The sequence below is a fragment of the Stenotrophomonas indicatrix genome (genome assembly GCF_050573115.1).
In the GTDB taxonomy this organism is placed as follows: Bacteria; Pseudomonadota; Gammaproteobacteria; order Xanthomonadales; family Xanthomonadaceae; genus Stenotrophomonas; species Stenotrophomonas lactitubi_A.
Genome location: NZ_JBNYZT010000001.1, coordinates 797,501 through 909,373, shown reverse-complemented (window position 1 = coordinate 909,373; position 111,873 = coordinate 797,501). Strand labels below are relative to the sequence as shown.

The following is a 111,873-nucleotide window of genomic DNA, read 5'->3' as shown; positions in this document are numbered from 1 at the left end:
AAGACCGAACCGAAGCTGGGCATCCGCGCCTCGGCCACCTGCGAAATCGAGTTCAACGACTACGTGGCGCAGCCGGAAGACGTGCTGGGCCAGGACGGCGAGGGCTTCAAGATCGCCATGGGCGTGCTCGATGCCGGTCGCATCGGCATTGCCTCGCAGGCGATCGGTATCGCCCGTGCCGCCTATGAAGCGACTTTGGAGTACGTGAAGGATCGCAAGGCCTTCGGTGCCGCCATCGGAACCTTCCAGATGACCCAGGCGAAGATCGCCGATATGAAGTGCAAGCTGGATGCGGCCCTGCTACTGACGCTGCGCGCGGCATGGGTGAAGGGCGAGGGCAAGCGCTTCAGCAATGAAGCCGCCATCGCCAAGCTGACCGCCTCGGAAGCGGCGATGTGGATCACCCACCAGGCCGTGCAGATACATGGCGGCATGGGCTATTCCAAGGAAATGCCGCTGGAGCGTTACTTCCGTGATGCCAAGATCACCGAGATCTACGAAGGCACCTCGGAGATCCAGCGCCTGGTGATCGCCCGCAACGAGACCGGGCTGCGTTGATCACCAACGGCCGCGCCGCTGCAATGGCGGGGCGGCTGTAGATCCACGCCATGCGTGGATGGTGATGGCAGGTGCTGCGGGGCTGCATTGGCGCGGTCGTGGATCGCGAGCTATGCCGTTCTGGTAGGTGCCAACCTTGGTTGGCACAAATGCGGCAAGCGCCAACCAAGGTTGGCAGCTACCAAGCAACAAAAAAAAGCCCCGGATCGCTCCGGGGCTTTTTCATTTCAGCACCTCACCGCCGGATCAACGATCCGGGCGGTGGGCGGATTCCGCATCACGCTGGCGGCCGAGGAATTCCTTCGACGGTTCATCCAGCTTGTCACCCAGCATGCGGCGCACGACCACGAAGAACACCGGGATCATCAGCAGGCCGAGCAGGGTGGCGAACAGCATGCCGCCGATCACGCCGGTACCGATGGCGTGACGCGAGTTGGCGCCGGCACCGCTGGAGATCGCCATCGGGATGACGCCCATGATGAACGCGAAGGACGTCATCAGGATCGGGCGGAATCGCAGGCGCGCTGCTTCGATGGTGGCATCGCGCAGGGTCTTGCCCGCCGCACGCTGCTCCACCGCGAACTCCACGATCAGGATCGCGTTCTTCGCGGCCAGGCCGATCACCGTGATCAGGCCGATCTTGAAGAACAGATCGTTCGGCAGGCCACGCATCATCGACAGGGCGAGCGCGCCCAGCACGCCGAGCGGTACCACCAGCAGCACCGCCACCGGGATCGACCAGCTTTCATACAGCGCGGCCAGGCACAGGAACACCACCACGATGGACAGCACCAGCAGCAGCGTCGCGGCGTTGCCGGCCAGGATTTCCTGGTAGGACAGGCCGGACCAGTCGTAGCCGAAGCCCGCCGGCAGGTCGTCGTTGACGATGCCTTCCATGGTCTGCATCGCTTCACCCGAGCTGGTGCCCGGTGCCTGCGAACCGACGATGTTGATCGCCGAGTAGCCGTTGTAGCGGCTCAGCGACGGCGGTGCCGAGACCCATTCGGACTTGACCACCGTGCTCAACGGGATCATCGCGTTGGTGCCATCGGTATTGGTGGTCAGGCTGGACGGGCTGTAGAAGCTCTTCAGCGATTCCTGGCCGGTGCGGTACGGACCATCGGCCTGCATGGTCACGCGCTTGATGCGGCCTTCGTAGAAGAAGTCGTTGACGTACACCGGCGCCAGCATCAGCTGGATGGTGCTGTACACGTCCGAAACCGACATGCCCATCGACTGCGCCTGCACGCGGTCCACGTGCAGCTGCAGCTGCGGGGCGTTTTCCAGGCCGTTCGGGCGCACGCCAACCAGGTGGTCCGGTTTCTGCGCGGCCTGGCCAAGCAGGATGTTGCGGGCCTGGGTCAGCTGCTCGTAACCGGCACCACTACGGTCCTGCAGCCACATGTCGAAACCACCGAACTGGCCAAGGCCCTGCACGGTTGGCAGGTTCACCACGAAGATCTGCGCTTCCTTGATGCCGTAGAACGCGCCGTTCATGTTCTGGATGAATTCCGGAGCAGTGAACTTGCGCTCTTCCCACGGCTTCAGGCGGATGAAGCCCATGCCCACGTTCTCACCGGAACCGACGAAGCTGAAGCCGGCCACCTGCAGCATGCCTTCATAGCCATCCTGCTTTTCCAGGATGCCGCGCATCTGTGCGAACGCTTCGTTGGTCTGGCTCTTGGTCGAGCCCGGCGGCAACTGCACGATCGCCAGTGCATAGCCCTGGTCTTCTTCCGGCAGGAAGCTGCCCGGCATGCGGGTGAACAGGAAGCCGCACAGCGCGGTCAGCACCACGAACAGGATCATCCAGCGCGGTGCATGGCGCACCGCGGAGGTGATGTGGCCCACATAGGTGTGGCTGATCTTGTCGTAGTACTTGTTGAAGGTGCGGTAGATGATGTTCGGGTTGTCGTTGTGCGTCGGCTTGAGGAACGTCGCGCACAGCGCCGGGGTGAAGCCCAGTGCCAGGAACGCCGAGAACGCCATCGAGATGGCGATGGTCAGGGCGAACTGCTTGTAGATCTCACCGGCTGCACCGCCCTGCAGGGCCGAGGGGATGAATACCGCCGCCAGCACGACGGTGATGGCCACCACCGCACCGGTGATCTGGGTCATCGCCTTCTGCGTGGCCGGCTTCGGCGCCAGGCCTTCCTCGGTCATGATGCGTTCGACGTTCTCGATCACCACGATCGCGTCATCGACCACGATGCCGATCGCCAGCACCATCGCGAACAGGGTCAGCTGGTTGATCGTGAAGCCGATCATCCACATGCCCAGGAACGTGCCCAGCAGGGCCACCGGGATGACCAGTGTCGGGATCAGGGTGGCGCGGAAGTTCTGCAGGAAGATCAGCATCACCAGGAACACCAGCAACACCGCTTCGAACAGGGTCTTGACCACTTCCTGGATCGAGATCTTGACGAAGGTGGTGCTGTCGTACGGCGAGAACCAGGTGACGCCGGACGGGAAGCTGGGCTGCAGCTCGTCCATCTTGCCGCGCACGGCCTCGGCCACGTTCAGGGCGTTGGCGCCCGGCAGCAGCTGGATCGCGAAGGCGCCGGTGGGCTTGCCGTTGTACTGGGTGTCGAAGCCGTAGTTGTTGGCACCGAAGGCAACGCGGGCGATGTCCTTCAACAGCACGCGCGAGCCATCAGCGTTGGCCCGCAGGATGATGTTCTCGAACTCCTGCGGCGAGCTGAAGCGGCCTTCGGCCGACACCGTGGCAGTGAAGTGCTGGCCTTCCGGCGACGGGTCGGAGCCCAGCGCACCGGCGGCGAACTGCACGTTCTGTGCGCGTACTGCTGCCAGCACCTGGCTGGCCGACAGGCCGTAGCCCTGCATCTTTTCCGGGTTGAGCCAGATGTTCATGGCGTACTCGGAACCGAACTGCTGGGTGCTGCCGACGCCGGGGATGCGCGAGACCTGGTCGAGCACGCGCGAACCGACGATGTCGTTCAGCGCGTCACGGTTGATGGTCGGCGTATCGGACTGCAGGGCCACCACCATCAGGAAGCCGGCGTTGGCCTTGGCCACCACCACGCCCTGCTGGGTGACTTCCGAAGGCAGTCGCGGTGTGGCCAGCGAGACCTTGTTCTGCACCTGCACCTGGGCGATATCAGGATCGGTACCGGTCTCGAAGGTCAGGGTGATCGAGGCGCGGCCGTTGGACGCGGACGAGGAGCTGAAGTACAGCAGGTGATCGATACCGGTCAGCTGCTGCTCGATCACCTGGGTGACCGACTTCTCCGTGGTGTCCGCGCTCGCGCCCGGGTAGGTGGCCGAGACCGTCACCTGCGGCGGGGCGATGTTGGGGTAGGACTCCACGCCGAGGTTGAGGATCGCGATCACGCCGCTGAGCGAGATCAGGATCGCAACCACCCAGGCGAAGACTGGATGTTCGATGAAAAATTTAGGCATGACGGAAGGTCCCGTTACTGCTTGTTCGAATCGGTGGCGGCCGGTTCGGCCTTGTCGGCCTGGTCAGCCTTGGCCGGTGCCTTGGCGTCGGCCGGAGCTGCGGCAGGCGCGCCCGGAGCAGCAGCGCCGGCGGCAGGCTTGCCGTTGGCGTCCTGGCCCGGGGTCCACGGCTTGGCCGTGGCCGGCGTGCCTTCCTTGACCTTCTGTACGCCGGCGACGACCACCTTGTCTCCGGCGGTCAGGCCTTCGCTGACCAGCCAGTTGCCGTTCTGCGCGCCGTCGGTCTTGACGTTCTTGCGGACGACCTTGCCGTCGGCGCCAACCACCATCACATAGCCGCCGGTGGTGTCACGCAGCAGCGCCTGCTGCGGCACCAGGTAAGCGTTGTTGCGCTCGCCCAGGTTGGCCTGGAAGCTGACGAAGGCACCCGGCAGCAGGATCTTCTGCGGGTTCGGCAGCACCGCACGCAGCGACACCGCGCCGGTGGCCGGGTCGACCGTGGTCGAGGAGAAGTCCAGCGTGCCCGGCTCGCTGTAGGTGCTGCCGTCGGCCAGCTTGACGTTGACCGTGGCCTTGCCGTCGCCGGACAGGGCCAGCGTGCCCTTGGCCTGCTGCGCACGCAGCTGGGTCAGTTCATCCACGCTCAGCGAGAAGTTCACGTACAGCGGGTCGAGCTGGTCCACGGTGGTCAGCAGGGTCACATCCCCCTGGCCGACCAGCGCGCCTTCGGTGACCTGCTGCTTGTTGGCCACGCCGCTGATCGGGGCGGTGACGTTGGTGTAGCCCAGGCTGATGCGGCTGCTGGTCACCGAGGCTTCGGCCTGCTTGACCGAGGCCAGCGCGGTGCGCTCGGCCGACTCGGCGTTGTCCAGGTCGGCCTTGGACACGAACTTCTGCGGTGCCAGCGAGCGGGCGCGGTCAGCGGCGACCTTGGCGTTGGCGTAGGTCGCGCGTGCCGAAGCCAGCTGGGCTTCGGAGGCGCTGAGCGAGGCGCGCAGCGGTGCCGGATCGATCAGGAACAGGGTCTGGCCCTGCTTGACCTCGCTGCCTTCCTGATAGACGCGCTTGAGCAGCACGCCGGGTACGCGGGCGCGCACATCGGCGCTGCGGAACGGCGACAGGCGACCGACCAGCTCGCGCTGCAGCGGCAGGGTCTGCGGCTTGGCGTCGATCACGCCCACCTCCGGCGGTGGGGGCGTCGGCTGTTCCGGCTTCTTGCAGGCAGCTACGGCGACAGCAACGGCGCACGTCAAGGCAAGGGTGCGGAGTGGGGCGGTCATCAGGAGGAACTCCGGGGTTGGTTTGAAGACGGGGCCGGCGAGGGCTGCGGCGCGAATGCGCGCAGGAAGCCATCGACGGAGAACTCTGCCCAGCGCCGACGCAACGCTGCGTCATCACGATGGGGGGTATGGAAGCGCTGTTTGTCGAAATCCTGACCGGCGATCATGCTCAGCAGCAGTTCGGCCATGAAGTGCGGGTCGTCATGCCGCAGCAGACCGCGACTGCAAACGGTTTCAATCCATTCAGCAAGATGAAGCGTCAGCGCGCCGGCGCCATGCCGGTACAGCGTACGCGCCTCTTCGGGAAACTGTGCTGCATCGGCGGCGATCAGGCGGCAGGCCTGGCCGACGTGGGGCTGGTTGAAGTGCTCCAGGAAGTCGGTGGCGAACTGCAGCAGGCTGCCACGCAGGTCGTCACTGCGGAGTGCACGCAGCATGGCGCCGGTCGCGTGACCGACGTGGCGCTGCATCACCCGCCGCAGCAGGGCCTGCTTGTTGCCGTAGCGCGAGTACAGGGTCTGCTTCGAGCAGCCAGCATGCTGGGCCACCGCATCCATGCTCATCTGCATGCCCTGTTGGGCAAGCAGTTCGCGCACGGCATCGAACACGCGCTCATCACGCGCGTCGAGGGCGACAGGAAGGTAGGCCGGATTCACGCGGTGGACTATACCGTCCAGTTCAGGATTGTGGAATCGCCGATGTCGCCGCGTGTGTCTTCCGGTAACACGTTTTGCCGATCCTGTCGGCAACGCTGTGCGAACGCGATGCCCATACCGGTGCGAACTGAATAGGGCGTCTAAACCGCAGCAAACCCGAATCTGGTTATTCCGTCCTGCAGCAAGGCCTTTTCGTGCGGTAGGGCTACAATTTCATTTTCCCAACTGAGCAAGCGCGCCGCTCTGCCATGAAACCGCAAAAAACCGCAGCCAAGACCGTGAAAAACAAAAGCAAACCAGTTGAGTCGGAGGTCGCAGTGACCGCTGGTTTCTCCCTGGAGCCGGTGTACACGGCCTTGCGCAAGCGTTACCCCGCGGCCGCTCAGGCCGAGGCAGTGGCATTTGCCTCCAGCTTCTACAAGCGCATGGAGGCCGACGAGTTCCCCCATCACAGCGCTGAGGAATGGGCCGCGCTTGCCGCCGAAACGCTGGAATTCGCCCGCGCCCGCAAGTCCGGCAAGGCCAACGTCCGCGTCTTCAACCCGACGGTGAAGGCCAATGGTTGGGAATCGCCGCACACCGTGCTGCAGATCATCAACGACGACATGCCGTTCCTGGTCGACACCGTGACCATGTCGCTGGCCGAGCATGGCGTTGGCGTGCATGTGCTGGGCCACCCGGTGCTGCATTTCACCCGTGACAAGGCCGGCAAGCTGACCAAGGTCGGCGAGGGCCAGCTGGAATCGGTGATGCTGCTGGAGATCGACCGCCAGCCGGCCGAAGCCATGGCAGACATCGAGCAGGCCATCAACAAGGCGCTTGATGAAGTACGCGCCATCGTGCGCGACTGGCAGCCGATGCAGGACAAGGCGCTGGCACTGGCCGACGACCTCGGCAGCCGCCAGCTGCCGGTCGACGCTGCCTCTCGCAAGGAAGCACAGGAATTCCTGCGCTGGGCCGCCGACAACCACTTCACCTTCTTCGGCTACCGCGAATACCGCGTCGAGAAGCAGGGCAAGGAAGAGGTGCTGGCGCCGCTGAACGACACCGGCCTGGGCCTGATGCGCGGCAAAGACAAGTCGGCCGCGCGTCCGGTCAAGACTCTGGCTGCCCAAGGCCTGAACACCACGTCCGGGCTGAAGGACGCGCTGATCCTGACCAAGACCAATGCCCGTTCGCGCGTGCACCGCGCTGGCTACATGGACTACATCGGCGTGCTGGAATTCGACGCCAAGGGCAAGATCATCGGCGAACAGCGCTTCCTCGGCCTGTTCACCTCCAGCGCGTACAACCGCCGCCCGTGGGAAATCCCGCTGGTGCGTCAGCGCTACGAACACGTGATGAAGCAGTCCGGCCTGGCTGGCTCCAGCCATAGCGGCAAGGCCCTGCGCCACATCTTGGAAACCCTGCCGCGCGAAGAACTGTTCCAGTCCAGCGAGGACGAACTGTTCCGCACCGCGATGGGCGTACTGGGCCTGCAGGAGCGTGTGCGCAGCCGCCTGTTCCTGCGTCGCGACAAGTACAGCCGTTTCATTTCCGCTCTGGTCTACCTGCCGCGCGAGCGTTTCAACACCGACGTGCGCCTGCGCATCGAAGCGATGCTCAAGGAAGCACTGCACGGCGAGTACGTGGACAGCTCGGTGGTGCTGGGTGAATCGCCGTTGGCCCAGGTGCACCTGATCGTGCGTCCGAAGCCGGGCGAAATGCTCGACGTCGATACCGCCGAACTGGAGCAGAAGCTGGCCCAGGTGCTGCGCAACTGGCAGGACGACCTGCGCGAAGCGCTGGTCACCCGCCACGGCGAAGCTGAAGGCCTGCGCATCGCTGCGCGTATCGGCAAGGCGCTGCCGGCTGGTTACATCGAAGACAACAGCACCGCCGTTGCCGCCAACGATGTCAGCCAGCTCGATGCGCTGACCGGCCCGGACGACCTGCGTTTGAGCCTGCAGGCCGTGCCGCGCGAATCCGGCGATGGCCTGCGCCTGAAACTGTATCGCCAGCTGGATGACATCCCGCTGTCGGACGCGCTGCCGATGATGGAAAACATGGGCCTGCGCGTGATCGCCGAGCGTCCGTACCGCCTGTCGGTGGACAACGCACCGGTGTACGTGCAGGACTTCGAAGTCGAGTCGACCGCCGGTGCGATCGACGCGGCCAGCGTCGATGAAGCCTTCGGTGAGACCTTTGCCCGCGTCTGGCACGGCGATGCCGAGAACGATGCCTTCAACCGCCTGGTGCTCGCTGCCGGCCTGCACTGGCGCCAGGTCGCCATGCTGCGTGGCTACTGCAAGTACCTGCTGCAGACCGGCGTGCCGTTCTCGCAGGCCTACGTCGAAGGTACCTTCACCCGCTACCCGCTGCTGGCACGCCTGCTGGTCGAACTGTTCGAAGCCCGCTTCGATCCGGCCACCGGTCATGAAAGCAAGGAAGACATCGCCACTGGCCAGGCGCAGCTGAAGGCCCACCTCGATGTGCTGGCTGCCGGCGACGAGGCCACCCTGAAGGTGCTCAAGACCGTGGTCGACGCCCGCAAGGGTGACCGCGATGCGCAGATGCAGGCCGCGCGCGAAGCGCTGCTGAAGCTGATGGACCGCGTGTCGAGCCTGGACGAGGACCGCATCCTGCGTTCCTTCATGGGCGTGATCGATGCGACCCTGCGCACCAGCTACTACCAGACCGATGCCAACGGCCAGCATGGCCATGTCATCAGCTTCAAGTTCGATTCGGCCCTGGTGCCGGACCTGCCCAAGCCGCGTCCGTACCGCGAAATCTTCGTGTACGGCCCGCGCGTGGAAGGTACCCATCTGCGCTTCGGTGCCGTCGCCCGTGGCGGCCTGCGCTGGTCGGATCGTCGCGAAGACTTCCGTACCGAAGTGCTGGGCCTGGTCAAGGCGCAGATGGTCAAGAACACCGTCATCGTGCCGGTCGGCGCGAAGGGCGGCTTCTTCGCCAAGATGCCGCCGGTGAATGGCGATCGCGATGCGATCTTCGCCAACGGCGTGGCCTGCTACAAGCTGTTCATCCAGGGCCTGCTGGACATCACCGACAACATCGTCAACAACAAGATCGTGCCGCCGGTGGATGTCGTGCGCCATGACATGGACGATCCGTACCTGGTGGTGGCCGCCGACAAGGGCACCGCGACCTTCTCCGACATCGCCAACGGCCTGGCCATCGCGCATGGCTTCTGGATGGGCGATGCGTTCGCCTCCGGCGGTTCGGTCGGTTACGACCACAAGGGCATGGGCATCACCGCGCGCGGCGCATGGGAGTCGGTCAAACGCCACTTCCGTGCACTGGGCCGTGACAGCCAGACCCAGGACTTCACCGCGGTCGGCGTCGGCGACATGTCCGGCGACGTGTTCGGCAACGGCATGCTGCTGTCGCGCCACATCCGCCTGCTGGCGGCGTTCGATCACCGCCACATCTTCCTGGACCCGAACCCGGATGCAGCGACCACGTTCGTCGAACGTGAGCGTCTGTTCACCGTGCCGCGTTCGAGCTGGGCGGACTACGACGCCAAGCTGATCAGCAAGGGCGGCGGCGTGTATCCGCGCAGCCTGAAGTCGATCGAGATCACCCCGCAGGTGCGTGAGGTGCTGGGCCTGGACGAGAGCGTCAAGGCGCTGTCGCCGAATGACCTGATGAGCGCGATCCTGAAGGCACCGGTCGACCTGTTGTGGAACGGCGGCATCGGTACCTACGTCAAGGCCGCCAGCGAGCAGCACAGCGATGTCGGCGACCGCGCCAACAACGCCCTGCGCGTGAACGGTGGCGAGCTGCGCTGCAAGGTGGTGGGCGAAGGCGGCAACCTGGGCATGACCCAGCTGGGCCGCATCGAAGCCGCCCAGGCCGGCGTGCTGCTCAACACCGACTTCATCGACAACTCGGCCGGTGTGGATACCTCCGACCATGAAGTCAACATCAAGATCCTGCTCAACGATGTGGTGCGGGCCAAGAAGCTGACCGTCGAACAGCGCAACAAGCTGCTGGCGTCGATGACCGACGAAGTCGCTGCGCTGGTGCTCAACGACAACTACCGCCAGAACCAGGCCCTGAGCCTGATGGAGCGGATGGCGGTCAAGCGCCTGGGTTCCAAGCAGCACTTCATCCGTACCCTGGAACAGCAGGGCCTGCTGGATCGCCAGATCGAGTTCCTGCCGTCCGATGCGGAGCTGTCCCAGCGTAAGGCGCGTGGCCAGGGTCTGACCCGTCCGGAACTGTCGGTGCTGCTGTCCTATTCCAAGCTGGTGGCGTTTGCCCAGCTGCTGGATTCGGACATCCCGGAAGATCCGTACCTGTCCAAGGAACTGCAGCGCTATTTCCCGACCCCGCTGCAGAAGAAGTATGCCGACGCGATGGAGCGTCACCGCCTGAAGCGCGAAATCATCGCCACGGCCGTGACCAACCAGACCATCAACCGCATGGGCGCCACCTTCCTGATGCGCATGCAGGAAGACACCGGCCGTTCCATTGCCGAGGTCGCCAAGGCCTACACCATCAGCCGCGAAACGCTGGATGCCCGCGCGCTGTGGGCGCAGATCGACGCCCTCGACGGCACTCTGCCGGAGTCGGTGCAGATCGATGCGCTGGAAGTGATCTGGAAGCTGCAGCGTTCGTTCGTGCGCTGGCTGCTGTCGCGCCCGGGCCCGATGCCGGGCATCACCGAGGCGGTCAACCGCTACCAGGGTCCGTTCAACGACATCCGTGTTGCTTCGGGTGTGCTGCCGGATTCGCAGCGTCCGACCTACGAGGCCCTGGTGGCCGAGTGGAAGGAAAAGGGCCTGCCGTCGGCACTGGCACAGCAGCTGGCCGAACTGCACTTCCTGGAGCCGGCGTTCGACATCATCGAACTGGCCCGTACCCGCAAGCTGAAGCCGGTGGATGTCTCCAAGATCCACTTCCGCCTGGGCGACGCCCTGCAGCTGCCGTGGCTGTTCGAGCAGGTCGACGCGCTGGAGGTCAATGGCCGTTGGCACGCGGTGGCACGTGGCGTGCTGCGCGACGAACTGGCCGCACACCACCGCAGCCTGGCTGGCCAGGTGCTGGCCACCAAGGGCAGCACCGCTGAAGCCAAGGTGGCCGCGTGGATCGGCCGTGACGACAGCAGCCTGCGTTTCACTCTGGCGATGCTGGCTGAGCTGGCCGAGCAGAAGACCCTGGACTACCCGACCGTTTCGGTCGCGGTGCAGCGCCTCGGTCAGTTGGCTGCCCACGGCGCGTAAGTGAAGTAGTGCCAGGCCATGCCTGGCATGCGTGAACCGGAACGGCCCCGCGAAAGCGGGGCCGTTCTGCATTGCACGGTAGTGCCGGCCGCTGGCCGGCAACCGCATGAACTGCAACCGGGTGCAGCTGCCGGCCAGCGGCCGGCACGACCGGGTATGCTCTTGCTGGCACACCCACCCGGATCCACCGATGAGCGACACCCTTCGCATCGCTTTCCTGGCCAGTACCACCGAGCCGGCGCAGATGGCCCGCGCAGCGATGGTCTCGCGCTATGGCGACCACGCGCCGGACCAGGCTGACGTGCTGTGTCCGCTCGGCGGCGATGGCTTCATGCTGCAGACCCTGCATCGTCACGGACACCTGGGCAAACCGGTATTCGGGATGAAGCTGGGCACGGTGGGTTTCCTGATGAACCAGTACCGTGGCGACGACGACGTGCATGTGCGCATCGCCCGCGCCGAGCCGGCCCACCTTCGGCCGCTGGAAATGGTGGCGCTGACCGAATCGGGCACCACCACCGGGTCGCTGGCCTACAACGACGTCTCGCTGCTGCGCCAGACCCGGCAGGCGGCGCATATCGGCATCGACCTCAATGGCCAGGAGCGGGTGGGCGAGCTGATCGGCGATGGTGTGCTGGTGGCCACCCCGGCCGGAAGTACCGCGTACAACTACTCCGCGCATGGACCGGTGCTGCCGCTGGGCTCGCACACCATCGCCCTGACGCCGCTGGCCCCGTATCGCCCGCGGCGCTGGCGCGGCGCCATCCTCAAGGCTGACACCGAAGTGCGCTTCCGCGTGCTCGATCCCTACAAGCGTCCGGTCAGCGTCACCGCCGATTCGCACGAGACCCGCGATGTGGTCGAAGTGACGATCCGTGAGTCGCGCGAGCACCGGGTGACCCTGCTGTTCGACCCGGAGCACAACCTGGAAGACCGGATCCTGAGCGAACAGTTCGTTTTTTGACGACAATAGGCGGCCGGCACTGCCGACCGCTTGAAGGACCCCACCGATGGGCGACAACTCCCCCCGTTTGCTGACCGTCGCGGTGACCTCGCGTGCGCTGTTCGACCTGGAAGAAAGCCATGCGCTGTTCGAGAGCGATGGCGTGGCCGCCTATGCCGAGTACCAGCGCCAGCACGAGGACGACATCCTCGGGCCGGGCGTGGCCTTCCCGGTGGTGCGCAAGCTGCTGGCGCTGAACCAGGGCGCCAGCCCCGAGAACCCGCGCGTGGAAGTGATCCTGCTGTCGCGCAACTCGGCCGATACCGGCCTGCGCATCTTCAACTCCATCCAGCACTACGGACTGGGCATCATCCGCGCGACCTTCACCGCCGGTGAGCCGACCTGGCCGTACGTGAAGCCGTTCGGTACCGACCTGTTCCTGTCGGCCAACCCGGAATCGGTGCGCAGCGCGCTGCGCCATGGCATCGCTGCGGCGACCATCCTGCCCAAGCCTCCGGGCGAGACCGCTGCCGCTGCCGCAGACCAGATCGACATCACACGTCCAGCCGGGCAGCTGCGCATTGCCTTCGACGGTGATGCGGTGATCTTCGGCGATGAGAGCGAGCGCATCTCGCGCGAGCAGGGCGTGGAAGCCTTCGGCCGGCACGAGCGCGAGCGGGCCCGCGAGCCGCTCAGCGGCGGGCCGTTCCGCGGTTTCCTCTCTGCGCTGCACACGTTGCAGGAAGTGTTCCCGGCCGGCGACAGCGCGCCCATCCGCACGGCGCTGGTGACCGCGCGTTCGGCACCGGCGCATGAGCGGGTGATCCGAACCCTGCGCGAATGGGGCGTGCGCCTGGACGAGGCCCTGTTCCTCGGTGGGCGACACAAGGGCCCGTTCCTGCAGGCGTTCGGTGCCGATATCTTCTTTGATGATTCGCAGCACAACATCGACAGTGCACGTGAACACGTGGCCGCCGGCCATGTGCCGCATGGGGTCGCCAACGAGGGGTAGGGCTTGCCCTGGTTGCCAACCTTGGTTGGCGCTCCTTCGTATCAACGCCCACCAAGGTGGGCAGCTACCAGAGCGCCATGCTCCGGTAGTTGCCAACCTTGGTTGGCATCGCCGTTGATCACGCCACGGGTCCGGTTACGGCGTGGCTGACATCCCCAGCTGCAGGTCCACCACCTTCCAGCGCAGGCCCTGCGGTTCCAGCACCACCTTCAACGGTGGTTGACCAGGGCCGCGATCGACGTCGACCACGAAACGGTCCAGGGCTTCGAAGTGGTGTTCGGCGTTCTTCAGCGGTCGTGCCGGTTCGGTCGTGCCGAAGGCATCGCCACCCTGCAGTTCATTGCGGCCGCGCTTCCACAGCACGTGGCCCTGCAGCATCGCGCCGATGCCGGTAGGGGTGACCATCGTTTCCACCGCGGCACCGCCCAATTGGTCACTCAACCCGTACAGCAGCGCGCCGAAGGGGCTGGCAGCTACCTCGGGGCCGGCCTGGCGCACCAGGTAATCATTGAGCTGGGCACGCAGACTGGTGCGCACGCGTGGGAAATCCACGTAGCGCTCCAGGCGCGCGGTGTCCCGCTGTTCGATGGCCTTGGACAGGCCATGCACGGTCAGGTACGGGCCGCCGAACCACCAGCCCGCCACCACGACGATCAGCAGAACGAGGATGCCAATGAGCTTCTTCATGGTGCACAGCCTGCCGCAAGTGAGGGTGCCGGTGGTGAACGACGGGTGATGCCGGTGACGGCGCCGGTGCCGGTCAGAACTCCAGATCCAGCGCGGCGCAGAGGTAGTCGACGAACGGGCCCAACCCTGCCAGATCCTTGCCAAGCGTGGACAGCAGGCGCGGGCCCGTCATGGTGTCATCGTCCAGCGAACGCCACATCACCCAGTTGCGATGCTTGAGGTCATCGATGAACTCGAAGTCGGCGGGGAAGCCGCGCGGTGGACGCACCAGCTTCTCGGTTTCCTCGAAGTCGAAACGCTTGCGCAGCGCCGGTGCATGCGCGGCTGCCTTCCAGCTACCGGGGTTGTCGAGGATGAAGTGGCGGACGCGGCGCTGGGTTTCCGGTTCGGGATGCCACAGCCCGGCGCCGACGAAGCTCTCGCCCGGTTGCAGGTGCACGTAGAACGAGGGCGCGGCCACTTCGCGGCGGCGCTCATGGAACAGGCGCGCGCCCTGCCAGATTTTGTACGGCGACTTGTCATGGGAGAAGCGCGCATCGCGGTGGATGCGGAACAACGAGCCGCCCACGCCACGGGTGTCTGCGCGGAAGTGTCCGCTCACCTCTGTCAGCGCCGGCTGCAGGTCGCCCAGCAGGCGCAGGAACGGCTGCCGCACGTGGTCTTCGTACTGCTGGCGATGGTCGTTGAACCAGGCCTTGTCGTTGTGCAGCGCCAGGCTGCGCAGGAACTTGAAACTGGCATCGGAGAAATAGGTGCTCACAGGTCCTCCTGCAGGTGCTGGCCCCAGTCACGCAGCGATTGCAGCAGCGTGGCGCGGCGAACATCGTCGGGTGCTTCGGCCGCCAGCGCATCCAGCTGCTGCTGGTACTGGGCCAGGTTGAGTTCGCCCAGGCCTTCCTCGCCGGACAGGCGCTGGCGGCGATAGGCATTCCAGCGCTCGCGTTCTTCCGGTGCGAGGCTGCCGGGATGATTGCGGGCGCGGTAGCGGAACAACAGCTCGGGCAGCCGCGGGTCGCGGAAGCGGCCTTCCAGTGCAGCCAACTGTTCCGGTGGCGTGGTCCGTGCCAGTGCCAGCAGCGGCTTGTCGCCGGCACCGAGGAAGCCGTCGTACAGCGAAGCGTCCACGTCGGACACGCTCGCCGCGCGCGGCTGGTTGTAGACCTGGCGCGCCTTCTCGGCCAGCTGCGGTGCGAACGCGCGCAGTCGTTCGGCCTTGGCTTCGATCGCTGCCACGTCCAGCCCGAGTCGTGCGTGGTCATCGGCGCGCAGGTGGTTCCAGGCCACCAGCGCTGGCACCTTGTTCAGGTGCACTTCCTTCAACGGCACACGGGCGACGCCTTCGGGCAACTCGCTGGCACGCAGGTACAGGCGCTGGGCGATCACCTCGGCGGGCAGTTCCAGCAGGTCATCGATGTCACCGTCGAGGTCGAACACGATCACCCGGTTGTTGATGGTCGGATGTACCGCCAGCGGCAACACCGGCGCCGCGCACAGGCGGCTGGCCGGGTAACGCATCGAGATATGCAGCACCGGCTTCAATGCGGTGATGTCGAGCAGGTTGCCGACGAAACGCTTGTCGCGCAGCTTCAATGCGTAGTCCCACAGGCGCGGCTGCGACTGCTTGAACAGGCGCGCCATGCCGATCGTCGCGCGCACGTCCGACAGTGCTTCGTGGGCATCGCCCTCGCGCACGCCATTGGCCTCAGCCAGGTGTTCGAGCTTGAACGACGTGGCGCCGTCCTCGCGCTTGGGCCAGTGGATGCCCTCTGGTCGGATGGCATGCATCAGCCGCAGCATGTCCAGCAGGTCCCAACGCGAATTGCCGTTGCGCCACTCGCGCTCGTACGGGTCGTGGAAGTTGCGGAACAGACCGTAGCGGATGAACTCGTCGTCGAAGCGCAGGGTGTTGTAGCCCAGCGCGCAGGTGCCGGGACGCGACAGCTGCTCGTTGATGCGATCGAATGCTTCGGCTTCGCTGATGCCTTCGGCCAGCGCCTGCTGCGGGGTGATACCGGTGACCATCGTTGCCATCGGCGAGGGCAGCAGATCGTCGGCCGGGCGCACGAAGAAGCTGACCGGCATGTCGATTTCATTGAGATCGCTGTCGGTACGGATCGCCGCGTACTGGGCGATGCGGGTACGACGCGGATCCTGGCCGAAGGTTTCCAGGTCATAGAACAGGAAGCTGTCGGCCATCAGTGCGCGCCCTCCAGCACCGGCAGCCGCGCATGGATCTGCGCCTCCAGTGCGTTCCAGTCGATGTTGTCCAGGGAGTCGTGGCCCGCGGTGGCGGCGATCAGCATCTCGCGCTGGATGTCGGTGCGGCGCAGTGCCTCGGCATAGGGCGTGTGCAGGAACGTCACCATCGTGTAGTGCGGGACGAAACGCGTGGGCCAGCGCCGCTGCAGTTCCTGTTCCAGCTCACGCTGCAGCAGGAAGGCCGGATCGGCCACCCGGTCGCGCATTTCCAGATAGTTCTCCAGCGCCATCTGCTGGATCGCACGCGCGTTCGGTTTGCGCTCGGCTTCGAACGCGGCGAAGGCGCTCTGCAGGTCGTCCGCCTCCATCAGATGGCGGGCCAGTGCCACGCAGTCTTCGAACGCACAGTTCATGCCCTGGCCGTGGAACGGCACCATCGCATGCGCGGCATCGCCGATCAGCACGGCGCGGTCCTGTTGATGCCAACGCTCCAGGGTGAGCGTACCGAGCAGGCCCGGCGGATGCTGCTCCCAGTCCGTACGCAGGTTGGGAATCAGCGGCAGGGTATCGGCGAACTCACGCGCGAACAGTGCTTCAGCCTGGATGCCGGTGTTGACAGTAGCGAAGCTCGGATCGCCCTGGTTGGGCAGGAACAGGGTGACGGTGAACGTGCCTTCGTGGTTGGGCAGGGCGATGCACATGTAGTGGCCGCGTGGCCAGATGTGCAGCGCATTGCGCTCGATACGGAAGCCGCCATCGTCGGTCGGCGGGATCTCCAGTTCCTTGTAGGAATGGTCGAGGAAGGCAATGTCCTCGCCCAGCGGTTCGCGCCGGTTCATCGCCGCACGCAGCGCCGAGCCTGCGCCATCGGCACCCACCAGCGTATCGAAGCGGATATCGTGCGGACTGTCGTCACGATCATCGATGAAGCGCGCGTAGCCGGCATCGAAATCGACCGTATGCAGGCGGCGGTGGAAATGCACGGTGGCACCGGCCTGCTCGGCCAGTTCCAGCAATGTGGTATTGAGGTCGCTGCGATGGATCGACCAGATCACTTCGCTGTCGTCGCGACCATAGCGCTGCAGCTGTGGCTCGCCCTCGCGTGGATGCACCATGCGTCCGCGCATCATCACCGCGCGCGCCATCACTTCGTCTTCCACGCCGGCCTGGCGCAACGCGTTGCGTCCGCGCTCGGCCAGGGCCAGGTTGATCGAGCGGCCGCTTTCATAATCGGCGATGCGCGGATCGCCACGGCGTTCGTACAGGGTGATACGCCAGCCCTGCCGTGACAGCAGGATGGCCAGCAGGGATCCGGCCAGGCCGGCGCCGACAATGCTCAGCGAGCGGGATGCATGTGCGATCAACGAACTGTCCAGCAGTAGGGGGAGGGCGGCTTACAGGCCGGCCCAGGCTTCCACTTCTTCGACGAAGTGGTGCACGTCCAGGTAACGGTTGTAGAGCGGGGTGGGCGAGATGCGGATGACGTCCGGTTCGCGCCAGTCACCCAGCACGCCGATGGCGCGTAGATGTTCGAACAGGGCGCGTCCGCGCTCGCGGCCGCCGATCACCCGCAGCGACAGCTGGCAGCCGCGCCGCTCCGGCTCGGCCGGGGTGACGATCTCCAGTACCTGCGGCAGGCGCGCGCGCACCAGTGCGTCGAGCATGCCGGTCAGTGCCAGCGACTTGCTGCGCAGCGATTCCATGCCGGCACGTTCGAACAGGTCCAGCGACGCACGCAGCGGCGCCAGGCCGAGGATCGGCGGATTGCTCAGCTGCCAGCCCTCGGCGCCAACCGCGGGCTGGAACTGCGGGGCCATCTGGAAGCGGGTGGCTTCTTCATGGCCCCACCAGCCGGCAAAGCGCGGCAACGTGGTGTCGCGATGATGGCGTTCGTGCACGAAGGCGCCGGCCACGGCGCCCGGGCCGCTGTTGAGGTATTTGTAGTGGCACCACACGGCGAAGTCCGGGGCGACGTCATGCAGGTGCAGCGGCAGGTTGCCGACCGAGTGCGCCAGGTCGAAGCCGATGCGCGCGCCCTGCAGGCGTGCCGCGCGGGTGATCGCATCCAGGTCGAAGGCCTGGCCGCTGCGGTACTGCACGCCAGGCCACAGCACCAGCGCCAGGCGCGGACCGTGCGCGGCGATCGCGCGTTCGATCGCGGCCATCGAGATCGTGCCGTTGGCTTCATCCGGCTGTACTTCCACCAGGCAGTCGGCCGGGTCGAAGCCATGGAAGCGGATCTGCGCTTCCACCGCATGGCGGTCGGTGGGAAATGCGCCGGCTTCCATCAGGATCACCGGGCGTTCGGCCGTGGGCCGGTAGAAGCTGACCATCATCAGGTGCAGGTTCACGCTCAGCGTGTTCATCGCCACCACTTCGCTGGGCAGTGCGCCGACCACGCGTGCCAGCTGCGCGCTGACCAGACGGTGGTACGACAGCCATTGGGTCGGCCCGGTGAAGTGACCTTCCACCGCCAGCTCGCCCCACTGCTTCATCACTTCCTGCACCGCCGCCTGCGCGCCGCGCGGTTGCAGGCCCAGCGAGTTGCCGACGAAGTAGGTCTGCTCACCACCACCGTGGCGCGGAATCAGGAATTCCTGCCGCAGCGGCCGCAGCGGATCGGCGGCATCAAGGGCAATGGCGTGGGTGCGGCTGAGCAGGTCGGACATGGTCGGGCAACAGGCTGCAACGGGGCTGCCAGTGTAGCGCCTGGGGCATGACCCGGTGCCTGCCAACCCAGCACCAGCGCCGCATGACCTGGTAGTCGCCAACCTTGGTTGGCGCACGCGCGACCAAGCGCCAACCAAGGTGGGTATCTGCCAGCGCGGGAGCGCCCAAGCGCCCACCAAGGTGGGCATCTACCAGCGCGGGAGCGACCGAGTGCCCACCAAGGTGGGCATCTACCAGTGCGGTGGCGCTGTCAGGCCGTCGCCGGTGCCGGCAACGGATCCACGTGGCCACACTCGCTGCAGGTGCGCAGTTCCAGGCTGGCCTGGTAGCGCGCGAACACCTTCGGCAGGTCGGTCTCGATGTTCTGCAGCGTGAAGTACTCTTCGTACAGCTTGTGGTTGCAGCGCTCGCAATGCCAGATCACGCCATCGCGCTCATGCGGCAGGCGCTTGCGTTCCACCACGAGGCCGACGCCGCCGGGTGGGCGCCGCGGTGAGTGCGGCACCTTGCCCGGCAGCAGGAAGATCTCGCCGGCGCGGATCGGGATATCGCGCACCGCGCCATCCTCCTGCACCTTCAGCACCATCTCGCCTTCCAGCTGGTAAAACCACTCCGGGCCTTCGTCGTAGTGGAAATCGGTGCGGCTGTTCGGCCCGCCGACCACCATCACGATGAAATCGCCGTTGTCGATCATCTTGTTGCCGACCGGCGGCTTCAACAGATGCCGGTTTTCCTCGATCCAGCCCAGCAGGTTGATGGGGGAGGCAAGCATGGGAGTGTCCGTGGGAGGGAGGGTCAGTCGCGGCGGCCGCGGCGCGGAACGTAGGACAGGGCCTTCTCATATGCAGGCTGCAGGTCTTCCGGTGCGCCCACGTCGATGCCCATTTCGCGCACGCGGCCATCCTTCAGGCTGTACACCCAGCCGTGCACCATCAGCTTCTGGCCGCGGGCCCAGGCGTCCTGCACGATCGTCGAGCGGCAGGCGTTGACCACCTGCTCGATCACGTTCAGTTCGCACAGGCGTGCATGCTTCAGCTCCGGCTCTTCGATCGCATCCATGATCGCCGAGTGCTTCTGTGCCACGTCACCCACATGGCGCAGCCAGTTGTCGGCCAGGCCCACCCGCGTGTTGTTCAAGCTGGCGTGCACGCCGCCGCAGCCGTAGTGACCGACGATCAGGATGTGCTTCACCTTCAGCTGGTCCACGGCGTACTGGATCACGCTGAGGCAGTTCAGGTCGGTGTGCACCACCACGTTGGCCACGTTGCGATGCACGAACACCTCACCCGGGGCCATGCCGATGATCTGGTTGGCCGGCACGCGCGAGTCGGAGCAGCCAATCCACAGGTATTCCGGGTGCTGCTGCTTGGCCAGCTGATGGAAGAAGTCGGGATCTTCCTTCTCGATCCGGTCTGCCCATTCGCGGTTGTTCTGCAGCAGCTTGTGGATGTCTTTCATGTTCGGGGTCCCTGACGTCGGGTGGGGGCAAGGCGCGGCCGTTCTGGTCGCGTCGTCGCGGGAAACAGGGCGCTCAGCTGCCTGCGGCGGCTTCGTCGCGATACCGGCGCATCCACTGCGCCAGTTCGGTGGAATGAGGGTTGTCCAGGCGTTCCAGTTCGGCCATCACTGCCTGCTGGTTGGCCTCGGGGTGGTTCTGGCTCAGCTTCAACGTCAGCTGCACCTGTTCGACGGTGAAGCGGAAGCCGACGATGCCGCGCAGCTGGCGGCGGTGGTCGTCACGCTCGGGTTCGAACCGCCAGTCCTGGCCGACGCTGGCTTCGAAGCGGTCGCCCGTATCGCTGACCAGCTGTGCCAGGGCATCGGTATCGTCGAACGTCTGCAGCTGGCCGCGCAGCTCGGCAGCGGCGTAGTTCCAGGTAGGCACCCGCGCGGCAGGCTCCTTGTCCGGGTACCAGCTGGCCGATATATAGCCATGCGGCCCGTCCACCAGCACCTTGGCCGCACCGTTGTGGCGTGCCTGCGGGTTGGCACGGGCCCAGTGGCCGCGCAGTTCGATGTGGTCGCCGTCGCGCTGGTACAGCACCGGCAACCGGGTCAGTTCCGGCAAGCCATCGCCACCGGCGGTGAGCACGGTGACGAATGGATCACGCGCCAACAGGCGATCCAGCCACTGCAGGTCGGTCTGTGCGAAAGCGCGTGGGGTGAACATCGACTGGCCTCAGGCGCGACTGCCGAGTGACTGCACCATGCGCCCGCGCAGGCCTTCGTCGCTGCCCGCCTGCGGTGGCTGCACTTCATGCAGCGAGAAGCCGCGCACCAGCGCATCTTCTTCGTCCAGGCCTTCGTACTCGACGAACTCGGCGTCGAACAGCTGCGAGCGGGCGGTGTCCTCGCTGTCGTAGCTCAGCGTATTGCCATCGCTGTCGAGCACTTCGGCGGTGCCGGCCTCGCGGATGCGCAGGCGTGCCCAGATCAGGGTGTTGCCGAGGCTGGCCAGCCACCAGCTGTCGCGGACGTGGGAAAGGTCGTTCATGTGTGTCTTACCAGAGCGAGGCCAGCCAGAGCAGGGCAGCCATGCCCAGTCCAGCCAGCAGGGTCAGCAGCGATACCCAGGCGGGCGTCGCCAGCCCGGACAGCGACCGGTCCGGCTGGGTGCGGTATTCGCGCCGCAACAGCCAGCCCAGCGCATCGGGCTTGAGGAAGGCGCCACTGCCGAAGCGCTGCGCCAGCGCCGGATGGCGATCGCGCACATGCACCAGGGTCAGCGGCCAGAAAATCACGAAGGCACTGAACCCGGCCACTGCAACGCCGACGAAACACAGGGCGAAGAACAGGGTCATGGGGGCAGTACCTCCGTGGTCGTGCGTGTGGGCTTAGAAGTCCGCGCTGCCCGGGGCGCGCGGGTAGGGGATCGCATCGCGGATGTTGGACAGGCCGCAGACGTAGACCACCAGACGCTCGAAGCCCAGGCCGAAGCCGGCATGCGGTACCGAGCCGTAGCGGCGGAAATCGCGGTACCAGCTGTAATGCTCGCGATCCAGGCCGAACTGCGCCATGCGTGCATCCAGCACATCCAGACGCTCTTCGCGCTGGCTGCCGCCGATGATCTCGCCGATGCCGGGGGCCAGCACGTCCATCGCCGCGACGGTCTTGCCGTCATCGTTCAGGCGCATGTAGAAGGCCTTGATGTGCTCGGGGTAGTTGGTCACCACCACCGGGCGCCCGACGTGTTCCTCGGTCAGCCAGCGCTCGTGCTCGGTCTGCAGGTCCAGGCCCCATTCGACCGGGAAGTCGAACTTCTTTCCGGACTTCTGCAGCAGGGCGACCGCATCGGTGTAGTCGATGCGCTCGAACGGTGCGTTGATGAAGTCTTCCAGCTTGGTGATCGCGTTCTTGTCCACGCGCTCGGCGATGAAGGCCAGGTCGTCGCCGCGCTCGTTGAGCACCGCGCGGAACAGGTACTTCAGGAATTCTTCGGCCAGGCGGGCGTCTTCGGCCAGGTCGGCGAAGGCGATTTCCGGCTCGATCATCCAGAACTCCGCCAGGTGGCGGGTGGTGTGGCTGTTCTCGGCGCGGAAGGTCGGGCCGAAGGTGTACACCTTGCTCAGCGCCAGGCAGTAAGCCTCGACGTTCAGCTGGCCGGACACGGTCAGGAAGGTTTCCTTGCCGAAGAAGTCGCGGCTGAAGTCGATCCCGCCCTGGGCGTCACGCGGCAGGTTCACCATGTCCAGGGTGGACACGCGGAACATCTGGCCGGCGCCTTCGGCATCGGAGGTGGTGATGATCGGGGTGCTGATCCAGTTGAAGCCGTTCTCGTGGAAGAAGCGGTGCACGGCCTGGGCCAGGCAGTTGCGGATGCGGGTGACGGCGCCGAACAGGTTCGTGCGCGGGCGCAGGTGCGCCACTTCACGCAGGAACTCCGGCGTCATCGGCTTGGGCTGGATCGGGTAGGTGAGCGGGTCTTCAACCCAGCCGACCACCTCGACCGCGCTGGCCTGGATCTCAAACGACTGGCCCTTGCCCTGCGACTTCACCAGCGTGCCGGTGGCCACCAGCGAGCAGCCGGTGGTCAGGCGCTTGATTTCGTCGAAGTTGGCCAGCGCGTCGCCGGCCACGACCTGGATCGGGGCGAAGCAGGAGCCGTCGGTCACATTCACGAAAGCCAGATTTGCTGAACCGCGCACCGTGCGCACCCAACCGCGTACCGTGACTTCGCCACCTTCCGGGATCTTCCCGGCAAGCGCATGTTCAACGCTGACCACCGTCATGACTTGAATCCTCTGCTGATCGACTCGATCTCTGAACACGGGAGTTTACCGGTTGCAGCGTTCTGCTTGCGAGGCATTTCTGCGGTCATCGGCTCCCTATAATGTCCCGGTACCTCTGGAGTGATCCACCATGGCTGTCAGCCTGACCCCTATTGCCTTCGAGCGCGTGCAGCGCTTCGTCGCCCAGACCCCCGGCGCGCTGGGCCTGCGTTTTGGCGTGACCAAGACCGGCTGTTCGGGCTGGGGCCACATCACCGACCTGGCGCGCAACGAGCGCGCGGACGACACCGTGTTCGACCAGGACGGGGTGAAGATCTATGTCGACGCCAAGAGCCTGGCCCTGGTGGACGGCACCGTGATCGACTTCGGCAAGCACGGCCTGAGCGAGACTTTCACGTTCAGCAACCCGAATGCCACCGCGGAGTGCGGCTGCGGCGAGAGCTTCACCACCGACGCCGACAAGGCCTGAGTGCTGGCGGGGCCAGGCCCCGCTTTGGTAGCTGCCGACCTTGGTCGGCACGGGAGCAGGGTGCCCCCGGTTCAGCTGGCCCGGTTACCCACCGGTTGCCCAGCCCCCCCATCTGCGCCATAATGCGCGGCTTCCTGCCTCCTTGGCAGGATCCCTTGCCCCACCGCGGTATCAACGGCGGGGGGCTGTCCGGCCGCAAGGCCACATCCGAAAGGTAGAAAAACATGAGTCGTCATTACGAAATCGTGTTCATGGTCCACCCGGACCAGAGCGAGCAGGTCCCGGCCATGATCGAGCGCTACAAGTCGCTGGTCGAGAACGGCAACGGCACCATCCACCGTCTGGAAGACTGGGGCCGCCGCCAGCTGGCGTACCCGATCCAGAACCTGGTGAAGGCGCACTACGTGCTGCTGAACATCGAAGTCGACCAGGCTGTTCTGACCGAACTGACCGAGAGCTTCCGCTTCAACGACGCCGTGCTGCGCAACCTGGTCATCAAGCGTGACGAGGCTGACACCGAGCAGTCGCTGATCATGAAGAGCAAGGACGAGAAGGGCGACAAGCCCGAGCGTGGTGAGCGTCGTCGTCGTGATGACGAAGAAGGCGAAACCACCCCCGCCGCTGACAACGATGCCGGCGACGACGCCGCTTCGGCCGCCTAAGGAGCACTGACATGTCCAAGTTCTTCCGTCGCCGCAAGTTCTGCAAGTTCACGGCTGAAGGTGTCAAGGAGATCGATTACAAGGATCTCAACACCCTGCGCCAGTACCTGACCGAGAACGGCAAGATCGTGCCGAGCCGCGTCACCGGTACCAAGTCGAAGTACCAGCGTCAGCTGGCGACCGCCGTCAAGCGCGCTCGCTTCCTGGCTCTGATTCCGTACACCGACAACCACGACGTCTGATGCCGGCGGGGCAGCTTCGCGCTGCCCCCGCTGTGCCAGCTATTCGGACAGCCTTTGTTGCGGGGCCCGCGCCTCGCTAACGAATAACTTATCTGGAGCAATACCATGCAGCTGATCCTCCTGCAGAAAGTCACCAACCTCGGCAACCTCGGCGACCTGGTCGACGTGAAGCCGGGCTACGGCCGTAACTTCCTCGTGCCGCAGGGCAAGGCCGTTCCGGCCACCGAGAGCAACAAGGCCGAGTTTGAAGCCAAGCGCGCTGATTACGAAGCCAAGGCCCAGTCCATCCACGCCGACGCTGAAGCCCGCAAGGCCAAGCTGGAAGGCGCGAGCGTGACCGTCGCCGCCAACGCTTCGACCGAAGGCAAGCTGTATGGCTCGGTCGGCGCGCGCGAAATCGCCGATGCCTTCACCGCTGCCGGCCTGCCGCTGAGCAAGAGCGAAGTCATCCTGGGCGAAGGCGCCTTCCGCAACATTGGCGAGTACGAAGTCCTGGTGCACCTGCACGCGGACGTCGAGACCACCGTCAAGGTCGTGGTTGAAGCCGAAAAGGCCTGATCCCACGCCGCAAGGCCTGGTATCACCAGAACGGGCGCCCGCAAGGGTGCCCGTTTTGTTTTGGGCGAAGGCGACCCGGCCGGGCCAGTGTTTGGCGGGTGACGCATGTGCCGGCGGATTCAGGATGAATCCATGAATATCAACACGTTGCTCTCATTTTCCGGACACGGGTCGGTGTCCCGGGCGGCCAGCGGCGACGCCGGAGAGTAGGGGCGGGCATGAGCGCGGAGCTTCCTCCCCCGGTCATCCCGCCCGTGGAACATTCGCCCCGCTATACTCATTCCATTGCGTCACCCTTGGCCTTGTTGAATTCTTTTGAAATCAAGGGCTTGAGGTGCTGGCTGACCTGACATCCACTATGGTGGTGGCCGTAAGGCCCTTGCCCGGAACCCAATCACGCCATGCGTCTTTCCACGATCAAGCTGTCCGGTTTCAAGTCCTTCGTCGATCCGACCACGCTGCACCTGCCGACCAACATGACCGGCGTGGTGGGCCCCAATGGCTGCGGCAAGTCAAACATCATCGACGCCGTGCGCTGGGTCATGGGCGAGAGCTCGGCCAGCCGCCTGCGTGGTGACTCGCTCACCGACGTGATCTTCTCCGGTTCCAACGCCCGCAAGCCGGTTTCGCAGGCCACCGTCGAGCTGATCTTCGACAACTCGGATCACACGATTTCCGGCGAGTACGCCTCGTTCAACGAGATCTCGGTCAAGCGCACAGTCAGCCGCGACGGCAGCAGCAACTACTATCTCAACGGCACCAAGTGCCGCCGCCGCGACATCACCGACCTGTTCCTCGGCACCGGCTTGGGCCCGCGCAGCTACTCGATCATCGAGCAGGGCATGATCAGCCAGATCATCGAGGCGCGCCCGGAAGACCTGCGCGTGTACCTGGAAGAGGCTGCAGGCATCTCCAAGTACAAGGAGCGCCGCAAGGAAACCGAAACCCGCATCCGCCACACGCGCGAGAATCTGGATCGCCTTGGCGACCTGCGCGATGAAATCACCAAGCAGCTCGAACACCTCAAGCGTCAGGCCAAACAGGCCGAGCAGTACCAGGCGCTGCAGGAAGAGCGCCGGGTCAAGGACGCGGAGTGGAAGGCGTTGGAGTACCGCGGCCTGGATGGTCGCCTGTCCAAGCTGCGCGAAGGCCTGTCTCAGGAAGAAACCAAGCTGCAGCAGCTGATCGCCGACCAGCGTGACGCCGAGGCGCGGATCGAGACCTCGCGCGTGCGCCGCGAGGAGGCCGCCGATTCGCTCAACGCCGCGCAGGCCGAGGTCTACCAGGTGGGCAGCACGCTGGCCCGTCTCGAACAGCAGATCCAGCACCAGCGCGAACTGTCGCAGCGCCTGCACAAGGCGCGCGATGAAACCCGCCAGGCGCTGGCCGAACTGGGCCAGCACATCAGTGGTGACGAAGCCAAGCTGATGGTGCTGCGCGAAGCGGTCGATGCGGCCACCCCGCAGCTGGAAGAGCTGCAGGAAGAGAACGAGATCAAGCAGGAAGGCCTGCGTGAGGCCGAAACGCGGCTGTCCGATTGGCAGCAACGTTGGGAGCAGCACACTTCGCAGAGTTCGGAAGCCTCGCGCGCAGGTGAGGTCGAGCGCACCCGCGTGGACTACCTGGACAAGCAGATCCTTGATGCCGATCGTCGCCGCGAAGCACTGGCGGCCGAGCGCGCAGGCCTGGACGTGGATGCGTTGGATGAAGTCTTCGAACAACTGCACCTGCAGCACGACACGCAGAAGACCGCGCTGGATGAACTGACCGAACAGGTCGAGGAGCGCAAGCACGGTGTCGCCGCCGTGCAGGAGCAGCAGCGCAGCGGCCAGAACGAGCTGGCAGAGCTGCGCAAGCAGGTCAATGGTCTGCGCGGGCGGCTGTCCTCGCTGGAAACTCTGCAGCAGGCCGCACTCGGCCAGGAGCAGGGCGCGGCGGTGGCATGGCTGAAATCGCGTGGCCTGGATTCGGCCGCGCGCGTGGGCGAGCGCCTGGACGTCGATGCCGGCTGGGAAAACGCAGTGGAAAGCGCTCTCGGTCAGTTGATCGAAGGCGTACTGGTCGATGACCCGGCCAGCCTGGTCGATGCATTGGGCGAGCTGGGCGAGGGCCGCATCGCATTGGTCGCCAATGACGGCGCGGACCTGAAGGTTGCACCGACCTCGCTGGCTGCACGCGTGCGCGGCCCGGCGCCGATCCGTCGCCTGCTTGCGCGCCTGCACGGCGCGCGCGACCTGGCCGAAGCCAATGCACTGCAGGCCAGCCTGCCTGAGGGCGATTCCATCATCACCCAGGGCAGCGAACGCCTGGGCGAGGGCTGGGTGCGCGTATCGCGCTCCGGCGCCGCGAAGCAGGGCGCGCTGCTGCGCGAACGCGAAATCAACGAGCTGCGCGAGCAGATCGAGCAGCTGCAATCGCGCGAAGCCGAGCTGGAAGAACAGCTGGCCGGTTTCCGTGAGCATCTGTTGGCGGCCGAACAGCAGCGCGAGGATGCGCAGCGGGCGCTGTACCTGGCGCACCGTGCAGTGTCCGAACTGGCCGGCCAGCTGCAGGGCCAGCAGGGCAAGGTCGAGGCGGCACGCACACGCATCGACCGCATCGAAGGCGAGCTCAGCCAGTTGCTGGAGACCTTGGACATCAATCGCGAGCAGGCGCGGGAAGCGCGTTCGCGGCTGGAGAATGCGGTCAACAGCATGGGCGACCTGGAGTCGAACCGGCAGGGCCTGGAGGGCGAACGCCGTCAGTTGACCGAGGCGCGTGATCTGGCCCGCGACGCCGCCCGCGCGGTACGCGAGCGTTCGCACGCGTTGGCGCTGACCCTGGAATCGCAGCGGGCCCAGGTGGCGTCGTTGAGCCAGGCGCTGGAACGCATGAGCACCCAGCGTGGCCAGCTTGATTCCCGCTTGGGCGAACTGCATTCGCAGCTGGACGAAGGCGATACACCGGTCGAGTCACTGCAGGCCGAGCACCAGAACGCGTTGGAAGAGCGTGTGCGTGCCGATCGCGTGCTGACCGAAGCGCGCACTCTGCTGGATGGCATCGACGCCGAACTGCGCAATTACGAGCAGACCCGCCACCAGCGCGACGAGCAGGCGTTGGCCCAGCGCGAGCGTATTTCGCAGCGCAAGCTGGACCAGCAGGCGCTGGTGCTCAGTGCCGAAACCCTGCAGGGCGCAGTGGAGAAGGCCGGTTTTGTGCTGCAGGATGTGGTCAACGCGCTGCCCGAAGAGGCGCGCCTGGGCGACTGGGAACAAGCCGTGCACCAGATCGATGGCCGCATGCGCCGGCTGGAGCCGGTCAACCTCGCCGCGATCCACGAATATGGCGAAGCATCGCAGCGCTCGGAATATCTGGACGCCCAGCACATGGATCTGACCACGGCGCTGGAGACTCTGGAAGATGCGATCCGCAAGATCGACCGCGAGACCCGTGGCCGTTTCAAGGACACCTTCGATCGGGTAAACGCCGGGGTGCAGGCGCTGTATCCGCGCCTCTTCGGCGGCGGCCACGCCTACCTGGAGCTGACCGGCGAAGACCTGCTCGATACCGGTGTGACCATCATGGCGCGCCCCCCGGGCAAGCGGGTGTCGAGCATCTCGCTGCTGTCCGGTGGTGAAAAGGCGATGACCGCCGTGGCGCTGGTGTTTGCGATCTTCCAGCTCAACCCGGCGCCGTTCTGCCTGCTGGACGAGGTGGACGCGCCGCTGGATGAAGCCAACGTCGGCCGCCTGGCCAACATGGTCAAGGAAATGAGCGAGAAGGTGCAGTTCCTGTTCGTCAGCCACAACAAGGCCACGATGGAAGCGGCGCACCAGTTGTCGGGCGTGACGATGCGCGAACCGGGCGTCAGCCGCCTGGTCAGCGTGGACCTGGAAGAAGCCGCGCGATTGGCGGGCGCGGCCTGACGTGCCATCCTAGTTACCTGAATGAACTAGCCGGAGAACCTAACGAATGTCCGACACGGCACTGTTGCGCATCGGCATCCTGGCCGCCGGCCTGCTGTTGGTCGCTGCGATCTTCCTGTTTGGCCGTCCGAAGAAGAAGCCCCAGGGCCGTCGTCTGGACAGCGCCGAATCGACCAGCGGCGAGCGCCGCGAGCCGGTGCTGGGCGAGGATGGCGTGCCCGTGGCCGACGGTCGCGTCGAGCCTGGCATGGGCGATGCGGTCGAGCAGGCCGAACTGGGACTGTCCGACGTCGATGGCGCGGCCAACGACCTGGGCAAGCGCGCGACCCAGGATTTCGACAAGATCGTTTCGCTGTTCGTGGCCGCCCGCGCCGGCGAACAACTGCGCGGCGAAGACATTGTCGTGGCAGCGGAAAAGACCGGCCTGGTGTTTGGCCACATGAATGTCTTCCACAGGTTGGTCGAGGGTCATCCCGAACGGGGCCCGATCTTCTCGATGGCCAGCATCATGAAGCCGGGCAGCTTCGACATGGGCAACATCCGCGCCATGGAAACCCCGGCCATCGCCTTCTTCCTGACCCTGCCGGCGCCGCTGACTGCGCTGGATGCCTGGGAGAAGATGCTGCCGACCGTGCAGCGCATGGCCGAATTGCTGGATGGTGTGGTATTGGATGATGGCCGCAACGCGCTTGGTCGCCAGCGCATCGCCCATATCCGTGATGAGCTGCGCGCCTATGACCGCCAGCACCAGGCCCCGCCGCTGACCAAGACCCCGCGCTGGTAAGCGCAGCAGGTCCTGGCGTGCCGACCAACGGTCGGCACCCACCAGACCAGTAGATCCACGTCATGCGTGGATGCGATCTACGCCGGTACGCCCGCCACCTTCGCGAACGCGCTGCGGAAGCGCGCCATCTCTTCCTCGGTGCCCACGGTCACGCGCACGCGCTGCGGCCAGATCGGCCAGCTGCGGCCGATCACCACGCCGTTGTCCGCCATGGCCTTGGCGAAGGCAGCGCCGTCGCGCTGTACATCCACCACGAAGCAGTTCGCTTCCGTCGGCAGGCAGTCGAAGCCACGCTTGCCCAGCCAGACGATGGTGGCCTGCCGGGCCTTGGCATTCTGCAGGCGTCGCTGCGGAATCAGCTGCGGGTCACGCAGGCTGGCCAGTGCCGCCGCCAGGGCAGGCACCGGTAGCGGATTCTCGCCCAGGCTGGCCAGCTCGCGCAGGCGCTCGGGATGTGCCACCGCCACGCCAAGGCGCAGGCCGGCCATGCCGTACAGCTTGGAGAAGGTACGCAGCACGATCAGGTCATCGCGTTGGGCCACCTGTGCAATCAGGCTGGGCTGTTCGCTGTACTGCAGATAGGCCTCGTCCAGCAGCACGCGGGTGCCTGCCGGCTTGTTGGCCAGCAGCCAGGCCAGTTCGTCGGCGGGACTGATCGAGCCGGTGGGATTGTTGGGATTGCACACGTACAGCAGGCCGGTCGGTCGCGCGTGTGCGGCGGCCACCATCGCGCGCAGGTCGTGCGCACCATCGCTGCGCAGCGGCACCTTGTGCACATGGGCGCCGCGCGCGGCTGCCATCTCACCCAATGTCTCGAAGGTCGGGTCGGCCACCACCAGGCCCGCCTGCGGGCCGGTCCATAGCGTCGCCGCACGGTTCAGCGGTTCGCTGGAGCCCGGATACAGGCGCACGTGGTTGGCGGGAATTCCGGCTTGGGCGATGAACGCGTCGCGTACCTCACCGGCCAAGGCGAAGCGGTAACGGCCGCAGCTGGCGATGCTGTCGCGTGCCGCCTGTTGGGCAGCGGGCGAGGGGCCATACGGGCATTCGTTGAAGTTCAGCAGCACCGCGCCCACATCGGCGTTTGGCGCGGCAACGGCCGCTGGCTGTGCCTGGGCCGACCGAGGCAGGCCGCTGCTGGCAAGGGCGAGGCCGGCGCCGGCCAGTTGCAGGAAGTGGCGGCGGGAGGCGGGCAAGGTCACAGGGGCGGTTCCGGAAGGGCGACCGACGCACGCTAGCGCTGGCAGTGATTGCCGGCAAGCGGTTGGGTAGAGCCGATGCCACGCTCGACTGCTGTTCGCCGCCCGTTGAGCCTGGCTCGACGCTACAGACAGGGGCTGACGCGCAGGCGCGGTAGAATTCCCGGCCATCCCAGAACCCGCGGATTCCGATGAGCACCAGCCCCGCCGAACGTGCCGAAGACCTGCGCCGGCAGATCGCCCAGGCCAATCGTGCCTATCACGAGCTGGATGCGCCGGAGATCCCTGACGTCGACTACGACCGTCTGGTGCGTGAGCTGGAGGCGCTGGAGCGCGAGCATCCTGATCTTGCCCGTGCCGACAGCCCGACCCAGCAGGTGGGCGCCCGCCCGTCGGGACGCTTCGCCGAAGTCACCCATGCGGTGCCGATGTTGTCGCTGTCCAATGCCTTCAGCGATGAGGAAGTCGCCGACTTCGTGCGCCGCATTGATGAGCGTCTGCGCCGCGGCACCCTGCGTTTTTCCGCCGAACCGAAGATGGATGGCCTGGCGATCAGCCTGCGTTACGAGGATGGCCATTTCGTGCTGGGCGCCACCCGTGGCGATGGCAGCACCGGTGAGGATGTGACCGCCAATCTGCGCGAGATCGGCGACATCCCCAAGCGTCTGAAAGGCAAGGACTGGCCGGATGTGCTGGAAGTGCGCGGCGAGGTCTACATGGCCCGCGCCGACTTCGAGGCCTACAACGAGCGCGCGCGCCTGCACGGCGGCAAGGTGCTGGCCAATCCGCGCAACGCCGCGGCCGGTTCGCTGCGCCAGCTTGACCCGAAGATCAGTGCGCAGCGCAGGCTCAGTTTCTTCACCTACGGCACCGGTGACGTGCAGGGCGGTGAGCTGCCCGACACGCATTCGGGCACGCTGGCACAGCTGCGCGAATGGGGCTTTCCGGTCAGCGACCTGTGCAAGGTGGTGGAGGGCAGCGACGGCCTGCTGGCCTATTACCGGGACATCGGCGAGCGTCGCGACAGCCTGGCATTCGATATCGATGGCGTGGTCTACAAGCTCGATGACCGCGCCGGTCAGCAGACCATGGGCTTCGTTTCGCGCGCACCGCGCTGGGCCATCGCGCACAAGTTCCCGGCGCAGGAACAGAGCACTACCCTGGAGGCCATCGAAATCCAGATCGGCCGCACCGGTGCTGCCACCCCGGTGGCACGTCTTGCGCCGGTAGCGGTGGCTGGGGTGATCGTCTCCAACGCCACCCTGCACAACGCTGACCAGATCGCGCGGCTGGACGTGCGTGTGGGTGACAGCGTGATCGTGCGCCGTGCTGGCGATGTGATCCCGGAAGTGGTCAGCGTCATCCTCGACCGACGCCCTGCGGGCACCACGCCCTGGCAGATGCCGACCAGCTGCCCGGTGTGCGGCTCGGAGATCGTGCGCGAGGAGGGGGCCGCCGCGTGGCGCTGCTCGGGCGAGCTGTCCTGCCCGGCGCAGCGCAAGGAAGCCATCGCCCACTTCGCCTCGCGACGGGCGATGGATATCGACGGCCTTGGCGACAAGTACATCGAAACCCTGGTGGACGCCGGCATCGTCAAGAGCGTGGCCGATCTGTACCGCCTCACCCGTGACCAGCTGCTGCACCTGAAGCTGGTGCTTGATGCTGAAGACCCTTCGGCACTCGCAGCCAGCCTGAAACTGCACCTGCCGGCCGAAGGCAGCGGCGCGGTGCTCAACGCCGTGTTGAAGCTGGATGGCAACGATGCCGGATGGCGTGCGCAGGCATTGGCGCAGCCGGCAGCCTTCGAATGGAATACGAAGAAGATCGCCACCAAGTGGGCGGACAACCTGATTGCTGCGATCGACGCCAGCCGTGATGCGACGCTGGAGCGACTTCTGTTCGCGCTGGGCATCGAGCACGTTGGCGAGAGCACCGCCAAGGCACTGGCACAGTGGTTTGGCGATCTGGCGTTGATCCGTCGTCTGCCGTGGCCGCTGTTCAAGCGCGTGCCGGATATCGGTGGCGAGGTGGCGCGCTCGCTGGGCCACTTCTTCGAACAGGAAGGCAACCAGCAGGCCATCGATGCGCTGCTGCAGGTGGGGCAGGTACGTATCAGCGACGTGCACCCGCCGAGCGCAAAGCTGCGCGAAGGTCTTGACCTGGCCCAGCTGCTGGTTGAAGCGGAGATTCCCGGCATCACCCGCCTGCGTGCCGAGAAGCTGGTCGCCGCACTGCCCAGCGCACAATCGGTGCTGGACGCCGAGCACGGCCAGTTCGTCAACGCCGGCCTGCCCGATGACACCGCGCGCGGCGTCGCCGACTGGCTGGACAGCGAGGGCCATGGCGCGATGCTGCTGGCGGCCGAAGTGGAGATGAAACACATCCTGGCCAGTGCACCGGCCCTGGCCGAAGTGGTGGCAGGCCCGCTGGACGGGCAGACGGTGGTGCTCACCGGCACGCTGGCCCAGCTCAATCGCGATACCGCCAAAGAGCGCCTGGAGGCGCTGGGGGCCAAGGTATCCGGCAGCGTCTCGAAGAAGACCAGTTTCGTGGTGGCCGGCACCGAGGCCGGTTCCAAGCTGGACAAGGCGCAAGCGCTGGGCGTTCCGGTGTGGGATGAAGAGCGCCTGCTGGCCTACCTCGCCGAACACGAATGATGAACCGGCCGGGTGCGCAGGCGCCCGGCACGCAACCGCAGAGGAACACTGATGCAGACCGCTCCGCTGGATTTCCGCCTGGCCACCCGTGCCGACGAGGAACTGCTGATCGCGCTGATGCGCGATTTCTACGCCGAAGACAAGATCGAATTCGACGATGCGCGCGTGCGCCGTGGTGTCGATGCGCTGCTGGCTGATCCGCGCAACGGTGAAGTGCTGCTGTGGCTGGACGAGGCCGCAGCCGTCGTCGGCTATGCGGTGATCGCGATGGGCTTCAGCCTGGAGCAGGGCGGCCATTTCATGCTGCTGGACGAGCTCTATCTCAGCCATCGCGCACGCGGCCGTGGCCGTGGCAAGCGGGCACTGGCCATCTGCGAACAGCGCGCGCGGGGGCGCGGCGTGAGCCGGCTGCGGTTGGAGGTCAATCATCACAACGAACTGGCGCGCCGCCTGTATCTGGCCAGCGGCTACATCGATGACACCCGCGATCTGCTGACCCTGCCGCTGGACCATTCACGCCCGGAGGGCATCCTGTGAGCGAGGCGCTGCTGCGCAGCCTGCAACAGCGCTCTACCCTCAATGCGCTGGTGCGGCGCTTCTTTGCCGAGCGTGGCGTGCTGGAGGTGGAAACGCCGATCCTGTCGGTGGCCGGCAACACCGAGCCGAACATCGACAGCTTCCACACCGATTTCAGCGGTCACGTCGATGCGGGCGGTCGCCGCCGCTGGCTGCGCACCTCGCCGGAGTTTCCGCTCAAGCGACTGCTCGCTGCCGGCGTGGGCGACTGCTATGAGCTGGGCCGGGTGTTCCGCAACGGCGAAGCGGGCGGCCGCCACAATCCCGAGTTCACCATGCTGGAGTGGTATCGGGTTGGCTGGGACCACCATCGGCTGCTGCAGGAAACCGCAGAACTGGTGGGGCAGGCACTGGCGCTGGTGGGACGCAGCGCGACGTTGCGTGTGCTGAGCTATCGCGAACTGTTCCAGCAGCACGCAGGCGTGGACCCGTTCGATGCCGACGAGGCAGCGCTGCGCGCCGCGCTGGGTGAGGTGCACATCGATCCGGTGGGCCTGACCCGCGATGACTGGCTGGATCTGTTGATGACCCACCGTATCCAACCGCATTTCGATGACGGGGTCATGACCGTCGTCCACGACTGGCCCGCCAGCCAGGCGGCACTGGCGCGCATCCGCGCCGGCACACCGCCGTTGGCCGAGCGTTTCGAGCTGTACCTGGGCACGGTGGAACTGGCCAACGGTTATCACGAACTGAACGATGCGGCTGAACAACGCGTGCGTTTCCAGCATGACCTGCAGCGCCGCCACGCGCGCGGACAGGTACAGCCCGCATTGGATGAAGCGTTGCTGCAGGCACTGCCTTTGATGCCCGACTGTGCCGGCGTTGCCGTTGGCATCGATCGCCTGTTGATGGCGATGCACCGTACACCGCGCATTGCAGATGTACTTGCATTCGATTTCGCCAACGCATGACCCGACGATTTCCCATGGACCTGGCAGGCTGAACGAAAACGCGCTTTTCCGCGCTTGATTCAGCAAGCACGATGATGCTCTTATCACAGTCGATACCGCACACTTGCGTCGTGGTTCATCCATTCATGGGGAAGGCTTTGGTCAAGTGGTTTGCGGTCGTAGCGGCACCGATGTACTCCGTGGCGATATGGGGTGGCCTGCTTCCGTCGACCGCATCGGCGCAGTCGCTTGGCTATGACAGCGAAGTGGTGACCTGCGAATCCCGTGACATGGGCTGGGTGCACTGTGATATCGACGTCAGCAACGGCGTCGACCTGATCCGCCAGTTGTCCAGCAACAGCTGCATCCGTGGCAGCGAGTGGGGCACCGACCGCAGTGGCGTGTGGGTGACCCTGGGCTGCCGCGCCGAGTTCCGCGCGCGCCGTGCAGAGAATGGTGCTGTGCCCTCGGCCGAGGGTCGCAAGCGTCTGGTGCGGCGGGTCGTGCGCTGTGAGTCCAACGGTCGCCCGCAGAGTTGCCCGGTACGCCTGGACGGTGCGCCGGTGCGGCTGCTGCGGCAGCTGTCGGTGCTGCCGTGCCGGGAAGGGCAGGGCTGGGGCTACAAGCGCAATGAGGTATGGACCACCCGGGGGTGCCAGGGTGACTTCGAGGTGGCCGACGAGCAGGGCCGTTTCGTCGACATGCCGCGCCGGCTGACCTGCGAATCCAAGTCCAAGAAGCGCCGCTTCTGTGGCGCCAGCATCTCCACCAGCGCCACCATTTCCAACCAGCTTTCCAGTACCCCATGCGAGGAAGGCAGTACCTGGGGCTGGAACCGCAACGGCATCTGGGTTGACGGCGGCTGCCGCGCCGAATTCTCGGTGAACTGAGTTCCGACGGGTCCATCCGCGCGTGGCGTGGCCCTACAATGGGCCCATGAATACCGCCACCGACCTCGACTACGCCCGCTACGACCACATCCGCCCGATCCTGTGGACCGGCGATACCCTGCAACTGCTTGACCAGCGCAAGCTGCCGTTCGTGGTCGAGCATGTGGCCTGCCATGACAGCGATGAGGTGGCTGCCGCCATCCACGCCCTGACCGTGCGCGGTGCGCCGGCCATTGGCATCGCCGCCGCCTGGGGTGTGGTGCTGGCCGCACGTGATGTGCAGGCCGCGGACGGCGCGCATGCCCTGCAGCAGCTGGAGCCAGCGCTGCAGCGACTGAACGCCTCACGCCCGACTGCGGTGAACCTGGCCTGGGCGCTGGCACGCATGCGACGTTGCCTGAGTGCCGCCGGTGCTGACTGGAAGGCGCTGCTGGAGGCTGAAGCACAGGCCATCGCTGAAGAAGACCTGGCCGCCAACCGTCATATGGGCGCCCTCGGTGCCGGCCTGATCGAGGCCGGCAGCGGCGTGTTGACCCATTGCAACACCGGTTCGCTGGCCACCGCCGGCTTCGGTACGGCGCTGGGCGTGATCCGCGCCGGCATGGCCCAGGACCGCATTGCCCGGGTGTTCGCCGGCGAGACCCGGCCGTGGTTGCAGGGTGCGCGCCTGACCGTGTGGGAGCTGCAGCAGGATGGCATCGACGCGACGCTGATCGCCGACTCGGCCGCTTCGCACCTGATGAAGACCGGTGCCGTGCAGTGGGTGATCGTGGGCGCCGACCGGATCTGCGCCAACGGCGATACCGCAAACAAGATCGGCACCTACCAGCTGGCCATCGCGGCCCGCCACCACGGGGTGAAGTTCATGGTCGTGGCACCGTCCTCGACGGTGGACATGGATACCGTGGACGGCAGCCAGATCGAGATCGAGCAGCGCGACCCGGGCGAACTGTACGGCGTGGGCGGCACCCGCACCGTGGCCGAGGGTATCGCTGCCTGGAACCCGGTGTTCGATGTCACCCCGGGCGAGCTGATCGATGCCATCGTGACCGAGCGGGGGGTGATCCTGAACCCGACCGCGGAGAACATGCGCGCCGCCTTCGGCGGCTGATGCGGCACGGGGTCGGAGCCCTTTCCACAGGAAAGGGCTCCGACCCCAGCCCCGGTAGCGCCGGTCGCTGCCCGGCAAACCCCTAAGTTCCTGATTTGTGCCGGTAAAATCACCGTAAAAGCGGGCGGAAAACGGCCCCGTGTGGTAGAATCCAGCGGTTGAATCGAGGTTCCGGCACGACCGCCCCCGGGTGGATGCGCCGGACTGGACCGCTACCAGACAACGGAACCCGAATGGCAGAAACCGCCAAGGAAATCATCCAGGTCAACCTGGAAGACGAGATGCGCAAGAGCTACCTCGATTACGCCATGAGCGTGATCGTGGGGCGCGCGCTGCCAGATGCGCGCGATGGCCTCAAGCCGGTGCATCGTCGTGTGCTGTTTGCGATGAATGAACTCAACGCGCACAGCAACAAGCCCTACTTCAAGTCGGCACGTATCGTCGGTGACGTCATCGGTAAGTACCACCCGCATGGCGACCAGTCGGTGTACGACACGCTGGTGCGGTTGGCACAGCCGTTCTCGCTGCGTTACATGCTGGTCGATGGCCAGGGTAACTTCGGTTCGGTCGACGGCGACTCCGCCGCGGCGATGCGATACACCGAGGCGCGCATGTCGCGGCTCGCGCATGAGCTGATGGCGGACATCGACAAGGAAACCGTCGATTTCCAGCCCAACTACGACGAGAAGGAACTGGAGCCGACGGTCATGCCGACCCGGTTCCCGAACCTGCTGGTCAATGGTTCGGCCGGTATCGCGGTGGGCATGGCGACCAACATTCCGCCGCACAACCTCACCGAATCGATCAATGCCTGCATCGCGCTGATCGACAATCCGGAAATCGATATCGACGGCCTGATGGAGTTCATCCCGGGCCCGGATTTCCCGACCGCAGGCATCATCAACGGCACCGCCGGCATCATCGCCGGCTACCGCACCGGCCGTGGCCGCGTGCGCATCCGTGCCAAGGCGGATGTCGAAGTGGCCGACAACGGCCGCGAATCGATCATCGTCACTGAAATTCCTTACCAGGTGAACAAGGCGCGTCTGATCGAGAAGATCGCCGAGCTGGTCAAGGAAAAGAAGATCGAAGGCATCAGCGAGCTGCGCGATGAGTCCGACAAGGACGGCATGCGCATCTACATCGAAATCAAGCGCGGCGAGTCGGCCGAGGTTGTGCTCAACAACCTCTACCAGCAGACCCAGATGGAGTCGGTGTTCGGCATCAACATGGTGGCGCTGGTCGACGGCCGCCCGCAGTTGATGAACCTCAAGCAGATGCTGGAGGCCTTCGTCCGCCACCGTCGCGAAGTGGTCACCCGCCGCACCGTGTTCGAGCTGCGCAAGGCGCGCGCCCGTGCCCACGTGCTGGAAGGCCTGACGGTTGCGTTGGCCAACATCGACGAGATGATCGAACTGATCAAGACCTCGCCGAACCCGGGTGAAGCACGCGAGCGCATGCTTGCGCGCCTGTGGGAGCCGGGCCTGGTCGGTTCGATGCTCGGCGCCGCCGGTGCCGAAGCCTCGCGTCCCGATGACCTGCCCAAGGGTGTGGGCCTGATCGAAGGCGGCTACCAGCTGACCGAGATCCAGGCGACCCAGATCCTGGAAATGCGCCTGCACCGCCTGACCGGGCTGGAGCAGGACCGCCTGACCGAGGAATACAAGCAGCTGCTGGAAGTGATCGCCGGGCTGATCCATATCCTGGAAGATCCCGACCGCCTGCTGCAGGTAATCCGCGAAGAGCTGATCAACGTGCGTGCCGAGTTCGGTGACGAGCGCCGTACCGAGATCCGCCACAGCGAAGAAGATCTGGACATCCTCGACCTGATCGCCCCGGAAGACGTGGTGGTCACCGTCTCCCACGCCGGCTACGTGAAGCGCCAACCGGTGAGCGTGTACCGCGCGCAGCGCCGTGGCGGACGTGGCCGCAGCGCGGCGTCGACCAAGGAAGAGGATTTCATCGAACAGCTGTGGCTGGTCAACACGCACGACACGCTGTTGACCTTCACCAGTTCGGGCAAGGTGTTCTGGCTGCCGGTGTACCAGCTACCCGAAGCCGGTTCCAACGCCCGCGGTCGTCCGATCATCAACTGGATCCCCCTGGAGCCCGGCGAACGCGTGCAGGCCGTGCTGCCGGTGCGCGAGTACGCCGATGGCCAGTTCGTGTTCTTCGCCACGAAGAACGGTACGGTCAAAAAGACTCCGCTGGGCGAGTTCGCCTTCCGTCTGGCCCGCGGCAAGATCGCGATCAACCTCGACGAGGGCGATGCCCTGGTCGGCGTCGGCCTGACCGATGGCGAGCGCGACATCCTGCTGTTCGCCTCCAACGGCAAGACCGTGCGCTTCGGTGAAGACAAGGTCCGCTCGATGGGCCGTACCGCTACCGGCGTGCGTGGCATCAAGATGCCGGCCGGCGAGGAAGTGGTCAGCCTGATCGTGGCCGAGAGTGCTGGCGGCATCGAGGATGAGAACGAGGACGACAACGGTGTCGAGGAAGCCATCGCCACCGGCGATGCGCTGATCGAAGGTGCCGACGACGCCAACCTGCGTTACATCCTCACTGCCACCGAAAACGGCTACGGCAAGCGCACCCCGCTGCCGGACTACCCGCGCAAGGGTCGTGGCACGCAGGGCGTCATCGGCATCCAGACCACCGAGCGCAATGGCAAGCTGGTCGCCGCGGTGCTGATGGGTACGGACGATGAAGTCCTGCTGATCTCCGACGGCGGCACCCTGGTGCGTACGCGTGGCTCGGAAATCAGCCGCGTCGGCCGCAACACCCAGGGCGTGACCCTGATCCGCCTGTCCAAGGACGAGAAGCTGCAGGCGGTGGAGCGCATGGATGCCTCGATCGACGAGGACGAGGACGAGGTGGCTGCCGCCACCCCGGCCGCGACCGACGGCGCACCGGCTGCTGCCAGCAGCGAGGACGCCGCGCAGGAGTGATCCTGCCGCGACACTGAGGTACCCGACGACGCCGGCCTTGCGCCGGCGTCGTCGTGTCTGCGATCGAAAATACGCACGCACTTCACGGTGACGGTGGCATAAGGGCGCATGCTGCCCCCGGAGATCGTCGATGTCCGCCACGCCGCAGTCCGCGTCCGCCGCAACGCCCACGGCCCGCCACCCGCTCATCACCGTCCTCGCCCTGTTGCTGATCGTGCTCGGCCTGATCATCGGCGGGCTCGGTGGCTGGCTGGCCAGCCTCGGGGGCTCGTGGTCCTACGCCATCGCCGGCCTGGGCCTGCTGGTGTGCGGCATCCTGTTGTGGGGCAATCGCCGTAGCGGTGCGCTGCTGTATGCACTGGTCTTCCTCGGCAGCCTGCTGTGGACCTGGTGGGAATCGGGAAGCGATTACTGGCGCTGGGTGCCACGGCTGGGCCTGGTGACGGCGCTCGGCATCGTCCTGGCGTTGCTGACGCCGACCCTGCAGGCGCCGGTACCCAAGCGTCTTTCACGCAGCGTGGCCGCTGTGCTGATGCTGGTGTTCGTGGCTGCCTTCGGCCTCGCGTTCGCTCCCCATGGCCTGGTCGACGGGCATCAGCCGTTCCCGGAGCCCGCGGTCAGCGCCGGGCTCGATCCGACCCGTGATACCACCGGTCTGCAGCCGGCCGACCAGCCGGCGGAGGGCGACTGGCCAGCGTGGGGGCGCAGCAATGCGGCCACCCGCTATTCGCCGCTGCAGCAGATCACCCCTGAAAACGTGGGAAGCCTGCAACTGGCATGGCAGTTCCGCACCGGCGACCTGCCGAAGAAGCGTTGGGGGGCGGAAACCACGCCACTGAAGATCGGTGATCGGTTGTACCTGTGCACCGCCCGCAATCAGCTGATCGCGCTCGATGCCGGCAACGGCAAGGAACTATGGCGGTTCGATCCAAAGGTGAAGGATGCCTCGATCCCGTACACGGCCGCTTGCCGTGGTGTGTCCTATTACGAACAGCCCAGCGCACCGACCCTCGCCGATGCCGCGCTGGCTGACGTGGCCGCCGATCTCGCGCTGCCTGCACCACCGCCGACCCGTACCAGCCGGAGCGCTGCACCCGGCAGCCGCGCCGCCTGCAGCGCGCGCATCATCGAAGGCACGCTGGACGGCCGCCTGATCGCGGTGGATGCAGACAGCGGTCGCCCCTGCGCCAACTTCGGCAACAACGGCCAGGTCGACATCACCTTGGGCATGGGCGAGGTGCCACCGGGTTACGTATCGATCACCTCGCCGCCGGCGATCGTCCGCGGCGTCATCGTCACCGGCCACCAGGTGCTGGATGGCCAGCGCCGCGACGCGCCCTCCGGCGTCATCCAGGCCTACGAGGCGGTCAGCGGCAAGCTGCGCTGGGCGTGGGACATGGACCAGCCCGAGCGCAGCGGCCTGCCACCGCGCGAGCAGACCTACACGCGTGGCACACCGAACATGTGGACCACCGCGACCGGTGATGAAGCGCTGGGCCTGGTGTACCTGCCGATGGGCAATGCCGCGGGCGACTACTGGAGTGGCTCGCGCACGGAAAACCAGAACAGATACGCGACCTCGCTGGTCGCCATCGATGTAGCCACGGGCAAGCCGGTCTGGCATTTCCAGGCGGTGCGCAAGGATGTCTGGGATTACGACCTGGGTTCGCAGGCCAGCCTGATCGACTACCCGACGGCATCGGGCAAGGTGCCGGCGATCCTGCTACCCACCAAGCAGGGCGATATGTACATCCTCGACCGTCGCAACGGCCAGCTGCTGACCCCGGCCGAAGAGCGCAAGGTGCCGCAGGGCGGTGTAGAGCCTGAGCAGCGCGCCGCGACCCAGCTGTTTTCGCTGTACCACACGCTGCGGCGCGACGATGCGCTGACCGAGCGGGACATGTGGGGCATCACCCCCATCGACCAGCTGGTCTGCCGCATCCAGTTCCGCAAGGCGCATTACGAGGGGTTCTACACGCCGCCCAGCAGCGACCATCATTCCATCGAATACCCCGGCTACAACGGTGGCTCGGACTGGGGCAGTGTGGCCATCGATACGCGACGTGGCGTGATCGTGGCCAACTACAACGACATGCCCAACTACAACCGGCTGGTGCCGCGCGCCGAGGCCGACCGTAAAGGCTGGCTGCCGCGCGAGCAGGTCCGCGCTGATAGGGGTGGTGCCGAAGGGGCAGGGGACCCACAGGTGGGCACGCCCTATGGCATCGACGTCAACGCCGGTTGGCGGCTGCCGTTCACCGGCCTGCTGTGCAAGCAGCCGCCCTATGGCGGCATCCGTGCGATCGACCTGCGCAGCGGCAAACTGCTGTGGGACCGGCCGTTCGGCAGCGCACGCGGCAACGGCCCGTTCGGCATCCGCTCCGGCCTGCCCATTGAGATCGGCACGCCGAACAATGGCGGTTCGGTGGTGACCGCCAGTGGCCTGATCTTCATCGCCGCAGCGACCGACGACCTGCTGCGCGCCATCGACCTGAAGACCGGCAAGGAGCTGTGGCACACCAAGCTGCCGGCGGGCGGCCAGGCCAACCCGATGGTGTACGAGCAGGGCGGGCGACAGTACGTGGTGATCATGGCCGGCGGCCACCATTTCATGGAGACGCCGGCCGGGGATTACGTGATGGCGTATGCGTTGCCGCGGTGAGCCGCAGGGCAGGCAACACCCTCGGTCAGCAGCGGCGCCCCCTGTGGGCACATTCCGAACGCCACAGGGGTATCGCGTAACCGGTTAAACCGTAACCACCACCTTGCCGATCTGCTCGTTCGATTCCAGGTAGCGGTGCGCGTCCTGGATCTGCGCGAACGTAAACACCTTGGCGATCAGCGGCACCAGCACGCCCTTGTCCAGGCCGTCGACGATGAACGCCTTCGCACGCGCCAGCGCCGCGTCATCGGACACGATTTCCGAGTACAGGTAGCCCTTCAGCGTCAGCGACTTGCCCAATACGTTGAACAGCGGGAACGGCGTCGGCTCGCTGCTCAGCGCGCCATACTCCAGCAGGATGCCGCCGCGTGCCATCGCCTCGGTGAGCGGCACGAACTGCGGACCACCGATGGGATCAAACACCACGCGCGCGCCAGCACCTGCGGTGATGCGAGCAACTTCGGCCACCAGGTCCTGCTCCTGGGTGGCGATGACATGAGCGGCGCCGGCATCGAGCAGCGCCTGGCGCTTGCCCGGGCCACGGGTTACCGCGATCGGCGTTGCGCCCACCGCATTGGCGATCTGGATGGCGGCCAGGCCAACGCTGCTTGACGCTGCAGTGATGATGACGAAATCGCCGGCAGCCAGCTTGGCCTGCTCCAGCAGCGCACCCCAGGCGGTGACGTACTGCATCCATACCGCAGCGGCCTGCTCGAAGCCCAACGACGACGGATGCTTCACCACCAGCCGCGCCGGCACGTTGGCCAGCTCGCTGTAGGTGCCCCAGCGGGCGATATCCAGCGGCGGCACGACGCTGACGGCATCGCCTGCAGCGAAGCCGGTCACCGCGCTGCCTACGGCTTCAACCAGGCCCGCCGCTTCATAGCCCAGGCGGCTTGGGAACTCTGCCTGCTGCAGATAGGCGCCGTTGCGGAACATCACCTCGGCGCGGTTCAGGCCGATGGCCTTGACCCGGATCTGGATCTCATCGGCGGCAGGAGCGGGTACGTCGATATCGTCAACGCGCAGCACATCGGCGTCGCCATAGGCGTGGATGCGGACAACCTGGGTCATGGGGGTCTCCAAAGGGAACGCCGGCGGTGGCCGGGCAGGGGGAACAGAGCGCTACTGTGCGCGTGGCCGGCGAACGAAAGAAGGGGTAATCTGGCGTTTCATTGGAAAACAATAGTTTGCAATGGACCTTATCGCACCCCTGCGCAGCTTCGCCAAGGTGGCCGAGGTTGGCTCGTTCTCCGCCGCTGCCGAGGCACTGGACCTGTCGCCGCAACTGGTCGGCAAGCATGTGCAGACGCTGGAACAGCATCTGGGTGTGCGCCTGCTCAACCGCACCACGCGCAAGCAGAGCCTGACCGACTTCGGGCAGGCGTACCTGGCCCGCGCCCGGGTCATCCTGGAGGAAGTGGAGAGTGCCGAGCAGCTGGCCGAGATCGCGCGCGGGCGACCGATGGGCCGGCTGCGGATCAGTGCGCCGGTCACCTTCGGCGTGCACGCGCTGGGACCGGCGGTGGTGGCCTACATGCAGCAGTATCCCGACGTGCAGGTGGATCTGAACCTGTCCAACAGCCTGGTCAACGTGGTTGAAGACGGCTACGACCTGGTGTTCCGCACCGGTGATCTCGCCGACAGTGGCCTGGTCGCGCGGCGGCTGGGACCGTACCCGCTGGCGCTGTGCGCTGCACCCCGCTATCTGGCCGCACGGCCACCGATCGTCCACCCGCAGGACCTGAGCCGGCACGAATGCCTGGGCTTCGCCCACTCGGTCATCCGTACGCGGTGGAGCTTCCATGACCCACAGGGCGGCGTGTTGACCGTGCCGGTCTCCAGTCGCTTCATGGTCAACCAGGCCGAGCCGCTGCTGACCGCCGCGGTCGGTGGGCTGGGACTGATCCTGCAGCCGTTCGAGATGATGGCTGCCGTTCTGGCCAGCGGCGAACTTGTGGAGGTGCTGCCTCGATTCGTGCCCGTATCCACGTCGATCAACCTGCTGTATCCCCACCATCGCCAGGTGACGGCGAAGCTGCGCAGCTTCCTGGATTTCTGCGTGGCGCGCTTCACCGAACAGAGCATGGCGCGTGCGCGCTGATCGAAGCGTGCGCAGCGGGTGGTGGCGTCGCTCGTTTACGATGACGTCCCGCCCCATCTGCAGAGGATCCGCCATCACCGTGTTGCATCTTTCCGCGTCCTGTTCTGTCCGCCTCGGATGCGGCGTTGGGTTGTTGCTGCTGATCGGCAGCATTGTCACTGCCAACGCACAGACGCCCGCCGCTGCGATCGCCGAGTGGGAGGTGCACGGCCGTGCCGAAGGCCTGGCCCGACCCGACACCGTCTGCCAGGATTTCCTGCAGGCGATGGGTCGAAAACCCGCCGAACTGGAATACGTCGGTTGCACGCAGGACGACGCTTCCTACATCCAGCCGATGGAAGCGCGGTATCGCGTCAGCGGTGCGTCGGCGGCGAGGATTGAAGCCTATCTGCAGCAGACCTTCGGCATGCCGCCATTGACGTATGTCTGCTGTGGCTGGAGCAACGGCGCGCCTTATTTCTGGCGCGAGCAGCCCGGCAGCGTGAACTACCAGATCGGCATGGGTGTGGAATCGCTGCACCATTCGCGCGGGCAGTGGAGCGGGATTCCCTACTTCGCGGTGACCGTAGCGGTGAACCGGAAAAGCCCGTGATGGCGTAGGCTTGGGTGCCGACCATAGGCGTACAAGGAATGACAACCATGCCTCCGATGCTGCTCCGCGTTGCTGCGATCGCGCTGACCCTGGCGATGAGTCCGATGGCCATCGCCGCATCTCCCGAGCCGCTGCAGCTGCAGCAGACCGAAGCGCTGACGTACTGGAAGCCGGTGGAGGGCTCGTTCCGCCCACGACTGAACGCCGATCCCGGGCGTGTGCAGTTCGCAGAGGAGGTGACCGTGGCCTATTCGATCAACAAGCGCGGCCGCACCTACGACGTAAAGGTGGTGGATGCCAAGCCGTCAACGGCCTTCAGCGGCTGGGCGTTGAATGCGGTCAAGGCGATGCGCTTCACTGCAACGGACAGCAACACCGAGCGCACGCCGATCCGCAGCGAAATGACCGCACGCTGGGGCGGCGGCAAGTAGGGCACTAGGTCGGCACCCGCACCATCTTCGTCATCAGGTGCTCGACCACGCCCGCCGGGTCCGCCGTGCGACCCACATGCGTGCTGGACATCTGCACCACCGAGCTGCGCTTGGCGGTCAGGAAATGGAAGCGCGCGCGCGCAGGCAGCTGCGCGATCGGGCCGGCGTCGGCATCTCCCCGGCAGATCGCCACGATGGCATCCAGCCACGGCTGCAGCGCTTCAATATCCAGCGCAGGCGCGAAGGCGTGCAGGCGCGCGGCGTCGATCTCGATTGCCGCTTCCAGGTGACGTGCGCCCGGACAGGACACGATCACGCCGACGTTGATGAATTCCTCGCGCTCCACCCGCGGTACCACGCGGATGACGGCATAGTCATACGTGTGCAGCGTGGGCACGGATGGCCTCCTGCACGAATACCGCTCGCACCTTCAGGCGATGCTTCAGGTAGTTGATGTAGCCCTGCCGATAGGCGTCGGGACTATCGAACGCTGGCTCATCAATCAGCCAACTGTCCGGTACCAGGCCGACGATGCGCTCGATTTCCGCATCCGACAGGCGCGCGGCCAGTTCGGCATCGACCTCGGCGATGCGGCTGGCGAACGACAGCAGCACGTGGTCGCGGATCAGCACGAAGGGCTTCTCGCAGGCGTCTCCGGCGTTGGCCCAGTCGTGATGGAAGTACATCGCCGCGCCGTGGTCGATCAGGTACAGCTTGCGATGCCACACCATCAGATTGGGATTGCGCGTTGTGCGGTCGACGTTGCTGGTGAACGCATCGAACCAGACGATGCGCGAGGCCAGGTCAGCGTCCACCGGCATCGCCGCCGGGTCGTAGTTGATCGCACCGGGCAGGTAATCCAGGCCCAGGTTCAGGCCTTCGCTGGCGCGGATCAGGTCCTGGATCTCCGGGTCCGGCTCGGTGCGGGCGAACTCGCTGTCCAGCTCGACGAACAGGATCTCCGGAATCGGCAGGCCCACCGCGCGTGCCATCTCGCCTGCGATCAGCTCGGCGATCAGCGCCTTGGGCCCTTGGCCGGCACCACGAAACTTGAGTACGACCATGCCGTCGTCGTCGGTCTCGACCACGGCAGGCAGTGAGCCACCTTCCCGCAAGGGGGTGATGTAGCGGAGGGCATGGACGGTACGCATGCGCGCATTCTAGCGTGGCCCATGCCTGGGTTGCGCCGAGCAATGCCCGGCGCCGTCCCTGACCTCAGTGCGACAGTGCGCCGCGCTGCTGTTCCTGCACCTGCTGGCGTGTCTGTTCCTGCGAGGCGTGGTCAGCCTGGCGCTGGTTGACGATGGCGAGGCTGTCCAGGCTTTCCTGCACCGGCCGCTGTGCGGCTTCAGCCGTGGCTGCCGATGCGCGCAGCGACGCAGGATCATCCAGTGCGCCCTTCACCACGAACACGTTCTGTGCCGCAGCGACGTCGCCGGCCTGGCGGCTGAGCACCACATGATCCACGCGGTCCAGGCCGTTCTCGCGGGCCAGCACCAGCAGGCTCGCGCTCAGGCGTTCACTGGAGGCGTCAAAGCTGCGGCCGTTGGCGGCATCCAACTCTGCCACCTTGCCGCGGATCTGATCGTGCAGGGCACGGTCGTTGCCGCCCGCCAACGCAACCTGCGCCTCGGCCGAGGGAGTGGCGGTCGCCTGCGCGGTGATGGGTATGTGCGCGTAGGTGCCCTCGGTGTGGTCGAAATAATGCAGCGTGGACGGCGAGGTGCTGGTATCGAAGTAGGGCTGCCGTGGCAGACTGCCCTCACCCAGAGACAGGCCGTTCTGTTCCAGCAGGCTTTCCTGCAGGCCCAGTTGTGCCATGTTCACCGACATCCTGCTGATGCCATCGGGTGCCGGGTTTCTGGCTTCTTCCTCGCAGGCACGGCCGATCGCATAAGCACCGTAGAAATTCTGGTAGTCCGAATTGCCGTTGGGCCCCAGCCCGGACGACACACCTTCGTCGTAGTAGTGCTTGCCCATGCCCTCGATGTTGGCGGCAGTGGCGGTCATGCTCAGGTCTGCATTGAGCGTGAGGTCCGGATGCGCGGCATAGGTCATTGGCGGGCCGGGCTGCACGCGCACGAATTCCTTGGCGCGGGTACTTGCTTCGTAGACATCCTCCAGCGTGGCGTCCGGGTTGGCGGTCTTGACCATGCCTACCAGCGCATTCCAGCCCTCGATGTTCGCCGATGCCTCGTCGCGCCGGTTGGCTGCGAGCATGGAACCGATGGCTTGCGTGTAGTCGTGGGTCGAATCGCGCGCGGCAACGTCCGCAATATCGGATTCAAACTGCTTATAGGCCCGCTCTGTCGCTGCGTCATTGAACCCGTGCTGGATCTCATGGCCCATGATGAAGGTCAGCTCTGCAGCGTTGTGCCTGTCCGGGGCTGCCGGGGTGGACAGACTGGATGCCGGCAGGCGGATGGCCTTTGTGCCGCCGTCGTACTCGCCGCCCACATTGCTGTCGGCAGGCAGCAGCTCAAAGTGCTGCAGGTGGCCGGCGGCGATGGCCGCGTCGACCTGGGTTGCCAGTGCGGGAGAATTGGCGATGGCCTTGCGAAGGTTGTCGACCTGATCGGTCGTTACATCGGGTTCTCCTGCAAATTCGGTCAGCAGGCGTTCCGTATCCGCTGAAAGCGTAGGCATGGTGCGGTGCTCCTTACTGCACGGTCACAAGGCGGACACAGGCATGTGCCGGTTCGCCGGATGGGGTCGGGTTTTCTGGCAGCGTATCGACCGTGATGCTCTGGTCTGGACGATCGAAACGGTCATGGATGACCCGGCCGTGCTCGCCGCGGATGGTTTCACGCTTGAAGCCCGCGGCCTGCAGAGCCGAGGCGAACTGATTGAAGTCGACCTCGCAGATCGCCGTTGCGTTGGCTTTGCGGTCGGCGGTGGTGTCGATGAAATTGAGATCGAGACGCGCATCGGCGGCGCCAGCCTTCTTGACCTCCAGGCCGTAGCTCCACTCTGGAGTGAGCGTGCCACCGTAGCCGAAGTGCCCCGGGCCAAAACGCTGTGCGGGCGCCTGCATGGCCTGCGATACCCGTTCAAGGGTCAGTTCCCGGGTGGAGGTGGTGTCCTTGATCAGATCCAGCAGGCGCAACAGGAGTTGGTCTGCCCTGAGTGCAGACGGCGTTGCGGCGTCGGAGGCAGTCGATGCCATGGTAGCGGGTCCTTGAGAAGTCGACGAACGATCAGTCACGTGTGTGCAGGCGCAGAGCGAGGCCGCACATAGGGCAATTGCCCACGGCCGTGTGAATGCGTACCCAAACATAAGCGTTCCCTGCATGTTGAGCGCTGACCCTAAAGTGGGCCAGGTGAATCACAGGTTAAATGGAATTGACGATTGCTGGAAACGGGGCAGGGCGCGTTCGGCTCTGACATTTGCTGCAAGCGGCGTTGCCCGGCCCGGATGCCGCGGAATTTTCTTCACTTCGCCATTCCGTCAGCGGTGGCAGCATCCAACCGTGTAGACGATCAAGCGCAGGCGTGGCCTTACGTAGCAGGCGTCCCTGCCGCTTTCCCACGACCGGCACTCGCCAGCTCGTTTTCAGCACATTTGCGCAGCGTTGAACGTGGCCCTGCGAGGCCACTCCCCCGGCAAGGAGGCCCGCGATGCACAGTCCTGTTCACGCGTACACCTACCGCATCAGCAACCGGCCTGTTGCCCAGGCAGCATGTGCTGGTGTTGGCGAACATGCTGAAACCGCTGCTGCGGTTCATGCAGCCTCAGACAGAATTCTTCCGTGAGTTGAGCACCGATGGTTGGCTCTGCATCCCGCAGTGCGCAGAGCCACTACATGCATGCGAGTCGCCCCACGATGCTGTTTCCTTTGCAGCACTGGGCGCGCATCTCGTCCACGATGTCCACGCAGGCTTCCGAGGTGCACGATGAGCAACGAATCGAGAGGAGCCCTGCCGCCCCTGGATCTGGATGATGCCAAGGCCGCGCAGATGATTGGCAAGCTGGTACTGGTGGGCGTTACCCGTTTTGGTGGCGATGGCCAGGTACAGGGGCTGGAGCAGTTTGCCGGCACCGTGCTGCGGGTCAGCGCCGAGGAGGGGCTGGTGCTGGCCGATGGGGATGACGGGCATGAGCACTACCTGCCGCCGATGCTGGACCAGTACCTGCCGGCCGCGCCGGGTGAGTACCAGTTGCGGTCCAGTGGTGTGACGGTGATCGATCCCGATTATCTGTCCACCTGGGAGCTGCACGCACGGCAGTAAGTGGGAAGGGCATCCAGGGAGTGGGCCGGGCCAGGCAGGGCCACGCTTTGCAGGATGGGGCGACTAGCCCTTCCGGCCCATTTCCCGCTGGGCCGGGGGTGTTAGATTCGGCCCATGCCCGCAGTGCGGGTACCCAACTCACTCCAGGGGAAAAGGATGCTCATCCGTCGTACCTCTCTGGCGGCGGCCGTTGCCGTTGCCACGCTCGGCCTGCTGGCCGCCGGCCCGGCACTTGCCGACTACGCCAAGCCGCCGGAACACCTGCTCAAGGTACTCAAGGCCCCGCCGCCGCCGGCACCGAACATCGACCCCAGCGGCCAGCGCCTGCTGCTGACCACCGCGCAGACCTATCCGTCCATCACCCGGGTGGCGCAGCCGTACCTGAAGCTGGCCGGCGTACGCCTGGAACCAAAGAACCGCAGCCGCCACGACACCCCCGGCGGCTATGGCATTCCGGCCTGTGTGGCCGACTTCACCCTGGTCGAGATCGTCAGTGGCAAGAGCACCAAGGTCAACCTGCCGCAGGGCTGCGCAGGGGCCGCGCAGTGGTCGGCCGATGGCAGCCGTTTCGCCTTCCAGAATGCGGTCGATACCAGCGTGCAGCTGTGGGTGGGCGACGCGGCCACCGGCCAGGTGAAGCAGGTGCCGAACGTGCAGCTGAACCCCATTTTCGGCAGCACCGTGCAGTGGCTGGGTGGCAGCCAGAGCCTTCTGGTGAAGCTGGTGCCGGCCAACCAGGGGGCGGCGCCGTCCAACGGCGGTACACCCACCGGTCCGGACGCGCAGGAATCGCTGGGCAGCAGTGGCGAGAGCAGCACCTATGAAGCGCGCGACACGCTGACCAGCGTGCACGATGAGAAGCTGTTCGCTTACTACGGTGCTTCGCAGCTGGCGGTGGTCGATGCCGCTGCCGGCAGCGTGCGCCCGGTTGGCCAGCCGGCGCTGTACAACGATGTCAACGCGGCACCCGATGGCGTGCATGTGCTGACCGAAACCCTGAAGGCGCCGTTCTCGCATGCGGTCACCTACCAGCGCTTTGCCAACGATGTGGCGGTGCTGGACCTCGGCAATGGCCGCAACACGGTTCTGGCCAGCCTGCCGCTGGCCGATCGCGTGCCGGTACACGGCGTGCCGGAAGGCCCGCGAGGTTACGACTGGCGCTCCACCGACCCGGCAACCCTGGTCTATGCCGAAGCGCTGGACAAGGGCGACTGGAAGGTGAGCGTGCCGCATCGCGATCGCGTGCTGATGCTGAAGGCGCCGTTCACCGGCAAGCCGGTGGAAGTCGCCCGGACCGCACAGCGTTTCGAGGGCTTTGCATGGTCGGCCGACCCGGCCGTGTCGTTCCAGTTCGAGAACGACGAGAACCGCCACTGGATGCAGGCCCGCATCGTCGATGTGGACCAGCCGAAGAAGGAAGGGCGACTGCTGTGGGACATGTCCAGCGATGAGCTGTACGGCAACCCGGGTAACCTGGTGTTCAAGCGCCTGCCCAGCGGTGCGCCGGTGGTACGCCAGGAAGGCAACACCGTGTTCCTGCGCGGGCAGGGTGCCTCGCCGCAGGGCGACCGTCCGTTCCTGGATGCGCTCAACCTCGGTACGTTGAAGAGCGAACGCCTGTTCCGCAGCGATGCGGATGCGTATGAGCAGGTCATCGGTTTCAGTGCCACGCCGGGCCATCTGGTCACCTGGCACCAGTCGGTGATGGACCCGCCGAACGCGTTCGTGCGTCTGCTCGGCGAGCGCATCGACAATGCCAAGGCCGGCGAAGCGCAGTTCGAGTCCAAGCCCACTGCGTTGACCAAGCTGGTCGACCCGACCCCGGAAGTGCGGCAGATCCAGAAGCGCCTGGTGACCTACAAGCGCGCCGATGGCGTGGACCTGTCGTTCACCCTGTACACGCCGCCGGGCTACAAGGAAGGCCAGCGCGTGCCGGCGATCCTGTACGCGTACCCGGCCGACTTCGCCAATGCCGCACAGGCCGGCCAGGTGTCCGGTTCGCAGCAGACCTTCACCCGTCTGCAGCCGTACCGCCTGATGCTGCTGGCCGGCTACGCGATCATCGACAACGCCTCGTTCCCGATCGTGGGTGACCCGAAAAACGCTTACGACACCTATCTGGAGCAGCTGGAAGCCGATGCCAAGGCAGCGGTGGACAAGGCCGTGGAACTGGGCGTGGTCGACCGCAACCGCATCGGCGTGACCGGCCACAGCCATGGTGGCCTGATGACCGCCAACCTGATCGCCCACACCAACCTGTTCAAGGCCGGCGTGGCAACCAGTGGCTCGTACAACAAGACCTTCACCCCGTTCGGCTTCCAGAACGAGCGCCGCTCGGTGTGGCAGGCGCAGGATGTGTACCTGAAGGCCTCGCCGTTCTTCTACGCCGACAAGATCAAGCTGCCGCTGCTGCTGGTCCATGGTGAGGACGATGCCAACCCGGGCACCGAGCCGTTCCAGTCGCGCAAGCTGTATCAGGCGATCCGTGGCAATGGTGGCACCACCCGCCTGGTGATGCTGCCGAACGAGCCGCACTGGTACACCGCGTTGGAGTCGAACGAGCAGCTGGTGTATGAAATGCTCAACTGGTTCGACACTTACGTGAAGAACGCGAAGTAATCCGGAAAGGCCGCCCTCCGGGGCGGCCTTTCTGTTTCAGGCTTCGTGTAGCGCCGAGCCATGCCCGGTTGCTTCTACAGGATGACCGCATTCTCCACAGAACCTGCTTTCCAAGGAGTCTCATGAAGGCGTGGTTTCTCGTTGTCGCAGCCCTGTGTCCCGCCGCCATGGCTGCTGCAGCCGATGGGCCCATGCACATCGATGTGGCCTACGAATGGTCCGGCTGGGGAGGTGTTTCGGAGCACTGGCGCATCGAGCGCGACGTACGTGGAATCACCACGCGTGTTCGTGTCACAGATTCGGCGGGAAACCAGGAATTGCCCAAGCAGGTATTGCCGGCCGCTGCCGTCGAAGCGTTCGAGGCGGCTATTGGTGCTGCCCCGCTGTCCAAGGAGGCCGCGATCAGTCTGATTGCCGCCCGCCTTGATCGCGCCGCGATGCCGGAGTTGGATCCGAAACTGAGGTCAGTGCCTCCGGCATCGTGCACATTCGCCGATCAGCAGGCGTGGGCCCGTCGGACGTTGACTGTCCAAGGGCTGCACCAGCGGGTGCGGCAGCACTTCAAGGGGGACGGCGTGGCGTGGACTGACGATTATCCGGTGATGTCGGTGACAGTGCGCCGCCAAGGCAAACCTGATGTGGTGTTCCTGTCGAGATCGCAGAAGGCGCTGATGCTGCCATGGAAGCAGGTGTCAACTGGGCAGGAAAATCAGCAGACCCTGGCGCTCGCGCCGGATCAGTGGCGCCCCGCGCTGAGTGACGCGTTGACCCGACTGCTTCCAGAAGGGGAGGCCACGCGTGCCCGCTTCAGAAACGCCTGGCTGCAGCATCGCTTGAAGCAGGAGCTTGCGCTGGAGGCATTGAAGTGCACGACCGGACCATGAACAGGGGACTTGAACTGCGACGGCACAGCCGGCGCCAGTATCCCCCTGTGGGTGTTGCGTAACCATCTGTGATGCAGGCATGGAGCGGCCACAAAGCTGCGGTACGCTGCGCATCTGATGTCTGCTACGGGTTCGCTCCATGAAGGCCTTCATCCTCGCCGTATCGCTGTCGATGTCCGTTGTCCCGTGCGCTGCATTCGCCCAGCCGCTGCCGGCTGAACTGGCAGCGTTGGGCATCACCCCCGGCATGCCCTATACCAAGGCCAAGCGACTGCTTGATGCCGCAGGGTGGCAGGCGAGCCCGCCACGCGATGCGCCCGAAGCACTGGAGGGTTTCCCGGAAGTGGGTTGCCAGAAGGGCGGCAACAACTGCAGCAGCACCTTCGCCAAAGATGGGCAGCAGGTCGCTCTGCAGGTGGGAACCACGCTGGCGGGCCAGCCCTTCGTGCAGGGCGGCCGCTGAGCGCGACCCGCGCTCATGCCAACGGCAGGTTGTCCAATGCACGCGACATCCGATCGTGCAGGTCGCGCACGCGTTCGGCCTTGGCGTCCACACGACGCTCGTTACCGAAGCTGCGCACATAGGCGCATGCAGCGAAGCCGGCGCTTTTCCTTTCGTACTCGGCGATCCACGCCAGACGGTCGGGGTTGCTGGCCTGCTCGGCCGACCAGGCTGCCACCGGCGGACGGATGCGGGCGATGATGCCAAGCCGCCACGGTTTCGGTGTCAGCCGCGCACGGAAGCAATGCTGCAGCGTGCACATGCGCGCATACAACGTGTCGGTGCCTAGAGCCTTGAAGAAGGCATGCACCTGCGCATCCTGTGGTTCGAACGTGGCATGCATCGCCAGCACGCGCAGCCCGGCGGGGGTGCGATAGGCACGCAGGTGCCAGTCGGAATGGTGTTCGACGAACGCCTGCACACGCTGCAGCACGATGCCTTCGGCGCCGCCGGACCGGGCCAGTCGTCGCTTGCGCCGCCCCGACAGGATCTGGTTGACCACCACCATCGCGATGCCGCCGGCCGCCAAGCCGATATTGAAGTTGCCCAGGGCCCCGCCGATCAGCGCACCGGCTGCCAGCAGCCCGAGTGCACCGAGCAGCGGCAAAGCACAGCCCGACGGAGTGGGCACATGGTCGATGTCGGCAAACAGTACGTCGGGGGTGTTCAGGCACAGCGCGCCGTAGCTGTTGCGGGTGACAATGACATCATCCCTGCGCTGCACGATCTGCTCGCGGATCGGAATGCCCTCGACACCGTAGTTGGTCCGTCGCTCGCGACGCGGCACGGCCTGGCCGCTGAGGATGTCATCAAGCGCTTCGCGTGCACGCGCATCGGCGTGGGCCTGTGCGGCATCCTGGTCGTCGTCGGACCAGCCAAACCGGCGAACCACCACTGGCCGGCCCCTGTACCTGTCCTGCAGACGGGCTTCGGCCCAGTACGCTGGAACGATCATCATCCTGTCTTCCCCTTGCTTCCATGGCAGCCGCTCGCCGCGAGTCTGGCACAGCAGGGGAGGGCGTTGCACGATACGGCAGCGCATGCGCTGCCACGGTGATAGATTGCGCGCTTCGCGTGCACTCCACCAAGGACGGAGCCATGTTCGTGTCGTTGCGTTGCCTGCTTGCCCTGGCCCTCGGCGGGGTGGTCGGCACTACTCAAGCGGCTGCGCCGGGACCGGAAATCCTGACCGCCGATGCCACCCGCTTCTACGCGCTGTACGAGGCTGCCCGCGGCAAGCCCAGCGTGGCCCAGCTGGAGCAGTATCTGGCACAGGGCACGCCGAGCCTGGCCCAGTTCGCGAAGCTGCGCCGGGTGACCGCCGAACGCATGGCCGAGGCGATGGCGCGCGAGCCTGCGGTGTATGCCAATGGGCGGGCCTGTCTGGCGGAGTTGCCGGCGGTGCGGCAGCGACTGGTGCAGGTGTTCGCCAATCTGCAGGCGATCTACCCGCAGGCGAAGTTGCCGCCGGTAGCGATCGTGGTGGGGCGCGGCAAGCCGGTGGGCATGACGTACCCGGACGGGGTGGTGATCGGCCTGGAAGCGCTGTGCGCGGCCGACTTCATGAACGCCAATGCGCAGGACCGCTTTGTGCACGTGATCGCGCACGAGTACGTGCATATCCAGCAGACCGGCGTGAGCGAGTACGAAGCGGGCGACCCGCGCGCGACGGTGCTGCGCGAGTCGCTGGGCGAGGGGATCGCCGAATTCATCGCCGAGCTGATTTCCGGCAACGTCGGCAATGGTCGGCATGCCGGGTGGACGCGGGGCAAGGAAGTGCATATCGAAAGCGCGTTCGCGCTGGAGGCGGACAGCACCGATCTGAAGCCCTGGCTGTACAACCACACGCCGGGTTCGCTGGAGCCCTACGACCTCGGTTACTGGGTGGGCTATCGCATCGCCAAGGCGTATTACCTGCAGGCCGACAACAAGCGCGATGCTGTGCGCGCGCTGATCCAGCAGAAAGACGCCAAAGCGATCCTGGAGGTCAGTGGCTGGACGCCGGGCATGTGGATGCCGGCCAAGGTGACGGGAGTGGCGGCAAGGACGGCTGCATCGGCAAGATGACCCTCCGCAGGCCGCGCTAGACTGCCCTGGTCGATAGCGGAGGATGCTCATGCGCAGGATGGTTTCGATGGTCTGGCTGCCGGCCGGTCTGCTCATGGCAGCGTTGGCCACGCCAGTGATGGTGCAGGCGGCCAGCAATCCGCTGCTGACCAAGCCGGTCGAGCAGGTGCAGCCGGACGAAGTGCGTTTCATGCAGCAGCGCCTTTCTGATTGGCCGCAGCTGCAGAAGTATCGCGCGGCCAATGCCGCATTGCCGCCACCGCTGGCCGGCCACCCGCGCGTGGTGTTTTTCGGCGATTCGATCACCGAAGGCTGGGGCGTGGAAGGCAGCAACACCTTCTTCCCCGGCAAGGACTACATCAATCGTGGCATCAGCGGGCAGACCACCGCGCAGATGCTGGTGCGCTTTTCGCAGGATGTGCTGGCGCTGCGCCCGAACGTGGTGGTGATACTGGCCGGTACCAATGACATCGCGGGCAATACCGGTCCGGCCACACAGGCGATGATCGAGGACAACCTGCAGGCCATGCTGGACGTGGCGAAGGCGCATGGCATCGCGGTGGTGATGGCGTCGGTGTTGCCGGTCAGCGAGTACCCGTGGATGCCGGGCATCGCGCCTGCGCCCAAGGTGCGTGCATTGAATGCTGCGCTGAAGCGCCATGCCGACGCACGCGGTCTGGTCTATCTGGACTATTACGCAGCGATGGCCAATCGTGCCGGTGGACTGGATGCGCAGTTGGCAACCGATGGCGTGCACCCGACGGCGAAGGGCTATGCGCTGATGGCACCGCTGGCCGAGGCGGCGATCAAGCGCGCGCAGGCGAACGCGCCCAAGCGCTGAGATGGTAGTGCCGGCCGCTGGCCGGCAACCTCAACCTGCATGCAGAACGGATTGCCGGCCAGCGGCCGGCACTAGCCTATCGGAAGCTCGGCCAGCAGCCACTCACAGAACCGCATCACCAGCGGATCGCGGGCGCTGTCCTCGTGCAGCAACCAGCTCCAGCGCGGTCCGCGCACATAGGCCTCATCCAGCGGCTCCAGCAGGCCCTGCGTGCGCGCCGGTGCGGCCAACAGTTCGCTGACCAGTGCGATGCCCAGGCCCTGGCAGGCGGCATCCAGCAGTTGTCCTGGCTCGGAGAAATTCAGGCCTTCGCGCTGCTGGCCGACGTCGGCACCGCCCTGCACCTGCCACTGGCTCCAGTCCATTTCGCGCTCGCCATGCAGGGTGCTGCGCTCGGTAATGGGTAGCGTCAGCACGCTGGGGTGGCAGGCCGGATACAGCCGGTCCTGCAGCAGCACGCGATGCTCGCAATGCGCCTGTGCCTGCAGATCATCGCGAATGCTGATGTCCAGCGTCTGCGCGGTCATGTCCGGCGCCTCTTCGCTGGTCAGCAGCCACAGATCGGCCTGCGGATGCTGACGGCGGAAGTCGCCCAGCCGCGGTACCAGCCAGTGGCGCGCGAAGGCGGGGCTGGTGTTGACGATCAATTGATTCGGCTTGCGGTACTGATCGAGCCGACGGATGCCACTGGCCAGCTGCCGCAGCAGCGACTGCGTGGTTTCCAGCAGGTCGATGCCGGCATCGGTGAGGGTCACGCTGCGGCCCTGGCGGAAGAACAGCGGTTGTTCCAGGGAGTCCTCCAGCCCGCGGATCTGCTGGCTGATGGCAGACTGGCTAAGGTGCAGCTCTTCGGCGGCACGATGGAAGCTGCCGAGCCGGGCGGCGGCTTCGAAGCCGCGCAGGGCGTTCAATGGGGGCCAATGCTTGAGCATGATTGATAAGCCTGGCTGATCGTATTCCCGCTGAATCTATCGTTTGTTCTCATCCATAAGCAAGGGCAACATGGGTCTGTCGCGCATCAGTCGGTGCGCTTGAACTGATCAGCTGGACTTCACGGTCCGTCTCTGGAGCCTGTCATGTCTACCCGACGCCATTTCATTACCCAACTCGCCGCAACTGCCGGCCTGGGCGGCCTGGCCGCGCTGGGTCTGACCGGACTGCCCGTCCGCTCCCGTGCCGCTGCACCTGCCGGGTGGCAGATGCCCGATGAGCACGGTCCGCAGGAACGCGTTTTCCTGGCCTTCGCTGCACAGCCGCGGGTATGGGGGGCGCAGGCCGATGCAGTGAACAGTGCTGTGGCCCGGCTGGCGCGCACCATCGCCCGCCATCAGCCGGTCAGCGTGCTGTGCCGTCCCGCGCAGCGCCGGCAGGCGCAGGAGCGCTGCGGCAACGACAACATCGAGTTCCTCGACGTGGCGCTGGATGACATCTGGGTGCGCGACTACGGCGGCTGTTTCGTCACCGACGACAGCGGCAGGCTCGGCCTGGTCGACTTCAACTTCAATGGCTGGGGCGGCAAGCAGAGTGCACGCAACGATGGCGCAGTAGCACCGTGGCTGGCGCAGATGACCGGCGCGACGTTGCTGGAAAGCGATCTGGTGGGCGAGGGTGGTGGCATCGAAGTCGATGGCCACGGCACCGCGATCCTGACCGAAAGCTGCTGGGTGAACCGCAACCGCAATCCGGGCTGGTCGCGTGCGGACATCGAGGCAGAGTTGAAGCACCACCTGGGCCTGCGCAAGGTGATCTGGTTGCCCGGCATCGCTGGCGAAGACATCACCGATGCGCATGTGGATTTCTACGCACGCTTCGTGCGCCCCGGCGTGGTGATCGCCAACCTGGACAACGACCCGGAATCGTACGATTACGATCTGACCCGTGAGCATCTGCAGATCCTGCGCGAGGCCACCGATGCCGATGGTCGCAGGCTGCAGGTGCATACGCTGCCGCCGCCGCTGGGTGGGCGTGACAATGTGCATACCCGCGACAATGACGATCTGGCCCGGGGCTACATCAATTACCTGCCGATCAACGGTGCGGTGATTGCACCGCAGTTTGGTGACGCGAAGGCGGATGGTTACTGCCGTGAACTGCTGGAAGACCTGTATCCCGGTCGCACCATCGAGCAGGTGGACATCGATGCGATTGCCGGCGGTGGCGGCGGCATCCACTGCGTGACCAAGAACATGCCGAAGGTCGGGTAAGGTCCTTAGCGGCATTGCCGACGCCATGCCATGATGTGGCAACAGTGGCATGCCTAGTGACGAATGGATCTGGATACTGCGGTCTGGAGTGGCATGGTCGGTGGCAGTATCGCCACGGTCATTGCGCGGCGAGCCGCTGAGCGGCTTCCAAGCCACTACCGCGGCCGCAGCCTGACGTATCTGCGGCGCAGGCATCGTGTTGCGGTATGGAGTGCGAACGCGTTGTTCCTGCTTGGGATCGCTGGCAGCCTGCTGATCTGGCCGTTGGGCCACTACGCCCATACCGATTCGCGTCCGTTGCTGCTGGGTATGGGCATCAGCTGCGGTTCTGCGCTGCTGGCGCTGGTACTGGTTTCCTGGGTGTCACGTCGCCCGATCCGTGAGGCGCTGGTGACCTACGGTTACGCGCAGGGCGGCCCGGTGTGGCTGATCTATTCGATCATGCTGGCAGGTGTGGCTGCTGGCGTGGTCGGATTGGTACAGGTGCTCCGCTGAACGCTTGACGGTGCCGGCGTATGCCACGGGTCGTGTTGCTCATGCATCGTCGCGCTTCAGTGCTGCATCCGCAGCCAGCAGTGCCTCCGCTGCCACGCTCAGGGCCGGCGAGGGCGGAGCAACCACGCCGATCGATTCCATCATCTGCGGCATGCCGACGAACTGACGTGCGCGGCGGTCGTAGATGCCGGTGATCAGCAGTGCACGCGTGGCGGTTTTCTGCTCCGGGCCGATCAGCACGCGCTGCTCCATGATGCCGCGTGTGCCGACCCAGCCGACCAGCCGCGTTTCCAGGGTGAAACGCTGGAACGGCTTCAGCTCGCGGCGGAACTGGATGGTGCCGGCGCCAACGATCGGCGCCCACTTCTCACGCAGCGCCACCTTGCCCAGCCCCATGCGCAGGATCAGGTCCAGCCGGCCCAGATCGAAGATGTTCCAGTAGCGGCCGTTCGTCATGTGCAGGTTGCTGTCCAGGTCGTTGGGCAGCACCCGGAAGGAGAGGCGCGAGACCCCGAATGGCGCGTCCAGCTTCGGTCGGAACAGGCTGCACAGCAGCAGGTGGAGCAGGCGGAACCAGAGATTCATGGTTATTACGACTGTTATAGAACGGTCGATACGCTAGTCTATGACGACTGTCTTAGCAAGGAGCCGCCGTGAGCCCACGATCATCCGATGCCCCTCAGCGTGTGATCGATGCCGCGGCGGAGATGCTCGCGCGGGTGGGCCTCAATGCCACCAGCATCCGCGAAGTGACCAAGCTGGCTGAAGCGCCGTTGGGGTCCACGTATCACCACTTCCCGGGCGGCAAGCAGGAACTGCTGGCACGGGCCACCATCATGGCCGGCGACAAGGTGGAGGCGCTGCTGATCGAGCTGCTGAAGGGCGGTGCGGTGCAGGGATTGCAGCAGTTCCTGGCGCTGTGGCGCGAGCGCCTGCTGCGCACCGGTTTTCGCGCCGGCTGCCCGGTGCTGGCGGCGGCTGTCGAGGAGCCGGTGGATGCCACGCCGAGCCAGCCACGTGCGGCGGCCGCCGAAGTGTTCGCCCGGTGGCAGGGCCATCTGACCGCCGCGTTCGTTGCCGATGGACACGCGCCTGTCCAGGCAGCCGGCCTGGCCAGTCTGGTGATTGCCAGCGTGGAAGGGGCGGTGGCGATGAGCCGCGCACTGCAGGACATTGCCCCGTTCGATCAGGTGGCAGCGCAGCTGCTGCGGGCTGCATCACACCGCTGAGCGTTGCACGGTCTACTTGAAGAACATGTAGGCCCAACCTGCAAACATCGGTAACAGCACGGCGATGATCGATGCACCCAGCCAGCGCGCATAACGGCGGGCTGCGTCGGCGCCTTGCCTTTTCAGTGCCCAGGCGTGCAGGGGCAAGATCAGCAGGGCCTGCAGAACGAAGGCCGCCAGTGCGGCAAGCCACAGCGCAAATACGCCCAGGCAGCCGTCACTGAAGCAATAGGTGCCGAACCACGATCCCCAGCCCGCCAGACCGATCATCGGCAGGAACATCACGCTGGCGACAGGGCGGGTGAACTGGGACGCTTGCATGCTGGGGCCGATCCATTCCGTGGCTGCCCAGAATATAGGATCTACACCATGCTGCGGTTGCCTTGGGGCCTGCGGGAATGCGATTGGATGAGGACTGTAGACGCGCCGCCACGGCAGGGTAGAATCCTGCCAGCGCAGCCCGCGCGTGCTTGGCAAGGATGTCTGCATGCTGCATCACCTCTCGCTGGGTGTCCGCGATCTGGACGCTGCCGGCCGCTTCTATGATGCGGCACTCGCAGCCCTTGGCTATCGCCGCGTTTTCGAAGACGACACCGCAATCGGCTATGGCTTGGTCGATGATGAAGACCTGCTCTGCCTGAAACTGCGCGACGATGCGGTCGCGCCGGGACCTGGCTTCCATCTGGCGCTGGCGGCAACCACGCGTGCAGCCGTTGATGACTTTCATCGTGCTGCCTTGGCAACCGGAGGCCAGGACAACGGAACTGCGGGCCTGCGCCCGGATTACGGCGACCATTACTACGCCGCCTTCGTGATCGATCCTGATGGCCATCGCATCGAGGCAGTGACCAAGGCGGCGATATGAGCAACCGACGCCCGACCGTTTCCCTGCCGAGCAGCCGCAGCACCGAAGCGATGCGTGCACGCCGGCAGCTGCAGCATCGTGGCTGGCCGCGGCTGCAGATGGCCTTGATCGTCGTGCTCACCGGCGCTGCCGGATTCCTTGCCTCGCACGTGCTGCGCCTGGCGGGCATGGATGAGATGCTGCTGCGCTATCCACTGGCCGTGCTGATGGCGTATGGCGTGTTCCTGCTGCTGATGTGGGTCTGGATCCGTTGGCGCTGGGATGCGGTGGCCGACGGATTGAGCTCCGGGCCCGGTGGCGGTGGCAGCCAGGGATCGCCGTGGAGCGGCAGTGGTGGGCGTTCTGGCGGGGGTGGCGCGTCCGCCTCGTGGGGTGAATCCGCAGCGTCCTCCAGCACGAGTGCCGACAGCACGTCGTTGCTGGACGTAGCCGACGGCGAGGCAGGCCTGCCGTTGCTGGCCATTCTGGGCATCATCGCGTTGGTGGCTACGGTGCTCTTGGCCAGTGTCTGGGTGGTCTGGTCGGCGCCGGTACTTATGGCCGAGCTGCTGGTGGATGCAGCCATCGCCGGTGGTCTGTACAAGCGTATGCAGGGCATGCAGGAGCAGGGCTGGTGGCGGCTGTGTTTGTCCCATACGATCTGGCCGCTGCTGGGCCTGCTGGTGTTCTTCGCCGCGCTGGGCTGGCTTGCGCAGGAGCTGGCGCCCGGTGCGGTCAGTCTGGTGCAGGTGTTCAAGGCGTTGTAACGACGGTACGTCAGCCATCGCAAAGTCACGTCCTCTCCTTCAATCCGGTTCGGTCATGCGCAAGCGCATTGCATGGAAGCGTATATGGGTGATCAGCACGGCCTTGGCTGTAGTGCTGCTGTTGGCACTGGCCTGCAGCGTTCGGCCCTGGCAGAACCGGTCCGTGGGGGCCGCTGCGGTCAACCTCGGAACTGCCCAGATGCAGGCTGGGGTGATGGCGCTGGCGATCAGGTTCCCCCTGGTCCCGCCTCCTCCCAAGCCAATACCGATGGTGATGAAAGATCCGATGGCGCGCTCGGCCCTGCAGCTACCTGCGCAATCTACGGTGCAGGACGTTGCCACGGTACCCGTTCTGGACAGCAACGCGGCGGCTGCCGTGGACAGGTGGCGACCACGGTTTCAGCCCCGTTTGACCGATCCGGTGGACGAACGGATGGTGGTGATCGAGCGGACGCTGCCCTACTGCTGGCCGGGAAATCGAATGCAGGTCTGTCAGGACAACGATGATCTGGTCACATGGACCGATGACAGGCATATGTACGCATTGCGCAGGCAGTTGGTGGCGCAGTTGCCGCTGGCCAACCGACGCAGCGTCCGGGTGCCGGACGCTGCGCTGGTGGGAACTCCCCACATGAGCCTGGAGCACCTGCAGCTGATCCAGAAGCAGGGAAACGACGGATGCAGGGACGGGGACCGGTACGGCGGACACCTGATTGTCCATCTGTCGATGCCCGTTTTCAGCACAGACAATCAATGGGCAATGATTGCCGTGGCCAACGGCTATTGCGCCAGCGATGGGGGCTACCGCGCTCGAATCCTGTTCCATCGGGAAGATGGGCGCTGGGTTCTGGAGAGAACCGAGCTAGCGCTTTGGGGTATTCGTCAGGGTCACGCACCGTGGCCCAAACACAGGCAATTTTGATCGCAAAGGAGAAGCGCATGGATGTCGCTGCACGCAGTAACAGGAAGTTCGGTCGTTGGTTGATGGTGGCGATGTTCGCCCTGTTGATGCCCTTCGTGGTGCTGGCCCAGTCAGGGCCTACAGCGACCGCGCCCACAACGGAGGCGGCCGCCGAAGAAGCCCAATGCCGCGCTTGTACCTATGAGCGTATCGGGCACAAGGTGGATATCGGCCTGGTAGCGCTGGTGTCGTTGCTGGTGGTTGCCCTGCTGGTGGCCGTTTCCCGCGAGTGGGGCACGACCTCCCAGCGCTGGACCTGCCGCACGACGGCGCTGCTGCTGGTGGGGCTGGGGGTGGCGCTGCTGTGGTGGGCAGGCAGCATCATCTACCTCGGCTACAACCCTTGGCAGGAGGACGCCGCTCCGCTGGATGCAGCGTTGACGTCGACGCTGCTCAGTACGTCGCCGAAGTGGCTGGCGGCAATGGTGTTGATCGCCTTTGCGCCATCCATCTGGAAGCGCAGTGAGCGCCTGCCTGCGTGGCGCATCGGCTGACCTGGAGTCGCGGCGCCGGATCACGTCCGGCGCCGCCTGCTGGAATCAGTCGAAGCGCCAGCGCACGCCCGCGTACACGCCGCGGCCTTCGCCAGGTGTTGAGCGCGCCACGTCCTTGCCGGCATCGTTGTAACCCGGGGTGACGGTGGCTGCGTAATGGCGGTCACCGATGTTGCGCATCTCCGCCCACAGCTGCCAGCGGCCGCCCGGTGCGTCGTAACCGATGCGGCTGCCGAAGATGGCGTGGCTGTCGGCCCAGTAGCTGTTGGCGTAGTCCACTGCGATGCGCGACGCATATTCGGTGTTCAGTGCTGCATACAGGCCCGAGGCGTGGTCGAAGCGCAGTTCGGCCTGGTAGGCATGGCGCGGCAGACCGGGCAGGCGGTTGCTGCCGAAGCGCGTGTCATGGCGATAGCGGAAGTCGCTGAAGGTATAGGCCTGGCGCAGTGACAAACGGCCAGCTGCGGCCTGCCACAAAGTACTGTCCAGACCGGCCTCGATGCCACGGTGCACGGTGGGGCTGGCATTGTTCTCTGCGATGAACAGGTTCGGCACCGGCTGCAGTTCCACGCTCAGCAGCTCGTGGTTCACGTGCGCGTAGTAGCCGGTCAGTTCCCAGCGGCCCAGCGGGGCGTCGCCGCGTGCACCCAGTTCCAGCGTGGTGGCGGTCTGGTTCTGCATCGGCACCGGCGCGCGCTGGCGGCCGGTGGATGGACCATTGCCGGCGCCGAAGTATTGGTTCGAGCCCCAGATCATCGACCACGGATGTGGCGCTTCCACCGAACGGCTGAGGTTGCCGAACCACTGCGTCTGCGGCGTCTGCTGCCAGGTGAAGCCCACGCGCGGGGCGTAGTCCCAGTCGCGGTCGCGCAGGCGGCCACCACTGCTCGGCCAGGTGACCTGCACATCGCGGCGGGTGTTGATCAGCGCAAAACCGGTCTGCACGCGCAGGCGCTCATTCACGGCCAGGTTGTTGCCGATATGCAGCGTGCTGTCGGTGCCGTGGTGGCGGAAGTCGCGCGTGCGGGTGCCGGCGGCATAACCGTTGTTGGCAAAGCGCAGCGACTCGCGCACATCGGCATCCAGGTCATGGGTAACGCGCAGGCCGATGGTGGTCTCGCTGTCCAAACCGAACAGCGTGTGCCGGCGGCGGTAGTCCAGCGTGGCGTTGAGGTTGGCGTAGTCCAGCTGCTGGCGGTACAGGCTTTCGTTCAAGTCCATCGGATACTTGTGATAGACCAGCCCGGCCTGCAGCGAGGAATCCTCGTCGATCTGGAGCGTGGTCACATTGCCCACCCAGGTGCTGCCCGGTTGCGGACGGCGCGCATCGATGGCCAGGTTGGCCGGGTTCGCCGCGCGCGGATCGTTGCGGATCTGTTCGCGGGTCAGGCGCCCGGGTGTTTCGTGGTTGGTTTCGCGGTAGCGCACGAAGAAGCGGGTCTGCAGATCGGGGGTGATCTGCCAGCCGATGTTGGCCATCGCGCCCTTGCCATCGCCGGACGCATGGCGCTGGTAGCCATCGAATTCGGTATCGGTATAAGCCAGGAAGTAATCGACGTCGCCGCTTACGCCACCCCAGCTGAGGCCGCGCTTCTGGTAGCCGCGGCTGCCGGCTTCGTAGTGCAGTTGCACGCCGGCCGAATCGCGGCCGCTGCGGCTGATGTAGTCGATGGCACCGCCCAGCGCCAGCGCGCCGCGTTCGAAGCCGTTCGCCCCGCGCAGGACCTCAACGCGCGACAGCCACAGCGGTTCCAGCAGTTCGTAAGGCGTGCCGCCTGGACCGGTCAGCGGCAGGCCGTCGATCGATACCGCGATGCCGGATGCATGTGCGCCCGGGCCGCGATTGATGCCGGAGCCGCGGATGGACACCTTGGTGCCTTCGTTGCCCGGTGATTGCGCACTGATGCCCGGCTGGTAGGCCAGCACATCGGCACTGCTGGACAGGCGGCTGTCAGCCTTGGCCACATCGATGACGTTGCTGGCGCCTGGTACGCGCTTGAGCGCCTCGCGCGCCTGCGCGCTGGCATCGGCGGCAGTGACCTGCACCGCATCGAGGGTGGTGGCCTGCGGGGCGGCCTGGGCGGTGGTGGCGAGTCCAAGCAGGACGGCCAGCGACAGCGGGGAGAGGGTGAGGCGATACGGCAGGAAGGGCATGCGGACAGTCTGTAAACCAAAAAACAGGCGCGCAAGTTAACAGGTCGGGTGCGGTACGTCACCCACCGGGTGCGTATGTGTAGCGCCGCGCCCGTGCCCGGCTGCTTTTGAATTTCATGCGGCTGCCGGCCAGCGGCCGGCACTACCATCGGGCGGTGCCGACGATGATCGGCACCACCCATCCAGCTCGATCAGCCGAGGATACCCGGCAGATCCAGTCCCTTTTCCTTCGCGCAGTCGATCGCGATCTCATACCCCGCATCGGCGTGGCGCATCACGCCCGTCGCCGGGTCGTTCCACAGCACGCGTGCAATGCGCTTGGCTGCCGCTTCAGTGCCATCGCAGACGATCACCATGCCGGCGTGCTGCGAGAAACCCATGCCGACGCCGCCGCCATGGTGCAGCGACACCCAGGTCGCACCGCTCGCGGTGTTGAGCAGGGCGTTCAGCAGCGGCCAGTCGGACACCGCATCGGAGCCGTCGGCCATCGCTTCGGTTTCGCGGTTCGGCGAAGCCACGCTGCCCGAATCCAGATGGTCACGGCCGATCACCACTGGTGCCTTGAGTTCACCGTTGGCGACCATCTCGTTGAAGGCCAGTCCCAGGCGATCGCGATCACCCAAACCGACCCAGCAGATGCGCGCCGGCAGGCCCTGGAACTTGATCTTCTCGGCGGCCATGTCCAGCCAGCGGTGCAGATGCGGGTTGTCCGGAATCAGCTCCTTCACCTTGGCATCGGTCTTGGCGATGTCTTCCGGGTCGCCACTGAGCGCGGCCCAACGGAACGGGCCGATGCCACGGCAGAACAGCGGGCGGATATAGGCAGGCACGAAACCCGGGAAATCGAACGCGTCCTCGACACCTTCTTCCAGCGCCATCTGCCGCAGGTTGTTGCCGTAGTCCACGGTAGGCACGCCCAGTGAGTGGAAACCGAGCATGGCGCGGATGTGGTTGGCCATCGACGCACGCGCGGCCTTCTCCACTTCCTTCGGTGCGGTTACCCGCTTGGCATCCCATTCTTCCACCGTCCAGTCCTGCGGCAGGTAGCCGTTCACCGGGTCGTGCGCGGAGGTCTGGTCGGTCAGCAGGTCCGGCTTCACGCCACGGATCAGCAGTTCGTCCAGCACGTCGGCAACATTGCCCAGCAGGCCGACCGACAACGGCTTCTTGGCGGTGCACGATTCTTCGATCAGGCGCAGCGCCTCATCCAGGTTGTCGGTCCAGGTATCCAGGTAGCCGGTACGCAGGCGCATCTCGATGCTGCTCTTGCGGCATTCCACCGCCAGGCACGAGGCGCCGGCCATCACGGCGGCCAGCGGCTGCGCGCCACCCATGCCACCCAGGCCGCCGGTGAACAGCCACTTGCCGGCCAGACTGCCGTTGTAGTGCTGGCGGCCCATTTCCACGAAGGTTTCGTAGGTGCCCTGCACAATGCCCTGCGCGCCGATGTAGATCCAGCTGCCGGCGGTCATCTGGCCGTACATCGCCAGGCCCTTCTTATCCAGCTCGTTGAAGTGGTCCCAGTTGGCCCAGCGCGGCACCAGGTTGGAATTGGCAATCAGCACGCGCGGTGCATCGGCATGGGTACGGAACACGCCCACCGGCTTGCCCGACTGCACCAGCAAGGTCTGGTCATCGTCCAGGCGCTTGAGCGTTTCGACGATGGCATCGAAGCTTTCCCAGTCGCGTGCGGCACGACCGATGCCGCCGTACACCACCAGTTCCTGCGGCCGCTCGGCCACGTCCGGGTGCAGGTTGTTCATCAGCATGCGCAGCGGCGCTTCGGTCAGCCAACTCTTTGCGGTAAGCGTGGTGCCGGTCGGTGCGGCGATGGTGCGGGACGGGTCGTTGCGGTTCATGCGGCGCTCCGGTTCGTAGCGAATTCAAGGCAGGCATTGAGCACCTGCGCCAGGGTGTGGCGCAGAGGTGCGGCGTGGTCGGGGTCGAGCGGGGTGGGCCAGCTGTGCTCGTCCACCTGGTCGGGCAGGGGCTCGTGCATGTAGCCGCGGCAGGCCAGTTCCATCTGCAGGCTGTGCACGCCACCGGCAATGCTGCTGTAGTGGCGGGTGATCCAGCCGCCCTTGAAGCGGCCGTTGCGCACGTGGCTCATGCCGCTGATCTTCAGCAGGTTTTCCACCACATCGCTCAGTGCGTTGTCGCACGACGTGTCCGGTGCACCGGACGGCCCGGCAGTGCCGAGGTTGAACTGGGGCAGCTCGCCATCGAACAGGTGCGGGATGTGCGAGCGGATCGAGTGTGCGTCGTACACCACCACGGTGCCGTGGCGTGCACGCAGACGTGCGATCTGCTTGGCCAGAGCGTCGTGGTACGGCGCGAAATACGTGTCGCGACGGCGGGCAATCTCGGCGTCGTCCGGTTCGCGACCCGCGTGGTACAGCGGCTGGTTGTCGAAGGTGGTCAGCGGGCACAGGCCGGTGGTGTTCTGGCCCGGGTACAGCGACACGCCGCTGGGATCGCGGTTGAGATCGATCACCGAGCGCGAGATCGCCGAACGCACCGTGGTCGCGCCCATCCCGCGGGCGAAGTCGTACAGCTCATGCACCCACCAGTCGGCATCGCGACGCGCCAGCCACGGCGAGTGGAAATCGCCGATCAGGTCATGCGGCAGTTCGCTGCCGGTGTGCGGGAAGCTGACGATCAGCGGGGCATCGCCCTCGTGCACGGTCAGCCATTCGGGACGGGCATTCATGCCTGCGGTTCCACGGTCGGCAGCTCCACGTTTGGCAACAGATGGGCCAAGCCCTTGGCCAGTGCACCGCTGCGAACCAGATCGGTCGCGATCACCATGTCCGGATGGAAGTAGCGATCTTCTTCCAGCGTCGGCACCTGCGCGCGCAGCGTGGCGCGCACGGTTTCCAGCGCGGCGCTGGAGCGCAGCGGTGCATGGAAGTCACAGCCCTGCGCGGCGGCCAACAGCTCGATGCCGATCACGTTGGCTGCGTTCTCGGCCATCTGCATCAGGCGTCGTGCACCGTGCGCGGCCATCGATACATGGTCTTCCTGGTTGGCCGAGGTCGGGATCGAATCGACGCTGGCGGGGTAGGCGCGCTGCTTGTTTTCCGACACCAGCGCAGCGGCGGTCACCTGCGGAATCATGAAGCCGGAATTCAAACCGGGGCGCGGGGTCAGGAACGCCGGCAGGCCGGACAGCGCCGGGTCGACCAGCATCGCCAGGCGACGTTCGCTGATCGAGCCGATCTCGCATACCGCCATCGCCAGCATGTCGGCGGCAAAGGCCACCGGCTCGGCATGGAAGTTGCCGCCGGACAGCGCCTCACCGGTATCGGTGAACACCAGCGGGTTGTCGGACACGCCATTGGCTTCGATTTCCAGCGTGGTTGCGGCCTGGCGCAGGATGTCCAGCGCCGCACCCATCACCTGCGGCTGGCAGCGCAGGCAGTACGGGTCCTGCACGCGCACGTCGTTGTCGCGATGCGATTCGCGGATGCCCGAGTCCAGCATCAGCGTACGCAGCGTAGCGGCGGTGGCGATCTGTCCGCGCTGGCCGCGAAGGGCATGGATGCGCGGATCGAACGGCGTGTCCGAGCCCTTGGCCGCTTCCACCGACAGCGCGCCGGTGACCAGCGCGGCCTGGAACACGGTTTCGATTTCAAACAAGCCGGCCAGTGCGTACGCGGTGGAGAACTGGGTGCCGTTGAGCAGGGCCAGGCCTTCCTTCGCGCCCAGTTCCACCGGCTGCAGGCCAGCACGTGCCAGTGCGTCCACGGCGGGCAGGCGCTCGTTGCCAACGAAGGCCTCGCCGACGCCGATCATCACGCTGGCCAGGTGCGAGAGCGGCGCCAGGTCGCCCGAAGCACCGACCGAGCCCTGCGCCGGCACCACCGGCAGCACGCCCTTTACCAGCATTGCTTCCAGCAGCAGCAGGGTTTCCTCGCGCACGCCCGAAGCGCCCTGGGCCAGGCTGACCAGCTTCAACGCCATCATCAGCCGCACCACATTCGCCGGCATCGGCTCGCCCACGCCCGCGGCATGCGAAAGGACGATGTTCCGCTGCAGGGTGGCCAGATCCTCGCGTTCGATGCGCACGCTGGCCAGCTTGCCGAAACCGGTGTTGATGCCATACACCGGCGCGCCTTTGGCGACGATGGCAGCCACCGTTGCAGCGCTGGCGCGCACCGCCGGCAATGCGGCCGGGTCAAGCGACAGCGGCGCACCGCGATACGCCTGCCGCCACTGGGCGAGGGTGACATGGCCGGGGCGAAGAACCAGGGTGTTGCTCATGTGTTGCTCCAGGAGGCAGGCAGGTCGGGCTGTCCGCGCACCACGCGCGCGTGCAGCGGGTTGAATCCAATGCGATAGACCAGGTCGGCGGGGGCGTCGATGTCCCAGATCGCCAGGTCGCAGTCCATGCCGACCGCCAGGCGGCCGATGCGCTCGCCGTGGCCCAGCGCGCGCGCCGCTTCACGGGTGAAGCCGGCGATGCATTCGTCCACAGTCAAGCGGAACAGGGTGGCGCCCATGTTCATCGCCAGCAGCGGGCTGGTCAGCGGCGAGGTGCCCGGATTGCTGTCGGTGGCCAGCGCCAGCGGTACGCCGGCCGCGCGCAGCGCAGCGATTGGCGGCAGGGTGGTGTCGCGGGTGAAATAGAACGCGCCGGGCAGCAGCACGGCGACGGTGCCGGCGGTGGCCATCGCGGCAATGCCGGCGTCGTCCAGGTGTTCGATATGGTCGGCCGACAGCGCACCGAAACCGGCCGCCAGTTCGGCGCCATGCTGGTTGCTCAGCTGTTCGGCGTGGATCTTGATCGCCAGCCCGTGCGCGCGCGCGGCTTCGAAGACCTGACGCGCCTGCGCCGGCGAAAACGCGATGTTCTCGCAGAAGATGTCCACGGCTTCGGCCAGACCTTCGGCAGCGATGGCGGGGATCATCACCTCGCACACCTCGTCGGTGTACTCCTGCGCCTCGCGGCCCGGCGGCACCGCGTGTGCCCCCAGGAAGGTCGGCACAACGTTCACCCGGCATTCTTCGCCCAGCGCGCGGGCCACCTGCAGCTGCTTGCGCTCGTCCTGCAGGGTCAGGCCGTAGCCGGATTTGATCTCGATGGTGGTCACGCCTTCGGCACGCATCGCCAGCAGGCGAGGGCGACTCTCATGTGCCAGCTGCTCTGGTGAGGCGGCGCGGGTGGCGCGCACGGTAGACACGATACCGCCACCGGCACGGGCGATCTCGGCATAGCTCACGCCCTGCAGGCGCTGCTCGAATTCGTTGGCGCGGTTGCCGGCGTAGACCAGGTGGGTATGGCAGTCGATCAGGCCCGGCGACATCCAGCGCCCTTCGCCGTCGATGCGGGTGGTCGGCTGCAGGTGGGCATCGCTGCCGGCGGGACCGACATGCACGATGCGGCCATCGGTGGCGGCCAGTACTGCATCGCGAAGGACACCCAACCCCTCGCCATCGAGGGTCATCAGGTGGACGTTGGACCAGAGGGTATCGACGTGCATGGCATCCACAACGCGGCTGTGCTTATATGTCTATACAATATAGGCGTCCAATTCGGGTTGTCCAGCCATGTCCGATTCGCGTTCCCCGCACTCCTTCCATGCCGCCCACGCCCTGCTGGCAGACGGCTGGGCCGCCGATGTCCGCCTGCAGGTGCAGGAGGGGCGCATCGCGGCGGTCACGCGCGGGCAGGCAGCGCAGGACGGTGATACCCGCGTGGGCATCCTGGTGCCGGGCCTGCCGAACCTGCACAGCCACGCCTTCCAGCGCGGCATGGCTGGGCTGACCGAGATCGGTGGCGGCGACGGCGACAGCTTCTGGAGCTGGCGCGAACTGATGTACCGCTTCCTGGCCCATCTGCGCCCGGACGCAGTGCAGGCCATCGCCGCCCAGGCGTACATGGAGATGCTGGAAAGCGGCTTCACCCGCGTCGGCGAATTCCACTACCTGCACCACGATGCCGATGGCCGCCCCTATGCCAATCGCGCCGAGATGAGCGTGCAGATTGCTGCTGCGGCCGAGCAGACCGGCATCGGCCTGACCCTGCTGCCGGTGTTCTATGCCCACGCCGATTTCGGTGGCGCGCCGCCGAATCCGGCACAGCGCCGCCTCATCCATGACGTAGACGGGTTCGCACAGCTGCTCGATGGCGCCCGCACCGCGCTGGCCACGCTGCCCGATGCGGTGCTCGGCATCGCCCCGCACAGCCTGCGCGCGGTGACCGGCGACGAGCTCAGCGCGCTGCTGCCGTTGGCCGACGGCCCGGTACACATCCATATCGCCGAGCAGGTGCGCGAGGTCGAAGCCTGCCTGGCATGGAGTGGCCAGCGACCGGTGCAGTGGCTGTACAACCATGCGCCTGTCGACGCGCGCTGGTGCCTGGTGCATGCCACCCACATCACCGACGACGAGCGTACGCAGATGGTCGCCAGCAAGGCCGTGGCCGGTCTGTGCCCGATCACCGAGGCGAATCTGGGCGACGGCCTGTTCCCGATGCAGGCCTTCGCACGCGAGGGCGGACGCTTCGGCGTCGGCTCCGATTCCAACGTGCTGATCGACGCCGCAGAAGAGCTGCGCCTGCTGGAGTACGGCCAGCGCCTGACGCTGCGGGGTCGCAACGTGTTGGCCCCGGATGCCGGTCGCAGCACCGGGCGCTTCCTGTTTGAAGGGGCGCTGCAGGGCGGTGCACAGGCGCTGGGCGTAGCTGCCGGCCTGCAGGTGGGTGCCAGCGCTGACATGGTTGAACTGGATGCTGCGCACCCCGCGCTGCAGGCGCGACACGGTGACGCATGGCTTGACAGCTGGGTGTTCGCCGCACGTAATGGCGCGCTGCGATCGGTCTGGCGCCATGGCCGCCAGTGCGTGGCCGACGGCCGCCACCTGCAGCGCGAGGCGATCACCACCGCCTTCGCCGCTGCCCTGCGTGGCGTGCTGGGCTGATCGCCTCCCACCCTTGAGACCCGACTACGTGAAGGCCAGCAAGTCCGCCACGCTCAACCAGCGCATCCGCAGCGACCTGGAAAGCCGCATCCTCAGCGGGGAGTGGGCGCCGGGCTTCCGTATTCCGTACGAGCACGAGCTGATGGAGCAGTACGGTTGCTCGCGGATGACGGTGAACAAGGTGCTGACGGCGCTGGCCGAGAGCGGCATGATCGAGCGCCGCCGCCGAGCGGGTTCTTTCGTGGCACGGCAGCCACCACACCTCGAGCAGGTGGCGCTGGAGATCCCGGACATCGCCATGGAGGTCGGCTCGCGCGGGCATCAGTACGGCTACCGCCTGCTGCAGCGCGAACTGCGCCTGGCCGAGGCAGCAAATGCCGGTGAGGTGGAACTGGCGGGTAGCGAACAGTTGCTGGCGATGCGCTGCCTGCACCTGGCCGATGGCCGGCCGCTGGCGCTGGAGCATCGCCTGATCAGCCCGGTCGGCGTGCCCGAGGTGCTGGAAGTGGACTTCAGTACCACCGCGCCGGGCAGCTGGCTGCTGCAGAACGTGTCGTGGACACGCGCCCAGCATCGCATCAGCGCATGGGGTGCCGACGCGCCCACCGCCAAGCTGCTGGAAGTAAAACCCGGTACCGCCTGCCTGGTGATCGAGCGACTGACCTGGCGCGGCGAACAGCCGATCACCCGCGTGCGTCAGATGTTCCTTGGGGATGCCTGGGATCTGGTCGCCCGCTTCGCACCCGGGGCGCGATAGGGGCGAAGACACGCTCGGCTTCTTCCCCGGGCGCTTTCAGCCAAGCGGCAACAAACCGCCGTGAGTAGATCCACGCCATGCGTGGATGCGGTGCCGAGCAGCCGAGCGAGCTCGGCACCATCACCCCTCAGCCCATCAATACGTCGCGCACTGCCGCCAGCGCACCGGCTCATCCACGCCGGGGCGGGCGTTGAGCTGCACGCGGACGTTGCGCAGGGCGGGGTAGCGCAGTACTTCCTGGCACACACGCGGCCACACGGTTTCCAGTTCGCCGGTGCGGTTGATCGCCAGCGTCTGGCGGGTCAGCCAGACGCCGCTGGCGATGCCGGATTGCCCGGCCAGCGCGCGGGCCAGTTCGGCCTGGTAGCGGTCCAGCGTGGCAGCGTCGGGGTTGGGATTGCTGCGCGCGTCGTCGGCATTCTGCGGCGCCGGCGCGGCTGCTGCAGTCGCCTGAGCAGGTGCATCCGCAACCTTGTCCGGCGCGGCGGGCGTCGGCAACGGCTGTGCGGCCGGGGCCGCCACGGGCGCGACGGCGGGTGCCGGAGTCGGATCCGCTTGTTCGGTACGCAGGCCCTGTAGGCCCAGCCCGACCAGCAGGCCCAGCGTCACCGAAGCCAGTGCAGCGATGGCGATGCGGCGCAGCGCTTCATGGCGGGCGATCGCGCGCACGCGGGTATCAACATCGGTCGGCAGGTAGGGCTGCAGCAGCGGCCACAGGCGCGGACCGTCGATCACTTCCACCGCCTGCTTCTCTGCGGCGGTCAGACCATCGCGCTCAACCCGGCCTTCGGTGATCAGCATGCCGCCCTTGGCGCCTGCCAGTCGCGCGGCAGCGCCCAGTTCGTTCACCGCAGCGGTGCCGATGCGATAGGCCAGGCCGTGCTTGCACGACACCCGCCAGTTGTTCGGGCCGTCGCTGAGCAGGAAATCGCTGCTCGGCTCACGGCTTTCCTCGTTCGGGTCCTGCAGTTCACGCAGGCCCCGCTGCTCGCGCAGCATGCGTTTGATCAGGGTCGAAAACTCGCGCCAGTGCATGCCGGCCAGGGCCTGCAGGCCCAGTTGCATTTCGGTACGTCGGCGCTTGAACCACCAGAGATAGACGGTGGCCAGGGTGCAGGTAAGCAGGGCCGACAGCAGGGCCAGAATCCAGGGAAGCATGCAGGGCGACGACGGAAGGGGCGAAAACGGAGGCCCACAGTGTAAAGGGCCGACCGGTCGATTGCGTCAGGGTGTCCCCGACAGCAAGCGTGATGCAGCCCGCAGATCTGCATGCGCCAGACACGAAAAACCCGCCAATCCTGAAGCCGTGAGGGGAGGGAACAAACGGCAGCCGAAGCGATTGGCGGGTTCTACGCGATTGTCAACGAAAATTTATTGCGTTGCAACAAAGATGGTTCAGGGCGTGCTGCCCGGCGATTGATGGCTGCCCGGAGAGGGTGCATCGACGTCGGTCGAGGCGCGATGTTCCAGCTTGGCCAGGCGCGCCGTCAGAGCATCGATGCGTGCTTCCAGCGCGGTCACTTCATCGGCGGTCGGCACGTGCAGGCGCTTGAGCACACCCTGCACCTGGTCATCGAACGCCTTGTTGACCTTGCCCCACGTTCCGGAGGCCTTCTCGCGCGCTTCGTCCAGCGAGTGCTCCACGTTGTCGCGCCAACCCGGTTCCTGCTCGCCGGTACGCTCACGGCGGCGGGCTTCCCAGGCTTCGCCTTCCTTTACCAGGCCATCGAAGAAGCGGCCTCCTTCTGCCTGCGCGCGCCCCAGGGCGCCAAGTCCGGCCAGCCAGACCTGCTGTGCCGAATCGCTCAGCTTGCGCGAAAAGCGTTCTGCCTGGTCGCCGAAGCCGGCATCGTCGTCGCGGCGGTCGTCATTCTCGTAACGGTTCATCGCACTTCCCGGGGGAGTTGGGCCTACCCCCGAGAGTAGCGCGCGCCGACGTTGCTGGGCCGTGACGGTCGCAGCGCAGGTTCAGCCCAGCTTTTCCTTCAACACACGCTGGATCTCGCTTTCGACCATGCCCTTCATCGCCGACAGCAGGAAGCCCAGCTTGGCCGTCACCCGCACCGCGCCCGGCTGCAGTTCGATCGCACCGTCCACGCCACTGCCGGAGAAGTTCAACACGTCGGCGGCCCACGACGACTTCAGGCCGAAGCGTTCGCCCAGCTTGGCGGCAACCTGTTCGATCGCTTCACGTGCCTGGGTGTCGGGCAGGGTATGGGCGTGGCGGACATCGATGGTGGACATGCAGGCTCCTGGCGCAGGGCGGGGATGGATTGAGAGGGCGAGCATTGTGCGCATCGACAGCGCCTACGCCAAGCGCTCATCGCAGGTTCTTCTTCGTGGGCGGCCAACCTGCTAGTCTGCGCCGCGTGCAGAACCTGCTAGTTCACTTCAGTCAACAACAACAGCCCGACCAGCCCCTGCGGCCCGGGGTGCAGCGCATTGTGCGCCAGGCAAACGGCAGCGTGCGCCTGGGCGATGCCGGCAATGGCGCGCTGCTGCTCGCGCAGTTCTGCATGGACGACCGCGGCCTCTGGCTGCAGGTCGGCAACGGCATCCGCGGCATCCATGTGAACGGTCGCCCGGTACGGCGCATGGCCCTGCTGCGGGCCGGTGACGCGGTCTACGTGGACGGCGTGGAAATGGTCCTGCAGGGCGAGGTCGACACCCTGCTGCAGGCACCTGCGCCGGCCGCCAGCATCGAAGGCAACGGTGACGAGCAGCGCCTGCTTCGCGGTGTGGGTGGCCTGCATCACGGCCGCAGTTACCCCCTGTCGCGCACGCGGGTGATCGGCCGCGGCAGCGATGTCGACATCGAGATTGACGAGCCCGCCTTCGCCGAACAGCACGCGCGGGTGGAAGTGCATGGCGAACGTGTATTGCTGCGCGACCTGGGCAGTGCCGATGGCACCCGGGTCAACGGCGTTGCCGTACGCCACTGCTGGCTGCAGGCCGGCGACCAGGTGGTGTTCGATGGCCAGCACCGGTTCGTGCTGGAAGTGCCGCACGACCCGCGCCGCCGCCCGCCGCTGGCCGATGACGAAGGCAGCGACGAAGCCGAACAGGCGCCCGTGGTACCGGCCGCTCCGCGTCGGGTCCGCCGCTGGCCGTGGCTGCTGGGTAGTGCGTTGCTGCTGGCGGCGGTGCTCAGCCTGCTGCTGTGGTTCGGCGCGCGCTGAGGCGCATCCGCCGGGCATGGCCCGGCGCTACCGGCCTTCGCTCTGGTAGATGCCAACCTTGGTTGGCACGTTCCCTCCGCACCCATGACGCCTGCCGGCGTACGCCAACCAAGGTTGGCGGCTACCAAGACCATGCACGGCCCCGCACCGCGCGCGGCAATGGATACGGATGCAACCAAATTTCCCTTGCGCCACTAGGCCGCAAGGCTGGTGCAGTGCGGCATACTAGGGGTCTTGCCCCACAGGTGTGCCATGACGCGCGCGTTCAACTTCAGTGCCGGCCCTGCAACGTTGCCGGAATCGGTCCTGCGCCAGGCGCAGGCGGAAATGCTGGACTGGCACGGTAGCGGTGCCTCCATCGTGGAAATGAGCCATCGCGGACCGGAATTCATGTCCGTGGCCGCCGAGGCCGAGGCCGACCTGCGTCGCCTGCTCGATATCCCCGAAGACTATGCGGTGCTGTTCCTGCCCGGTGGCGCCACCACCCAGCAGGCCTTGATCCCGCTCAACTTCGCCAGCGCCGGCCAGCGTGCCGACTACGTGGTCACCGGCCACTGGGGCAAGACTGCGGTCAAGCAGGCCAGCCCGTACGTGGACGTCAACATCGCCGCCAGCAGCGAGGCCGAAGGCTATCGCCAGCTGCCCGAGCGCGCCGGCTGGCGGCTTTCGCCCGATGCTGCCTACGTGCACATCACCGCCAACGAGACCATCCACGGCGTCGAGTTCCGTGATGTGCCCGAGACCGGCAACGTGCCGCTGGTGGCCGATTTCAGCTCGTCCATCGCCAGCGAGCCGCTGGATGTGCGCCGCTACGGCGTCATTTACGCCGGTGCGCAGAAGAACCTGGGTCCGGTCGGCATCGCGGTGATGATCATCCGTCGCGACCTTCTGGAGCGCAGTGGCCAGCCGCGCGCGGACATCTTCGATTACCGCTCGCACGTCGCCCGCGACTCCATGCTCAACACACCGCCCACCTGGAACTGGTATCTGGCCGGCCTGGTGTTCAAATGGATGCTCGCCGAAGGGGGCGTGGTCGAGTTCGCCAAGCGCAACGCCGCGAAGGCCGCGCTGGTGTACGGCGCCATCGATGCCTCCGGCGGCTTCTATCGCAACGAGGTCGCGCATTCGGCGCGCTCGCGGATGAACATCCCGTTCTTCCTGCCCAACTCCGATCTCGATGCCCGTTTCGTCGCCGAGGCCAAGGCCGCCGGCCTGCTGGCGCTGAAGGGCCACAAGGTGGTCGGTGGCATCCGTGCGTCGCTGTATAACGCCATGCCGCTGGCCGGGGCCGAGGCGCTGGTCGCCTTCATGGCTGATTTCCAGCAGCGTCACGGCTGAGCAATGAACGGCGCGCATCGTCGGGTGCGCGCCCCGCAACAAGGAATTCCGATGGCAAACAAACCCAGCAAGAAGGCGTCGAAGAAGGCCGAATCGGCCAAAGACAGCGCCACGTCCAAGCCGAAGGGCAAGTCGAAGGCAACCGCGGTGCCCACCCTGGCGCCCCTGGCGCTGGCCGATGTGCGTTCGAAGATCGACCAGATCGACCGTGACATCCAGAGCCTGATCGCCGAGCGCGCACAGTTCGCCCACCAGGTCGGCAAGGCCAAGGGCAAGCTCGCCGCCGCCGTCGATTACTACCGTCCCGAGCGCGAAGCGCAGGTGCTGCGCATGGTGGTGGACCGCAACGAAGGTCCGCTCAGCGATGAGCTGCTGGTGCACGTCTACCGTGAAATCATGTCGGCCTGCCTGGCCCAGCAGGAGCCGTTGAAGATCGGCTACCTCGGCCCGGAAGGTACCTTCAGCCAACAGGCCGTGCTCAAGCACTTCGGCCGCTCGGCGCTGGGCCTGCCGATGGCCAGCATCGAAGAAGTGTTCCAGGAAGTGGAAGCCGGCAACGCCGATTTTGGCGTGGTGCCGGTGGAAAACTCGGGGCAGGGCACCATCCAGATCACCCTGGACATGTTCCTCACCTCGAACCTGAAGATCTGCGGCGAAGTGGAACTGCGCGTGCAGCAGTACCTGATGTCGCGCAGTGGCCGCATCGAAGACATCGAACGCGTCTACGGCCATCCGCAGTCGTTCATGCAGACCTCGGCATGGATGCGCGCCAACCTGCCCAAGGCCGAGAAGATTCCGGTGGCCAGTAATGCCGAAGGCGCGCGCCGTGCGCGCAATGCCGACGACGCTGCAGCCATCGGCGGAGAGAGCGCCGGCCACGTGTACGGCCTGAAGAAGGTCGTCACCAAGCCGATCCAGAACGATGCCGACAACACCACCCGTTTCCTGGTAGTGGGCCGCAACATTTTCCCGACCTCCGGCCACGACCGTACCTCGGTGCTGGTGTTCATCCATGACAAGCCCGGCGCGCTGTTCGATGTGCTCAGCCCGTTCGCGCGCCATGGCATCAGCATGAACCGCATCGAGTCGCGGCCCTCGCACCACGGCAAGTGGGAATACGGCTTCTTCATCGACCTCGCCGGCCATATCGACGATGCACCGATGCAGGCCGCACTGGCCGAACTGGAAGCGCACTCGGCGCAGATCAAGGTGCTTGGCTCCTATCCGGTGGCCGTGCCCTGATCCCTGCTGCGGCGGCTGCGGCCGCCGCCCCTGATGCACCGCCGGCGACCCGGCGTTTACGGAACAATTCAACGATGAGCAACGCGCAGCACTGGATCGCCCGCAAGGGCCAGCCCCTGCAGGGCAGCCTGACCATTCCCGGCGACAAGTCGGTCTCGCACCGCTCGGTGATGTTCGCCGCGCTGGCTGACGGCACCTCGCATATCGAGGGCTTCCTGGAAGGCGAAGACACCCGCGCCACCGCGCGTATCTTCAGTCAGCTGGGCGTGCGCATCGAAACCCCCAGCGCGTCGCAGCGCATCGTGCATGGCGTCGGCATCGACGGCCTGCAGGCGCCAAGCGCGCCGCTGGATTGCGGCAATGCCGGCACGGGCATGCGTCTGCTCGCCGGCCTGCTGGCCGGTCAGGCATTCGACTGCACGTTGGTCGGCGATGAATCGCTGTCCGGCCGTCCGATGCGCCGCGTCACCGGTCCGCTGTCGCAGATGGGCGCGAAGATCGACACCGAGGCAGACGGCACGCCACCGCTGCAGGTGCATGGCGGGCAGACGCTGCACGGCATCGACTTTGCCTCGCCGGTGGCCAGCGCGCAGATCAAGTCCGCCGTGCTGCTGGCGGGCCTGTACGCGCACGGCGAGACCAGCGTGACCGAGCCGCACCCGACCCGCGACTACACCGAGCGCATGTTGTCCGCGTTCGGCGTGGACATCGCGTTCTCGCCGGGCAAGGCCCGCCTGCGTGGCGGCCAGCGTCTGCGCGCGACCGATATCGTCGTGCCGGCCGACTTCTCCTCGGCCGCGTTTTTCCTGGTCGCGGCCAGCATCATTCCCGGCTCCGAACTGCGCCTGAAGCAGGTCGGCCTCAATCCGCGCCGTACCGGCCTGCTGCACGCGCTGCGCCTGATGGGCGCGGACATCACCGAGCAGAACCCGGCAGAGCAGGGCGGGGAACCGGTGGCCGATCTGGTGGTGCGCTACGCGCCGCTGAAGGGTGCGCGCATTCCCGAGGAGCTGGTGCCGGACATGATCGACGAGTTCCCGGCATTGTTCGTGGCCGCTGCTGCCGCCGAAGGCCAGACCGTGGTGACCGGCGCCGCCGAGCTGCGGGTGAAGGAATCCGATCGCTTGGCTGCGATGGCGACCGGCCTACGCGCGCTGGGTATGCAGGTGGACGAAACCGAAGATGGCGCCACCCTGCACGGCGGCGTATCGCTGGGCAGTGGCACCATTGAAAGCCACGGCGATCATCGGATCGCGATGGCCTTCGCCATTGCCGGCCAGATCAGCCATGGCGAAGTGCGCATCAACGAAATCGCCAACGTCGCAACGTCCTTCCCGGACTTCGACGGCCTGGCCCGCAGCGCCGGCTTCAACCTGGCCTGATCGGCACGGCATCCGCCGGGCGTGGCCTGGCGGATCACATGGCCTGGTAGGTGCCAACCTTGGTTGGCACGCTTCTGCGCACAAAAAAACGGAGGCCGAAGCCTCCGTTTTTTTCATTTCAGGCGTTACCGACGATCAACGCTCGGTGCGGAAATCCACCGGAACACGCACCACGCTGGCCACGGCACGGCCCTGCTGCACGGCCGGCTCGAACTTCCAACCCTGCACGGTGTTCAGCACGGCGCGGTCCAGGTCGCGGCTGCGCTCACCACTGCGCGACACGATCGCCGCTTCGGTCACGTTGCCGCGGGTATCGACGCTCAAGCTGGCAACCACGCTGCCCTGCACGCCACTGCGCAGCGCAGCTGCCGGATAGCTCGGCTTGCTGTTGCTGGCCAGCGGACGCGCCTCACGGCTGCGTACGGCCGGGGCCACCTTGCGCTCGCTCTGCGCGGGCGCGGCCTGACGCGTCGCGGGGGCAGGCGTGGCAGCAACCGGCGTCTCCGTAGCTGGCAGCATGCGCTCGCTTACCGGTGCAGGCGCAGGTTCGTCATGATTGGAAAAACGCAGCCAGACCAGAGCCGCTGCAAACATCGCCACGATCAGGGCCAACCACAGCCAGGGAGACGCCGAGCGGGGCTCAAGCACGCCGTCCTGCTGCAGTTGCGGGGAATGAAGGTTTTCGTGGGTAGTGGCAGTCATCGCAAACTCCTCGCGTCAGTAACGACGCCCAGAGTGTTGCCCGAGGCGGCGTCGCAGCGTGTCAGCATTGCGTCAACGCGACCTGCAAGGTTCAGCTTTTCTGCGGGGAAGCGTTCAGTTACTGCGGCTTGAAGTCGAACGGCACTTCAATGCTGCCCGGCACCGGCTGGCCATTGCTGACCGCCGGGCTGAAGCGCCAGCGACGCACCGCGTCCGTTGCCGCGCGGTCCAGTTCCCGCGAACCGCTGCGCTGGATCACCGTCACGTTGTTCGGGTAACCGGTGGCATCCACTTCCACCCGCACCACCACGCTGCCGGCTTCGCCGCGTCGCAGGGCAGCGGCCGGGTAGGCCGGCGGCGGCGACTGGCCGGCAATCGGCATCGGCTGCGCATTGGCGGTTGCCGGTGCCGCAGTGCCCGGCGCCGTCGGCGTTGCTTCAACCGTGGCCGGTGGCGGCGGCGGGGCGGTTTCCACCAGCTTCGGCGCATCTTCTTCGTCCGGCACCGGGGCCGGCTTGGCGGCGGGCATGTCGCTGGAGCCTGCCGCTGCGGCCAGCGGCTCGGGCAGCGGTTCCACCTGGGCGGTTTCCTGCGGCGTCTGCGCGGCCGGGTCGGCACGGAAGAACTGCTTGTCGCGTCCGGTCAGCCAGACCAGCACGAACAGCAGGATGCCCACGCCGAAGGCGATGCCGGCGATTTTCAGGGCGTTGCGCGGGATATGCACGGTGAACGACTTGGCAGGCGACGGACGGGGAGCAGACATGGACCAGACCAGTACGGAATGCCTCGATTCTGCCACGGCCGGAATGAACCGGGCGGCAGAAATCCGTATAACAGGCGATAATCCCGTTCCTGTTACCCACCACGACGCCTGCCATGCTTGATCCAGCCCTGCTCCGCCACCAGCCCGCCGACCTCGCCGAACGCCTGCGCACCAGCCGCGGCTTCGAGCTCGACGTGTCTGCCCTGGAGTCACTGGAGGCGGATCGCAAGCGCATCCAGGTGCGCACCCAGGAGCTGCAGAGCCTGCGCAACAGCCGCTCCAAGGCCATTGGTCAGGCCAAGGCCAAGGGCGAGGACGTTTCGGCCATCATGGCCGAGGTGGCTGCCTTCGCCGATGAGCTGAAGGCCTCGGAAGTGGCGCTGGACGTGCTGCGCGAGAAGATCGATACGATCTCGATGGGCATCCCGAACATCCCCGCCGACGACGTGCCGGCCGGCGCCGATGAGAGCGAGAACGTCGAGCAGTCGCGCTGGGGCACCCCGCGCCAGTTCGACTTCAAGGTGCTCGACCACGTCGAACTGGGCGCGCGCAACAAGTGGCTGGACGGCGAGACCGCCGCCAAGCTGTCCGGCTCGCGCTTCACCGTACTGCGTGGCCCGATCGCGCGCCTGCACCGTGCCCTGGCCCAGTTCATGCTCGACCTGCACAGCGGCGAGCACGAGTACCAGGAAACCAACGTGCCGGTGATCGTCAACGCCGACAGCCTGTACGGCACCGGCCAGCTGCCCAAGTTCGAAGAGGACATGTTCATCACCCAGCTGGGTGAGCAGAAGCGTTACCTGATCTCGACCTCGGAAATCTCGCTGACCAACATCGCCCGCGACGAGATCCTCGATGCAGAGCGCCTGCCGCTGCGCATGACCGCCCACTCGCTGTGCTTCCGTTCCGAAGCCGGCAGCGGTGGTCGTGACGTGCGCGGCATGATCCGCCAGCACCAGTTCGAGAAGGTCGAGCTGGTGTCGATCTGCCGCCCGGAAGACAGCGACGCCGAGCACCAGCGCATGACCCGCTGCGCCGAAGTGGTGCTGGAGAAGCTGGGCCTGCCGTACCGCAAGGTGCTGCTGTGCACCGGCGACATGGGCTTCTCGGCCATCAAGACCTACGACCTGGAAGTCTGGCTGCCGTCGCAGGAGACCTACCGCGAGATTTCCTCGTGCTCGAACTGTGGCGACTTCCAGGCCCGCCGCATGCAGGCCCGCTGGCGCAACCCGGCCACCGGCAAGCCGGAGCTGGCACATACGCTGAACGGCTCGGGCGTGGCCGTGGGCCGCGCGATGATCGCGGTGATGGAGAACTATCAGAACGCCGACGGCAGCATCACCGTGCCCGAAGCCCTGCGCCCGTACATGGGCGGTATCGAAACCATCGGCTGAACCCGGTAGATGCCATGCTTGCATGGCACTGCTCTGGCTTTGGTGGGTGCCATGCTTGCATGGCACCTCATCCACGCATGGCGTGGATCTACTTAGGCGCTGGGGCATCCACGAATGGCGTGGATCTACCTGTGCGGTGGAACATCCACTCAACGGAGGGCTGAGGCTTTGCAGTAGATCCACGCCATGCGTGGATAGCGCAATCCATCAACCCGCTGCGCGCAGCTTCTCCAGCGGCACCCAGCCCGCTTCCCCAGCCTGCGGCACACACCACGCCCAACCATTGAGCGTGCGCACCCCGCGCAGTTGCTGCCCCGGGTCCACATCCAGCTCCCGCGCGCAGTAGTCCTCCGTGGCAAATGCGCCACCCTGCGCATCGCGACCGATCACCGGTGCCGGCACGAACCCCGGCTGTTGTCCCTCGGCCTCGCACAGGAACCAGTCCTCCCAACCCTCGGGCCCCTCATAACGCTCGCCCACCAGCAGCGCTTGCCCACGGTGCAGGGTGATGGGGTGCGGGAATTCGCTGCGGTGCGCAGCCATCACGATGTAGTTCATCGCACCATGGTGGCAAAAAAAAGCGGCCCCGCAAAAGCAGGGCCGCCAGGGTAGGGTGGGCCGGGATGGGGGAGGGAATCCCGGCCCGCGTTCAGCGCCCAGACGAGGGAGAGAGGCGCCGAACGCTGGAACGCGTTACGCCGCTGCCACTTCCACCGCCTCATGCGACGGCAGCGCTGCCAGCGCACCGGCAATCGCGTCTTCGCGGTGCTGCGGCGAGTAGGCGATGCCCTCGGCACGCACGAACTCGATGTCGTTGATGCCCCAGAAGGCGAATGTCTGGCGCAGGAACGGCTCCTGGAAGTCCGCCGGCGAATCGGTGTAGATGCCGCCACGGCTGCTGACCACGATCACCCGCTTGCCACCGGCCAGGCCCACCGGGCCGTTCTCGGTGTACTTGAAGGTGCGCCCGGCCACCGCCACGCGGTCGATCCAGGCCTTCAGGGTGGAGGGCACGCTGAAGTTGTACATCGGCGCGCCGATCACCACGATGTCGGCAGCCAGGAACTGCTCGAGCACCTGTTCAGCATCGGCAGCCTCGGCGGCATCGGTCTTGGCCAGCGAACCGCTGCGCAGATGCGGTACCGGATTGGCGTCAAGATCGCGATAATCAACCTGCAGGCCGTCGATCTGCTGCTTGAACTGGGCCACCACGGCGGCGGTCAGGTGGCGGGAGACGGAGTTGTCGCCAAGCACGCTGGCGTCGATGTGCAGAAGCTTCATGGCAGTACCTATGTTCGGGAGAGGTGGCGGACTTGCCGCCGACGGAGAGAACAATAGGTTGTTGCAAGGGCGGGATAAAGGTGGTTGAATGCCACGTATTGTTCTACTAATGGAACTCGGGTATGCATGACCTGAATGATCTGTACTACTTCGCGATGGTGGTCGACCACGGCGGTTTCGCCGCCGCCGAGCGCGCACTGGGTATCCCCAAGTCGCGCCTGAGCCGCCGCATCAGCCAGCTGGAAACCGACCTGGGCGTGCGCCTGCTGCAGCGCTCCACGCGCCGCTTTGCCGTTACCGATGTCGGCACCAGCGTGCACCGCCACGCCCAGACCATGCTGGCTGAGGCGCAGGCCGCGCGCGAGGTGGTGGACCGCCTCAGCGCCGAGCCGCGCGGCCTGGTGCGCGCCAGCGTGCCGGTATCGCTGGCACAGATGCAGCTGCCCAAGCTGCTGCCCAAGTTCCTCGAGCAGTACCCGAAGGTGCGGCTGCAGCTGAACATCAGCAACCGCCGCGTGGACATCATCAACGAAGGCTACGACGTGGCCCTGCGCGTGCGTTCGCGCCTTGATGACGATGGCAGCCTGGTGATGCGCAGCTTCGGCCAGGTGCAGGAACTGCTGGTGGCCAGCCCGAAGTACCTGGACCGCGCCGGTCGCCCGAAGGATCCGGAAGAGCTGGCGAACCACGTCACCCTGAGCATCAGCGAAGACGAGGCGCGTCAGCGCTGGGAACTGCACGGACCGGAAGGCGCGGTGCGCCGGGTGGATCTGCAGCCGCGCGTGGCCGGTTTTGACTTCCCGCTGCTGCAGAGCATGGTGAAGGACGGCTTCGGCATCACCATGCTGCCGGAAACCGTCTGCGCCGATGCCGTGCGCAATGGCGAGCTGGAAGTGGTGCTGCCGGACTGGTCGCTGCCGCAGGGCGTGTGCCATGCCGTGTTCGCCTCGCGCCGCGGCCTGCTGCCGGCGGTGCGGGTGTTCATCGACTTCCTGGCCGAGCACCTGCCGCCGCAGCTGGAGGCCTCGCGCCTGGATTGCGGTGGCGCCTGCGAGAAGGCCAAGGAGCGGATCAAGGCCAGTGCGCTGGGTGCGTTGGCGGTGGACGCGGGCTGAGGCCTGCTTCCGATGGAACAACGGTCTTGGGCAAATTGCCCGGCCGTGCGAGAATGCGTGCCCGGCCAGCAGGCTGGGCCGATACGGAGAGATGGCCGAGCGGTTTAAGGCACCGGTCTTGAAAACCGGCGAAGGGTTAAACCTTCCGTGGGTTCGAATCCCACTCTCTCCGCCAGTTGTCTTAAAGAGCCCCTGGAAACAGGGGCTTTTTCGTTGTCGCCGCAGTTGCGCGCCATCGAACCGTCAGATCAGCATGCGCCCCTGAGATGCGCAGGCACGAGTGGATGAGGCCGGATGTGCTTACCCACGAAAACCACCTTTCGGCTTGCTATGGCACAACGGGTAACTGGAGCACGACCTGAAAGGCCCATGCGGCCCCGTTCTGTCTACAAACACGCCCACCTTGCATACCGGGCAGCGCTCTTCGTTGATAGCCGTCCCTGAAATCCCGGTGACCTCCACGGCGCCTTCGTTCACCAGCTCATCCAGGAACGGCGAGTGCTTCCCTTGCAGGGTGAACATCGCAACCGAGCGTCGCGCACGCGTCAGCGCCACATAGAACAACCGCCGTTCTTCGCTCAGCGGGTAGGTATCACCCTCCGGCATCGCCAGGGAAAGCACCGGATCATCCGACCGTAGGCTAGGGAAGCCACGGTTGATCATGCCTGGCAGGATCACGTAGTCCGCCTCGCGGCCCTTCGATCGATGTGCGGTCAGGAACTCGACCTCCATCGTGCCGCCGAAGGCCGTCTTCCAATCCGAAGGCACTGCACCGCGATCCGCGCGATACCGCCCCAGAACAAAGACAGTCACGCGCCCGTTGCGGCCGTGCGGAACCGTACCCGCCAGCAGTTGCTGGTGCAGCTTCGACAGGTACTGGCGAACACCATCCTGCACCTCCTCACGCCGGTTCATCTGGAACGCCTGCAGCACCGGGCCCATTGCCGGCGCAGCAGAGCGAACTTCTTTGGCGATCTGCGTCGGATTGCGGCTGATGAAGCGGCTGGAAACATCACACAGTGCCTGTGGGCAGCGGAACGTCTGCTCCAGTTTCAGCACCTGGCCGTGCCCCATCCATTCGCGGAAACCGGTCATCACTGAAACATCGGCGCCGGCGAAGCGGTTGATCGACTGCCAGTCGTCGCCTACGGCAAACAGATAGTGGCCCGGGCGGTTGACCAATGCGCGGCACAAGCGGGCGCGGGCGCGCGAAGCGTCCTGGAATTCGTCGGCCATCACCAGCTCGTAGGGCGATTCATAGTGGCCCTGTTCCAGCAGCCCGGCGGCCATGTTCAACATGTCTTCGAAGTCGATGCTGCGTTCGTCCGCCAGCGCGTCGTCCCACGCCTGGAACACGGGTCCGGCGATTTCCAGGAAGCGCCGGTAGCGTTCCTTGAACTGGTCCTCGGGCATCTGCCGCAGACGCTCGGCCATGTCTTCCAGGCTCAGGCAGTTGCTCTTGGCGTGGGCAATGAAGGTGCGCATCAGCCCGATCAGATCCGCATCGGGCATGGGCTTGGCGCCGCTATCGGGCAGCTCGCGATCCGGGTTGGGGTCGAGCTCGATGCGAGATTCGCCCAGCCGTTCCGACAGGTGGTGCAGGGCCTCGCCACTGCGCAGCCCGAACGAGGTGGTCTCGACCAGCGCAGTACCGCGTGCGGCATGCTGCTCGCGTTTCCAGCGCACGCCATCGGCGTAGTTGGCAAACTGCTGCGGCGGCTGGCCGTCGGCATCCAGCGCGAAGTGCTCGTGGTACAGCTCGGCGTCCGGGTAATAGAAGTCCGGGCGATACTGGCGATGGGTATCCGTGGCGGTGTCGAACTCGTAGCGCCGCTCGTAGTCGTACGCCACGCCGTTGTAGAACAGCCAATCGGCAATCACGCACTCTTCCAGGCTCTTCACCCGTTCACCCTGCAGGGTGCGGATGTAGGGGGTGCCATCTCGGTCGTAGCCATCGGCCAGCATCTGCGCGCCCAGTGGCGGCAGATCGCGCCCGAATACCAGCCGGAACATGTCCCACTGGGTGCGGAAGTGGGTCGAGCGGTCCTTCAGGTCGTCCACCAGCTCGGCCAGCTTGTTGAAGCCCAGCGTTGCATCGATGGCCCATTCGGGAATATCGGGCTTGCGTCCCGTCGCCTTGGCGATGATGGACAGGCCAAGTGCATGGAAAGTGCGCGCCTCCACCACGGTATCGCCCATGCCCAGTCGCTGAAAGGATCGCTGTGCTCGATCTTCCAGCTCCTTGGCGGCGTCCTTGTTGAAGGCCAGCATCACGATGCGCTCGGGGGCCACAAAGCCACGGTCGATAGCGTAGGCAGCCTTGGCCACCATCGTGGAGGTCTTGCCGGAGCCGGCTGAGGCGACCACCTGCACGCGGTTGTCGAAACAGATGACCGCGCGGGCTTGTTCTTCGGTAAGCGGCTTGCTCTCCACCTGGTGCAGGAAGCTCCTGGCCAGCACCAGCTCGCGCGTTGCCATGGTCGCGTTGGCCTCGGCCCAGACGGCCGACCAATCCAGTTCCCAGTCGTGCAGGGCGTCCAGCGCGGCCCGCTGGCTGTGTGCGTGCAGGTCTTCGTGTACGGCGTCATCGAGGAACAGCTGCTGCAGCTCGGACGGCTGCAGGGGCAGGGCGGGGCGCTCGGCCAGCAGTGCTTGCTGCTGTTCGTGGGTGATCCAGCGGCGGTCGGCGCTGCCGCGGTCGGTCAGGGCGTCTGCCTCGGCCAGCCAGCAGAGGATCTGCGCGAGGATGTCTGCAAAGAGCGCTTTCCGACCGCGGGTCGTGCAGGTAAACAGGACCTGCTGCACGGCGGCCGAAAGCTGGGACGCCTGGCGGTTGGGCAGGCCATCGACGGACACCGTTTGATTGTCTTCAGTCTGCAGCTCGACCCGGGCCCAGAACAGGCCCGGAATGACCCGCACGCGCGCAACATCGTCCACGTGCTGGCGGTAGTGCTTTCCGCCCATGCGAATCTCGACGTATTCGCCTTCCAGCCGCAGCAGCCAGTGTGCTGAACGGGTCAAACGCTGGCCCCAGCCCGAGGGGCGCCATTCCATAGACATCCGGAAACTGCCTTGCATACGTCATTGGGCGTAAAGTGCCCTTACGGGCCAATGATAAGCGGGCTTGGTGTCGCGTGTGGCCTGTACCGCCTCCGCCTGAGCGCATGCGGGCTTGCACCGGGCTACCGTGGGGCCCGCAACCCGAGCTCGCCGCCGCTCAATGGATGCAACCCAGGAAGGATTCCCATGTCGAAGCTGATGCAGCATGTCCCGCGCCGAATCCGTGTGTTGGCCGTCGCGCTGTTGGCCGCAGCGCTGCCCGCCGCTGCACAGGCAGCCGTCTCATCACTGGCGTGTGGTCTCTGGTCGGAAGAGGCCGACGGGGCCTGGGATGCCGTGCGCTATGTGGATGGAGCCACCGGGGCTACGGAATCGCGCGACACCTATCAATGGACATCGAAGCAGGTCTCCTTCGGCACCGGTGCCTCGTTCAGTTGGAAACTGACCTACCACTGGCCGCGTGATGCGACCCGTCAGAAGACCGTTCCCGAGCGCGACGTGGTTGTGGGTATGGAGTTCCGGTTCAACGCAAAGGAGATCGGCCAGCCACTGAAAGACCCGGGGCATACGTGGATTCATCTGTACCGCTCCGCCGATCCGGCCAGACAGTTCTCGGTTCACTCCACCAGCCTGACCAACACCATGGACTGGACGCGCCTTCAGGATGGAAGCCTGTATGGGCGAGCGTTGTTGTCGCTGGACACGGTGCTGGCATTTGGCACGGACTTGGATGCCCTTGTCTGGAACATCCGTCGTGGTCCCGATCCGCTGGGCGTGACCCAGTCCGAGTTTGCGGGCGCGCTGCCCCTGTCAGCGATGCGCGGCAAGATGGCGCGGGTTTCGCAACTGCGCGTAGCGCTGGACCGCAAGGCGGCGAACTTCCGCAGTGAATGCAAGGCGCCCATCATGGTGGGGCAGTAGTGACCGTGGCCATGCCGCATGCGCGCCCGTAGCAGTCTGTGGCGGAATGCGACGAACCTATAGGCGCGTCGTGATCTGCATGATGGCGGCGCTTTGGGTAATTCGATCGTCGTAATCGGCCACGCCGTGGGCGATGGTCGACTGCTCCGCTGCGTGCGCTTCGTCACGGCTCCAGTACGCAGAAGGTCCCGGCTGTCGCAGGCGGCACACAATGCTGTTTCTGCCTCTTTTCAGCGCCGGACGGCGCGCGAATCATGGCTCCGCCAAGGCACCCGCCCTGGCCGGGATTGGCGTCCCGAACTTACGTATCACTACGGATCGTGTTGCAGCCACAACTGCAATCACGACAATGCACCGTCGGCCAGTCCATGGCGGACGGTGCGTGGGGATCTCTCGATCCGCCGGCTTTAGTGGTACGTATCCGGCACGCCAACCCGCACCGTCCGCCACCTTGCATCTGCAGGTGGTCACACCGTGAGGTTGCCGCCATGCCTGACCTGCTTTCCGACCATCCCCGTCTGCACGCGCTGCTCGGCGGTGCCTTGCGTGATCTTCCCAATGCTCTCGCCGAAAAGATGGAGGATGCGCTCAGTGATGCCGCCGCGTCCGTGCCGCCATCGGCGTTCTTCACGTTCCTGCAAAGCCACGGCAAAGGGCGCCGTGCTGATGGAGCACCCTGGAGCGAAACCCGCCTCACACCCGGCCGCGCATTCGATCTGGCCTTGGCGACTCGCAGCGCATCGGGCATCACCGCGCTCACTGCCATGTTGCACGCCGCACACGTAGCCCGGGAAAACGACGATCCGGGCTTCTGTCCGTCGGCGGCTCTGGTCGATGGTCTGTTCGACGCCTGCGAAGCATTGTCGTTGCAGGTAGAGCGCTGTCTCGTCCCTTGATTCACTGGTGCGCGGCAACGGGCAGGGTGGGGACTTCCAACCTGGTCCCCATGCCTGCGGTTCAAGCGCCGTGCTACTCGTTGTCGCTTTCTGCTTGATTTGCGCCGCTCGACCGCTTCGCGCGCTCTTTCAATTCAGCGACCAGGCGTCGCTGTTCTGCGTGCGGCATTTTGGCGGCGGCGAGAATGACATTGGCCAGTGCGTCGCTATCGGCCAGAAGATAGGCCAGCGGAACACCCAGTTCGGCAGCCATCTTTCCGGCAGTGGCAAAGTCCGGCTCCGACGTGCCCTGTTCGTAACGTGTCACCCGGCTGGACACCACATCCTCAGACAAGCCAATGCGCCGGCCCAGCTCGCGCTGGGAAATGCCCATCGCCAAGCGCGCTTCTTTGAGGCGCTTGGTGAACTGGTCGCGGAGAGGTGTGGGCGACATTACCCGCCTGGGCGCATTCTGTAACGGTCTACAGGATGGCAATCGCCCCACAATTCGTATGCTACATTATTTGTAGCATCGTGGGTCGGAGTAGCGTATGAAGCCGTCTTCGCGGCCAACGCCGTGTGGCAGCGCAACATCGGCAATCTGCCTTGTCTGCGGATACCGCGGCCCGATGGCCATCAGCGGTGGCCGCAGGCATTGGTCTGGCTCCGGGTGGGCCTTCATGTTTCTGGCGCTGCTTGGCGGGGTATTCGGTTTCGTACTGATGGGCGTGCTTGGGATGCTCGCTCTATCGATTCTGATCGGCATTGTGGGCGCACTCGTGGTCCGTCCGTCCTCTGCTTACCACTCCTGTCCTAGATGTCGCGTCGAACTGCAGTGGCGTTGAATGCACCGTCCGGCACGACGATGGAGTTGCGTAGGAAAAATCTGATCGTGGGCGGGTAGTGATGACGTTCCTGTCCCGTTGATCGGCCATTGCCTATAGTGGGTCCAAACCCCGCAATGGAATGGCCCGATGCACCCAATGTCCTCCGGGCGGTGCCTGGCACTCGCAATCGCCGTCGCCGTTAGCGCCAGTGCCTGCGCACGGCCGCCGTCCACCGAACACGAAAGGAATCCCGCCATGTCTGGCGCAACACAGACCGGCCGCACTCTCAACGGCCACACCTATACCAACGCGCCCGTGGACGTGAAGCTGGGACCGAATACTTTCCGTATCCCCGCCAACTATCTGGACAGCCAGATCGCGCCATGGCCGGGTGAGGGAGTTTCGCTGGTCATTGAATGGCCGGACATGACGCCGACTGCACCGGGCGCACGGGCCAATCCCCGTACGAATGATTTCCGCAGGGAGATCGCGGTGGCGGTGAACTACATCGACAGGATTCCAATCGAAACTTCGCTTGCGCGACTGTCGTCCAACGAGGCCCTCACCGAGGAGGGATCGGTGGAGCGTGGTGATCCGCGGGCTCGCTTGGACCTGCGGATTGCCCGGCCAGCGACACTGGGACTGATCCCGTATGCCATCGATGAAGAGAAGATGGCCCGCTACTCGAAGGACTACGAAGCACGCTACGGCAAGCCTCCTGTTCGCAACCCAGCCTATGAGGATGACTGGTACGTTGCACGTGATGACGCTGGTCAGCTCACAACGTTCCTGAAGTGCGAAACCACCCGATTCCGGGGTGATGGCGTGCGCCTGGAAGGCGATCAGGTCGTCGACCTGGAAGACCCGGTCGCAGCGGGTTGTACCCACTATTTCGTGGATGTCGAGAACAAGCTTTCGATCACCTTGAACTACAAACGTGTGTTCCTGAAGGACTGGAAGCGCATGGAAGACGCGGTACGTGATGTTCTGGCACGCACCAAGGCCAGGTGATCAGAAGACAGGTCAAGGAGTAATTCATGGGTGGACTGACCCAGAAGGACATCAGGATCCTCACTGTCTATGCGGATTCGGGCAACCGGGAGCTCTACTGGAACTATCTCTCGCAACTTCCCGGTGCAGACGGGTATGGAACGCTGGCGTTGGGCGTTGTGCGCAACGACAGCCTGCCTGGGCGGGTGGCAAACAGCTACGCGCAGGAACGTGCGCGAACGCAGCACGACGATGGGTCACGCTTTCCCAATGCGGTGTTGAGTGAACGGCAATGGGAGGCGTTCGGACAGAGTCTGCTCAAGCAGGACCTCGTGTTGCGGCAATACTGGTCGCAGCAGCAGCGCCCGGATCTTGCCTTGAACCTGCCCGGCAAGGATGTGATGACCGCGCACGACCGTGCGTTCGAGCAGCATCGCCTGGATCCCAATTGCTGGACACCCCGCGTGCTGCTTCAGGCCGCACTGGAAAAGAGTGGCCCGCAGAAGCTGGAGCAGATCTGGACCAACATGCTCGACAACGATGGGGCCGGACTCCCGCGGGTGGGAAGTACCAGCCGCGATGCGATCACCCAGATGGGATTGAGCAAGGGGAGCCAGTACCTCGGCACGCTGACGTTCCATGAAGTCACCCAGGCCCTGGGTGGCCGCTCCTCGGTCGACCCCAACGTCATCGGCGGCCTCAATTCCTACGCGTTGTACTTTGAAAAGGACAGTAAGTGGGTCAGTGTGACCTCCGGCGGTGGGCACAGTTCGCTGCGCGAGATCACCGATCCGGCCCGCATCGCCGAACTCGATGATGCCCGCGAAGTCCGCCTGGAACGCCAGCAGAAGGCCACCCAGTTCCACCCGGAAGACCAGTACCGAACCATCACACGCAGCCCGCTCACTGCATCGGTTGACGGCGTGCCCGACCTCCAGCGCGGCCCGATGCGTCTGGCAGACATCGGACCGGGCCACGCCGATTACGGTCTGTTGCAGCAGGTCAGCGGACATGTCGCCGGCATCGACGCGAGAGCGGGGCGCACGCCGGACGAAAACAGTGAACGACTGACGGCCAGCGTGATGGCCCTTGCTCGGCAGAACAACCTGGACCGTGCCGACCATGTGCTGCTCAGTGTGCAGACCGCGGACAGCCCTGCCGGCCGCAATGTGTTCGTGGTGCAGGGTGATATGAACGACCCGGCGCACCTGAGGGCGTCCATGCCCACCGATGTGGCCGTGCAGACCCCGGTGGAGCAGTCGTTGCAGCGGCTGGAATTGGCCAGCGCGGAACGGCAGGAGGCGTTGTCGCAGCGCCAGCAGCAGGAGCTGGACAACCAGGTGCGCGAGCATCCGCAGATGCGCATGGCGTAGTGCGCAGCAGGGCGGGGCAGTGGGGCGTTCCCATTGCCCCAGCAGTAGTCACTTGCCCGGCGCATCCGCCGTCTGCGCTGCGACCATCGCCTGCTGCATTTCCTTCAGCGACAGGTAGCCATCGCCGTCGGTATCCAGCCCCGTGAAGTACTTCGCGATCTCCGGCACCACGGTCGCTTCTTCCTTGCTGATCTTCCCGTCCTTGTTCTTGTCCATCGCAGCAAACGCGGTATCGATCGAGTCAGCCTGCTTGCTGAAACGCGCCTGCTGATAGGCGCTGAACTCGGCCTTGTCGACGCGACCGTCCTTGTTGGTGTCCATCGCGGTGAAGGTCGAATCGATATAGGCCTGTTTCGGGTCGGCGGGCGCGGCCTGTGCAATCAGGGGTGTTGCGCACAGCGCAACCAGCAGAGCGGTCTTGTTCATACGCATTGCGTGTAATCCTTCAATGAGGGGAGATCAGCGGCAGGGGTAGGTGTAGCCATCGCGGTCGCGATAGCTGTCAGTGCGGCGGTCGTAGTTGCCGTAGCGGTTCATGCAGTAGTCGGCGCGCTCACGGGTCTCGCGTTCGCGCTTTGCCGCCGCCGCTATCACGCCGGCCACCACGGCGGCACCCACCACGCCCACCACCACGCCTGTGGTCTTGGCGTCGTGTCGGCGTTCACGCTCCCGCTCCCGTTCTCGGCGCTGCCAGTCATCGCGATCACGATCGCGATCACGATAGTCCTGGTTCCACTGTGGGTTGTAGCGGTCGCCACGCTGCGCATGGGCATCGCCGGAGTAGGGCATCAGCACCAGCAGTTGTGTGGCTGCTGCCAGCAGCAGCGCAGTTTTTCCTGTTTTCAGAAACATCGTCCAGCTCCTGTGCGGACATCGTCGGTAGCTGCAGTACACACCGCAGACATTGCGCGAACCTGCCGTCACCGCAGGCAATTGCAGCGACTACCGGACCAGCGCTTCCACCGGGTCCAGCTGCGCCGCGCGACGTGCAGGCAGGAAGCCGAAGCCGATACCGATCAGGCTGGAACACGCGAATGCCGCAATGATCGAGTTCGCCGAGAACACCAGGCTGAAGCCCACGTCGGCCAGTGCCAGCACTGCGCCCAGCAGCAATGCCACGCCAATGCCCAGCACGCCGCCGAGCAGACATACCAGCACCGACTCGATCAGGAACTGCTGCAGGATGTCGCTGCGGCGCGCGCCCACGGCCATGCGTACGCCGATCTCACGGGTGCGCTCGGTCACTGATACCAGCATGATGTTCATTACCCCGATACCACCCACCACCAGCGCGATGGCGGCAATGGAGCTGATCATCATGGTGAGGATGCCGGTGGTCTGTTCGATCGACTGGCGGATCTGCGCGTTGTTGCTCATGTAGAAGTCGGTGCTGCCATGGCGGCGCGTCAGCAGCCGTGCAATGGCCTGCTCGGCCGCTTCCATGCTGATCGCATCGGATACGCGCACGGTGATGCTGGACACATGGCTCTGGCCCAGCATCCGCGCCATGGCCGTGGTGTAGGGCATCCATACCCGTAGCAGCGAGGTGTCGCCGGCCGCGCCAGCGTCCTTCTTCACTACACCCACCACGCGCACCGGCACGTTGCCCAGCAGCAGGGTCTGCCCGATGGGGTTCTCGGCTGCGGCGAAGAAACGCGCACGCGTGTTGGCATCAATGATCGCCACCTGTTGGTAGCTGGCCACACCCGGTGCGCCGAAGAAGGCGCCTTCCCCCAGCTTCAATCCGTGCACGCGGAAGTACTGTTCGCTCACACCCTGCACCTGCACGCTGGCCGAACGGTTGCCGCGCAGGGCGGTGCCCGTGGTGGCCACGCCAGGAGTGGCACTGTCCACGAACGGTTGCCCGGCCAGGGCCGCGCTGTCGCCCGGAGTAAGGGTCTCCACCCGTGCCGCGTGCAGATCGCCAAAGCCTGAGCCGGGATAGATCTCGATGGTGCTGGTGCCCAGCGAGGAGATGTTGGACAGGATGGCCTGCCGCGCACCCGTGCCCAGCGCGACCACCGATACCACCGAGGCGATGCCGATGATGATGCCGAGCATGGTCAGGAAGGTACGCATGCGATGTGCGTTCATGGCGCGCAGGGCCATGCGAAAGGCTTCGGAGAAGCGATCGCGCACGGCCTGCCAGCCGCGGCCATCTGCGCGTTGCGGCAGAGCGGTCGGCGCCACGCCCGCTGCCGACGCAGTAGCCGTGGCACGGTCATCGACAATTCGCCCATCGCGGATCTCGATGATGCGCTGGGCGTGCTCGGCCACGGCCATGTCGTGGGTCACCAGCACCACCGTGTGGCCTTCGGCATGCAGTTCGCCGAGGATCTTCATCACTTCCTTGCCTGACTGTGTATCCAGGGCGCCGGTGGGTTCGTCGGCAAAGATCACCGCACCTCCATTCATCAGAGCGCGCGCGATCGACACTCGCTGCTGCTGGCCACCCGACAGCTCGCCGGGCAGATGCTGCATGCGTTCGCCCAGGCCCAGCCGTGCCAGCAGTTCGGCGGCCCGCGCGTGGCGCTCAGCGGCGGGCATGCCGGCGTAGATCGCTGGCACTTCCACATTGCTCAACGCGGTCAGGTCGGTCAGCAGGTGGTAGCGTTGGAAGATGAAGCCGAAGTGTTCGCGGCGCAGTTCGGCCAGCTCATCGGGCGACATCTGCGCGGTCTGGCGTCCCGCAATCTCGTACGCGCCCGCAGAGGGCCGATCAAGGCAACCGAGGATGTTCATCAGCGTGGACTTGCCAGAGCCGGACTGGCCGACTATGGCCACCAGTTCACCGGCACGGATGTCCAGGTCCACACCGTCCAGTACCACCAGGGTCTGTTCACCGGCGGCGAATTCACGACGCACCCCACGCACGCTCAGCAGTGGCTCGCTCATGGCTGCGCTCATCGGGGCTGCGTGGGCGCGGTGGCGGCTTCGTCGCTGGCTTGAGCCAGCACGACCTGCTCGCCTTCCTTCAGCCCGCTGCGCACTTCCACCTGGATCTGGTCATCCAGTCCGATGGTGATACGCCGCGCCACGGCGCGCCCATCTGCACCACGCACCTGCACGGTGTAGCTGCCGTCGCCATCCCGCGCACCCAGGGCAGCAGAGGGAATGGTCAGCACGTTGTGGGCGCGCCCGAGCACGATGCGTACCTGGGCGGTCATGTAGCTGCGCAGGCGCCCATCACGGTTGTCCACGTCGAACTGGCCGTTGTAGTACATGGCGGTACGGCTGCCGGCGGACAACGCCGGTGACGTGAGGCTGGATGCATCTTCGTTCGTGATCGATTCGGGCGCGGGCGCGATGTCGCGCAGCGTGCTGCTGTAGCGGCGGCCCGCATCGCCAAGGATGGTGAAGAAGGCTTCCTGGCCGACCGTGGTGTGCACAACGTCGGCCTCGGAGATCTCGGCGTAGACTGTCATCACGTCCTGGTTGCCCAGCATGACGATGGTCGGTGCGCTCTGTACCGCATTCACCGTCTGACCCTGGCGGGCGACGACCGCCAGCACTGTGCCGTCGGTGGGCGCGGTGATGCGGGTGTACTCCAGGTTGGTCTGCGCGATGTCCACGTCGGTCTGCCGCTGCACGATCTCACCGTCCAGCGCGGTGATCTGCTCGCGGGTCGCGTCCACCTTGGCCTTTGCAGCATCGAAGTCGGCACGTGCCACCAGCTGCGATGCCACCAGTTGCTGCTGCCGCCGCAGGGTCAGTTCGTACTGGCGTAGATCAGTGGCCAGTGCATCGCGGTTGGCGCGTGCGGTGCGCTGCGCCGCCTGCGCACTCAGCAGCGCATTGCGTTGGGTGCGTGAATCGATTTCGGCAATCGGGTCACCGGCCTTCACCTTGTCGCCCAGCTTCACGTGCAGTGTTTCGATGCGTCCGGAAACCTGCGCGCCCACGCTCACCAGCCGCGATGGCTTGAGGGTGCCGGTGGCTTCCACCACCTGCTCGATGTTCCCACGCACCACGGACGCGAGCTGCAGCGGTGGCGGCGGTGCCGGTCGGAGCCAGAACCAGACGGCAATGGCAGTGCACAGTACGGCACCGGCGGTCATCAGCAGTCGGCGGTGTTTACGCGGTGCCGTGCTCATTCGCACAGCATCCAGAAAGGGCAGGTCATCGGTGGTCCTCGCGGCAGGAGAGATGCACGCGCCGGGTACCGGGCGTGGATGGCCGTCGAGTCTCAAGGTGATGGATTGCGTGAACCTTGCGGCGCTGTCGTGGTTGTCAGGTCACTTCCATGGCGATGACCAGCGCCACGGTGATGAACTGCAAGGCACTGCCCAGCACCAGCAATGCGCTGCGCAGACGGTCGGATGTCATGCGCAGGCTGCAGAGCTGGCACAGCGTGCCGATCACCAGCCCTGCGGCAGCGAGTGTGCTGGTCGGCTGCGCGTGCACGCCTTGAATCGCCAAGGGTACCCATGCGCTGCCCAGCATCGCCCATGCCGCATGCCTGTCTATGTAGCGCAGTGGGGCGGGGATCAGCCGTGATGTGGTTGATTGCCATGCCGACACCGCATGCAGTGCGGCATGCGCTACGACAAAGAACACTACTGCGCAGGCCATGGCTGCGTGCGCATGGCGTTGCGTCGAGATCACCAGCGCACTGCCCGGCAGCAGCAGGAACAACACGGCAAACAGACGCATCAGCACGTCCGGGCGATTCGTTGCGGGTATCACGCGCAGCCACTGCGGCCAATGCGGCAGCGCACGCATTCGATCAGCGCGCGAACGCCGATTCCAGGCAGCTGCGGTCAAACCGGATGTAGCCGGTGTCGCGCGGAATCGGGCAGAAGAGGAGGGGGGAGGAACTCCTTCGATCACGTGCGGGCTTCCTGTCGGTACGGAACGCGATGGCATCACAGATGCCACCGGTCCGATGCTGCGCAGCGAACATTGCCGCAACCTTGCCTTGCGCCGCTGCCTGCTGCGCATGGACAGGCGGCAGTCACGGATGTGTGGGCGCCTTCAGTGCTCTAGGGGTGGCGCTGAGGTCACGCCCGGATGCTGCGGGAACTCGACGCGGATCAGCGCGCCACCACCGGCGGCATCCAGAATCGTGACGTGACCACCGTGACGGTCGATCACCTGCCGCACGAGGTTCAGTCCCAGGCCGGCGCCGGTCTGACGGGGCCGCAGCCGCTGGAATGGCTCGAACACGCGTTCGCGCTGGTCCACCGGAATGCCGGGGCCATCGTCTTCCACTTCCAGGCAGCTGCCCTGCACCCGCACGATGATATGGCGGCCGCCGTGCTCGGCGGCGTTCAATACCAGGTTGGAGATCACCCGTTCCACCGCACCGGCTTCGCCCAGCACCGGGAAGTGTGGTTCCACCGCGACTGCCACCGTCTTGTCCGACTGGATCAGCAGCGGTGCCAGATCGGCCGCCACCCGTTTGGCCACCCGGGCCAGGTTGAGGGTTTCCTTCGGGCCGTCCTCTTCCATGCGGTGCAGGTCCAGCAGTTGCTCGGCCAGCGTCGCCAGACGCGCGACTTCCACAGCCAGGCTGCGCGAGGTCGAATCATCTGCGGCGTCGATCTTCACCCGCAGGATGGCGATCGGCGTGCGCAGCTCATGCGCCGCTGCGGCGATGAAACGGCGTTGCCGCTCGTGCCCTTCATCCAGGCGGCCCAAGGCATCGTTGACGGCGGTCACCAGCGGCGCGATCTCCACCGGCACGGCGGTCTCGGTCAGGCGGATGCCGCGACGGCTGGCCGAAATGTTGCGGGCTTCCTGCGCGATGCGTTCGACACCGGCCAGTGCCCGCCGCACGATGATCGGGGTCAGGATGATGGTGGCCAGTGCCAGCAACAGGAAGATCGGCAGGGTGATGATGTGCGCCGCCAACGCCATCTGCATGGTCAGCGAATCGGTTTCGCCATGCGCCATGATGGTCAGCTTGCCGGCCGGCCCACTGTGCTGGCGTACCACCACCGCCAGGCCATCGCTGCGATCACGCCCGCGCAGGTCGCCATAGGGGATGCCATCGAGGGCGCCGACCATCGAGGCATAGGCCGGTGGCACATGGCCGAAGGTGACGTGGTGCCCATGCTCATCCTCGGCGATGAACCACGCACCGGGGACGATCTTCAGCAGTTCGGCCAGCTCTGGCGTGTGCACTACGTACAGTTCGCCATTGCGGTCGCGGTGCACCGCCTCGGCTGCCACAGGCGCGAAGGTCTGGATGGTGTAGTAGCCGCCGCTGTCGGCACGAACCAGCACCATCAGCAGAGCGAAGAACGCCACCAGCAGGGCCAGCAACTGGTAGATCAGCGTCTTGACGATCAGTGGGCGCTTCAACGACGGTCGACGCGCCTTCACTTGCTTTCCCGCATCAGATAGCCAACCCCGCGAATGGCGTGGATCTCCACGCCTGCATCTGCATCGGCCAGCTTGCGGCGCAGGCGCGAGACGTGCGAATCCAGTGTGTTGGAATGGATGCCGTCGTCGAAGCCATACACCGCCATCTCGATGGATTCGCGCAGGACGGTGCGGCCCAGGCGCCGTGCGAGGGCGGCCAGCACCCGGATTTCGCGACGCGGCAGCTCCAGCCGCTGGCCGCCCACACTGGCTTCGCCCGAGGCGGGATCGAACACCAGCCGGCCGATGCTGATGGACTCCACCTGCAATCCGCTTGGGCGACGGCCCGCCGCCCGGATCCGTGCGAACAGTTCCTCCAGCGCGAAGGGTTTGGCCAAGTAGTCATCGGCCCCTTCATCCAAGCCGGCAATCCGGTCCGGCAGCTGGCCCAGCGCGCTCAGTACGATGATCGGCACCCCGGGATTGTGCTCGCGCAGCAGGGAAATCAACGCCAGGCCATCGCCATCGGGCAGGGTGCGGTCCAGCAGCACCAGGTCGTGCAGGCCGCACAGGGCTGCCTCCCGGGCCAGTACCAGGGTATTGGCCAGGTCCACCACATAGCGCTCGCGCTGCAGGGCGGACTTGAGGGTGGCGGCCAGTTCGGCTTCGTCTTCGATCAGCAGGATGTGCATCAGCAGGGCTTGGGCAGGGAGGGGCCGCAGAGGGGCGGTTCGGCACGCGCCGGCACCGTATTACAGGAACATTGCGTGAACATGGCGTGCCTCCGCATCTGCCGGAAGGCCATGGCGGGAGGCGATGAAGCCGAAGATCCGGCGCAAGGTTCACGCAATCCAGGCGCTCCAGCCTTGGCGCCCTTCGCAGTTCCCATCCCTGGAGTCACCATGAAATTGTTCGTTCCGCTGCTGTTCCTCGCCGCGCTGACCGGCTGCACCACCGCCAAGATGACCGTCACCCCCGATGGCCGCCGTGGCGTTTCCATCGACTGCAGCGGCTCCAGTTCCTGGAGCGGTTGCTACGAGAAGGCCGGGCAGATGTGCCCGGGCGGCTACGTCGTCTTCAGCAAGGACGGCGATGATGGCAATGCCATCGCGGTGGGCAACAAGAATGGGTTCACTTCCACCCAGATGGCCACCCGCTCGATGCTGGTGTCCTGCTCGGGCTGATGCAGGCCGGGGAGGTGGTCATTCCACCTCCCTGAGGCGTTGCGCAATAGCGCTGCCTAGAAGCTGTAACCGGCCTGCACATATACCCGGCGCGGCTCACCCGGGAAATGGCCATTGCGCTCGATGAAACCGCTGGCCGCATACACCTTGTCGAACAGGTTCTTGACGTTGGCCTGGAACTGCCACTGCTTCCACGTGGTTTTCCAGCTCATATCGAACACCGCGTACGGCTTCACCCGTTGGCCATCCAGGCTGATGCGCTCATCCACGTAGTCGGCACCAAAGCCAACGGCCGAGTTGATCGCCGGCAGGTCGTAGCGCGTCCACAGCCCCAGCTTGTTGCGCGGTGCATTGGCGAAGCGGTTACCGGAGGCGTTGGTGATGCCATTGGGACCTGCGTCTTTCACCCGCGCATCGTTGTAGGCGTAGGTGAGGTTCAGCACCCAGCGCTCGGTCACGTCGGCCAACAGATCCATCTCCATGCCGGTGCTGCGCACCAAGCCCAGCGCCGCCTGCTGGTTCACCCCATTGATGACCTCGCCAGTGGCCTGCACGATGTTGCTGCGGTCAATGCGGTAGGCCGCAAGGTTCAGGCTCACGCGCTCGGCCAGCAGCGATTTCATGCCTACTTCCCATTGCCTGCTGCGCTCCGCATCGAACGGGCCGCCTGCCGTGGAATTCTGGTTTGCGGCTGACTGCGGTACGAAGCCGCTGGCCACGTTGGCATACAGATTCAGACCATCGCGCACGGTGAACGTACTGCCCAGGCGCCAGCTGATGTCGTTGCCATCCACGCTGCTGCCGGCAATGCGGTCATGATCCTTGAATCCATCCCAGCGCAGCCCGGCCAGCACATGCCAGCGTGGGGTCAAGGCAAGTTCGTCCTGCAGGTAGCCGCCATAGCGCCTGCTGCGTGTGCTGGTGCTGCGCCAGGGCAGGGCAGACAGGTTGTAGTCGTGCCAGGTGCTGGCGCCGTACACCGGATTGAACAGATCGATACCGCGCACCGGCCCCGCGCCGCGGGCGAGGTCGGCGCTGTTGGCGGTCTGCGCGGTGAAATCCGCGTCCAGCTGGTACACGTCCGCGCCGAACAGCACCTTGTGTTCGACAGCACCGGTGCTTACCCGCCACACCGCATTGGCGTTGGCGGTGAACGCCTCGTTGTCGCGTATCTGGTTGCGCAGCTGGCGCGTCATCCATTCGGCGACGCCATCACGGTCGCGGTCGATCAGGCCCACCGGCTCGTGGTACATCTGGTGTTCGCTGTTGCTGAACCAGCGTGCGGCGACGTCCACGTCCAGGTTGTCGCGCGGCGCGAAGCGGTACTGCGCCAGCGCCACCTTGGCGCGCATGTCCAGGAAATCGCTGGCTTCGTTGTGGTTCCAGCGGCGGTCGGTCAGGAAATTGCCGTTGTCATCGACCGGCACACCGCGTAGGCGGTTGCCGCCGAGGTTCTGGGTGATGTCGGTGAACTGCAGCGTGAGCTCGCCGGTATTGCCCACGTCGAATGCCAGCGAGGCATCGCCGATCACGCTTTCACTGTCGGTGTTCCAGCGCACGCCCTGTTCGCTGTCGCCATACAGGCCGGCGCGGTAGCGCACCGTGCCGGCGGCATTCAACGGCCCGGTACCTTCGATCGAACCAGCGCGGAAATCGCGGTTCCCGACCTGCAGTTCGATGCGGCGTTCGGCAGTGGCCTTCGGCTTGCGGGTCACATAGTTGATGACGCCGCCAGCGTCGCCACCCCCGTACAGCGCGCCGGCCGGCCCCTTCAACACCTCCACCCGCTCGATGTTGAACAACTGCGGCACCGAGAAGCCTGCATAGGGATCGCCGCGCAGGCCGTCATACAGCACGTTCTCCTGACGGAACCCGCGCAGGGTCACCCCGGCATAGCTGAAGTAGCTGATGCCGCTGATGCTGCGATAGAGATCGGTCACCTGGCGTGCGGCCTGGTCGTCGATCAGCTCGCGCGGCAGCACCTGGATGGACTGCGGCACCAGTTCCAGCGGCGTATCGGTACGGGTGCCGACCGCGGCATCATCTACCCGGTACAGCGTCTGAGCGCGGCCACGCACCTCCACCTTGTCCAGCTCCTGCACGCTCCTCGGCGGGGCGTCGGTGGCATAGCCTGGAACAGCGAAGGCCAGTGTCGTCGTGAGGCACAGAATGCTCTGGCGGGGCAGCAGGTAGGGCATGGGCGTTGTTGGCGTGGCTGCAAATGAGAAAGATTAGCATTTGCAGTGGGCGCATACCCATCACCCGATTGCGCTATGGACGCGCGGACGGATCCGTATAAGGCGTACCGGCCAATGCCACCAGCGTCCCTGTCGCGCCGCGCACGATCAGCGGCACCATCGCCTGTCGCGGATCTCCGCCGCAGGACAGCACGCGCAGCCCCTGTTCGTAGGCGGCCACCATCGACGCCATCAGCATCGACGCGGCCAGTCGCGCGTCGGCGTCGCCGACGGGCCGCCCTGCAGACTCAGCCATCAACCGTGCCAGGTCATCGGTCAGCAGCGCCTGCAGCTCCCGCGCATGGGCCACCAGCACCGCGCTCTGGGCCACGGTTTTCCAGAACGACGCCGCACCGGCGTTGATCCGCAGCAATGGGTGGCCAGTGTCCAGCAGTTCCCGCACCAGCGCCTGGAAGGCGGCCAGCGGCGTCATGGACGTGCGCGCGCCCATACCCTCTCGCAGCAGCTGCCGCGCTTCCTCATCACGGTCGAACACCAGCTGTTCCTTGCTGGCGAAGTAGTTGAACACCGTCTTGCGCGAAACCCCGGCGGCGTCGGCGATCTCGCTCATCGACACGGCCTCGAAGCCGCGCTCGATGATCAGCCGGGTGGCGACGTCGGAAATCGCCTGTCGGGTCTCGGCTTTGCGTTGCTCGCGGCGGCCGGGTGGCGGGGCCATGGGTGACTCACTTGTGAAAAAGTACACCGAGTGTAACATTGTCGCCGCCAGAGCGCCGGCCCGGTGCTCATGAGGATTTCCAATGCGGTACGACGTCGTTATTGCCGGGGCTGGCCCGGTTGGACTGTTCCTGGCCTGCGAGCTCGGGCAGGCGGGATGCTCGGTGCTGGTGCTGGAGCAGGCGGCCTCGCCGGAGTCGCCGCTGAAGCGCCTGCCGTTCGGGCTGCGCGGCTTGAATGCCCCCACGCTGGAGGCACTCGACCGGCGCGGCCTGCTGGATGCCGTGGCTGCTGGCCAGGTGCTGAAGCCGGAGAAAGGCCCGCCGCCACCGGGCACCGCGCATTGGCTGTCGCAGCCGCGCCGGTTGGGTGGGCACTTCGCCGGTATTCCGTTCGCGCTGGGCAACGTCGATAGCGGCCGCTGGCCCTGGCGCCTGCCCAGCCCGGTTGGCACGCAGATGGCGGTGGAGCTGCAGGCGCTGGAGGCCGTGCTGGCCGAGCGCGCGCAGGCGCTGGGCGTGGTGACCCTGCGTGGCGCGGGTGTGCAGGAAGTGCGGTTGGCTGCCGACGAGGTCCAGGTTGAGGCGGGCGGGCAATCCTTCCGCGGGTGCTGGCTGGTCGGCTGCGACGGTGGCCGCAGCACCGTGCGCAAACAGTGCGGTTTCAGCTTTGCCGGTACCGATCCGGAGTTTACCGGTCACTCGCTCAGCGTCGAGCTTGAGGATCCGACGCTGCTCAGTCCCGGGCGTCACACCACCGCGCAGGGCATGTGCAACTTCAATCCGCCGGGCACCATCGCCCTGGCTGATTTCGACGGCGGCGCCGGCCATCGCCAGCCGCTCGATCGCGAATCGGCACAGGCGCTGCTGCGGCGTATCTCCGGCCGCGACGCAACGATCACCACACTGCACCTGGCGACCACCTGGACTGATGGCGCGCGGCAGGCCACCGCCTATCGCCGTGGTCGCGTGCTGTTGGCGGGCGATGCCGCGCATGTGCATTCACCGCTGGGCGGGCAGGGCCTGAACCTGGGCCTGGGAGATGCGATGAATCTTGGCTGGAAGCTCGCCGCCGTCGTGCGCGGCGCAGATGAAGCCCTGTTGGATACCTATCAGGCCGAACGCCACCCTATCGGCGCGCGTGTGCTGGAATGGTCGCGCGCGCAGGTTGCACTGATGCGCCCAGGCGCGGGCTCACGTGCGCTGGCCGCCATCGTGGGCGATCTGGCAGAAACGCGTGATGGCGCCACGTATCTCGCCGAGCGCGTGTGGGGCGTGGGCCAGCAGCTGGATCTGGGTCAGGCCCATCCGCTGGTGGGCCGCAGCACACCGGACTTCCTGCTGGCCGATGGCCGCCGCATGGGGGAGCTGCTGCGCGCAGGGCAGGCGGTGCTGCTGGTGTTCGATGCCGCTGCCTCGTCGTGGGCGGCGGTTGAAGCCGAGCGATCGCGCATCCTGTGTATCGCGCAGCCGGCTGTGGATTCGCTGGGCCTGTCCGCGCTGCTGGTTCGTCCGGACGGCATTGTCGCCTGGGCCAGTGATGGCGCCGATGCGACGGGACTGGCACAGGCCGTACGGGAATGGGTGTGCCCCGTTGGCAAAGAGGCGATTGCCTGAGTTCCGGCGCAGCCCGCGCAGGGCTGCGCCGCCCTCTTTCAGTGGTCCTTCTTCTTCCCGCTCAGGTCCAGCGGCTGGTCACTGCCTTTGCGTTCGCTCGACCACACCTCAACGCTCTTGCTGCATCGGCTTTCGCGGGCGGCAACCTCAGGCGGCAGGTCTTTCACATGCGGCGACTCCTGGCAGGCGGCATGCATGGCCGAATCATCATAGGTGGCACAGGCGCTGATCGAGGCGAGTGCAAGAACGCCGAGGGCGGAGCGGAACAGGGGCTTCAGGAGGCGCATGGGGGTCTCGGAAGGGGGCTGGTCTGACCATCGAATTCAATCCGTGACCCGGCACACGCGCAATCCCACTGGCAGCACTTGTTATGGAGTAACAATTATGGAGATACTCGGGAGTTGCCGACTGCCGGTCAGGCAATGCAGATCAGGAACACTGTCGACAGCGCCAGCATCAACACGAACACGCGCCGGCTCAAGGCCAGACAGGTCAGGCAGGCCGCCAGCGCCCAGGCCGCCAGCAGCACGCATCCCAGCAACCACAGCCCGACGGTCATCATCGAACCGGCTGCTGCTGCGGACAATGCAAAGGCCTTGAACAGCGCCACACCCAGCACGCTGCCCAGCGCGCCGGCCCGCAGGGCAATCGCATCGTGGCAGGTGGGGGAAATCTGGCGGTGCATGAGGGCTGTGTCGCGCGTGGGAAGCTGGCGTGCGCCACTCTGCAGCAAGGCAGATCTACGCCGCGTGTTCGTCAACCTGCAGTGTGGTTACCGCACGCGAAGCGCTGCTGCCTCAGTCGAACTCGCCGTCTACCGCTTCCAGGCGGCGACGGTATTCGGCCCGGTGTTTGAACAGCCGCTGGCACTCTTCCGAGCGGTAGATGCGGCTGCGGGGCTCGTTCGCCACGGAGTCGCACATCTTGGCGATGTGGTTGTTCCCGGCCAGCTCCATCACGAAGAACACCGCGGTAATCCCAGCGCCCAGCAGCACCACATACAGCAGGCGGCTGAGCCAGCGATAGCGCTTGCGTTCGACGTGTTGCTGCAGCGTCAGGTCGAAGCGGATGATGCTCAGCACGATCCAGACCACGCTGACGAGGAAGCAGAGCGTTGGCAGCAGCCCGCGCCAGAGTCCAGCCTCGTAGACCGATTCGCTGTAGTGCACCGCCGCGCCGGCACCGGCGATGGCGATCGCCAAGGCCCAGTTGCGGCCCAGCGAGAGCAGGTCATCGAGCAGCTTCTCGCGTCTATGGGGAGTGACTGCCACGGAGCATCCTTGAGCAAGACCCTCGGCCGCCGATTGCGGCCGATCTGCGCAGATGGTGGGGCATCACCGAGGTGATGAGAAGCTGGGCCTTCAGTGGCTGCCGGCGGCAGCGGCCTTGCGGTTCTTCTCCAGCATCACCGACACGCACCACAGCAGCAGGCCACCGACCGCAGTCGCCGCACCTACGTAACCGGTGGTGGCCGGGCTGAAGCCAGCGCTGATCGCCATGCCGCCCAGCCACGGGCCGAGCGCATTGGCGGTGTTGAACGCCGCATGGTTGGAGGCGGCGGCCAGGGTCTGCGCTTCGCCGGCCACGTCCATCAGGCGGGTCTGCAGCACCGCAGCGAGGGCGCCCATCGTACCCACGGTGATGATCATCGGGCCGATGGTCCACACCGATTCAGCGGCCAGCGGGTACAGCAGCAGCATCACGATCGACCAGAGCAGCACCACGGCGGCTGCCTTGAAGTGGAACTTGTCGACCAGCCAGCCACCAGCGATGTTGCCGATGATCGCGCCGATGCCGAACACGCCCACCGCCAGCGGCATCCACGACTCGGCCACGCCGGTCACCTGCACCAGGGTCGGTGCCAGATAGGTGAACACGCAGAACATGCCGGCAAAACCCACCGCGCCGATCGACAGCGCCAGCCACACCTGGGTGGTGTTGAACGCGCGCAGCTCGCGCATCGGCGAGGTCCGCACCTCATCCGGGTCGGGTAGGAGGAAGCGCGCGATCATCGCCACCGTGGCGATGGCCAGCACGCTGACCAGAGCGAACGCGGTGCGCCAGCTCAGCTGCTGGCCCAGCCAGGTGGTCAGCGGATTACCGATCAGGATTGCCACGGAGAGGCCGAGCAGTACTCGCGACATCGCTTGGCCGCGCTGGCCGGCCGGGCTGATCGCTGCCGCCACCAGCATCGCCACGCCGAAGTAGGCGCCATGCGGCAGGCCAGCGACGAAGCGCGCCACCAGCATCGTGCCGTAGTTCGGTGCCAATGCGCTGGCCAGATTGCCGACGGCATAGAAGCCCATCAGCGCCAGCAGCAGCTTGCGGCGCGGGAAGCTGGCGCCGACGAAGGCCAGGATCGGTGCACCGACCACCACGCCGATGGCGTAAGCGCTGATCAGGTGGCCGACCTGTGTTTCGCTGATCGAAAGGCCGCGGCTGATCTCCAGCATCAGGCCCATGCTGGCGAATTCGCTGGTGCCGATGGCGAAGCCGCCCAACGACAGGGCAAGGATGATGAGGGTGCGCTGGCGCGGCGTCAGCCGAGCAGCCAGAGGGGAATTGGGGCTCATGCGGGGGCGCAAAGGGGCGGGGAAGCGCCACATTGTACTGCTGCACCGCAACAGGCATCAGCCGGGCTGGGGGTAAATCAGTGTTCGATGGGTGGTGCTGCCCGTGCTGGCTGCTGGCCAAGCGCCACCAGGGCCTGTCGGTATTTATCGCGCAGGCGCTCGGCGGTGGCAGTATCCAGTGACGCCAGCCGCGCTTCATCCGCGTTGTCGGCGATATCGGCCAGCTTGACCTTAAGCGCCAGCGGATCTGCAGCTATCCGGGTGTAGTACGTGGCGGCATCCGCCGCAGACGTCCGGCTGAGCAGCCGAACCGCGTCCTGCAACGGGGCCGGGAAGGCCTGCACCTGCTCAGCGAAGGCGGGGCAGTCCTCGACAACATCATGCAGCCAGGCCACCACCTCGGCCTCATCATCGCCGCGCACGGCAGCGGCGACCCGGCCGACGTGGCCGATGTAGGGATGTCCTGCCTTGTCGACCTGGCCGGCATGGGCCTCCATCGCCAGCGTGCGTGCGTGTGCTACCCAGTCCATTGCGATCTCCCCGGCCCAAGCGTGTATTGTCGTATGGGTCGTCTACATGCCGCCACCACGGCCGTGCAGGCATCATCGGACGCTGCAGGAACGGCATCTGGATTCCATCAGGGAGATGAGACATGCAGGAATACACCCATCAGCTGGAACTACGCGGCCGCTTCCGTCTGGTAGCGGTGACCCACGAGCCGGTGTACGCTCCCGGCGATGTGGTCGGCCATGCGGTCATTGTCGACGATGGGGAGCGTCTGACCGACCTGATGTCGTTGGCCGATGCGCGCCGGTACCTTGAGGAACTGGTGCGGGAAGAGGGCGTGGAGCCCGGGCTGCAGAATGAAGTCAACCTGCGGAAGAAGGCGTCGCAGCGACGCCCCCGCTAAGCCGTCGCGCCCATGGGGCGCATCATGGAGGATTCGGGTGTTGTCCAGTAAGAAGTATCTGCTCATCGCCATCATCACGCTGGCGACCCTGCTGCTCGGGTTCGTGTTTTCCGGTTACCTGACATTGCTGCTGCTTGGTCTGGATACCAAGCTGCTCACCTGGAATACCTATTACCAGTATTTCCACGCCATCGGCCAGCCGCAGGTTGCCCCGTTCGTGGGCAAGATCAAATGGGCCGGTTACCTCGGCTTCGGCCTGCCGCTGCTGGTGCTCGCCATCGTTGGCCTGGTTGTGCTGCTGAAGAAAGACAAGCGATCGCTGCACGGTGACGCGCGCTTTGCCACCGGCGCCGATCTTGCCAAACATGGCATGTTCAAGAAGAGCGGCCAGAGCATCGTGGTCGGCAGCCATGGCGGCAAGCTGGTGCGCCTGGATGGCCAGCAGTTCGTCATCCTGGCTGCCCCCACCCGTTCGGGCAAAGGCGTCGGCGTGGTCATCCCGAACCTGCTGGAGTACGGCGAATCGCTGGTGGTGCTGGACATCAAACAGGAAAACTTCGACCTGACCAGTGGCTGGCGCGCCAGCCAGGGGCAGGAGATCTACCTGTTCAACCCCTTCGCCGAAGATCGCCGTACCCATCGCTGGAATCCGCTCAGCTATGTCTCCGATGACCCGGCATTCCGTGTCTCGGACCTGATGAGCATCGGCGCGATGCTGTATCCCGATGGCTCGGAAGACCAGAAGTTCTGGATCAGCCAGGCGCGCAATGCCTTCATCGCCTTCACCCTGTATCTGTTCGAGAACTGGGATGACGAGCGCAGCAGCGGCTTCCCGGGCGGGCAGGGCACGCCGACCCTGGGCGCGGTCTACCGCCTGTCCTCCGGTGACGGCAGCGACCTGAAGAAGTTCCTCAAGGGCTTGTCCGAGCGTCCATTCCTGAGCAGCAACGCGCGTTCGGCGTTCGCCAACATGCTGTCCCAGGCCGACGAGACTTTCGCCTCGATCCTCGGCACCTTCAAGGAACCGTTGAATCCCTGGATCAACCCGGTGCTGGACAAGGCCACCAGCACCAACGACTTCCTGCTCACCGACGTCCGCAAGAAGAAGATGACCATCTATATCGGCATCCAGCCCAACAAGCTGGCCGAAAGCCGATTGATCATCAACCTGTTCTTCAGCCAGCTGATCAACCTCAATACCAAGGAACTGCCCAAGTCCAATCCGGACCTGAAGTACCAGTGCCTGTTGTTGATGGATGAGTTCACCTCGATCGGCAAGGTCGAAATCATCGCCTCGGCGGTGTCCTACATGGCCGGTTACAACGTGCGCCTGCTGCCGATCATCCAGAGCATGTCGCAGCTTGATGCCACCTATGGCCGTGAAGTCTCGCGCACCATCATCACCAACCACGCGCTGCAGATTCTTTACGCACCGCGCGAGCAGCAGGATGCCAACGACTATTCGGACATGCTGGGTTACACCACCATCCGCAAGAAGAACGTCACCCACGCGCGTGAAAAGACCCATAGCTTCACCGAGGAGCGCCGCGCGCTGATGTTGCCGCAGGAGCTCAAGGCGATGGGGCCTGACCATGAGGTCTTCCTGTACGAAGGCATCCCGCATCCGGTCAAGTGCGACAAGATTCGCTACTACAAGGACCGCTATTTCACTTCACGTCTACTGCCAAAGGTTGACGTGCCGATGCTTGATGTCTAAGTTGCAGACTTGAAAGTGTGACGGATGCACGCATTCATGGAAGTGAATTAGTGAAGTGCGTCAAAGAAGCGCCATACGTTGGTCAAAATTCAGATTTGTCTGACATGGAATTGACGTGTGGTTGTGCCACTCTATGGGTGGCCTGCGAATCTGTGTGATTCGTCATGCTTTCAGAGTGGCCAGGAGTTTCAGCCATGGGAACAGGGATGGTTCCGACGTTGGTGAGGGTGCGTGAAAGGCGCCTCGGATGAGGTTGCTTCACGCGACTTGGTTGGCAGCTTTCGAGCTGCAGGGGAACCGTGCCCATGTGCTGTTAAGCAGTGCATTGGTTACGTTTCCGGCGTGCATCGCGCAGTGCCGGACGACCAAGGGACCAACATCGGGACTGCTTTTTCGTACGTCAAAGTGAAGCCCGTATGAATCAGGCGTTTATTGCAAAAATGTCCATCGCCGCAGTGGCGGCGTTGATGGTGGCAGGTTGTGCTACCAAGCCCGCACCCGACTTCGGAGGGCGCTGGAAGCCGGTCAACCGTTTCGCGACGGCTCCGACCGAGATTCCGCTGTACTCCAGCTACGTCTATCAGGCGTCGCCGATGGATCGCACGCTGAAGGCCATGCTCGAGCGCTGGGCCAAGGATTCCGGTCGCACGCTGGACTATCGCCTCAGTTCGGATTTCAC

102 protein-coding genes and 1 tRNA gene (2 of these 103 only partly in view) are annotated in these 111,873 nt (G+C 65.6%); 51 read left to right on the top strand and 52 right to left on the bottom strand.

Translation table 11 applies throughout. The features are described 5' to 3' along the window. Positions 1–558: the 3' portion of an acyl-CoA dehydrogenase family protein gene (locus ACQ5SA_RS04085; protein ID WP_499312827.1), read on the top strand. It extends 591 nt beyond the left edge of the window; only the last 558 of its 1,149 coding nucleotides appear in the window; the start codon falls outside the window, past its left edge; its stop codon occupies positions 556–558. A gap of 246 nt (positions 559–804) precedes the next feature. Here ACQ5SA_RS04085 and ACQ5SA_RS04080 read toward each other — a convergent pair whose 3' ends face one another. The 3 genes from ACQ5SA_RS04080 to ACQ5SA_RS04070 are packed head-to-tail and all read right to left on the bottom strand — an operon-like array spanning position 805 to position 5,914. After that, on the bottom strand, positions 805–3,978 hold the full coding sequence (locus ACQ5SA_RS04080; RefSeq protein WP_229978598.1) for a multidrug efflux RND transporter permease subunit: 3,174 nt from the start codon (positions 3,976–3,978) through the stop codon (positions 805–807). 14 nt (positions 3,979–3,992) lie between these two features. Next, positions 3,993–5,258 carry an efflux RND transporter periplasmic adaptor subunit gene (locus tag ACQ5SA_RS04075; RefSeq protein WP_499312826.1) on the bottom strand — a complete coding sequence of 422 codons (1,266 nt, stop codon included), beginning with the start codon at positions 5,256–5,258 and terminating at the stop codon, positions 3,993–3,995. Then, complete coding sequence (locus tag ACQ5SA_RS04070; protein WP_230112641.1) at positions 5,258–5,914, bottom strand: TetR/AcrR family transcriptional regulator; 657 nt, start codon at positions 5,912–5,914, stop codon at positions 5,258–5,260. The genes ACQ5SA_RS04075 and ACQ5SA_RS04070 overlap by 1 nt, the downstream gene beginning before the upstream one ends. Before the next feature lie 248 nt (positions 5,915–6,162). Between ACQ5SA_RS04070 and ACQ5SA_RS04065 the strand changes: the two genes are divergently transcribed. The 3 genes from ACQ5SA_RS04065 (at position 6,163) to ACQ5SA_RS04055 (ending at position 13,094) form a co-directional block, all read left to right on the top strand. Further along, on the top strand, positions 6,163–11,139 hold the full coding sequence (locus tag ACQ5SA_RS04065; protein WP_499312824.1) for an NAD-glutamate dehydrogenase: 4,977 nt from the start codon (positions 6,163–6,165) through the stop codon (positions 11,137–11,139). A gap of 190 nt (positions 11,140–11,329) precedes the next feature. Further along, entirely contained in the window at positions 11,330–12,103 is a 774-nt protein-coding gene (locus tag ACQ5SA_RS04060; RefSeq protein WP_499312822.1) for an NAD kinase, read from the top strand. A gap of 46 nt (positions 12,104–12,149) precedes the next feature. After that, positions 12,150–13,094 (top strand): 5'-nucleotidase, encoded by a 945-nt coding sequence (locus ACQ5SA_RS04055; protein WP_033831508.1) that lies wholly within the window; start codon positions 12,150–12,152, stop codon positions 13,092–13,094. A 135-nt stretch (positions 13,095–13,229) separates the two neighbouring features. On the opposite strand, the gene ACQ5SA_RS04050 is transcribed toward ACQ5SA_RS04055, so the two are convergent. The 11 genes from ACQ5SA_RS04050 to asnS all read right to left on the bottom strand — a co-directional run bounded on the left by ACQ5SA_RS04050 (position 13,230) and on the right by asnS (position 22,879). After that, the gene (locus tag ACQ5SA_RS04050) at positions 13,230–13,781 is read right to left on the bottom strand and encodes a DUF2939 domain-containing protein (protein ID WP_499312820.1); all 552 of its coding nucleotides are present in this window, start codon (positions 13,779–13,781) and stop codon (positions 13,230–13,232) included. A 73-nt stretch (positions 13,782–13,854) separates the two neighbouring features. Then, on the bottom strand, positions 13,855–14,541 hold the full coding sequence (locus ACQ5SA_RS04045) for a DUF2461 domain-containing protein (RefSeq protein WP_499312818.1): 687 nt from the start codon (positions 14,539–14,541) through the stop codon (positions 13,855–13,857). After that, positions 14,538–15,977, bottom strand: a complete 1,440-nt coding sequence (sbcB, locus tag ACQ5SA_RS04040; protein ID WP_499312816.1) for an exodeoxyribonuclease I — start codon at positions 15,975–15,977, stop codon at positions 14,538–14,540. The genes ACQ5SA_RS04045 and sbcB overlap by 4 nt, the downstream gene beginning before the upstream one ends. Then, positions 15,977–17,344 (bottom strand): FAD-dependent oxidoreductase, encoded by a 1,368-nt coding sequence (locus tag ACQ5SA_RS04035; RefSeq protein ID WP_353098606.1) that lies wholly within the window; start codon positions 17,342–17,344, stop codon positions 15,977–15,979. The genes sbcB and ACQ5SA_RS04035 overlap by 1 nt, the downstream gene beginning before the upstream one ends. A gap of 30 nt (positions 17,345–17,374) precedes the next feature. Next, the gene (gene kynU, locus ACQ5SA_RS04030; protein WP_499312814.1) at positions 17,375–18,649 is read right to left on the bottom strand and encodes a kynureninase; all 1,275 of its coding nucleotides are present in this window, start codon (positions 18,647–18,649) and stop codon (positions 17,375–17,377) included. A 251-nt stretch (positions 18,650–18,900) separates the two neighbouring features. Then, positions 18,901–19,422: a 3-hydroxyanthranilate 3,4-dioxygenase gene (locus ACQ5SA_RS04025; protein WP_089236108.1), complete on the bottom strand. Its 522-nt coding sequence runs from the start codon at positions 19,420–19,422 to the stop codon at positions 18,901–18,903. 23 nt (positions 19,423–19,445) lie between these two features. Continuing rightward, positions 19,446–20,108: a carbonate dehydratase gene (gene can, locus ACQ5SA_RS04020; protein WP_499312812.1), complete on the bottom strand. Its 663-nt coding sequence runs from the start codon at positions 20,106–20,108 to the stop codon at positions 19,446–19,448. 73 nt (positions 20,109–20,181) lie between these two features. Beyond that, entirely contained in the window at positions 20,182–20,820 is a 639-nt protein-coding gene (locus ACQ5SA_RS04015) for an FMN-binding negative transcriptional regulator (protein WP_499312810.1), read from the bottom strand. Positions 20,821–20,829: 9 nt separating this feature from the next. Further along, positions 20,830–21,144 (bottom strand): hypothetical protein, encoded by a 315-nt coding sequence (locus tag ACQ5SA_RS04010; protein ID WP_089236105.1) that lies wholly within the window; start codon positions 21,142–21,144, stop codon positions 20,830–20,832. A gap of 7 nt (positions 21,145–21,151) precedes the next feature. Next, positions 21,152–21,451, bottom strand: a complete 300-nt coding sequence (locus tag ACQ5SA_RS04005; RefSeq protein ID WP_006376524.1) for a hypothetical protein — start codon at positions 21,449–21,451, stop codon at positions 21,152–21,154. Between the two features lie 33 nt (positions 21,452–21,484). After that, positions 21,485–22,879: an asparagine--tRNA ligase gene (gene asnS, locus ACQ5SA_RS04000; protein WP_100460442.1), complete on the bottom strand. Its 1,395-nt coding sequence runs from the start codon at positions 22,877–22,879 to the stop codon at positions 21,485–21,487. Positions 22,880–23,009: 130 nt separating this feature from the next. Between asnS and ACQ5SA_RS03995 the strand changes: the two genes are divergently transcribed. From ACQ5SA_RS03995 to zipA, 6 genes are all read left to right on the top strand, one after another. Beyond that, complete coding sequence (locus ACQ5SA_RS03995) at positions 23,010–23,348, top strand: HesB/IscA family protein (RefSeq protein WP_499312808.1); 339 nt, start codon at positions 23,010–23,012, stop codon at positions 23,346–23,348. A gap of 224 nt (positions 23,349–23,572) precedes the next feature. Next, complete coding sequence (rpsF, locus tag ACQ5SA_RS03990; RefSeq protein ID WP_025876882.1) at positions 23,573–24,010, top strand: 30S ribosomal protein S6; 438 nt, start codon at positions 23,573–23,575, stop codon at positions 24,008–24,010. Between the two features lie 11 nt (positions 24,011–24,021). Continuing rightward, complete coding sequence (gene rpsR / locus ACQ5SA_RS03985) at positions 24,022–24,252, top strand: 30S ribosomal protein S18 (protein WP_002804494.1); 231 nt, start codon at positions 24,022–24,024, stop codon at positions 24,250–24,252. A 105-nt stretch (positions 24,253–24,357) separates the two neighbouring features. After that, positions 24,358–24,810 carry a 50S ribosomal protein L9 gene (rplI, locus tag ACQ5SA_RS03980; RefSeq protein WP_089236101.1) on the top strand — a complete coding sequence of 151 codons (453 nt, stop codon included), beginning with the start codon at positions 24,358–24,360 and terminating at the stop codon, positions 24,808–24,810. Positions 24,811–25,211: 401 nt separating this feature from the next. Continuing rightward, complete coding sequence (gene smc, locus ACQ5SA_RS03975) at positions 25,212–28,715, top strand: chromosome segregation protein SMC (RefSeq protein WP_499312807.1); 3,504 nt, start codon at positions 25,212–25,214, stop codon at positions 28,713–28,715. Positions 28,716–28,761: 46 nt separating this feature from the next. Next, complete coding sequence (gene zipA / locus ACQ5SA_RS03970) at positions 28,762–29,499, top strand: cell division protein ZipA (protein ID WP_353098600.1); 738 nt, start codon at positions 28,762–28,764, stop codon at positions 29,497–29,499. Positions 29,500–29,576: 77 nt separating this feature from the next. On the opposite strand, the gene ACQ5SA_RS03965 is transcribed toward zipA, so the two are convergent. After that, positions 29,577–30,701: a pyridoxal phosphate-dependent aminotransferase gene (locus ACQ5SA_RS03965; RefSeq protein ID WP_499312805.1), complete on the bottom strand. Its 1,125-nt coding sequence runs from the start codon at positions 30,699–30,701 to the stop codon at positions 29,577–29,579. 188 nt (positions 30,702–30,889) lie between these two features. Here ACQ5SA_RS03965 and ligA point away from each other — a divergent pair, with 188 nt between their 5' ends. The 7 genes from ligA to ACQ5SA_RS03930 all read left to right on the top strand — a co-directional run bounded on the left by ligA (position 30,890) and on the right by ACQ5SA_RS03930 (position 42,435). Next, a complete protein-coding gene (ligA, locus tag ACQ5SA_RS03960) occupies positions 30,890–33,355 on the top strand; it encodes an NAD-dependent DNA ligase LigA (protein ID WP_499312804.1) in 2,466 nt (821 codons plus the stop codon). Positions 33,356–33,406: 51 nt separating this feature from the next. Continuing rightward, positions 33,407–33,892 (top strand): GNAT family N-acetyltransferase, encoded by a 486-nt coding sequence (locus ACQ5SA_RS03955; protein WP_499312802.1) that lies wholly within the window; start codon positions 33,407–33,409, stop codon positions 33,890–33,892. Further along, entirely contained in the window at positions 33,889–34,845 is a 957-nt protein-coding gene (gene epmA / locus ACQ5SA_RS03950) for an EF-P lysine aminoacylase EpmA (RefSeq protein WP_499312800.1), read from the top strand. Before ACQ5SA_RS03955 ends, epmA begins: the two co-directional genes overlap by 4 nt. 137 nt (positions 34,846–34,982) lie before the next feature. After that, positions 34,983–35,714 (top strand): DUF3011 domain-containing protein, encoded by a 732-nt coding sequence (locus tag ACQ5SA_RS03945; RefSeq protein ID WP_499313331.1) that lies wholly within the window; start codon positions 34,983–34,985, stop codon positions 35,712–35,714. 46 nt (positions 35,715–35,760) lie between these two features. Then, a complete protein-coding gene (gene mtnA / locus ACQ5SA_RS03940) occupies positions 35,761–36,825 on the top strand; it encodes an S-methyl-5-thioribose-1-phosphate isomerase (protein WP_205405934.1) in 1,065 nt (354 codons plus the stop codon). Positions 36,826–37,058: 233 nt separating this feature from the next. Beyond that, a complete protein-coding gene (gene gyrA, locus ACQ5SA_RS03935) occupies positions 37,059–39,773 on the top strand; it encodes a DNA gyrase subunit A (RefSeq protein WP_230111894.1) in 2,715 nt (904 codons plus the stop codon). 130 nt (positions 39,774–39,903) lie between these two features. Continuing rightward, complete coding sequence (locus tag ACQ5SA_RS03930) at positions 39,904–42,435, top strand: membrane-bound PQQ-dependent dehydrogenase, glucose/quinate/shikimate family (RefSeq protein ID WP_499312797.1); 2,532 nt, start codon at positions 39,904–39,906, stop codon at positions 42,433–42,435. 84 nt (positions 42,436–42,519) lie between these two features. Here the strand turns inward: ACQ5SA_RS03930 and ACQ5SA_RS03925 are convergent, their stop codons facing one another. Next, a complete protein-coding gene (locus ACQ5SA_RS03925) occupies positions 42,520–43,509 on the bottom strand; it encodes a zinc-dependent alcohol dehydrogenase family protein (protein ID WP_230111898.1) in 990 nt (329 codons plus the stop codon). 121 nt (positions 43,510–43,630) lie between these two features. Here ACQ5SA_RS03925 and ACQ5SA_RS03920 point away from each other — a divergent pair, with 121 nt between their 5' ends. From ACQ5SA_RS03920 to ACQ5SA_RS03910, 3 genes are all read left to right on the top strand, one after another. Beyond that, positions 43,631–44,539: a LysR family transcriptional regulator gene (locus ACQ5SA_RS03920; protein ID WP_230111900.1), complete on the top strand. Its 909-nt coding sequence runs from the start codon at positions 43,631–43,633 to the stop codon at positions 44,537–44,539. Positions 44,540–44,669: 130 nt separating this feature from the next. Beyond that, positions 44,670–45,131 carry a DUF4952 domain-containing protein gene (locus ACQ5SA_RS03915; protein ID WP_230111902.1) on the top strand — a complete coding sequence of 154 codons (462 nt, stop codon included), beginning with the start codon at positions 44,670–44,672 and terminating at the stop codon, positions 45,129–45,131. Between the two features lie 47 nt (positions 45,132–45,178). Then, positions 45,179–45,562: an energy transducer TonB gene (locus ACQ5SA_RS03910; protein WP_230111904.1), complete on the top strand. Its 384-nt coding sequence runs from the start codon at positions 45,179–45,181 to the stop codon at positions 45,560–45,562. A gap of 4 nt (positions 45,563–45,566) precedes the next feature. Here ACQ5SA_RS03910 and ACQ5SA_RS03905 read toward each other — a convergent pair whose 3' ends face one another. The 4 genes from ACQ5SA_RS03905 to ACQ5SA_RS03890 form a co-directional block, all read right to left on the bottom strand. Continuing rightward, positions 45,567–45,959 (bottom strand): DUF3037 domain-containing protein, encoded by a 393-nt coding sequence (locus ACQ5SA_RS03905; protein ID WP_499312795.1) that lies wholly within the window; start codon positions 45,957–45,959, stop codon positions 45,567–45,569. After that, a complete protein-coding gene (locus ACQ5SA_RS03900) occupies positions 45,937–46,713 on the bottom strand; it encodes a HipA family kinase (protein ID WP_499312791.1) in 777 nt (258 codons plus the stop codon). The genes ACQ5SA_RS03905 and ACQ5SA_RS03900 overlap by 23 nt, the downstream gene beginning before the upstream one ends. Positions 46,714–46,777: 64 nt before the next feature. After that, the gene (locus ACQ5SA_RS03895) at positions 46,778–48,208 is read right to left on the bottom strand and encodes an XVIPCD domain-containing protein (RefSeq protein ID WP_499312789.1); all 1,431 of its coding nucleotides are present in this window, start codon (positions 48,206–48,208) and stop codon (positions 46,778–46,780) included. A gap of 13 nt (positions 48,209–48,221) precedes the next feature. Beyond that, positions 48,222–48,728, bottom strand: a complete 507-nt coding sequence (locus ACQ5SA_RS03890; protein WP_499312786.1) for a hypothetical protein — start codon at positions 48,726–48,728, stop codon at positions 48,222–48,224. A gap of 728 nt (positions 48,729–49,456) precedes the next feature. Between ACQ5SA_RS03890 and ACQ5SA_RS03885 the strand changes: the two genes are divergently transcribed. From ACQ5SA_RS03885 to ACQ5SA_RS03870, 4 genes are all read left to right on the top strand, one after another. Next, entirely contained in the window at positions 49,457–49,792 is a 336-nt protein-coding gene (locus tag ACQ5SA_RS03885) for a hypothetical protein (RefSeq protein WP_230111914.1), read from the top strand. Positions 49,793–49,948: 156 nt separating this feature from the next. Further along, positions 49,949–52,411, top strand: a complete 2,463-nt coding sequence (locus ACQ5SA_RS03880) for a S9 family peptidase (protein WP_499312780.1) — start codon at positions 49,949–49,951, stop codon at positions 52,409–52,411. A 122-nt stretch (positions 52,412–52,533) separates the two neighbouring features. Beyond that, positions 52,534–53,295, top strand: coding sequence for a hypothetical protein (locus tag ACQ5SA_RS03875; RefSeq protein ID WP_499312776.1), 762 nt, complete (start codon positions 52,534–52,536; stop codon positions 53,293–53,295). Between the two features lie 139 nt (positions 53,296–53,434). Then, positions 53,435–53,758 carry a hypothetical protein gene (locus tag ACQ5SA_RS03870; RefSeq protein ID WP_180166485.1) on the top strand — a complete coding sequence of 108 codons (324 nt, stop codon included), beginning with the start codon at positions 53,435–53,437 and terminating at the stop codon, positions 53,756–53,758. A gap of 13 nt (positions 53,759–53,771) precedes the next feature. On the opposite strand, the gene ACQ5SA_RS03865 is transcribed toward ACQ5SA_RS03870, so the two are convergent. Then, on the bottom strand, positions 53,772–54,755 hold the full coding sequence (locus tag ACQ5SA_RS03865; RefSeq protein ID WP_499312772.1) for a hypothetical protein: 984 nt from the start codon (positions 54,753–54,755) through the stop codon (positions 53,772–53,774). 140 nt (positions 54,756–54,895) lie between these two features. Here ACQ5SA_RS03865 and ACQ5SA_RS03860 point away from each other — a divergent pair, with 140 nt between their 5' ends. Beyond that, entirely contained in the window at positions 54,896–55,864 is a 969-nt protein-coding gene (locus tag ACQ5SA_RS03860; protein ID WP_499312770.1) for a DUF2268 domain-containing putative Zn-dependent protease, read from the top strand. A 49-nt stretch (positions 55,865–55,913) separates the two neighbouring features. Then, a complete protein-coding gene (locus ACQ5SA_RS03855) occupies positions 55,914–56,705 on the top strand; it encodes an SGNH/GDSL hydrolase family protein (protein WP_499312766.1) in 792 nt (263 codons plus the stop codon). A 71-nt stretch (positions 56,706–56,776) separates the two neighbouring features. On the opposite strand, the gene ACQ5SA_RS03850 is transcribed toward ACQ5SA_RS03855, so the two are convergent. After that, a complete protein-coding gene (locus ACQ5SA_RS03850) occupies positions 56,777–57,637 on the bottom strand; it encodes a LysR family transcriptional regulator (protein WP_499312762.1) in 861 nt (286 codons plus the stop codon). Between the two features lie 144 nt (positions 57,638–57,781). Here ACQ5SA_RS03850 and ACQ5SA_RS03845 point away from each other — a divergent pair, with 144 nt between their 5' ends. Next, the gene (locus tag ACQ5SA_RS03845) at positions 57,782–58,909 is read left to right on the top strand and encodes an agmatine deiminase family protein (RefSeq protein WP_499312760.1); all 1,128 of its coding nucleotides are present in this window, start codon (positions 57,782–57,784) and stop codon (positions 58,907–58,909) included. Between the two features lie 63 nt (positions 58,910–58,972). Next, on the top strand, positions 58,973–59,404 hold the full coding sequence (locus tag ACQ5SA_RS03840) for a hypothetical protein (RefSeq protein ID WP_499312756.1): 432 nt from the start codon (positions 58,973–58,975) through the stop codon (positions 59,402–59,404). Positions 59,405–59,443: 39 nt separating this feature from the next. Here ACQ5SA_RS03840 and ACQ5SA_RS03835 read toward each other — a convergent pair whose 3' ends face one another. Further along, on the bottom strand, positions 59,444–59,989 hold the full coding sequence (locus tag ACQ5SA_RS03835) for a thioesterase family protein (protein WP_353099496.1): 546 nt from the start codon (positions 59,987–59,989) through the stop codon (positions 59,444–59,446). Between the two features lie 68 nt (positions 59,990–60,057). Here ACQ5SA_RS03835 and ACQ5SA_RS03830 point away from each other — a divergent pair, with 68 nt between their 5' ends. After that, positions 60,058–60,633, top strand: coding sequence for a TetR/AcrR family transcriptional regulator (locus ACQ5SA_RS03830; RefSeq protein ID WP_499312755.1), 576 nt, complete (start codon positions 60,058–60,060; stop codon positions 60,631–60,633). A gap of 12 nt (positions 60,634–60,645) precedes the next feature. Here the strand turns inward: ACQ5SA_RS03830 and ACQ5SA_RS03825 are convergent, their stop codons facing one another. Further along, the gene (locus ACQ5SA_RS03825; protein ID WP_499312754.1) at positions 60,646–61,122 is read right to left on the bottom strand and encodes a hypothetical protein; all 477 of its coding nucleotides are present in this window, start codon (positions 61,120–61,122) and stop codon (positions 60,646–60,648) included. Between ACQ5SA_RS03825 and ACQ5SA_RS03820 the strand changes: the two genes are divergently transcribed. The 4 genes from ACQ5SA_RS03820 to ACQ5SA_RS03805 are packed head-to-tail and all read left to right on the top strand — an operon-like array spanning position 61,121 to position 63,699. Then, the gene (locus ACQ5SA_RS03820) at positions 61,121–61,498 is read left to right on the top strand and encodes a VOC family protein (protein WP_499312752.1); all 378 of its coding nucleotides are present in this window, start codon (positions 61,121–61,123) and stop codon (positions 61,496–61,498) included. The genes ACQ5SA_RS03825 and ACQ5SA_RS03820 overlap by 2 nt on opposite strands. Next, positions 61,495–62,244, top strand: a complete 750-nt coding sequence (locus ACQ5SA_RS03815) for a hypothetical protein (protein ID WP_499312751.1) — start codon at positions 61,495–61,497, stop codon at positions 62,242–62,244. Before ACQ5SA_RS03820 ends, ACQ5SA_RS03815 begins: the two co-directional genes overlap by 4 nt. A gap of 55 nt (positions 62,245–62,299) precedes the next feature. Beyond that, positions 62,300–63,166: a hypothetical protein gene (locus ACQ5SA_RS03810; protein ID WP_499312750.1), complete on the top strand. Its 867-nt coding sequence runs from the start codon at positions 62,300–62,302 to the stop codon at positions 63,164–63,166. Positions 63,167–63,183: 17 nt separating this feature from the next. Further along, complete coding sequence (locus ACQ5SA_RS03805) at positions 63,184–63,699, top strand: hypothetical protein (RefSeq protein WP_499312748.1); 516 nt, start codon at positions 63,184–63,186, stop codon at positions 63,697–63,699. Positions 63,700–63,744: 45 nt separating this feature from the next. Here ACQ5SA_RS03805 and ACQ5SA_RS03800 read toward each other — a convergent pair whose 3' ends face one another. From ACQ5SA_RS03800 to hutI, 5 genes are all read right to left on the bottom strand, one after another. After that, positions 63,745–65,853, bottom strand: coding sequence for a TonB-dependent receptor family protein (locus ACQ5SA_RS03800; protein ID WP_499312747.1), 2,109 nt, complete (start codon positions 65,851–65,853; stop codon positions 63,745–63,747). A gap of 191 nt (positions 65,854–66,044) precedes the next feature. Next, a complete protein-coding gene (hutU, locus tag ACQ5SA_RS03795; RefSeq protein ID WP_499312745.1) occupies positions 66,045–67,712 on the bottom strand; it encodes a urocanate hydratase in 1,668 nt (555 codons plus the stop codon). Continuing rightward, positions 67,709–68,563: an N-formylglutamate deformylase gene (hutG, locus tag ACQ5SA_RS03790; protein WP_499312743.1), complete on the bottom strand. Its 855-nt coding sequence runs from the start codon at positions 68,561–68,563 to the stop codon at positions 67,709–67,711. The genes hutU and hutG overlap by 4 nt, the downstream gene beginning before the upstream one ends. Then, positions 68,560–70,116 (bottom strand): histidine ammonia-lyase, encoded by a 1,557-nt coding sequence (hutH, locus tag ACQ5SA_RS03785; protein WP_499312741.1) that lies wholly within the window; start codon positions 70,114–70,116, stop codon positions 68,560–68,562. Before hutH ends, hutG begins: the two co-directional genes overlap by 4 nt. Continuing rightward, the gene (hutI, locus tag ACQ5SA_RS03780; RefSeq protein WP_499312739.1) at positions 70,113–71,336 is read right to left on the bottom strand and encodes an imidazolonepropionase; all 1,224 of its coding nucleotides are present in this window, start codon (positions 71,334–71,336) and stop codon (positions 70,113–70,115) included. The genes hutH and hutI overlap by 4 nt, the downstream gene beginning before the upstream one ends. 67 nt (positions 71,337–71,403) lie before the next feature. Between hutI and ACQ5SA_RS03775 the strand changes: the two genes are divergently transcribed. Next, positions 71,404–72,774, top strand: coding sequence for a formimidoylglutamate deiminase (locus ACQ5SA_RS03775; protein ID WP_499312738.1), 1,371 nt, complete (start codon positions 71,404–71,406; stop codon positions 72,772–72,774). Between the two features lie 28 nt (positions 72,775–72,802). Continuing rightward, on the top strand, positions 72,803–73,531 hold the full coding sequence (gene hutC, locus ACQ5SA_RS03770) for a histidine utilization transcriptional repressor HutC (RefSeq protein ID WP_499312737.1): 729 nt from the start codon (positions 72,803–72,805) through the stop codon (positions 73,529–73,531). A 135-nt stretch (positions 73,532–73,666) separates the two neighbouring features. Here the strand turns inward: hutC and ACQ5SA_RS03765 are convergent, their stop codons facing one another. The 3 genes from ACQ5SA_RS03765 to ACQ5SA_RS03755 form a co-directional block, all read right to left on the bottom strand. Further along, positions 73,667–74,689, bottom strand: a complete 1,023-nt coding sequence (locus ACQ5SA_RS03765; protein ID WP_499312735.1) for a restriction endonuclease — start codon at positions 74,687–74,689, stop codon at positions 73,667–73,669. 237 nt (positions 74,690–74,926) lie between these two features. Further along, on the bottom strand, positions 74,927–75,418 hold the full coding sequence (locus tag ACQ5SA_RS03760) for a phasin family protein (protein WP_100552912.1): 492 nt from the start codon (positions 75,416–75,418) through the stop codon (positions 74,927–74,929). Positions 75,419–75,499: 81 nt separating this feature from the next. Continuing rightward, positions 75,500–75,775 carry a polyhydroxyalkanoic acid system family protein gene (locus ACQ5SA_RS03755; protein ID WP_025876985.1) on the bottom strand — a complete coding sequence of 92 codons (276 nt, stop codon included), beginning with the start codon at positions 75,773–75,775 and terminating at the stop codon, positions 75,500–75,502. Between the two features lie 125 nt (positions 75,776–75,900). Here ACQ5SA_RS03755 and ACQ5SA_RS03750 point away from each other — a divergent pair, with 125 nt between their 5' ends. The 4 genes from ACQ5SA_RS03750 to aroA all read left to right on the top strand — a co-directional run bounded on the left by ACQ5SA_RS03750 (position 75,901) and on the right by aroA (position 80,672). Next, positions 75,901–76,710, top strand: coding sequence for an FHA domain-containing protein (locus ACQ5SA_RS03750; RefSeq protein WP_100552911.1), 810 nt, complete (start codon positions 75,901–75,903; stop codon positions 76,708–76,710). Between the two features lie 252 nt (positions 76,711–76,962). Beyond that, positions 76,963–78,048 (top strand): 3-phosphoserine/phosphohydroxythreonine transaminase, encoded by a 1,086-nt coding sequence (gene serC / locus ACQ5SA_RS03745; protein WP_499312733.1) that lies wholly within the window; start codon positions 76,963–76,965, stop codon positions 78,046–78,048. 51 nt (positions 78,049–78,099) lie between these two features. Further along, positions 78,100–79,290, top strand: a complete 1,191-nt coding sequence (gene pheA / locus ACQ5SA_RS03740; RefSeq protein WP_499312732.1) for a prephenate dehydratase — start codon at positions 78,100–78,102, stop codon at positions 79,288–79,290. Between the two features lie 74 nt (positions 79,291–79,364). Continuing rightward, a complete protein-coding gene (aroA, locus tag ACQ5SA_RS03735; RefSeq protein ID WP_499312730.1) occupies positions 79,365–80,672 on the top strand; it encodes a 3-phosphoshikimate 1-carboxyvinyltransferase in 1,308 nt (435 codons plus the stop codon). A 135-nt stretch (positions 80,673–80,807) separates the two neighbouring features. Here the strand turns inward: aroA and ACQ5SA_RS03730 are convergent, their stop codons facing one another. Both ACQ5SA_RS03730 and ACQ5SA_RS03725 read right to left on the bottom strand, forming a co-directional pair. Beyond that, positions 80,808–81,374, bottom strand: coding sequence for an energy transducer TonB (locus tag ACQ5SA_RS03730; RefSeq protein WP_499312729.1), 567 nt, complete (start codon positions 81,372–81,374; stop codon positions 80,808–80,810). A 118-nt stretch (positions 81,375–81,492) separates the two neighbouring features. Continuing rightward, on the bottom strand, positions 81,493–82,137 hold the full coding sequence (locus ACQ5SA_RS03725) for an energy transducer TonB (RefSeq protein ID WP_499312727.1): 645 nt from the start codon (positions 82,135–82,137) through the stop codon (positions 81,493–81,495). Between the two features lie 113 nt (positions 82,138–82,250). Here ACQ5SA_RS03725 and serS point away from each other — a divergent pair, with 113 nt between their 5' ends. Then, positions 82,251–83,531, top strand: coding sequence for a serine--tRNA ligase (gene serS, locus ACQ5SA_RS03720; protein WP_108266847.1), 1,281 nt, complete (start codon positions 82,251–82,253; stop codon positions 83,529–83,531). Between the two features lie 207 nt (positions 83,532–83,738). Here serS and ACQ5SA_RS03715 read toward each other — a convergent pair whose 3' ends face one another. Together ACQ5SA_RS03715 and ACQ5SA_RS03710 are read right to left on the bottom strand one after the other, a co-directional pair. Beyond that, positions 83,739–84,089 (bottom strand): SH3 domain-containing protein, encoded by a 351-nt coding sequence (locus ACQ5SA_RS03715; protein WP_499312726.1) that lies wholly within the window; start codon positions 84,087–84,089, stop codon positions 83,739–83,741. Between the two features lie 135 nt (positions 84,090–84,224). Next, on the bottom strand, positions 84,225–84,812 hold the full coding sequence (locus ACQ5SA_RS03710; protein ID WP_447935110.1) for an FMN-dependent NADH-azoreductase: 588 nt from the start codon (positions 84,810–84,812) through the stop codon (positions 84,225–84,227). Positions 84,813–84,934: 122 nt separating this feature from the next. On the opposite strand from ACQ5SA_RS03710, the gene ACQ5SA_RS03705 reads away from it, so the two are divergent. Both ACQ5SA_RS03705 and ACQ5SA_RS03700 read left to right on the top strand, forming a co-directional pair. After that, positions 84,935–85,927 carry a LysR family transcriptional regulator gene (locus ACQ5SA_RS03705; RefSeq protein WP_025878750.1) on the top strand — a complete coding sequence of 331 codons (993 nt, stop codon included), beginning with the start codon at positions 84,935–84,937 and terminating at the stop codon, positions 85,925–85,927. A gap of 85 nt (positions 85,928–86,012) precedes the next feature. Next, positions 86,013–86,102: transfer RNA gene (locus tag ACQ5SA_RS03700), tRNA-Ser, on the top strand. A 125-nt stretch (positions 86,103–86,227) separates the two neighbouring features. Here the strand turns inward: ACQ5SA_RS03700 and ACQ5SA_RS03695 are convergent. Beyond that, positions 86,228–88,981: a UvrD-helicase domain-containing protein gene (locus ACQ5SA_RS03695; RefSeq protein WP_499313327.1), complete on the bottom strand. Its 2,754-nt coding sequence runs from the start codon at positions 88,979–88,981 to the stop codon at positions 86,228–86,230. Positions 88,982–89,173: 192 nt separating this feature from the next. Here ACQ5SA_RS03695 and ACQ5SA_RS03690 point away from each other — a divergent pair, with 192 nt between their 5' ends. Then, positions 89,174–89,908, top strand: a complete 735-nt coding sequence (locus tag ACQ5SA_RS03690) for a hypothetical protein (protein WP_499312724.1) — start codon at positions 89,174–89,176, stop codon at positions 89,906–89,908. Between the two features lie 488 nt (positions 89,909–90,396). After that, complete coding sequence (locus tag ACQ5SA_RS03685; RefSeq protein ID WP_499312723.1) at positions 90,397–90,804, top strand: hypothetical protein; 408 nt, start codon at positions 90,397–90,399, stop codon at positions 90,802–90,804. 73 nt (positions 90,805–90,877) lie between these two features. Here ACQ5SA_RS03685 and ACQ5SA_RS03680 read toward each other — a convergent pair whose 3' ends face one another. After that, the gene (locus ACQ5SA_RS03680; protein WP_499312722.1) at positions 90,878–91,237 is read right to left on the bottom strand and encodes a helix-turn-helix domain-containing protein; all 360 of its coding nucleotides are present in this window, start codon (positions 91,235–91,237) and stop codon (positions 90,878–90,880) included. Positions 91,238–91,757: 520 nt separating this feature from the next. On the opposite strand from ACQ5SA_RS03680, the gene ACQ5SA_RS03675 reads away from it, so the two are divergent. Beyond that, positions 91,758–92,621 (top strand): Smlt3025 familytype IV secretion system inhibitor, encoded by an 864-nt coding sequence (locus tag ACQ5SA_RS03675; protein WP_499312721.1) that lies wholly within the window; start codon positions 91,758–91,760, stop codon positions 92,619–92,621. Between the two features lie 26 nt (positions 92,622–92,647). Continuing rightward, complete coding sequence (locus ACQ5SA_RS03670) at positions 92,648–93,973, top strand: Smlt3024 family type IV secretion system effector (RefSeq protein WP_499312719.1); 1,326 nt, start codon at positions 92,648–92,650, stop codon at positions 93,971–93,973. A gap of 48 nt (positions 93,974–94,021) precedes the next feature. On the opposite strand, the gene ACQ5SA_RS03665 is transcribed toward ACQ5SA_RS03670, so the two are convergent. From ACQ5SA_RS03665 to ACQ5SA_RS03635, 7 genes are all read right to left on the bottom strand, one after another. Beyond that, entirely contained in the window at positions 94,022–94,399 is a 378-nt protein-coding gene (locus ACQ5SA_RS03665) for an EF-hand domain-containing protein (RefSeq protein WP_499313324.1), read from the bottom strand. A gap of 33 nt (positions 94,400–94,432) precedes the next feature. After that, positions 94,433–94,825 carry a hypothetical protein gene (locus ACQ5SA_RS03660; RefSeq protein WP_499312717.1) on the bottom strand — a complete coding sequence of 131 codons (393 nt, stop codon included), beginning with the start codon at positions 94,823–94,825 and terminating at the stop codon, positions 94,433–94,435. A 90-nt stretch (positions 94,826–94,915) separates the two neighbouring features. Further along, on the bottom strand, positions 94,916–96,868 hold the full coding sequence (locus ACQ5SA_RS03655) for a MacB family efflux pump subunit (protein ID WP_425507287.1): 1,953 nt from the start codon (positions 96,866–96,868) through the stop codon (positions 94,916–94,918). 8 nt (positions 96,869–96,876) lie between these two features. Further along, the gene (locus ACQ5SA_RS03650) at positions 96,877–98,067 is read right to left on the bottom strand and encodes an efflux RND transporter periplasmic adaptor subunit (protein ID WP_499312715.1); all 1,191 of its coding nucleotides are present in this window, start codon (positions 98,065–98,067) and stop codon (positions 96,877–96,879) included. 136 nt (positions 98,068–98,203) lie between these two features. Next, positions 98,204–98,626, bottom strand: coding sequence for a hypothetical protein (locus tag ACQ5SA_RS03645; protein WP_499312713.1), 423 nt, complete (start codon positions 98,624–98,626; stop codon positions 98,204–98,206). A gap of 321 nt (positions 98,627–98,947) precedes the next feature. Next, the gene (locus tag ACQ5SA_RS03640) at positions 98,948–100,300 is read right to left on the bottom strand and encodes a sensor histidine kinase (RefSeq protein ID WP_499312711.1); all 1,353 of its coding nucleotides are present in this window, start codon (positions 100,298–100,300) and stop codon (positions 98,948–98,950) included. Next, a complete protein-coding gene (locus ACQ5SA_RS03635; protein WP_499312709.1) occupies positions 100,297–100,971 on the bottom strand; it encodes a response regulator transcription factor in 675 nt (224 codons plus the stop codon). Before ACQ5SA_RS03635 ends, ACQ5SA_RS03640 begins: the two co-directional genes overlap by 4 nt. Positions 100,972–101,181: 210 nt before the next feature. On the opposite strand from ACQ5SA_RS03635, the gene ACQ5SA_RS03630 reads away from it, so the two are divergent. Continuing rightward, entirely contained in the window at positions 101,182–101,463 is a 282-nt protein-coding gene (locus tag ACQ5SA_RS03630; protein WP_499312707.1) for a hypothetical protein, read from the top strand. Positions 101,464–101,519: 56 nt separating this feature from the next. Here the strand turns inward: ACQ5SA_RS03630 and ACQ5SA_RS03625 are convergent, their stop codons facing one another. Continuing rightward, complete coding sequence (locus ACQ5SA_RS03625; RefSeq protein ID WP_499312705.1) at positions 101,520–103,661, bottom strand: TonB-dependent siderophore receptor; 2,142 nt, start codon at positions 103,659–103,661, stop codon at positions 101,520–101,522. A gap of 73 nt (positions 103,662–103,734) precedes the next feature. Next, positions 103,735–104,379 carry a TetR/AcrR family transcriptional regulator gene (locus tag ACQ5SA_RS03620; RefSeq protein ID WP_499312703.1) on the bottom strand — a complete coding sequence of 215 codons (645 nt, stop codon included), beginning with the start codon at positions 104,377–104,379 and terminating at the stop codon, positions 103,735–103,737. An 82-nt stretch (positions 104,380–104,461) separates the two neighbouring features. On the opposite strand from ACQ5SA_RS03620, the gene ACQ5SA_RS03615 reads away from it, so the two are divergent. After that, entirely contained in the window at positions 104,462–105,994 is a 1,533-nt protein-coding gene (locus ACQ5SA_RS03615) for an FAD-dependent monooxygenase (protein WP_499312701.1), read from the top strand. Positions 105,995–106,032: 38 nt separating this feature from the next. Here the strand turns inward: ACQ5SA_RS03615 and ACQ5SA_RS03610 are convergent, their stop codons facing one another. The 5 genes from ACQ5SA_RS03610 to ACQ5SA_RS03590 form a co-directional block, all read right to left on the bottom strand. After that, complete coding sequence (locus tag ACQ5SA_RS03610) at positions 106,033–106,281, bottom strand: hypothetical protein (protein WP_499312699.1); 249 nt, start codon at positions 106,279–106,281, stop codon at positions 106,033–106,035. Between the two features lie 128 nt (positions 106,282–106,409). Further along, positions 106,410–106,679, bottom strand: coding sequence for a hypothetical protein (locus ACQ5SA_RS03605; protein WP_089236035.1), 270 nt, complete (start codon positions 106,677–106,679; stop codon positions 106,410–106,412). Positions 106,680–106,791: 112 nt separating this feature from the next. Further along, positions 106,792–107,265, bottom strand: coding sequence for a hypothetical protein (locus ACQ5SA_RS03600; RefSeq protein WP_230112034.1), 474 nt, complete (start codon positions 107,263–107,265; stop codon positions 106,792–106,794). 90 nt (positions 107,266–107,355) lie between these two features. Then, on the bottom strand, positions 107,356–108,567 hold the full coding sequence (locus ACQ5SA_RS03595; protein ID WP_230112032.1) for an MFS transporter: 1,212 nt from the start codon (positions 108,565–108,567) through the stop codon (positions 107,356–107,358). A gap of 77 nt (positions 108,568–108,644) precedes the next feature. Continuing rightward, positions 108,645–109,097 (bottom strand): phosphohydrolase, encoded by a 453-nt coding sequence (locus ACQ5SA_RS03590; RefSeq protein ID WP_230112030.1) that lies wholly within the window; start codon positions 109,095–109,097, stop codon positions 108,645–108,647. Positions 109,098–109,219: 122 nt separating this feature from the next. Between ACQ5SA_RS03590 and ACQ5SA_RS03585 the strand changes: the two genes are divergently transcribed. The 3 genes from ACQ5SA_RS03585 to ACQ5SA_RS03575 all read left to right on the top strand — a co-directional run. Continuing rightward, on the top strand, positions 109,220–109,477 hold the full coding sequence (locus ACQ5SA_RS03585; protein WP_230112028.1) for a hypothetical protein: 258 nt from the start codon (positions 109,220–109,222) through the stop codon (positions 109,475–109,477). Positions 109,478–109,514: 37 nt separating this feature from the next. After that, entirely contained in the window at positions 109,515–111,194 is a 1,680-nt protein-coding gene (locus tag ACQ5SA_RS03580) for a type IV secretory system conjugative DNA transfer family protein (RefSeq protein ID WP_230112026.1), read from the top strand. 416 nt (positions 111,195–111,610) lie between these two features. Further along, positions 111,611–111,873, top strand: partial view of a hypothetical protein gene (locus ACQ5SA_RS03575; protein WP_099784623.1) — the 5' portion only. The gene runs 184 nt beyond the window's last position; only the first 263 of its 447 coding nucleotides appear in the window; its start codon is at positions 111,611–111,613; its stop codon lies beyond the right edge, outside the window.

What these genes read in the sequence shown, in the direction of transcription:
- ACQ5SA_RS04080 (WP_229978598.1), bottom strand. Translation starts at nt 3,978, where the DNA reads ATGCCTAAATTTTTCATCGAACATCCAGTCTTCGCCTGGGTGGTTGCG.
- ACQ5SA_RS04075 (WP_499312826.1), bottom strand. Translation starts at nt 5,258, where the DNA reads ATGACCGCCCCACTCCGCACCCTTGCCTTGACGTGCGCCGTTGCTGTC.
- ACQ5SA_RS04065 (WP_499312824.1), top strand. Translation starts at nt 6,163, where the DNA reads ATGAAACCGCAAAAAACCGCAGCCAAGACCGTGAAAAACAAAAGCAAA.
- ACQ5SA_RS04060 (WP_499312822.1), top strand. Translation starts at nt 11,330, where the DNA reads ATGAGCGACACCCTTCGCATCGCTTTCCTGGCCAGTACCACCGAGCCG.
- ACQ5SA_RS04055 (WP_033831508.1), top strand. Translation starts at nt 12,150, where the DNA reads ATGGGCGACAACTCCCCCCGTTTGCTGACCGTCGCGGTGACCTCGCGT.
- ACQ5SA_RS04050 (WP_499312820.1), bottom strand. Translation starts at nt 13,781, where the DNA reads ATGAAGAAGCTCATTGGCATCCTCGTTCTGCTGATCGTCGTGGTGGCG.
- sbcB (WP_499312816.1), bottom strand. Translation starts at nt 15,977, where the DNA reads ATGGCCGACAGCTTCCTGTTCTATGACCTGGAAACCTTCGGCCAGGAT.
- kynU (WP_499312814.1), bottom strand. Translation starts at nt 18,649, where the DNA reads ATGTCCGACCTGCTCAGCCGCACCCACGCCATTGCCCTTGATGCCGCC.
- ACQ5SA_RS04025 (WP_089236108.1), bottom strand. Translation starts at nt 19,422, where the DNA reads ATGCTTGCCTCCCCCATCAACCTGCTGGGCTGGATCGAGGAAAACCGG.
- can (WP_499312812.1), bottom strand. Translation starts at nt 20,108, where the DNA reads ATGAAAGACATCCACAAGCTGCTGCAGAACAACCGCGAATGGGCAGAC.
- ACQ5SA_RS04015 (WP_499312810.1), bottom strand. Translation starts at nt 20,820, where the DNA reads ATGTTCACCCCACGCGCTTTCGCACAGACCGACCTGCAGTGGCTGGAT.
- ACQ5SA_RS04010 (WP_089236105.1), bottom strand. Translation starts at nt 21,144, where the DNA reads ATGAACGACCTTTCCCACGTCCGCGACAGCTGGTGGCTGGCCAGCCTC.
- ACQ5SA_RS04005 (WP_006376524.1), bottom strand. Translation starts at nt 21,451, where the DNA reads ATGACCCTGTTCTTCGCCCTGTGTTTCGTCGGCGTTGCAGTGGCCGGG.
- asnS (WP_100460442.1), bottom strand. Translation starts at nt 22,879, where the DNA reads ATGACGGTGGTCAGCGTTGAACATGCGCTTGCCGGGAAGATCCCGGAA.
- ACQ5SA_RS03995 (WP_499312808.1), top strand. Translation starts at nt 23,010, where the DNA reads ATGGCTGTCAGCCTGACCCCTATTGCCTTCGAGCGCGTGCAGCGCTTC.
- rpsF (WP_025876882.1), top strand. Translation starts at nt 23,573, where the DNA reads ATGAGTCGTCATTACGAAATCGTGTTCATGGTCCACCCGGACCAGAGC.
- rpsR (WP_002804494.1), top strand. Translation starts at nt 24,022, where the DNA reads ATGTCCAAGTTCTTCCGTCGCCGCAAGTTCTGCAAGTTCACGGCTGAA.
- rplI (WP_089236101.1), top strand. Translation starts at nt 24,358, where the DNA reads ATGCAGCTGATCCTCCTGCAGAAAGTCACCAACCTCGGCAACCTCGGC.
- smc (WP_499312807.1), top strand. Translation starts at nt 25,212, where the DNA reads ATGCGTCTTTCCACGATCAAGCTGTCCGGTTTCAAGTCCTTCGTCGAT.
- zipA (WP_353098600.1), top strand. Translation starts at nt 28,762, where the DNA reads ATGTCCGACACGGCACTGTTGCGCATCGGCATCCTGGCCGCCGGCCTG.
- ligA (WP_499312804.1), top strand. Translation starts at nt 30,890, where the DNA reads ATGAGCACCAGCCCCGCCGAACGTGCCGAAGACCTGCGCCGGCAGATC.
- ACQ5SA_RS03955 (WP_499312802.1), top strand. Translation starts at nt 33,407, where the DNA reads ATGCAGACCGCTCCGCTGGATTTCCGCCTGGCCACCCGTGCCGACGAG.
- mtnA (WP_205405934.1), top strand. Translation starts at nt 35,761, where the DNA reads ATGAATACCGCCACCGACCTCGACTACGCCCGCTACGACCACATCCGC.
- gyrA (WP_230111894.1), top strand. Translation starts at nt 37,059, where the DNA reads ATGGCAGAAACCGCCAAGGAAATCATCCAGGTCAACCTGGAAGACGAG.
- ACQ5SA_RS03930 (WP_499312797.1), top strand. Translation starts at nt 39,904, where the DNA reads ATGTCCGCCACGCCGCAGTCCGCGTCCGCCGCAACGCCCACGGCCCGC.
- ACQ5SA_RS03925 (WP_230111898.1), bottom strand. Translation starts at nt 43,509, where the DNA reads ATGACCCAGGTTGTCCGCATCCACGCCTATGGCGACGCCGATGTGCTG.
- ACQ5SA_RS03920 (WP_230111900.1), top strand. Translation starts at nt 43,631, where the DNA reads ATGGACCTTATCGCACCCCTGCGCAGCTTCGCCAAGGTGGCCGAGGTT.
- ACQ5SA_RS03910 (WP_230111904.1), top strand. Translation starts at nt 45,179, where the DNA reads ATGCCTCCGATGCTGCTCCGCGTTGCTGCGATCGCGCTGACCCTGGCG.
- ACQ5SA_RS03900 (WP_499312791.1), bottom strand. Translation starts at nt 46,713, where the DNA reads ATGCGTACCGTCCATGCCCTCCGCTACATCACCCCCTTGCGGGAAGGT.
- ACQ5SA_RS03895 (WP_499312789.1), bottom strand. Translation starts at nt 48,208, where the DNA reads ATGCCTACGCTTTCAGCGGATACGGAACGCCTGCTGACCGAATTTGCA.
- ACQ5SA_RS03890 (WP_499312786.1), bottom strand. Translation starts at nt 48,728, where the DNA reads ATGGCATCGACTGCCTCCGACGCCGCAACGCCGTCTGCACTCAGGGCA.
- ACQ5SA_RS03885 (WP_230111914.1), top strand. Translation starts at nt 49,457, where the DNA reads ATGAGCAACGAATCGAGAGGAGCCCTGCCGCCCCTGGATCTGGATGAT.
- ACQ5SA_RS03880 (WP_499312780.1), top strand. Translation starts at nt 49,949, where the DNA reads ATGCTCATCCGTCGTACCTCTCTGGCGGCGGCCGTTGCCGTTGCCACG.
- ACQ5SA_RS03875 (WP_499312776.1), top strand. Translation starts at nt 52,534, where the DNA reads ATGAAGGCGTGGTTTCTCGTTGTCGCAGCCCTGTGTCCCGCCGCCATG.
- ACQ5SA_RS03870 (WP_180166485.1), top strand. Translation starts at nt 53,435, where the DNA reads ATGAAGGCCTTCATCCTCGCCGTATCGCTGTCGATGTCCGTTGTCCCG.
- ACQ5SA_RS03865 (WP_499312772.1), bottom strand. Translation starts at nt 54,755, where the DNA reads ATGATGATCGTTCCAGCGTACTGGGCCGAAGCCCGTCTGCAGGACAGG.
- ACQ5SA_RS03860 (WP_499312770.1), top strand. Translation starts at nt 54,896, where the DNA reads ATGTTCGTGTCGTTGCGTTGCCTGCTTGCCCTGGCCCTCGGCGGGGTG.
- ACQ5SA_RS03855 (WP_499312766.1), top strand. Translation starts at nt 55,914, where the DNA reads ATGCGCAGGATGGTTTCGATGGTCTGGCTGCCGGCCGGTCTGCTCATG.
- ACQ5SA_RS03850 (WP_499312762.1), bottom strand. Translation starts at nt 57,637, where the DNA reads ATGCTCAAGCATTGGCCCCCATTGAACGCCCTGCGCGGCTTCGAAGCC.
- ACQ5SA_RS03845 (WP_499312760.1), top strand. Translation starts at nt 57,782, where the DNA reads ATGTCTACCCGACGCCATTTCATTACCCAACTCGCCGCAACTGCCGGC.
- ACQ5SA_RS03840 (WP_499312756.1), top strand. Translation starts at nt 58,973, where the DNA reads ATGGATCTGGATACTGCGGTCTGGAGTGGCATGGTCGGTGGCAGTATC.
- ACQ5SA_RS03835 (WP_353099496.1), bottom strand. Translation starts at nt 59,989, where the DNA reads ATGAATCTCTGGTTCCGCCTGCTCCACCTGCTGCTGTGCAGCCTGTTC.
- ACQ5SA_RS03820 (WP_499312752.1), top strand. Translation starts at nt 61,121, where the DNA reads ATGCTGCATCACCTCTCGCTGGGTGTCCGCGATCTGGACGCTGCCGGC.
- ACQ5SA_RS03825 (WP_499312754.1), bottom strand. Translation starts at nt 61,122, where the DNA reads ATGCAGACATCCTTGCCAAGCACGCGCGGGCTGCGCTGGCAGGATTCT.
- ACQ5SA_RS03815 (WP_499312751.1), top strand. Translation starts at nt 61,495, where the DNA reads ATGAGCAACCGACGCCCGACCGTTTCCCTGCCGAGCAGCCGCAGCACC.
- ACQ5SA_RS03810 (WP_499312750.1), top strand. Translation starts at nt 62,300, where the DNA reads ATGCGCAAGCGCATTGCATGGAAGCGTATATGGGTGATCAGCACGGCC.
- ACQ5SA_RS03805 (WP_499312748.1), top strand. Translation starts at nt 63,184, where the DNA reads ATGGATGTCGCTGCACGCAGTAACAGGAAGTTCGGTCGTTGGTTGATG.
- ACQ5SA_RS03800 (WP_499312747.1), bottom strand. Translation starts at nt 65,853, where the DNA reads ATGCCCTTCCTGCCGTATCGCCTCACCCTCTCCCCGCTGTCGCTGGCC.
- hutU (WP_499312745.1), bottom strand. Translation starts at nt 67,712, where the DNA reads ATGAACCGCAACGACCCGTCCCGCACCATCGCCGCACCGACCGGCACC.
- hutG (WP_499312743.1), bottom strand. Translation starts at nt 68,563, where the DNA reads ATGAATGCCCGTCCCGAATGGCTGACCGTGCACGAGGGCGATGCCCCG.
- hutH (WP_499312741.1), bottom strand. Translation starts at nt 70,116, where the DNA reads ATGAGCAACACCCTGGTTCTTCGCCCCGGCCATGTCACCCTCGCCCAG.
- hutI (WP_499312739.1), bottom strand. Translation starts at nt 71,336, where the DNA reads ATGCACGTCGATACCCTCTGGTCCAACGTCCACCTGATGACCCTCGAT.
- ACQ5SA_RS03775 (WP_499312738.1), top strand. Translation starts at nt 71,404, where the DNA reads ATGTCCGATTCGCGTTCCCCGCACTCCTTCCATGCCGCCCACGCCCTG.
- ACQ5SA_RS03765 (WP_499312735.1), bottom strand. Translation starts at nt 74,689, where the DNA reads ATGCTTCCCTGGATTCTGGCCCTGCTGTCGGCCCTGCTTACCTGCACC.
- ACQ5SA_RS03760 (WP_100552912.1), bottom strand. Translation starts at nt 75,418, where the DNA reads ATGAACCGTTACGAGAATGACGACCGCCGCGACGACGATGCCGGCTTC.
- ACQ5SA_RS03755 (WP_025876985.1), bottom strand. Translation starts at nt 75,775, where the DNA reads ATGTCCACCATCGATGTCCGCCACGCCCATACCCTGCCCGACACCCAG.
- serC (WP_499312733.1), top strand. Translation starts at nt 76,963, where the DNA reads ATGACGCGCGCGTTCAACTTCAGTGCCGGCCCTGCAACGTTGCCGGAA.
- pheA (WP_499312732.1), top strand. Translation starts at nt 78,100, where the DNA reads ATGGCAAACAAACCCAGCAAGAAGGCGTCGAAGAAGGCCGAATCGGCC.
- aroA (WP_499312730.1), top strand. Translation starts at nt 79,365, where the DNA reads ATGAGCAACGCGCAGCACTGGATCGCCCGCAAGGGCCAGCCCCTGCAG.
- ACQ5SA_RS03730 (WP_499312729.1), bottom strand. Translation starts at nt 81,374, where the DNA reads ATGACTGCCACTACCCACGAAAACCTTCATTCCCCGCAACTGCAGCAG.
- ACQ5SA_RS03725 (WP_499312727.1), bottom strand. Translation starts at nt 82,137, where the DNA reads ATGTCTGCTCCCCGTCCGTCGCCTGCCAAGTCGTTCACCGTGCATATC.
- serS (WP_108266847.1), top strand. Translation starts at nt 82,251, where the DNA reads ATGCTTGATCCAGCCCTGCTCCGCCACCAGCCCGCCGACCTCGCCGAA.
- ACQ5SA_RS03715 (WP_499312726.1), bottom strand. Translation starts at nt 84,089, where the DNA reads ATGAACTACATCGTGATGGCTGCGCACCGCAGCGAATTCCCGCACCCC.
- ACQ5SA_RS03710 (WP_447935110.1), bottom strand. Translation starts at nt 84,812, where the DNA reads ATGAAGCTTCTGCACATCGACGCCAGCGTGCTTGGCGACAACTCCGTC.
- ACQ5SA_RS03705 (WP_025878750.1), top strand. Translation starts at nt 84,935, where the DNA reads ATGCATGACCTGAATGATCTGTACTACTTCGCGATGGTGGTCGACCAC.
- ACQ5SA_RS03695 (WP_499313327.1), bottom strand. Translation starts at nt 88,981, where the DNA reads ATGGAATGGCGCCCCTCGGGCTGGGGCCAGCGTTTGACCCGTTCAGCA.
- ACQ5SA_RS03690 (WP_499312724.1), top strand. Translation starts at nt 89,174, where the DNA reads ATGTCGAAGCTGATGCAGCATGTCCCGCGCCGAATCCGTGTGTTGGCC.
- ACQ5SA_RS03685 (WP_499312723.1), top strand. Translation starts at nt 90,397, where the DNA reads ATGCCTGACCTGCTTTCCGACCATCCCCGTCTGCACGCGCTGCTCGGC.
- ACQ5SA_RS03680 (WP_499312722.1), bottom strand. Translation starts at nt 91,237, where the DNA reads ATGTCGCCCACACCTCTCCGCGACCAGTTCACCAAGCGCCTCAAAGAA.
- ACQ5SA_RS03675 (WP_499312721.1), top strand. Translation starts at nt 91,758, where the DNA reads ATGCACCCAATGTCCTCCGGGCGGTGCCTGGCACTCGCAATCGCCGTC.
- ACQ5SA_RS03670 (WP_499312719.1), top strand. Translation starts at nt 92,648, where the DNA reads ATGGGTGGACTGACCCAGAAGGACATCAGGATCCTCACTGTCTATGCG.
- ACQ5SA_RS03665 (WP_499313324.1), bottom strand. Translation starts at nt 94,399, where the DNA reads ATGAACAAGACCGCTCTGCTGGTTGCGCTGTGCGCAACACCCCTGATT.
- ACQ5SA_RS03660 (WP_499312717.1), bottom strand. Translation starts at nt 94,825, where the DNA reads ATGTTTCTGAAAACAGGAAAAACTGCGCTGCTGCTGGCAGCAGCCACA.
- ACQ5SA_RS03655 (WP_425507287.1), bottom strand. Translation starts at nt 96,868, where the DNA reads ATGAGCGAGCCACTGCTGAGCGTGCGTGGGGTGCGTCGTGAATTCGCC.
- ACQ5SA_RS03650 (WP_499312715.1), bottom strand. Translation starts at nt 98,067, where the DNA reads ATGAGCACGGCACCGCGTAAACACCGCCGACTGCTGATGACCGCCGGT.
- ACQ5SA_RS03645 (WP_499312713.1), bottom strand. Translation starts at nt 98,626, where the DNA reads ATGCGTCTGTTTGCCGTGTTGTTCCTGCTGCTGCCGGGCAGTGCGCTG.
- ACQ5SA_RS03635 (WP_499312709.1), bottom strand. Translation starts at nt 100,971, where the DNA reads ATGCACATCCTGCTGATCGAAGACGAAGCCGAACTGGCCGCCACCCTC.
- ACQ5SA_RS03630 (WP_499312707.1), top strand. Translation starts at nt 101,182, where the DNA reads ATGAAATTGTTCGTTCCGCTGCTGTTCCTCGCCGCGCTGACCGGCTGC.
- ACQ5SA_RS03625 (WP_499312705.1), bottom strand. Translation starts at nt 103,661, where the DNA reads ATGCCCTACCTGCTGCCCCGCCAGAGCATTCTGTGCCTCACGACGACA.
- ACQ5SA_RS03620 (WP_499312703.1), bottom strand. Translation starts at nt 104,379, where the DNA reads ATGGCCCCGCCACCCGGCCGCCGCGAGCAACGCAAAGCCGAGACCCGA.
- ACQ5SA_RS03615 (WP_499312701.1), top strand. Translation starts at nt 104,462, where the DNA reads ATGCGGTACGACGTCGTTATTGCCGGGGCTGGCCCGGTTGGACTGTTC.
- ACQ5SA_RS03610 (WP_499312699.1), bottom strand. Translation starts at nt 106,281, where the DNA reads ATGCGCCTCCTGAAGCCCCTGTTCCGCTCCGCCCTCGGCGTTCTTGCA.
- ACQ5SA_RS03605 (WP_089236035.1), bottom strand. Translation starts at nt 106,679, where the DNA reads ATGCACCGCCAGATTTCCCCCACCTGCCACGATGCGATTGCCCTGCGG.
- ACQ5SA_RS03595 (WP_230112032.1), bottom strand. Translation starts at nt 108,567, where the DNA reads ATGAGCCCCAATTCCCCTCTGGCTGCTCGGCTGACGCCGCGCCAGCGC.
- ACQ5SA_RS03590 (WP_230112030.1), bottom strand. Translation starts at nt 109,097, where the DNA reads ATGGACTGGGTAGCACACGCACGCACGCTGGCGATGGAGGCCCATGCC.
- ACQ5SA_RS03585 (WP_230112028.1), top strand. Translation starts at nt 109,220, where the DNA reads ATGCAGGAATACACCCATCAGCTGGAACTACGCGGCCGCTTCCGTCTG.